This window comes from Pseudomonas sp. F2 (assembly GCF_057174385.1).
In genome coordinates this window covers 5785813-5897846 of sequence record NZ_CM169904.1, presented here as the reverse complement: position 1 = coordinate 5897846, position 112034 = coordinate 5785813, and the positions used below count along the sequence as shown (strand labels likewise).

Genomic DNA, 112034 nt, shown 5'->3' with positions numbered 1-112034 from the left:
ATGATGATCAGTGCCGCGTTGGCCTTGAGCTCCATGGCGTTTTTTCTCATGCGGATCAGTGAATTTCCCGCACTTCAACATCACCTCCAGGTATCAGGCAAGTGCATAAGACCAACCCTCCAAGATCAAAAGATCGCAGCCTTCGGCAGCTCCTACAGGGTGTACTCAATCCAATGCAGGAGCTGCCGCAGGCTGCGATCTTCTCCATTCGACAGAATTACACAAATAACCCCCGCGCCCGCTTGCGCGGCCACCGCCCGCTCACTAACGTAGCGGCTTTATTGCGCCCCCAGCCTCTACACCCCCGCAGGAGCTTTGCCATGGCCTCGCCAGCCCTTACACATTTTCTTCCCCGGTTCGGCGTTGCCGCAGCAGTGACCGGTGTCTTGAGCCTGTCCGGTTGCCAGACCTGGAACGCGCAGGACACCCTCCCGCCTACCTCCGGCGTACAAGCGCTCAAGGGGCTGGCGCAGAACGTTTCGGTGCGTCGCAATGCGATGGGCATGCCGTTGATCGAAAGCAACAGCTTCCACGACGCACTGTTCACCCTCGGTTACGTGCATGCCAGCGACCGCATCAACCAGATGGTCACCCTGCGCCTGCTGGCCCAGGGCCGTCTGGCGGAAATGTCCGGCGCCTCAATGCTCGACGCTGACCGCTACATGCGCGCGGTCAACCTGAAGAAAAGCGCCGACGAGCTGTACAAGGCCTCGTCGCCCCGCCTCAAGCGTTTCTTCGAAGTCTATGCGCGGGGCGTCAACGCCTACCTGTTCCGTTACGCCGACAAATTGCCGGGCGACCTCGCATCCAGCGGCTACAAGCCGGAATACTGGAAGCCGGAAGACTCGGCGCTGCTGTTCGCGCTGCTGAACTTCAGCCAGTCAGCCAACCTGCCGGAGGAAATTTCCTCGCTGGTGCTGGCGCAAACCGTGACCAGCGACAAACTCGCCTGGCTGACCCCGTCTGCACCGGATGAAAACCTGCCGCTGGCCGAGGCCGACAAGCTGCAAGGCCTCAAACTCAACGGACAGATCCCTGGCCTGAGCGAACTGAGCAACGCCAGCCAACAATTGGCGGCGGTGAATCTGCTGGGCGCCAGCACCTCGAACAACTGGGCCATCGCCCCGCAACGCAGCCGCAGCGGCAGCGGCAAGAGCATTCTTGCCAGCGACAGTCATGGGCCATTGGCCGCGCCGTCGCTGTGGACCTTCGTGCAGATCCGCGCGCCGAAATATCAGGCTGCCGGTGTCACGCTTGCCGGTTTGCCGATGGTACTCGGCGGTTTCAACGGCAAAGTGGCGTGGAGCGCCACCAGCGTGCTCGGCGACAACCAGGACCTGTTCCTGGAAAAAATCCGCCGTCAGGGCAGCAGCCTGACCTACGAGGTCAACGGCAAATGGCAGCCGCTGGGCGTGCGCAACGAAACCTATTTCGTCAAAGGCCAGCGGCCGATTCGCGAAGCGGTGTACGAAACCCGTCACGGTGCACTGCTCAACAGTGCCCAGGCGGCGGCACAGGGCAACGGTTTTGGCCTGGCCCTGCAAACCCCGAACTTCACCGACGACAAATCGCTGGACGCTTTTTTCGACCTGACCCGCGCGCAGAACGTTGAACGCGCTTCGGACGCCAGTCGCGAAATCCGCGCCATCGCCCTGAACATGGTGTTCGCCGACGCCAGCAATATTGGCTGGCAAGTCACCGGGCGTTTCCCCAACCGTCGCGAAGGCGAAGGCCTGCTGCCATCGCCGGGCTGGGAAGGCCGCTACGACTGGGACGGTTACGCCGACCCGATGCTTCACCCCTACGATCAGGACCCGACCCAGGGCTGGCTCGGCACGGCCAACCAGCGGGTGATTCCTCACGGCTACGGCATGCAGTTGTCCAACTCGTGGGCGGCGCCGGAGCGCGGCGAACGTCTGGCGGAACTGGCCAACAGCGGCAAACAGGACGGTCGCAGCGTGATCGCCATGCAGTACGACCAGACCACCACCTTCGCCGCCAAGCTGAAGAAAATGTTTGAAGCGCCGGGCATGAAGCAGCCGCTGAAACAGGCGATCGACGCCCTGCCGGAAGCCGATCGCAGCAAGGCGCGCGAGGCCTTCAGCCGCTTGATGGCGTTCGACGGCAAACTCAGCCCGACCTCGGCGGATGCGGCGATCTATGAGCTGTTCCTGCAGGCGAGCATGAAGCAGATCTTCCTCGATGAGCTCGGCCCCGAGTCGAGCCCGGCGTGGAAAGCCTTTGTTGCCAATGGCGACTTGTCCTACGCGGCGCAGGCCGATCACCTGCTCGGTCGCGAAGACAGCCCGTTCTGGGATGACATCCACACCCCGCAGAAAGAAGACAAGGCGCAGATTCTGGCGCGCAGTCTGGCAGCCGCGATCAACGCCGGCGACAGTCAGTTGGGTGGCGATCACAAAGCCTGGCAGTGGGGCAAACTGCACAGCTATACGTGGAAAAACGCCAACGGCCAGACCGTTCGCGGCCCGCTGGCAGCCGGTGGCGATCACACCACGCTCAATACCTCGGCATTTGCCTGGGGCCAGGACTTCAACACCACGCGGGCGCCGTCGATGCGTTTCATTGTCGACTTCAGCCAGACCGAACCGTTGATGGGGCAGAACGGTACCGGCCAGTCCGGCAACCCGGCCAGCCCGAATTACCTCAATGGCATTGATGCGTGGCTCAAGGGTCAGTACATCGGTTTGCCGATGCAGCCGCAGAACTTTGACCGGGTGTATGGCAAGACGCGTTTGACCCTCACCCCGGGCAAATAAACGCTAGAGCAAGATCAAAAGATCGCAGCCTTCGGCAGCTCCTACATGGGAATGGTGAACATCCTGCAGGAGCTGCCGAAGGCTGCGATCTTTTGCTTTTCGCCCCACATAAAAACCCGATAGAACTTCCGGACTCGCGCCCACCTCATAGCTAACAAGCCCTCCATTCTGGTAACGACATGGACCTTGTTATCGCCCGCCCCGAAGGTTTGTACTGCCCTGCCGGGGATTTCTATATTGATCCGTGGCGCCCGGTCGAGCGTTCGGTGATCACCCATGCCCACGGCGATCACGCCCGTAACGGCAATCAGCACTACCTTGCCAGCAGCGCCAGCGAAGGGATTTTGCGCGCGCGCCTGGGTCAGGACATCAACCTGCAAACCCTCGCCTACGGCCAGCGGCTGACCCACCACGGCGTGACCTTGAGTTTCCATCCGGCCGGGCATGTGCTCGGTTCGGCCCAGGTGCGTCTGGAATACGGCGGTGAAGTCTGGGTCGCGTCCGGCGACTACAAGATCGAACCCGATGGCACCTGCGCGCCGTTCGAACCGGTGCGCTGCCACACCTTTATCACCGAATCGACCTTCGGCCTGCCGATCTACCGCTGGCAGCCACAGGCGCAGGTGTTCAGCGAGATCAACCAGTGGTGGCAGGCAAACATCGCGGCGGGCAAGGCCAGCGTGCTGTTCTGTTATTCATTCGGCAAGGCTCAGCGGATTCTGCACGGTATCGACGCCAGCCTCGGTCCGATCCTCAGCCATGGAGCCGTCGAGCCGCTGAACCGGGTCTACCGCGAGGCCGGCGTGCACCTGCCGCCGACGATCTACGCCGGCGACATCAAAAAATCCGACCCGATCATGCGTCAGGCGCTGGTCATCGCCCCGCCCTCGGCGGGCGGCAGCACCTGGATGCGCCGGTTCGGTGATTTCAGCGATGCGTTTGCCAGCGGCTGGATGCGCCTGCGCGGCACCCGCCGGCGGCGCGGCGTGGATCGTGGTTTCGTGCTGTCGGATCACGCCGATTGGCCGGGCCTGCTCTGGGCGATCGAACAGACCGGCGCCGAACGGGTGATGGTCACCCACGGTTCGATCGGCGTGCTGGTGCGCCATCTGCGTGAACAAGGCCTGGATGCGCAGGGCTTCAACACCGAATACGGCGACGATGAAGAGGAAAACATTGACGCCGAACCTGCCATCGCCGAGGTGCAAGCATGAAAGCCTTCGCCGAGTTGTATGCCGAACTCGACGCCACCACGTCCAGCAACGCCAAACTGGCCGCCATGCAAGCCTACTTCGCCCAGGCTGCACCGCAAGATGCGGCATGGGCGGTGTACTTTCTGTCGGGCGGGCGCCCGCGACAACTGGTGCCGGTGCGCATCCTGCGCGAACTGGCGGTGGAGGCCTCGGGGTTGCAGCCGTGGCTGTTCGAGGAAAGCTATCAATCCGTCGGCGATCTGGCGGAAACCATTTCGCTGGTGCTCCCGGAAAATTCGCACAGCTCCGAGGCCGGCCTCGCCGAATGGATCGAAGACAAGCTGCTGCCGCTGCGCGGTGAAACCCCGGAGTATCTCGCCCGCCAACTGCCCGCACTGTGGGCGCAGCTGGACCGGCCGAGCCTGATGCTGTGCATCAAATTGATCACTGGCAGCTTCCGCGTCGGCGTATCGAAACTGTTGGTCACTCGCGCGTTGGCATCGATGGCCGGCCTCGACAGCAAACGTGTGGCGCAGCGTCTGGTGGGTTACACCGACCTGTCGAACCGGCCGAACGCGGCCAGCTACCTGAAACTGATCGCCCCGGAATCCGCCGACGAACACGCTCAGCGCGGCGGCCAGCCCTACCCGTTTTTCCTCGCCCATGCCTTGTCGCAACCGGTGGAAGAGTTCGAAACCTTGCTGGGCCCGGCGAGCAACTGGCAGGTGGAATGGAAGTGGGACGGGATCCGCGCGCAGGTGGTCAAGCGCGAGGGTCGGTTGTGGGTCTGGTCACGCGGTGAAGAACTGGTGACCGAACGCTTTCCCGAATTCGATACGTTGATCCACGCGTTACCCGACGGCACGGTGATCGACGGCGAAATCGTGGTCTGGAAAAGCACCCACCCCAGCACTGAAGACGCGTTCGACCCGCAATCGACAGCTGCGCCGGCGGTGCAACCCTTCGCCCTGCTGCAGCAACGCATCGGGCGTAAAACCCTCGACAAGAAGATCCTCGAAGAAGTGCCGGTGGTGCTGCTCGCCTACGACTTGCTGGAGTGGCAGGGCGAAGACTGGCGCAATCGTCCGCAGGCCGAACGGCGTGCGCAACTGGAACAAGTGATCGCCCACGGTAACAACCCGGTGTTACTGGCCTCGCCGATGCTCACTGGCAGTGACTGGTTCGACCTCGCCCGGCAACGCGAAGCCTCACGGCGACTGGGGGTCGAGGGCATGATGCTCAAGGCCCGCGACGCCCTGTATGGCGTGGGCCGGACCAAGGACATGGGCGTGTGGTGGAAGTGGAAGGTCGATCCGTTCAGCGTCGATGCGGTATTGATCTACGCCCAGCGCGGCCATGGCCGGCGCGCCAGTCTGTACAGCGATTACACCTTCGCCGTGTGGGACGGCCCGCCCGAATCCAGCCAACGGGCGCTGGTGCCGTTTGCCAAGGCCTATTCGGGGCTGACCGACGAGGAGATGCGTCAGGTCGACAGCATCGTGCGCAAGACCACCGTGGAAAAATTCGGCCCGGTCAGTAGCGTCAAACCGAGTCTGGTGTTCGAACTGGGTTTCGAAGGCATCGCCCTGTCGCGACGGCACAAGAGCGGCATTGCCGTGCGTTTTCCACGCATGCTGCGCTGGCGCCAGGACAAGACAGTGGATGAGGCCGACAGCCTGGCGACGTTGCAGGATTTGCTGGCCTGACCCGGTTTCCGGGGACAAACCTCCAATCATCCTGAATGAATTCCCTGTGGTGAGGGAATTTTGTGGTGAGGGGATTTATCCCCGATCGGCTGCGCAGCAGCCGCAAATCCGGTACGCGCGGTTTGCTGAAAGAACACTGGGGGCCGCTTCGCAGCCCATCGGGGATAAATCCCCTCACCACAAATCACCTCACCCCTGGTCCTCTCAACCACAGAAAAACGCGTGTCTCGACCCAACTTGGTGCAGCCTTCAACAGCCGCCCGGTTCCGTGCACCAATCCCTCTCCCTCGTCCCTCCCCCAACCTTTTAAAACACTTGTTCGGGACTATGGTTCGGAAATTGCTACTTTCTATAGGTCGTACGCGTTCCAGTAACAATAATTCTGCGCCACAAGCGCTCATATTGGTTCTTAGGGATTGAATAATGAAAAAAGCATTGCTGACCCTTTCTGCACTGGCGTTGTGCATGGCTGCCGGCTCCGCGCTGGCCAAGGAATACAAAGAGCTGCGTTTTGGCGTTGATCCTTCCTACGCACCGTTCGAGTCGAAAGCGGCCGACGGCAGCCTGGTGGGCTTCGACATCGACCTGGGCAACGCGATCTGCGCCGAGCTGAAGGTCAAGTGCAAATGGGTTGAAAGCGACTTCGACGGCATGATTCCGGGCCTCAACGCCAACAAATTCGACGGTGTGATCTCGTCGATGACCGTGACCCCGGCCCGTGAAAAGGCGATCGATTTCTCCAGCGAACTGTTCTCCGGCCCGACTTCCTACGTGTTCAAGAAGGGTTCCGGCCTGAGCGATGACGTCGCCTCTCTCAAGGGCAAATCCGTCGGTTACGAGCAAGGCACCATCCAGGAAGCCTACGCCAAGGCCGTACTGGAGAAGGCCGGGGTGAAAATCCAGGCTTACGCCAACCAGGACCAGGTCTACGCCGACCTGAAAAACGGCCGCCTCGACGCCTCGATCCAGGACATGCTGCAAGCCGAACTGGGCTTTTTGAAGTCGCCGGATGGCGCCAACTACGAAGTCAGCAAGCCGGTCGACAGCGAATTGCTGCCAGCCAAAACCGCTGTCGGTATTAAGAAAGGTAACAAAGAGCTGAAGGCGCTTTTAGATAAAGGTATCAAAGCGTTACACGATGACGGCAAATACGCCGAGATTCAAAAGAAACACTTTGGCGATCTGAATCTGTACAGCGGTAAATAATGCCCTGGCGCCCATCACTCGATGGGCGCCTTTTCCATCCGCTCAGGTTGCTGATTTATGTTCGAAAACCTCTTACAAAATCTGGGGCTCTCCGCCTTCAGCCTCAAGGGCTTCGGTCCGTTGCTGTTGGAAGGCACCTGGATGACCATCAAATTGTCGGCGTTGTCGCTGCTGGTGGCCGTGTTGCTCGGTCTCTTGGGCGCCAGTGCCAAACTGTCGAAATCCAAACTGCTGCGCCTGCCTGCCCAGCTCTACACCACGCTGATCCGCGGCGTGCCGGATCTGGTGCTGATGCTGCTGATTTTCTACAGCCTGCAAACCTGGCTGACCGCCCTGACCGACGTCATGGAGTGGGACTACATCGAAATCGACTCCTTTACCGCCGGGGTGATCACGCTGGGCTTCATCTATGGTGCGTATTTCACCGAAACCTTCCGTGGCGCGATTCTCGCCGTACCGCGCGGTCAGGTCGAAGCGGCCACCGCCTACGGCCTCAAACGCGGCCAGCGCTTTCGCTTCGTGGTGTTCCCGCAAATGATGCGTTTTGCCTTGCCGGGCATTGGCAACAACTGGATGGTAATGCTCAAGGCCACTGCGCTGGTGTCGATCATCGGTCTGGCGGATCTGGTCAAAGCCGCGCAGGACGCCGGTAAAAGCACCTATCAACTGTTCTACTTCCTGGTACTCGCCGCCTTGATCTATCTGCTGATCACCAGTGCATCCAACGTTATCCTGCGCTGGCTTGAGCGTCGTTACGCCGCCGGTGCCCGGGAGGCCGTACGATGATCGAACTCCTGCAGGAATACTGGAAACCCTTCCTTTATACCGACGGCACCAACATCACCGGGCTGGCGATGACGATGTGGTTGCTCAGCGCCTCGATCTTCATCGGGTTCCTGGCATCGATCCCGCTGTCGATTGCCCGGGTCTCGTCGCGCTTCTATGTGCGCTGGCCGGTGCAGTTCTACACCTACCTGTTCCGTGGCACGCCGCTCTATATCCAGTTGCTGATCTGCTACACCGGGATCTACAGCCTGGCCGCCGTGCGCGCGCAGCCGTTGCTCGACAGTTTCTTTCGCGATGCGATGAACTGCACGATCCTCGCGTTTGCCTTGAACACCTGCGCCTACACCACGGAGATTTTCGCCGGGGCGATCCGCAGCATGAACCACGGTGAAGTCGAAGCGGCCAAGGCCTACGGTCTGACCGGCTGGAAGCTGTATGCCTACGTGATCATGCCCTCGGCGCTGCGCCGTTCGTTGCCGTATTACAGCAACGAAGTGATCCTGATGCTGCACTCGACCACCGTGGCCTTCACCGCGACCATCCCCGACATCCTGAAAGTGGCACGGGACGCCAACTCGGCGACCTACCTGACCTTCCAGTCGTTCGGCATCGCCGCGCTGATCTACCTGACCATCACCTTCGCGCTGGTCGGCCTGTTCCGCCTCGCCGAACGCCGATGGCTGGCCTTCCTCGGGCCGACCCACTAGGAAACCCTGTAATGCGACACCAGATCCATGACCTGTTGGCCCCGGTGCCGGGGACCGCACGCCAGATCCACAGCTTCCACTTCGGCCCGGAGCAGGCCCAAGGCAAGATCTACATCCAGTCCTCGCTGCATGCCGACGAAATGCCCGGCATGCTCGTGGCCTGGCACCTCAAGCAGCGCCTGGCGGAGCTGGAAGCCGCCGGGCGCCTGCGCAGTCAGATCGTGCTGGTGCCGGTGGCCAATCCGGTCGGCCTCGAACAAGTGCTGATGGACGTGCCGCTGGGCCGTTACGAGATGGAAAGCGGGCAGAATTTCAATCGCTGGTTCGTCGACCTCAGCGAAGAAATCGGCAACGCCATCGAGGGCCAGCTGGGCGACGACCCGCAGCGCAACCTTGAGCTGATCCGCGCCAGCCTGCGCAACGCCCTCGCCCGCCAGACACCCGCCACACAACTGCAATCCCAGCGCCTGACCCTGCAACGGCTGGCGTGTGATGCCGACATGGTGCTGGATCTGCACTGCGATTTCGAATCGGTGGTTCACCTCTACACCACGCCCGAGGCGTGGCCGCAGGTCGAGCCGCTGGCGCGTTACATCGAAGCCCAGGCAAGCTTGCTGGCCACCGATTCCGGCGGCCAGTCGTTCGACGAATGCTTCACCCTGCTGTGGTGGCAACTGCAGGAACGCTTTGGCGAGCACTTCGAGATTCCGCTGGGCAGTTTTTCGGTGACCGTGGAGTTGCGCGGCCAGGGTGACGTCAATCACCCGATGGCCAGTCGTGACTGCCAAGCCTTGATCGATTACCTGATCCAGTTCGATGCGATCGTCGGCGAGACCAAGCCGCAGCCGCCCCTGCCCTTCCCCGCCACGCCGCTGGCCGGCGTCGAACCGGTGACCACGCCGGTCGGCGGCTTGCTGGTGTACACCGCCACGGCCGGGCAATACCTGCAAGCCGGGCAACAGATTGCCGAAATCATCGACCCGATCCACGACCGGGTCACCCCCATTCATTGCACCGCTGCCGGCGTCATGTACGCCCGCTCGCTGCGGCGCATGGCCACTGCCGGCATGGTGATCGCCCACGTGGCCGGCGCCGAAGCCTATCGCAGCGGCTATCTACTTTCGCCTTGAGGATGTCTGTCCCATGTACAAATTGACGGTTGAAGGTCTGCACAAAAGCTATGGCGACCATCAGGTACTCAAAGGCGTTTCGCTCAAGGCCAGGACCGGCGACGTGATCAGCCTGATCGGCGCCAGCGGCTCGGGCAAAAGCACCTTTTTGCGCTGCATCAACTTCCTCGAACAACCCAACGATGGCGCCATGAGCCTTGATGGCCAGGCGATCCGCATGGTCACCGACCGCCACGGCATGCATGTCGCCGACCCGAATGAACTGCAACGCCTGCGCACGCGACTGGCGATGGTGTTCCAGCACTTCAACCTGTGGAGCCACATGACCGTGCTGGAAAACATCACCATGGCCCCGCGCCGGGTGCTCGGTTGCAGCAAACAGGAAGCGGAAGACCGCGCCCGGCGTTACCTGGACAAGGTTGGCCTGCCGGCGCGCGTCGCCGATCAGTACCCGGCGTTTCTCTCCGGCGGCCAGCAACAGCGGGTGGCGATTGCCCGGGCGCTGGCGATGGAGCCGGAGGTGATGTTGTTCGACGAACCGACCTCGGCACTCGACCCGGAGCTGGTGGGTGAGGTGTTGCGGGTGATTCAGGGGCTGGCCGAGGAAGGCCGGACGATGATCATGGTGACCCATGAAATGAGCTTCGCCCGGAAGGTCTCCAGCCAGGTGTTGTTCCTGCATCAAGGGCTGGTGGAAGAAGAAGGCGTGCCGGAAGACGTTCTGGGCAACCCGAAGAGCGAACGGCTGAAGCAGTTCCTCAGCGGTAACCTCAAGTAACCCGAATCCCTTGTGTAGGACCTGCCGCAGGCTGCGATCTTTTGATGTTGCCTTTCAAGATCAAAAGATCGCAGCCTGCGGCAGCTCCTACACGGGGATTGCGGCGTGATTAAACCTTTCGCCAGTCGGCGCGGTCACTGAAGGAACACGTTCAGAGCGCACGCCGCCGGTATGCCCACCTCCACCGACCTCGCAAAAACCTGGTTCAACGCACGCAACTGGAAGCCGTTCGCCTTTCAAAAGCAGGTATGGGCCGCCGTCAAACAAGGTCAGTCGGGGTTGCTCCATGCCAGCACCGGCGCCGGTAAAACCTATGCGGTGTGGTTCGCCGCGCTCAACCGCTTCGCCCGTGTAAAGCCTCTCATCGCAGACAGCAAAAAACGCAAAGCACCGGCCGAGCCGCTGACCGTGCTGTGGATCACGCCAATGCGCGCCCTCGCCGCCGACACCGCTCGCGCCCTGCAAACGCCCGTCACTGATTTGCAGATTCCATGGAGCATCGGTCTGCGCACCGGCGACACCAGCAGCGCTGAACGCGCACGTCAGGGCCGACGCCTGCCGACCACGCTGATCACCACCCCGGAAAGCCTGACCCTGCTGCTCGCCCGCGCCGACGCACAAACCGCACTGTCGAGCCTGCGCATGATCGTCGTCGATGAATGGCACGAACTGCTCGGCAACAAACGCGGCGTACAGCTGCAACTGGCCCTCGCCCGCCTGCGCCACTGGCAACCGGAACTGATCGTCTGGGGCGTGTCCGCGACCCTCGGTAATCAAGCTCACGCCGAACAGGTGCTGATCCCACAGGGCGGCGGCATCAGCGTGCAGGGCCAGAGCGAAAAATCACTCAAGGTCGACACCTTGATCCCGCCCGCCATCGAACGTTTTCCGTGGGCCGGGCACATTGGTCTGAAGATGCTGCCGCAGGTTGTCGCCGAGCTCGACGCCTGCGCCAGCAGCCTGGTATTCACCAATACCCGCGCGCAGTCGGAGATCTGGTATCAGGCGTTGCTCGAAGCGCGGCCTGACTGGGCCGGGTTGATCGCACTGCACCACAGTTCGCTGGCCCGCGAGACCCGCGACTGGGTCGAGCAAGCGTTGAAGGACGGGCAGTTGAAAGCCGTAGTCTGCACCTCGAGCCTGGATCTGGGCGTGGACTTTCTGCCCGTCGAGCGGGTGTTGCAAATCGGCTCGGCCAAGGGCGTGGCGCGGCTGATGCAACGCGCCGGGCGCTCCGGTCACGCGCCGGGGCGCACCTCGCGAGTGACGCTGGTGCCGACCCACAGCCTGGAACTGATCGAAGCCGTCGCCGCACGCGATGCCGTGGCGCAGCGACTCATCGAACCGCGCCTGTCGCCGCACCAACCGCTGGATGTGCTGGTGCAGCATTTGGTCAGCATGGCGCTGGGCGGTGGCTTTATTCCCGAGGCGCTGTACGAAGAAGTCCGTGGTGCCTGGGCTTATCGAGACCTGACGCTGGCGGACTGGGCCTGGGCGCTGGCGTTCGTACGTCACGGCGGGCTGTCTCTGACAGCCTATCCGGATTACCGCCGGGTCGAACCGGACGAAAACGGCGTCTGGCGCGTCCCCGATGCACGGCTCGCCCGCCGTCATCGCATGAGCATCGGCACCATCGTCAGCGATGCGAGCATCCATCTGAAATTCTGGAGCAAGGGTGGCGGCGGCAAGCAATTGGGCAGCGTCGAGGAAGGTTTTATTGCGCGGCTGAAACCGGGTGACGGCTTTCTGTTCGCCGGACGCTTGCTGGAATTGGTGCGGGTGGAAAACATGACCGCGTACGTCAAACGCAGCACCGCAAAGAAAGCCGCCGTGCCGCGCTGGAATGGCGGGCGGATGCCGCTTTCCAACGAATTGGCCGCCGCCGTGGTCAGTCGCTTCACAGCAGCCGCGCGGGGTGAGTTTGTCGGCCCGGAAATGCACGCGCTGCAACCGTTGCTGCAAACCCAGGCGCGCTGGTCGGGTCTGCCCACTTCCGACAGTCTGTTGGCGGAGGTGCTGAAATCCCGCGAAGGCTGGCATCTTTTCCTCTACCCGTTTGCCGGGCGCCAGGTGCATTTGGGGCTCGCCAGCCTGTTGGCGTGGCGCATGAGCCAGCGCCAGCCGCTGACGTTTTCGATTGCGGTCAATGATTACGGGCTGGAGTTGCTCAGCGCCACACCGGTCGATTGGTCCGGGCAATTCGATGCAGCACTGCTCAGCCCCGAGCAGCTGCTGCGCGACGTGCTCGCCAGCCTGAATGCCGGGGAGCTGGCGTTGCGGCGCTTTCGCGAAATTGCGCGAATCGCCGGGCTGGTGTTCGCCGGCTATCCCGGCGCACCGAAAAGTACCCGTCAGGTGCAGGCCTCCAGCGGATTGTTCTTCGAAGTATTCAAGCAATACGACGCCGACAACCTGCTGCTGGCCCAGGCCGGGGAAGAAGTCTTGCGGGAAGAACTGGATATCCGTCGTCTGGAACAGACATTGGAGCGAATCAACCGGATGAAACTGGACATGCACCTGATCAAACGGCCTACACCGCTGGGCTTTCCGTTGCTGGTGGAGCGCATGCGCGAAAGCATGAGCTCGGAAAAACTTGCCGACCGCATCCGGCGCATGGTCGGCGATCTGGAGCAATCCGCCGACAAGGGTCAAGCCTCATGAGTGCAGCGTATCCCGTGCGCCTGGCCGGCGAGGAACTCTGGCTGCTGCCGGAAAAGGCTCTGTACTGGCCAGCGCAGCAAGCGCTGCTGATCGCCGACGTGCATTTCGGCAAGGCTGCGGCGTACCGCAGCCTCGGCCAGCCGGTGCCACAAGGCACCACGACGGCGAACATCGAAGTGCTCGACCGTTTGCTGGCGAGGCTGCCCTGCCGGCAGCTGATTTTCCTCGGTGACTTTCTGCACGGTCCCGGCTCGCATTCGGCGGGCACGCTCAATGCCTTGGCCGAATGGCGCGCACGTCACGCGGATCTGCCGATGACACTGATTCGCGGCAACCACGACAAACGCGCCGGGGACCCGCCAGCGGCACTGAATATCCGCGTGGTTCCGGAACCGATGCTGCTCGGGCCGTTTGCCTTGCAACACGAACCCGACCCGCACCCGGAACGGCATGTGCTGGCCGGGCACGTGCATCCCGTCTATCGGCTTAACGGCAAAGGGCGGCAGCGCTTGCGTCTGGCGTGCTTCCGGCTGGGCGAAGGTTTGAGCCTGCTGCCAGCGTTTGGCGCGTTTACCGGCGGCTTTGCGGTAGAGAAAGATGGCAACTGCAGGATTTTCGTCGTCGGCGACAACGAAATATGGCCAGTCAGCTGAGGTACAGGGCACACCTCGGCCAACTGGCCATGATCGGGCAGCGGCTCAAGCCACTGGCGCGGGTGGCGGCTCGTCCGGCAGCGTCGGCTCGCCCGGTTCGGTCGGTTGTTCGTTGGGAGTATCGGGATCAGGCTGACCGGGAATGCCGCCAGCCATATGGAAAGCCGGGTGTGCCAACAATGACCAGGCCAAAACGCCAACCTGATTGGGCTCAAGCCTTGCCAGTTCGGCGGTGATATGCGGATCGATCTTCATGCAACCTCCTCGGCGAAGGCCCGTTTTGCCAGAAGCAAAAACGGGCAGTACACCCCATAGAGTGCCTGCCCACCAAAGAATTCCCGCGAACTGCCGGACGGATCAGGTACGCGGCAGGGTCACGCCACGCTGGCCTTGATACTTGCCGCCGCGATCCTTATAGGAAACTTCGCATTGTTCGTCGGATTCGAGGAACAGCATCTGCGCCACACCTTCGTTGGCGTAAATCTTCGCCGGCAGGTTGGTGGTGTTGGAAAACTCCAGCGTCACATGACCTTCCCACTCAGGCTCGAGCGGGGTGACGTTGACGATGATGCCGCAACGCGCATAGGTGCTTTTACCCAGGCAGATGGTCAATACGTTGCGCGGAATGCGGAAGTACTCGACGGTGCTGGCCAGGGCGAAGGAGTTCGGCGGAATGATGCAGACGTCGCTGTGGATGTCGACAAAGCTGCCGGCGTCGAAGTTTTTCGGGTCGACGATCGCCGAATTGATGTTGGTGAACACCTTGAAATGGTTGGTGCAACGCACATCGTAGCCGTAGCTCGACACACCGTAGGAGATCACACGGCTGTCGTCGCTGCCGCGCACCTGGCGCTCGACGAAAGGCTCGATCATGCCGTGTTCCTGCGCCATGCGGCGAATCCACTTGTCCGATTTGATGCTCATGGCGGGTGTCCTGAATAGCGAGGTGGAAAAAATCTGTCCGGCATCTTACCGGGCGCGCCGCCGGGTTCAAAGTGTGCGCTGCAATTCTCGGCGAACACGCTGGAAATACGCGTCCTGGCGACGAAGCGTCACACCGCCGATCCTTAAAACAGAGAAACCTTCGCAAGAAGCATTGGCACGTTCCGGAAAAAGGGTTAAGGTGGCGCCACTGTGCTGCTTGTGTCACTGAGAATCTCTACACGATATGTTGAATTTCGATCCAACCATCTACAAGAATTTTTCCTGCTCTTTGCACTCAGTCTCGGCCAGGGTTCTTCCTGAGTCGCAGTTATCTTTGTTCAAGGAGTTACACCATGTCTAATCGCCAAACCGGTACCGTTAAGTGGTTCAACGATGAAAAAGGCTTCGGCTTCATCACTCCACAATCCGGTGACGACCTGTTCGTTCACTTCAAAGCTATCCAATCCGACGGCTTCAAAAGCCTGAAAGAAGGCCAACAGGTTTCTTTCATCGCTACCCGCGGTCAGAAAGGCATGCAAGCTGAAGAAGTACAAGTTATCTAACTTGTAGCTTCTTTAGAAAAGAGCCCCGCCCTCAAAAGCGGGGCTTTTTTGTGGGTGTCTGTTTTCCAGACGCAAAAAAAGATCGCAGCCTGCGGCAGCTCCTACGGGATAAATACCATTCCCCTGTAGGCGCTGCCGCAGGCTGCGATCTTTTGCTTGTGCCTTACCAGGCCACGCCAAACCCTGCGGTGTAGCGGGTCTTGTTCAAATCTGCGTCCTTCGTGCCACTGATGATGTCGCGCTCGGCCTTGAGATTGAGCGACGCCCAGTCAGTAACCTTGTAACGCAGCCCCATCTCGGCATCCAGCGCGTAATTGGCCACATCCGACAGCGGCTTGCCCAGTTCGCCGTTGGTGAAGAACTCGACCTTCTTGCCAATCAGGTAGCGGTTGTAATCCCACTTCATGGCGACCGAATAGAAATTATCCTTGCCGCCATCGCTGTACTCGTAATCGGTGCGGTTGAGCAGCGAGCCGAGCGAGAACGCCCCCAGCTCGTCGTCCCAGAACTGGTAGCCCGGACCGGTACCGACCACGCGCTGACGTGACAGCTCTTCAACGTAATCACGCTTGTAGTTCAGGCGCCCCTGCCAGAACCACTTGTCGGTGAGGAAACGGTCGAGCGCGTATTCAGCGCGCCAGTTATTGGTGGTGACTTCGTCGTCCTGCACCTCGCGGTTGTATTCGCCCTCGGCAGTGTGCCGCCAGCGACCATGACGTGCCGTGGTCTTGAAGTCGATGTCGTAATCGTCGGTGTCCTTTTCCGCCCGCTGATAGTCCATCGCCAGACCGATATTGCCTTTCCACACCAGATCTTCGACCACCGGTTTCGGTTTGAGAATCTGCTGGATACTCGCCAGCTCGACGGTTTTCGGCGCCTCGCCGTTGGCCAGAGTGACCTTGCCGTCATCGGCGGCGGTCAGCGACTTGGCCTTTTCACCGTTGTATGCGTCCTGTTTGACCAGCAGTTCCTGATCGCTCTGCAGGGTCTTGACCTCTTTCCAGTCAATGGTGACCGCACCCGCGTACTGGGTCTGAATCAGCAATTTGCCGCCATCGAAAACGGAAATCTTGCCGCTCAATTTGTCACCGTTCTTCAACCAGACGGTGTCGGCAAGCAGGGGCGTGGATGCACTGAAAACAGCAAGGCACAGCAGGGTTCTGGACAGCATAAGCAGTTCAAGGGCTCAAGTTTGCGAAAAAAGGTCGGCATTATCCGGAGGAATAAGACCCTGACAAGGACTGACCGGACGATTTCCATTGAGTTCATTTCTCATCTGGCCGACGAGCGATTACGCTTAAGCCCATCCACACGACTGATGTTCAGGAACCGCACCGGTGAAAGAGCCGAACCCTCCCGATGAAAGCGAAGTGCAAATCCGACGCACGGCGCTTTATTCGACCCTTGCCCAAGTACCTGAAGGCAAAGTGGTCAGCTATGGTCAGCTGGCCGAACTCGCGGGTCTGGGGCGCGCCGCCCGCTGGGTTGGCCGGACCCTCAGCCAACTACCCGGCGATACCAGACTGCCGTGGCACCGGGTATTGGGTGCCGGCGGTCGGATCAGCCTGCCGCTGGGCAGCCCTTCGGGGGACGAACAACGGGCACGATTACGTTCTGAAGGCGTCACCATCCTGAACAATCGTGTGGATATTCAGCGCCATGGCTGGCGTCCGATAGAGCACAGCGGTTAGAGTGCGCGCTTTGTTTTCGCAATCTTGAGGCAGACTTCAGCCCATGCCCCGTAAAACCTGGCGCGCCGCGCTAGCCGCCTATGCCAGTCCTTCGACGCTCGTGCTGTTGTTGCTCGGTTTTGCTGCCGGCCTGCCGTACATGCTGGTGTTTTCGACGCTGTCCGTCTGGCTGCGCGAAGCCGGCGTTGCCCGTGAAACCATCGGCTACGCCAGCCTGATCGGCCTGGCCTACGCCTTCAAATGGGTCTGGTCACCGCTGCTCGACCAATGGCGCCTGCCTTTATTGGGCAAGCTGGGCCGCCGCCGTTCGTGGCTGGTGCTCTCGCAGTCGTTAGTGATTCTGGGCCTGATCGGCATGGGCTTCTGTGATCCGCAGAAACACCTGTCCTGGCTGATCGCCATTGCCGTCATCGTCGCCTTTGCCTCCGCCACCCAGGATATCGCGGTCGACGCCTATCGCCTGGAAATCGCCGACGACAGCCGTCAGGCAGCACTGGCCGCCAGTTACATGTCCGGCTACCGAGTCGCCGCCCTGCTGGCCACGGCGGGCGCGCTGTTCTTCGCCGAAGGCTTCGGCTCCACCGGCTTCAACTACCAACATTCAGCCTGGACCGGCACCTACGCCCTGTTCGGGTTGTTGATGGTCCCTGCCCTGTTGACCTCGCTGCTGATGCGCGAACCGCCCGTGCCATTGCGCACGCAGTTGCAGGCCGGTCGCTACAGCTTCGTCCATCAACTGGCCTCGGTATTCGTGCTGATCGTGTTGCTGGTGTCGGTTCCGGCAATGTTCACTCAGCTCTACAACACCGATTTCGCCAGCGTACTGTTCGGTCAGATGAGTCCGCTCGACCTGCTGCTCGAAGACCGCGCCTTCCTGCGTGCAATCCTCTATACCCTGCTCACCGGCCTGTGCCTGTCGACCATGGGCCGTCGTGGGCTGGCGCCAGTGCTGACGCCGGTCAACGACTTCATCCTGCGCTACCGCTGGCAGGCGTTGCTGCTGCTCGGACTGATCGCCACGTATCGGATGTCCGACACGGTAATGGGCGTGATGGCCAACGTGTTCTACATCGACCAGGGCTTCACCAAGGATCAGATCGCCAGCGTGAGCAAGATCTTTGGCCTGATCATGACCCTCGTCGGTGCCGGCATGGGCGGCCTGCTGATCGTGCGGTTCGGCATCCTGCCGATCCTGTTCATCGGTGGCGCGGCTTCGGCGGCGACCAACCTGCTGTTTGTGATGCTGGCCGACATGGGGCCGAACCTGCAGATGCTGGTGGTGACCATCTCCCTCGACAATTTCAGTTCCGGGCTCGCCACCTCGGCGTTCGTCGCCTACCTGTCGAGCCTGACCAACCTCAAGTTCTCGGCCACCCAGTACGCCCTGCTCAGTTCGATCATGCTGTTGCTACCGCGTCTGATGGGCGGTTACTCCGGCGTCATGGTCGAGAAGTTCGGCTACCACAACTTTTTCATGATCACCGCGCTGCTCGGTGTGCCGACGCTGGTGCTGATCGCCCTGCACTGGTTCCAGGAAAATCGCCGTGCGGGCCCGACGCCAACGCCCGAGCCTGCACCGACCTCCGTCGTCGAAGAGTCGTAGGACATTTCAGATACGGCGGGAGGATTCCCGCCGTCGAGCCTCACCGCCAAGCGCAATCCTGTACGTCGGCAAATCTCGCCGGTACACTGCTCCGTCATTTCCAGTCATAGCAACCGACAACGGCCAACCATGCGCACCAGTCAATTTTTGCTCGCCACACAGAAAGAAACGCCTTCCGATGCGGTCGTCGTCAGCCACCAGCTGATGCTGCGCGCCGGCATGATTCGCAAACTCGCCTCGGGCCTGTACACCTGGCTGCCGATGGGCTTGCGGGTAATGCGCAAGGTTGAAGCCATCGTTCGCGAAGAAATGAACGCTGCCGGTTCTCTTGAAGTGTTGATGCCGAGCACCCAACCGGCCGAGCTGTGGCAGGAATCGGGGCGCTGGGAAGAATACGGCCCTGAGCTGCTGCGCATCAAAGACCGCCACGGTCGCGACTTCTGCGCGGGCCCGACTCACGAAGAAGTGATCACCGATCTGATGCGCAACGAATTGAGCAGCTACAAGCAGCTGCCGATCAACCTGTACCAGATCCAGACCAAGTTCCGTGACGAAATCCGCCCACGCTTCGGCTTGATGCGTGGCCGTGAATTCATCATGAAGGACGCCTACTCGTTCCACGCCGATCAGGCTTCGCTGCAGGTCACCTACGACCGCATGCATCAGGCGTACTGCAACGTGTTCACCCGCCTGGGCCTGAAGTTCCGTCCGGTTGAGGCCGACAATGGTTCGATCGGTGGCGCTGGCTCTCACGAGTTCCACGTGCTGGCCGAGTCCGGCGAAGACGACATCGTCTTCAGCAACGGTTCCGACTACGCGGCGAATATCGAGAAAGCCGAAGCCGTGCCACGCGAAACCTCGCGTCCGGCACCGGCCGAAGAGCTGCGCCTGGTCGACACCCCGGAGACCAAGACCATTGCCGCGCTGGTGGAAAAATTCAATCTGCCGATTGAAAAGACCATCAAGACCCTGATCGTCCACGCCGAAGAGCCAGGCAAGCTGATTGCCCTGATCATCCGTGGCGACCACGAGCTCAACGAAATCAAGGCGGCCAACCAGCCAGGCGTCGCCAGCCCGCTGGTCATGGCTTCCGATGCCGAACTGCGTGACGCCATTGGCGCCGGCGCCGGTTCCCTCGGCCCGCTGAACCTGCCACTGCCGATCATCATCGATCGCTCGGTCGAACTGATGAGCGACTTCGGCATCGGTGCGAACATCGACGACAAGCACTACTTCGGCGTGAACTGGGAGCGCGATCTGCCGGTTCCGACCGTCGCCGACCTGCGTAACGTCGTGGCCGGCGACCCAAGCCCGGACGGCAAAGGCACGCTGGAAATCAAGCGCGGCATCGAAGTCGGGCACATCTTCCAGCTGGGCAACAAGTACAGCAAGGCGATGAAGTGCGAAGTGCTGGGCGAGAACGGCAAGCCGGTCACGCTGGAGATGGGTTGCTACGGTATCGGCGTATCCCGCGTGGTCGCTGCCGCCATCGAGCAGAACAACGACGACAAAGGCATCATCTGGAGCGACACCCTGGCGCCGTTCCAGATCGCCCTGGTACCGCTGCGCTATGAAACCGAGCAGGTGCGCGAAGCCACTGACAAGCTGTACGCAGAACTGACGGCGGCCGGTTTCGAAGTGTTGCTGGACGATCGCGACAAGAAAACCAGCCCGGGCATCAAGTTTGCGGACATGGAGCTGATCGGCATTCCTCACCGGATCGTGGTCAGTGACCGCGGCCTCGCCGAAGGCAACCTGGAATACAAGAGCCGCACCGAGGCCGAAGCGCAAGCGCTGCCGGTCGCCGATGTGCTGTCCTTCCTTCAGGCCCGTATCCGCCGCTGAATCCAGATAGAGACCTCATGTTCAAGCGAAACACCTTGGGCCTCGGTGGCGCCGCCTTGTGCGGCGCCCTGCTGGTCAGCGGCTGCGCCAATCAGATGTCACAGCGCAGCGAGCACGAAGAGCGGGTCGAGCGCAAACTGCTCGACCACAGCCTGCAGATCGATGTCGGTGAGCCTAAGGTGCTCGAACTGCCGCAACGACGTGTGAAGATCAACGAACAGAAGACCTTCGAAGTCACCGAGTTCGAAGTCACACGCCGTTACGACCGCTACACGCCTTACCAGCCCTGGCGCGAAATCTATGAGATTCCGTTGGGTGCAGTGGCGGTGGTTGCCGGTCTCGGCGCCAATGTGGTCAATGTGTTCGCTTTGGGCAATCTGCCGGATAGCGTGACCAAGGACTGGCTGAACTACGGCATTGCCGGGGTCAACCCGTTCATGAACGTGCAGTCTCACGGTCGTGCACAACAGAACCTGGCCGGTATCGATGAAGTCCAGCGCGACAAGCGCACGGAATATTCGAGCCTGCCGTGGAGCGAACGCCCGGTGCAGGTCAAGGCTGGCAAGCAGACCTTTGACATGACCACTGACCGCAACGGCGTGCTGCGCCTGAACCTGCTGGACAGTCCGTTCGCCGAAAATGACCTGAATCATATCGGCAAGCTGCAAATCAGCGTCGAAGACGGCAAGGATGACGTGCACAGCGATTCGTCCCTGGCGATCAGCAGTCATTTGCGCAGCAAGTTACTCGAAGCCCACGGGTTGATTTACGACGATCTGGAAGACGACGAAGTGAGCCAGTGGGTCCACCGGGTCAAGCGCCTGTCGGAGCTGGGTCTGGAAGAAGAAGCCAGCGAGCTGGAGCAAAGCCTGATCGAACTGACGCGCAACGATCCTGAGTTGCAGGCCGAGTTTCTCAAGTCGCTGACCAAGGATGCCGGGCGCCTGGTGGCAGATCCGGGACCGAATTAAGCCTTAAAAGATCGCAGCCTGCGGCAGCTCCTACAGGGAACGCATTCCAATGTAGGAGCTGCCGCAGGCTGCGATCTTTTGACTTTTAACGCTCAAACAACTCCATCTGCTCAAACCCACCGCGCAAATCCTCCAGCCTTACCCCCACGCCCAACAAGCGCACCGGTTTCCCGCCACGGTTGAACGCCTGCGTCAGCATCAACTGATAACTGCCCAGATCCCGCCCTGCCCCGGCCTGCTCCAATGTGGTCTGGGTAAAGTCATGAAACTTCACTTTGACGAACGGCTTGCCCGGCCGATAGCTGCTGTCGATCCGTTCCATGCGGGTCTTCAGGGTTTCCAGCAGCTCCGGTAACTTGTCCAGGCAACTGCGCAGATCCGGCAGATCAACATCGTAGGTATTTTCCACGCTGATTGACTGACGGCGACTGTCGTTATGCACCAGCCGGTCATCAATCCCACGGGCCAGACTCCAGAGTCGCTCACCGAAACTGCCGAATTCGCGCACCAGCGCCAACTTGTCCCACTCGCGCAATTGCAGACAATCGACAATGCCGAGTTTGCCCAGCTTGTCCGCGGTGACTTTGCCAACACCGTGCAACTTGCTCACCGGCAAACCGCTGACGAAATCTTCCACCTGATCCGGAGTAATGACGAACAGCCCGTTGGGCTTCTTCCAGTCACTGGCGATCTTGGCCAGAAACTTGTTCGGCGCCACACCCGCAGACACGGTGATGTGCAACTGATTGGAAACGCGCCGGCGGATATCCTGAGCGATACGCGTGGCGCTGCCGCCAAAATGCGCACTGTCGGAGACGTCAAGATAGGCTTCGTCCAGCGACAGAGGCTCAATCAGGTCGGTGTAATCGCGAAAGATCGTATGAATTTCCTTCGAGGCTTCGCGATAGGCGTCCATGCGTGGCTTGACGATGGTCAGGTCGGGGCACAGCTTCAAGGCGTGCCCGGATGACATTGCCGAGCGCACACCATAGGCCCGCGCTTCATAGTTGCAGGTCGCAATCACTCCACGCCGATCCGCCGACCCACCCACCGCCAACGGCTTGCCGGCCAGGTTCGGGTCGTCGCGCATCTCGATGGCGGCGTAGAAACAGTCGCAGTCGACGTGGATGATTTTTCGCTGGGTCATGACAGAAAAAGCAACATGGTGAGCCGGAAACGCAGTATCTCACTGACAACTGTATATAGCACCAGTGGTCCGAATGTTCTTTTCAGTCTGTAGGACAACGACAATGAATTTATTTTCTCAATTGAAAATCATTGGACGATAGAGCTGAAAGCCTTGCCCCACCTGCCCTGCGTGCCTTCTCCCGCCCTGCAAAAAGCGCTAAGCGATTGAACAGGAACAGATTTATCCAGATTCAAGGTTGACACTTCGGCGATCCTCTGTAGAATGCCGCCACACAGACGCGGGATGGAGCAGTCTGGTAGCTCGTCGGGCTCATAACCCGAAGGTCGTCGGTTCAAATCCGGCTCCCGCAACCAAACATCAAAAAAGGCTACTCGAAAGAGTGGCCTTTTTTGTGCGCGTCTGTTTTTCAATCAAACGCGCAGCCGAGCGAACAGGAATTCGTTGCATTTCCGAAACTTACCGTTGCGCTGCGACCGTTTGACGCAAATTCACACTTATTTGACCCTTTACGGGATTAGCGGTTGACACCCCGCCGTTCGCCTGTAGAATGCCGCCACACAGACGCGGGATGGAGCAGTCTGGTAGCTCGTCGGGCTCATAACCCGAAGGTCGTCGGTTCAAATCCGGCTCCCGCAACCAAACATCAAAAAAGGCTGCTCGAAAGAGTGGCCTTTTTTGTATCTGTGGAAAAAGTCCTTTCGCAACAATGATCTGTCACGCTGCAGTGAAACGCTCAGGATCATCAGACCCGCCCGGTTGCGACTATGCTTGAGTCGCAGGCAAGACGTCTGCAATCCATGACCCGCCCTCGCCGATCCCGGATGAGAGGCGTAGTATTTTGTGATTATTTTTTTCTACAGGGATTGGTAACTTGGCTGGATACCTCCATCCTGTCGCGCACAATCCAAGAGGTGATTGATGCGCGCCAACTCGTCTGATTCACAAGACACCGTCACAGCAGAACATCCGATCAAACCCGAGCGCCTGCGCTTGCTGGATCGGTTGAGCAAATATCGCCAGCCGATCGGTCTGGCGGTCACGTTGCTGCTGTTTGCCATTGCGCTGATTGCCTGCCGCCATCTGCTGAGCGAACTCGATCTCTACGCCCTGCATGACTCGATCCTGGCCGTGCCGAAACCGGCCCTGCTGGGAGCCGTGAGTGCGACGGTGGTCGGCTTCATCATATTGCTCGGCTATGAATGGTCGGCCAGCCGCTATGCCGGCGTGGCCTTGCCGCCGCGCACCCTGGCACTGGGCGGCTTCACCGCGTTTGCGATTGGCAACGCCATCGGCCTGTCGCTGCTGTCCGGCGGCTCGGTGCGCTACCGTTTGTATGCACGACATGGTCTGGGGGCATCGGAAGTCGCGCACATGACGCTGTTCGCCAGCCTGTCGCTGGGTTGCGCCCTGCCTCCGCTGGCCGCCCTCGCGACCCTGAGCGATCTGCCCGCCGCCTCCACTGCATTGGGTTTGTCAGAAGGCCTGCTCGGCACGATCGCCGCGGTGGTGCTGGGGCTTGGCGCGATTCTGGCCGTCGGCATCTATCGCCGCCGCCTGCCGGAACAGCCATACCGCGACAACCTGCTGGTCAGGGTCGGTCGCCGCACATTGCGCCTGCCGGGCCGGCGCCTGACCTTCCTGCAACTGATCATCACCGCCCTCGACGTCGCCGCCGCCGCCACCGTGCTCTATCTGCTGCTGCCGGAAGCCCCGCCGTTCGGCGCCTTCCTGCTGGTGTACCTGCTGGCCCTGGCCGCTGGCGTCCTCAGCCATGTACCGGGAGGTGTCGGGGTCTTCGAAGCGATCCTGCTCGCCGCGTTCGCCGATACCCTCGGGGCCGCGCCACTGGCCGCCGCCCTGCTGCTGTATCGCCTGATCTACGTGGTGCTGCCGCTGCTGGTGGCCTGCCTGTTTTTGCTCATCAACGAAGGCCAGCGCCTGTTCCAGACCCAGACCATGCGCGCCGCGTCCGGTCTGGCCGCGCCGATTCTGGCGGTGCTGGTGTTCCTGTCCGGCGTGGTGCTGCTGTTTTCCGGTGCCACCCCGGAGATCGATACGCGCCTTGAACACATCGGGTTTCTGATTCCGCATCGCCTGGTCGACGCCTCGCACTTCGGCGCCAGCCTGATTGGCGTGTTGTGTCTGTTGCTCGCTCAGGGCCTGCGCCGTCGCCTGTCGGCCGCGTGGATGCTGACCACCATTCTGTTGCTGGTCGGCGCCCTGCTCTCGCTGCTCAAAGGCTTCGACTGGGAAGAAGCCACGCTGATGACGCTCACCGCGGCGCTGCTCGGGGTGTTCCGCCGTTCGTTCTATCGTCCGAGTCGCCTGACCGAATTGCCGTTCTCGCCGCTGTATCTGGTGGCCAGCCTGTGTGTCTTGGGCGCTTCGACCTGGCTGCTGCTGTTCGCCTATCAGGACGTGCCCTACAGCCATCAACTGTGGTGGCAGTTCACCCTCGACGCTGACGCCCCGCGCGGCCTGCGCTCGCTGCTCGGCGCGGCGGTGCTGTTGCTGGTGATCGCCCTGACCTGGCTGCTGCGCACCGCTCGCCCGGTGATTCATCTGCCCACCCCGGACGAACTGGATCGCGCCGCGAAAATCCTGATGGCCTCGTCGCAACCCGATGGCGGTCTCGCCCTGACCGGTGACAAGGCGCTGCTGTTTCACCCCAACGACGAGGCGTTCCTGATGTACGCCCGTCGCGGCCGCAGCCTGGTGGCGCTGTACGACCCGATCGGCCCCGGCCAGCAGCGTGCCGAGATGATCTGGCAGTTCCGCGACCTGTGCGACATCCATCACACCCGTCCGGTGTTCTATCAGGTACGTGCGGAAAACCTGCCGTACTACATGGACATCGGCCTGACCGCGATCAAGCTCGGCGAAGAGGCCCGGGTCGATCTGCATCGCTTTGACCTGGAGGCCAAGGGCAAGGAGATGAAGGACCTGCGCTACACCTGGAACCGTGGTACCCGCGACGGTCTGTCGCTGGAGATCCATGAGCCGGGCCAGGCGCCGATGGATGAGTTGAAAGAGATTTCCGATGCGTGGCTGACCGGCAAGAACGTGCGCGAGAAAGGCTTCTCCCTCGGCCGTTTCAGCGACGATTACCTGAAGCATTTCCGCATTGCGGTGATTCGCTTCGAAGGCCGCCCGGTGGCGTTCGCCAACCTGCTCGAGACTTACAGCCATGACCTGGCCAGTCTCGACCTGATGCGCTCGCACCCGGACGCCCCCAAGCTGACCATGGAGTTCCTCATGGTCGGCCTGATTCAACACTATAAGAGTCACGGATACGCGCGCTTCAGCCTGGGCATGGTGCCGTTGTCGGGGTTGCAACCCCGGCGAGGTGCACCGCTGACCCAGCGTCTGGGCTCGATGGTCTTCCGCCGTGGTGAGCAGCTGTACAACTTCCAAGGCTTGCGCCGCTTCAAAGACAAGTTCCAGCCTGACTGGGAACCCCGTTATATGGCAGTGCCCGCCGGACTCGATCCGCTGGTGGCGCTGGCCGATACTGCTGCCCTGATCGCGGGCGGCTTGACTGGATTGGTGAAACGCTGATGATTCAACGCTCCCTGAAGTACATCCTGGCCGCACTGATCGTGCTGGCCGTGATTGCCGGCAGCGGTTACTGGTACCTCAAACGCCCGGCACCGCAACCGACACTGCAACCACTGACGGCTGCCGACGGCACGGTCATGACCCGCGTCATTCCCGGCACCCAGCCCAAGGCTCAGGTGCTGGTCGCGGTCAATGACGACCAGAAGCTGACCGACAACCAATTGAGCACCCTGAGCCGCAGCGCCTCGGCGCAGATCGTTCAGGTGATTCTGCCCAAGGACTGCCTGCAACAGAGCCGCGCCCTGCAAACCGGCCTGCGCGAACTGAATGGCCCGGCCACGCTGGTCAGCGGTATCGGCCCTGGCGCGGTGCTGGCCTGGCGCTGGTTGTCCGAGCAGAAGGACGACAAGGCCCAGGCGATCTCGGTTGACCTGGCCCTGGAAAAACCTGGCTGCACCCACCTGCTGCCGAAATCTGCCGCCCACGGCCACTGGCTGGTGGCGTGGAACGACAACCCGGACGACACCAGCGCCGGTTTCGTGCGCGATCAACCGAACGCCGAAACCAGCATCAGCGACTACGACATCAACCTGCCGCAAGTGCTGAACAACGAACTGCGCAAGATCCTCGTCGGCGGCGACAAGGCCAACGGTGGTCTGGCGATCCCGGTGGTTGAAGTGCCGGCCGGTCAGGCCAAGGACACCGTGACCCTGTTCCTTTCCGGTGATGGCGGCTGGCGCGACCTCGACCGCGACGTCGCCGGCGAGATGGCCAAGATCGGTTACCCGGTGGTCGGCATCGATACCCTGCGCTACTACTGGCAGCACAAGAGCCCGGAACAGAGCGCCTTGGACCTGACCGAACTGATGCAGCACTACCGCCAGAAATGGGGCACCAAGCGCTTCATCCTCACCGGTTACTCGTTCGGTGCCGACGTCCTGCCGGCGATCTACAACCGCCTGCCGGAGACCGAGCAGCAGCGCGTCGACGCCATCATCCTGCTGGCCTTCGCCCGCACCGGCAGCTTCGAAATCGAAGTCGAAGGCTGGCTCGGCAACGCCGGCAAAGAAGCCGCCACCGGCCCGGAAATGGCCAAGCTGCCAGCGGCCAAAGTGGTGTGCATCTACGGCGCCGAAGAGACCGACGAGAGCGGCTGCACCGACAAGACTGCGGTGGGCGAAGCAGTGAAACTGCCTGGTGGCCACCACTTCGACGAGAACTACCCGGCGCTGGCCAAGCGTCTGGTGGACTTGATCGAGAAGCGTCAGAGCAAGGATCAGCCGGCAGAGTGATCTGAGCTGATAAAAAAGCCCCCGCAGCCTCACGGTTGCGGGGGCTTTTACATTCCAGCCTCCAGCTAAATTCCCTGTGGGAGCGAGCTTGCTCGCGAATACGGCGGGTCAGTCAACAGATTCGCCGGCTGACACTACGCCTTCGCGAGCAAGCTCGCTCCCACAGTGGAATTGCGCTGGACTCAAGTAATCATTAGCCCCGGCAGGCGTATCTTGCCCGCATATCGTAATGGCTGATCGCTTGAGCCGGATCGAAGTTGATCAATCGCTCCATAGCTTGCGCTTCAATCCGAAGGTTCTCGAGATCATCCTGCTTTTCTTGTTTCGATGATTCCGTCATACGCGTCTCGCTCATTTGCACACGCCAGTTCGTGTCAGACGTTTAGTATCGTTTACTTCCAGTTTCGCAATATCAGATGACGCCCACAGACCTTGTAGGCAAACTCCGATACTCGTGTTCGGGCGCTTTGCGGCTCTATTGCGCTGTTTTTTGACGAGATACTCTCCGGACGTCGCTGACCCATTCAGCGATCGGGTGTGGTAACCCGGAGAAACCAGCGCAAGAGCCCGCTCATCGAGTAATGGCGGCTGTGCGTGGGACGCTTTCGAGCGTGCCGGTTTCCTTGGTTCCCGGTTTACCACCCCGCGTACAGTTGCCTCCCTTTCGTGTGGTAACGAAAGTCGCGGCACTTCGAACCAAGGAGTAACACGATGACCGAAACTGATCTGCACGGACCCGCAAACGTTAAAACCATCGGCTGCACCCCCTTCCTCTACCACTCGGATCAAGCGTTCTTCAACGTCCGCGCCGGCATCCCGATCATCGATGCCCTGTCCCAATCTTCCGACCTGCTGTCCCTCGCCAAATCCTTCGCCGAGGACGCCGCCTTCATCAAAGACACCGACCGCCATGCCTGGGCTGCGCATTACCTGACGGTGATGGGCAAGGCTTTGCTTGATGATGTGATCCAGGCATTGATACCGCGACCTGCGCGCACGAAGACCGAGTCTGAAACAGAGATACCTGAAAGCCTGTAGAGGTTTAAAGATCAAAAGATCGCAGCCTTCGGCAGCTCCTACATGGAATGCGAAACCTGTAGGAGCTGCCGAAGGCTGCGATCTTTTGATCTGAAGTTGCCGCCCACAAAAAAGCCCCCGCCAGCCACAAGGCTTACGGGGGCTTTTCAGTGGATGTAGAACTACATCTCCACCTGCGTCCCCAGTTCAATCACCCGGTTCAGCGGCAGATTGAAGAACCGCAGGTTGCCGTTGGCATTCTTCAACATGAACGCAAACAGCGCCTCGCGCCAGCGGGCCATGCCTTCGAGTTTCGAGGCGATCACCGTTTCGCGGCTGAGGAAGTAGGTGGTGCGCATCGGGCTGAAGTCCAGTTCCTCCAGGTGACACAGTTTCAGCGCCTGCGGCACGTCCGGCTCGTCGGTGAAGCCGAAGTGCAGGATCACCCGGAAGAAGCCTTCGCCGTGGGCCTCGACTTCGAAGCGTCGCGATGGCGGCACGCGCGGGATGTCTTCGTAGACCACGGTCAGCAGCACCACTTGCTCGTGCAACACTTGGTTGTGCAGCAGGTTGTGCAACAAAGCGTGCGGAACGGCGTCGGAACGCGCGGTGAGGAACACCGCAGTGCCCTGCACGCGGTGCGGCGGTTGCACGCGGATGCTGCTGATAAAGATCGGCAGCGGCAGCGCGCCTTCATCCAGGCGCTCGACCAGCAATTGCTTGCCGCGCTTCCAGGTGGTCATGAGCACAAACAGCGCAATACCGGCGATCACCGGGAACGCACCGCCCTGCACGATTTTCGGCACGTTGGCGGCGAAGTACAAACCGTCCACCAACAGGAAACCGATCAACACCGGCACCGCGAGAATCGGCGGCCATTTCCACAGCAGCAGCATGACGGCCGACACTAGAATGGTGGTCATCAGCATCGTGCCGGTCACTGCCACGCCGTACGCCGAAGCCAAGGCGCCAGAGGATTCAAAGCCAAGCACCAGAAGCACTACGCCGACCATCAGCGACCAGTTCACCGCGCCGATGTAGATCTGGCCTTGTTCATCGCTGGAAGTGTGCTGGATGTACATGCGCGGGATGTAACCGAGCTGGATCGCCTGACGGGTCAGGGAGAACGCACCTGAAATCACCGCTTGCGAGGCGATCACGGTGGCGAGGGTCGACAGCCCCACCAGCGGAATCAGCGCCCAGCTCGGTGCCAGCAAGTAGAACGGGTTACGTGCCGCTTCCGGGTTTTCCAGCAGCAAGGCGCCCTGACCGAAGTAGTTCAGCACCAGTGCAGGCAGCACCAGCAGGAACCACGCACGGGCAATCGGCTTGCGCCCGAAGTGGCCCATGTCGGCGTAAAGCGCTTCAGCACCGGTCAGCGCCAGTACCACCGCGCCGAGGATCGCCACGCCCATGCCGGCGTGCACCATGAAGAAACGCACCGCCCAGACCGGGTTCAGCGCATGCAGCACTTCCGGGTAATGGCTGATGCCATACGCCCCGAGGGCGCCGAGCACCAGGAACCAGGTGACCATGATCGGCCCGAACAGAATGCCGATCCGCGCCGTACCGTGGCTCTGGATCAGGAACAATCCGACCAGCACCACCAGCGACAGCGGCACCACCCAGTGGTCGATGCCGTCGAACGCGAGGCCCAGGCCTTCGATCGCCGACAACACGGAAATCGCCGGGGTGATCATGCTGTCACCGTAAAACAGCGCCGCGCCGATCAGCCCGCAAACCACCAGCAACGAACGCAACCGCTTGCGCTTGCCCGCCGCACGACGTGCCAGTGCGGTAAGCGCCATGATGCCGCCCTCGCCCTGGTTGTCGGCGCGCAGGACGAACATCATGTATTTGATTGAAACGACCCAGATCAGCGACCAGAAGATCAACGACAGAATGCCCAGCACTCCATCGTGATTGACGGGTACGCCGTATGCGCCGGAAAACACTTCTTTGAGGGTGTACAACGGGCTCGTGCCGATGTCGCCGTAAACCACCCCGACTGCCGCGACCAGCATGCTCAGCGGTTTTGCAGCCGAATGCTCGGCGCCCGCCGCCTGACTACTTGCCTGACCCATCCAACACTCCTGATTCTCAAACCGGCTTCTTTGAATGAAGCACTATGCTTTATGGTGCAGCATGCGCTGTTTTACCTGTTGTTACAGACGTTTTGTTGACTGTAAAAAATTGGTAAAGCTCAACGGCGCGAAGCATAGCGCAGCACTCGTCGTATTTCCCTGCATAAAGCTGGTCAAGTGCGTTGCTCATCGCTAGAATTGCGCACTTTTTGATCAGAGGCGCATCCTGAGCGCCCGTCCGTCGACTTTTCCACACGGCAAGCGACGTCACAAAACACCGAGGTTAGACATGTCCACCACTCCTGCGCCGGCCAATCCAAAGGTTGGCTTTGTATCTCTGGGTTGCCCGAAAGCACTGGTCGACTCCGAGCGCATCCTGACCCAGCTGCGCATGGAAGGCTATGACGTGGTGTCCACCTATCAGGACGCCGACGTGGTGGTGGTCAACACCTGCGGTTTCATCGACTCGGCCAAGGCTGAATCGCTGGAAGTGATCGGTGAAGCGATCAAGGAAAACGGCAAGGTCATCGTCACCGGTTGCATGGGCGTGGAAGAAGGCAACATCCGCGACGTGCACCCGAGCGTGCTGGCCGTGACCGGTCCACAGCAGTACGAGCAAGTGGTCAACGCGGTGCACGAAGTGGTGCCACCGAAACAGGACCACAACCCGCTGATCGACCTGGTGCCGCCGCAAGGCATCAAGCTGACCCCGCGCCACTACGCGTACCTGAAGATTTCCGAAGGCTGCAACCACAGCTGCAGCTTCTGCATCATCCCGTCGATGCGCGGCAAACTGGTCAGCCGTCCGGTGGGTGATGTGCTCGACGAAGCCCAGCGCCTGGTCAAGTCCGGCGTCAAAGAGCTGTTGGTGATTTCGCAAGACACCAGCGCCTACGGTGTCGACGTGAAATACCGCACCGGGTTCTGGAACGGCGCGCCGGTGAAAACCCGCATGACCGAACTCTGCGAAGCGCTGAGCACCTTGGGCGTGTGGGTGCGTCTGCACTACGTTTACCCGTACCCGCACGTTGACGAGCTGATCCCGCTGATGGCCGCCGGCAAGATCCTGCCGTACCTGGACATCCCGTTCCAGCACGCCAGCCCGAAAGTCCTGAAGTCGATGAAACGCCCGGCGTTCGAAGACAAGACCCTGGCGCGGATCAAGAACTGGCGTGAAATCTGCCCGGACCTGATCATCCGTTCGACCTTCATCGTCGGCTTCCCGGGCGAAACCGAAGAAGATTTCCAGTACCTGCTCAACTGGCTGACCGAAGCCCAGCTCGACCGCGTCGGTTGCTTCCAGTATTCGCCAGTCGATGGCGCGCCGGCCAATGACCTGGACCTGGAAGTGGTCCCGGACGACGTCAAGCAAGATCGTTGGGAGCGGTTCATGGCGCACCAGCAGGCGATCAGCTCGGCACGCCTGCAAATGCGCATCGGCCGCGAGATCGAAGTGCTGGTGGACGAAGTCGACGAGCAAGGCGCCGTCGGCCGCTGCTTCTTCGATGCCCCGGAAATCGACGGCAACGTGTTCATCGACAACGGCAGCAACCTCAAGCCGGGCGACAAGGTCTGGTGCAAGGTGACTGACGCTGACGAATACGACCTGTGGGCTGAGCAGATCTAAACACCGCACACCCGTAGGCGCTGCCGAAGGCTGCGATCTTTTGATCTGAAAAGATCGCAGCCTCGTTTCACTCGACAGCTCCTACAGGGATTGCGCTGATATCAAAAGCCCCGCTCTTTTTACGAGATGCGGGGCTTTTTTACGGCTATTGTTTGCTGTGGGAAGGAATCCCGCTTATCCACTGGAAAGAGGCGACGGGCATGCGTCAGCATTCGGTCATTCACACGCCGAAACTCAGCGACTATCAGGAACTGACCCGGGTCTGGGAGGCCTCGGTCCGCGCGACCCATGATTTTCTGCCGGACAGTTACATCGAATTGCTGCGTAATCTGGTGCTCACCCGTTACCTGGATGCGGTGATGCTGATCTGCACCAAGGATCATCAGCAGCGCATCACCGGATTCGCCGGGGTCGCGGCGGGCAAGATCGAGATGCTGTTCATCGATCCCGCGCATCGCGGTCAGGGGCTGGGCAAGCAGTTGCTGAATTACGCCATGCAACATCTGAATGCCGATGAACTGGACGTCAACGAACAGAACCCGCAGGCGCTGGGGTTTTACTTCAAACAGGGTTTTGAAGTGATCGGCCGCTCAGAAGTCGACGGCATGGGCCAGCCGTACCCGCTGCTGCATATGCGCCTGCGCCAGAGCCAGCAGCGCTCAAGTAACGGCTGACACATCGTAGAACCCTGTGGGAGCTGGCTTGCCAGCGATGCGGGCGACTCGGTCTGACAGATGCACCGAGGTGATGCCATCGCTGGCAAGCCAGCTCCCACAGGAATTGCGAACACCCTACAAATGGAACCGGGCTTAACCGGCGCCAGGCAGGTACAATGCCCACCCCTTTTTTGTTACGGCCCTGTCATGACTGACCCGATTCGCCTCTCCAAACGCCTCATCGAACTGGTCGGTTGCTCCCGCCGGGAGGCCGAGCTGTTCATCGAGGGCGGCTGGGTCACCGTGGACGGCGAAGTGATCGACGAACCGCAGTTCAAGGTCGGCGACCAGAAGGTCGAACTCGACAAGGACGCCAAGGCCACCGCGCCGGAGCCGGTCACGATTCTGCTCAACGTGCCGGCCGGTATGGACGTCGACACCGCCATGCAATCGCTCAGCGCCGACACCCTCAGCGAAGAGCACCGCTACGGCAAACGGCCGTTGCGCGGACACTTCCTGCGTCTGACCGCCAGCGCCGACCTGCAGCCCAAGGCCAGTGGCCTGCTGGTATTCACCCAGGACTGGAAAGTGCTGCGCAAACTGACTGCCGATGCGGCCAAGATCGAGCAGGAATACGTGGTCGAGGTCGAAGGCGACATGGTTGCCCACGGCCTCAATCGCCTGCAGCATGGTCTGACCCACAAGGGCAAGGAGCTGCCGCCGGTCAAGGCCAGCTGGCAGAACGAAAACCGCCTGCGCTTCGCCATGAAGAACCCGCAGCCGGGGATCATCGCGCAGTTCTGCGAAGCGGTTGGCCTGAAGGTCGTCGGCATCCGCCGCATCCGCATCGGCGGCGTGTCGATCGGCAAGGTTCCAGTCGGCCAATGGCGCTACCTGTCCGGCAAAGAGAAGTTCTGACACCTCTGTTGCCGCCACACATTCCGGCAGCGTGCCTGCGCGTTGCCCACAACGATTATCAGGATGACCCACATGATTCATAACGACGTATTGCGTAGCGTGCGCTACATGCTCGACATCAGCGACAAGAAAGTCGTCGAGATCATCAAGCTCGGCGGCATGGACGTGGAGCTGAAAGACGTCGTCGCGTACCTCGACAAGAAAGAAGAAGACGAAGAAGGCTTCGTGCGCTGCCCGGACGAGGTCATGGCGCACTTTCTCGATGGCCTGGTGATCTTCAAGCGTGGCAAGGACGAAAGCCGTCCGCCGCAGCCGATCGAAGTGCCGGTGACCAACAACATCATTCTGAAGAAGCTGCGCGTGGCTTTCGAACTGAAGGAAGACGACATGCACGCGATCCTCAAGGCTGCCGAGTTCCCGGTGTCCAAGCCTGAGCTGAGCGCGCTGTTCCGCAAGGTCGGCCACACCAATTACCGCCCGTGCGGCGATCAGTTGCTGCGCAATTTCCTCAAGGGCCTGACCCTGCGCGTTCGTGGCTGATCACGCAACATGACTTACAGCGTCTCCCCCATTGGCTTTGTGCGCTCCTGCTTCAAGGAGAAGTTCGCCATCCCGCGCCAGCCACAACTGGCCCCCGCCGCTCGTGGTGTGCTGGAGCTGGTGGCGCCGTTCGATCAGGGTGACGCGGTGCAGGGTCTGGAACAGGTCAGCCATGTCTGGCTGCTGTTCCTGTTTCATCAGGCGTTGGAAGAAAAACCGCGCCTGAAAGTGCGCCCACCGCGTCTGGGTGGCAACAAGTCCATGGGCGTATTCGCCACCCGCGCCACTCACCGTCCCAATGGCATCGGTCAGTCGGTGGTAAAGCTGGACAAGGTCGAGGCGCATCGGCTGTTCATCTCGGGCATTGACCTGCTCGACGGCACGCCGATCCTCGACATCAAACCCTATGTGCCTTACGCCGACATCATCCCCGAAGCCTCCAACAGCATCGCCAGCGCCGCGCCACAGCTGATTGACGTGCAGTGGACGGACGCCGCGCTGCAACAGGCGCACGGGCATGCCCAGCGCCTTGACGAGCCACTGGTCGAGTTGATCGAGCAGTGTCTGGCGCAGGATCCGCGTCCGGCGTATCAGACGCCAGCACCGGAGCGCGAGTACGGTGCGCAATTCTGGGATCTGGACGTGCGCTGGCATTACCCGACGCCGGAGCAGATTTGCGTGCTGGAAGTCATCCCGGCCAACACCTGAGACCTCGCTCAATGTAGGAGCTGCCGCAGGCTGCGATCTTTTGATTTTGTCTTTTCAAGATCAAAAGATCGCAGTCTTCGGCAGCTCCTACATTGATTGTGGCAGGCAGGAAGGAAGGGAATATTTCGGGCATGAAAAAGCCCCCATTGCCTTCGCCGGCAATGGGGGCTTTTTCGTGGGGCTTACTTCTCGACGAACGCACGCTCGATCAAGTAATCACCCGGCTCGCGCATCCGCGCCGAGATCTTCAGGCCGAAGCTGTCGAGCACTTCGCTGGTCTCGTCGAGCATGCTCGGGCTGCCGCAGATCATCGCACGGTCGTCCTGCGGGTTGATCGGTGGCAGGCCGATGTCGCTGAACAGCTTGCCGCTGCGCATCAGATCGGTCAGACGGCCCTGGTTCTCGAACGGCTCGCGGGTCACGGTCGGGTAGTAGATCAGCTTGTCACGCAGCGCTTCACCGAAGAACTCGTTCTGCGGCAGGTGCTCGGTGATGAACTCGCGATAGGCGACTTCGTTGACGTAGCGCACGCCGTGCACCAGGATCACTTTTTCAAAGCGCTCGTAGGTTTCCGGGTCCTGAATCACGCTCATGAACGGCGCCAGACCCGTGCCGGTGCTCAGCAGATACAGGTGCTTGCCCGGGTTCAGGTCGTCCAGTACCAGGGTGCCGGTAGGCTTCTTCGAGATGATGATCTCGTCGCCTTCCTTCAGGTGCTGCAACTGCGAAGTCAGCGGACCATCAGGCACCTTGATGCTGAAGAACTCGAGATGCTCTTCCCAGTTCGGGCTGGCGATCGAGTAAGCGCGCATAAGCGGGCGGCCATTTGGCTGTTGCAGGCCGATCATCACGAACTGACCGTTCTCGAAGCGCAGGCCCGGATCGCGGGTGCACTTGAAGCTGAACAGAGTGTCGTTCCAGTGATGAACACTGAGGACACGCTCGTGGTTCATGTTGCTCATGTACGTGGGACTCCTGGATATTGGGTCTGCGCTCGCCTTTGCGGCTGACAGTGCGCAATTGCAACGCATTCTAATAGCGACGACAATATCTGTTAACTGGATTATTAAGATAAGGGTTATCGGTTATATCGATATGCGATTTACTCTTCGTCAACTGCAAGTCTTCGTTGCCGTCGCCCAGCAGGAAAGCGTATCCCGTGCTGCGGGTCTGCTCAACCTCTCGCAATCGGCGGCAAGCACCTCTATCACCGAACTGGAGCGCCAGTCCAGCTGCCAACTGTTCGACCGCGCCGGCAAACGCCTGAGCCTCAATGCTCTGGGCAAACAGCTGCTGCCGCAAGCGGTGGCCCTGCTTGATCAGTCCAAGGAAATCGAAGACCTGCTCAACGGTAAATCCGGTTTCGGCTCACTGTCGGTGGGTGCCACCCTGACCATCGGCAATTACCTGGCGACCCTGTTGATCGGCGGCTTCATGCAGCGCCATCCCGAAAGCCAGGTAAAGCTGCATGTGCAGAACACGGCCAATATCGTGCATCAAGTCGCCCACTACGAAATTGATCTGGGTCTAATCGAAGGTGACTGCAGCCACCCGGACATCGAAGTGCAGAGCTGGGTCGAAGATGAGCTGGTGGTGTTCTGCGCGCCGCAACATCCGTTGGCCAAACGCGGCAGCGCGACCATGGAAGAGTTGACGCACGAAGCGTGGATTCTGCGCGAACAAGGCTCTGGCACACGGCTGACGTTCGATCAGGCCATGCGTCACCATCGCAGTGCGCTGAATATCCGTCTGGAGCTGGAGCACACTGAAGCGATCAAACGCGCGGTGGAATCAGGATTGGGGATTGGCTGTATTTCGCGGCTGGCGCTACGCGATGCGTTTCGGCGCGGCAGCCTGGTGGCGGTGGAAACCCCGGATCTGGATCTGGCGCGGCAGTTCTACTTCATCTGGCACAAGCAGAAGTATCAGACGTCGGCCATGCGCGAGTTTCTCGAGCTGTGCCGCGCTTTCACCGCCGGGGTGCAGCGCAGCGACGAGATCGTCTTGCCAAGTATCGCTTAAAGCAGAATCACCGCCCACACCAGGGCAATCATGCTCAGGGCCACGAATTGCGCGGCGCTGCCCATGTCCTTGGCGTTCTTGGACAGTGGGTGAAGTTCCAGGGAAATGCGGTCAATCGCCGCTTCTACTGCCGAGTTCAACAACTCGACGATCAGCGCCAGCAGGCAGACGGCGATCAGCACTGCCTGTTCGACGCGGCTGACATGCAGGAAAAACGTCAGCGGAATCAGCACCACATTGAGCAGCACCAGTTGGCGAAATGCCGCTTCGCCGGTGAAGGCTGCGCGCAGGCCGTCCAGCGAATAACCGGAAGCGTTGAGGATGCGTTTCAGGCCGGTCTGGCCCTTGAAAGGTGACATAAGGTAAAAACCAACCAGAAAGGAGTGGGAAAGCTAGAGCAACAAAAGTCAAAAAAGCGTGAAGACGCCAGCCTTTATTGGCTCGGAATTGACTCAAGTTGTTGCAGAAGTAATGCCGCCTGTGTCCGGGTGCGTACGTTCAACTTGCGAAAGATCGCCGTAACGTGAGCCTTGATGGTCGCTTCGGACACGTTCAGCTCATAGGCAATCTGCTTGTTCAGCAGGCCTTCGCAGACCATGGTCAATACGCGGAACTGTTGCGGAGTCAGGCTGGCAAGGCCGTCGCTGGCAGCTTTGGCTTCGGCGGAGACGCTGACCGCTTCGAACGCCTGCGGTGGCCAGAACACATCGCCATCGAGCACCTTGCGCACGGCTTGCTGAATCATGCTCAGGTCGCTGGACTTGGGAATAAAGCCACTGGCACCGAACTCGCGGGACTTGACCATGACCGAGGCCTCTTCCTGCGCCGAGACCATCACCACCGGAATCTGCGGATATTGACCGCGCAGCATGACCAGACCGGAAAAGCCGAAAGCGCCGGGCATGTTCAGATCCAGCAGGACCAGATCCCAGTCGGACTTTTCGGTCAGGCGCGCTTCCAGCTCGGCGATGCTCGCCACCTCCACCAGTCGTACATCCGGGCCAAGGCCCAGCGTCACCGCTTGATGCAGTGCGCTACGAAACAGAGGGTGATCATCGGCAATCAGGATGTCGTATGTGGCCATTATTCAAATGATCCTGTTTTTGATGGCAGACCCGACGCATTCGGGCCTCGCCAAAGCAACTCAAGAGAGCGCTGCACAGCGCTATCCACAGGGGCACGTTCAACGCCAATCACAAGCAAACACGGCGTTTCAAACCTTGGCCGCACCCTAATCGGCGCCAAGCATGCCCAGCGAAGCCGGGGTGGTCAAGCAGCACCGCCGCCGCTGTGTGAAGTATGGGCCACTATGGCGCCAACACTGCCTGCGGCTTTCGTATATAAGGCAACAACTCGGCGTGGGCCGGGGTCGACTCGTTCATGTCCAGCTGTTGTTTGGCGCCCAGGTAATGCTGGCTGAACACATCGAAATACGCGTCCAGTGCCGAAGCCGCATCGCTGTCCCCCGCCAATTCGAGGCACAACGCCGCAACTTCGGCAGTGCACAGGTGTTCGCTACGGGTGGAGCGACGCAGGCGATAACGCGAGAGTCTGTCGGGCAACAGGCTGAGAATCGGCAAGCGATCGAAATACGGACTCTTGCGGAAGATCTTGCGCGCCTCGGTCCAGGTTGCATCCAGCAAAATGAACAGCGGACGCTTGCTGCAATCGACGGCGACGGTGTTGGTCACCCGTGACGGTTCTACGTATTCGCCAGGAAATACCAGGTACGGCTGCCATTGCGGGTCGTTGAGCAGCGCGAGCATCTGCGGGTCAGGCTCGGTGCGCGACCAGATGAACGCGTGGTTGTCGCGCACCACATCGGCAATCAGCCAGCCGGTGTTGCTCGGTTTGAACACTTCCTTGCCGGTCATGATCAGGCACACGCCGGAACGGGACTCGACCGTTGGTCGCCAGGCGCACAGGCAATGGCTAATGATCACCCGGCAGTCGCGGCAACGTTCGGAGCGAAAACCTCGGGCCTGAATCGGCTTGATGCCCTCGTCCTCGCGCTGGTCGCGCAAACGGGCTACAGCGTTGGGGGCATGTTTGATCACAGGCAACGCACCACAGCAGGAAAACTCGACACGCACAGCACTCGGCAAGGTAATAAAGGCCGGCAGTTTACCAGAGCGGCGAGCGCAAACCTGTACCGTCCCGACCGGCTCCCCTATAATCCTGCGCCACTGAACGCACAGCCACAGGGCTGGTCGAACCACCAGTCACTGAATCAGGAGAGTTTCATGCTGCGCCTTATCGTTCCCACCGCCGCCATCGCGCTGGCGTTGTCCTTCAGCGCACAAGCAGCGTCGTTGAAAGAGCAGAATCTGAACAAAGAACTGCGCAACATCGCCGAACAAAGCAGCGTCGGTACGCCACGGGCGATCAACGAAGACATTCTCGATCAGGGCTACACCGTTGAAGGCATCACCCTGATCAACCACCTGAGCGTGCAGGCCAGCCACGCCGAAAAGATGCGCGCTGATCCAAAAGCGGTGTATTTCCAGCTGGGTGCTTCGGTGTGCAATAACCCGTCGTACCGCAAGCTGATGGCCAAAGGCGCGGTCATGCGTTACGACTTCACTGAATATAAAACCAACAAAGCCATCGGCTCGGCCAGCTATCAGGATTCCGATTGCCCGAAAGCAACCCCGGCGAAGAAGAAGTAATCACCGGGTATTGGCGCGCCGCTGTTCATCCTCGGCGCGCAATTCGGCCACCAGGGCCTGTAAATAGCGTGAACGCCGTTCACCACCCGCCAGACGTCGGCAGCACTCCTCTTCGAGACTGACTTGATTGGCCTCGGCTGACGCTTTCAACATCCGATACAGCTGCGTATCGATTTCCAGAACCACTCTGGCCATCTATCCCGCCTCCTTGCCTGCTACCCGCGAATCCCTGAAAAGCGCGCACCCTGCGTACGTCGGCTGACTCCAAGCTGTCGTACAGTGCCTGTAAGTTAGTAAATCAGAGCGATTGCTCTACGGCGTACGTTCGGACGAGCGGTGAACATTCTTTGCCAATCGATACCCAAGGCCTGCCAGAAAATACTGCTCGGCGTAATGATCAACTCAGCGCAATGGCTCGCGAGGGTCTAGATTCAAAGTATTCCCGATCATCTGTTCACGGCAGGACAAGGAGCTGCCGAATGTGTGTTTTTTGCAGCGCGGCACTGACGCCGCACGTCAGGGCCACAAGCTCTGTGCAGAAGGAGACGTTGAATGCCTTACCAACCGAATGACCTGCTCAGCCGGCATTTTCAGGAACAACTTCCCGACCTCATCAACAAGGTCGAAGAACAACTCAACCAGGTTTCTCCCAACAGCCCGAACCTGCCGATCTATCGCGACATGATCCTGACCGTACTGCGCATGGCCCAGGAAGATCACAACCGCTGGAACGCCAAGATCACCCTGCAGGCCCTGCGTGAACTGGAGCAGGCGTTCCGGGTGCTGGAACAATTCAAGGGGCGACGCAAGGTCACCGTGTTCGGCTCGGCACGCACGCCGGTCGAGCATCCTCTGTATGCAATGGCCCGGGAACTCGGCGCGGCCCTGACACGTTCAGACATGATGGTCATCACCGGCGCTGGTGGCGGAATCATGGCCGCCGCGCACGAAGGTGCCGGACGTGACCACAGCCTCGGGTTCAATATCACCCTGCCCTTCGAACAGCATGCCAACCCGACTGTGGACGGCACAGGCAATCTGCTGCCGTTCCACTTCTTCTTCACCCGCAAACTGTTCTTCGTCAAGGAAGCCGATGCGCTGGTGCTGTGCCCTGGCGGGTTTGGCACACTGGACGAAGCACTGGAAGTCCTGACATTGATCCAGACCGGCAAAAGTCCTCTGGTGCCTGTGGTATTGCTGGATACACCGGGTGGAACGTTCTGGCGGGGAGCACTGGATTTCATTCGCCAGCAACTTGAAGAAAACCGCTACATCCTGCCCACCGACCTGAAACTGATGCGACTGGTCTATAACGTCGATGAGGCGGTGCAGCAAATCAACCAGTTTTACAGCAACTTCCACTCCAGCCGCTGGCTCAAGCGTCAATTCGTTATTCGTATGCACCACAAGCTCAGCGACCAGGCATTGGCGCGTATGCAGGAGGCTTTCGCCGATCTGTGCCTGAGTGACCAGTTCCATCAACACGCCTACAGCGGTGAAGAACACGACGAAGCGCAGTACAGCCATCTGGTGCGGCTGGCGTTCGCCTTCAACGCCCGGGACCACGGCCGACTCAGGGAACTGGTGGATTACATCAACCTTCCGGAAAATTGGGCCCATAGCAAACCGCAGACCACACAACGCACACGCGAACCTTCGAAGGTTATTTGAAGGCAAAAAAAAACGGCCCGCTATTTTCATAGCAGGCCGTTTCTATTTAAACCGACTTAGTCGTCCATCCCTCTGCCGCTGAACAAGCGGTTGATCATCTCCATCGAAAAGCCCCGATAGGCGAGGAATCGACCTTGCTTGGCGCGTTCCTTGGCATCGATCGGCAAGTGTCCGGAGAACTTGCGCTGCCATGTGTCCCGAAGCTGCTCCTGCCAGTCGATACCGCTCTCACGCAGTGCGAGTTCGATGTCGGCGCGTTGCAAACCACGCTGCCCCAGTTCTTCGCGAATGCGCAAGGGGCCATAACCGGAGCGGGCACGGTAGGAAACAAAGCTTTCAAGGTAACGGGCTTCAGAAAGCAGCCCCTCTTCCGTCAACCGGTCGAGGGCTGTTTCGATCATTTCCGCCTCAGCGCCGCGCTGACGCAGTTTACGCGTCAGCTCAACTCGACCGTGCTCGCGTCGAGCAAGCAGGTCCATGGCGGTTCGCCGCACCGCGACGAGGGTATCGAGTACAGCGGTGGTCATCGCTGCGATCAGATATCAGCGTCAGCCAGGTCGTCTTCGGTCTCTTTGACCGCAGAAGCCTTGGAGTCGGCGATCACCGCTGGCGACAGCAGTTTGTCACGCAGCTGCTTCTCGAGCTTGGCAGCGACTTCCGGGTTGTCTGCCAGGAACTTGGCCGAGTTGGCCTTGCCCTGACCGATCTTGGTACCTTCATAGGCATACCAGGCGCCGGACTTCTCGACGAAACCGTGCAGCACGCCCAGGTCGATCATCTCGCCGTTAAGGTAGATGCCCTTGCCGTAAAGGATCTGGAACTCGGCCTGACGGAACGGCGACGCCACCTTGTTCTTCACAACCTTGACGCGGGTTTCGCTGCCGACCACTTCGTCGCCTTCCTTCACCGCGCCGGTACGGCGGATGTCGAGACGGACTGAAGCGTAGAACTTCAGCGCGTTACCACCGGTGGTGGTTTCCGGGCTGCCGAACATTACGCCGATCTTCATGCGGATCTGGTTGATGAAGATCACCAGGCAGTTGGCGTTCTTGATGTTACCGGTGATTTTACGCAGCGCCTGGGACATCAGACGGGCTTGCAGGCCCACGTGCATGTCACCCATTTCGCCTTCGATTTCAGCCTTCGGTACCAGTGCCGCCACGGAGTCGACGATGATCACGTCGACTGCGTTGGAGCGCACCAGCATGTCGGTGATTTCCAGTGCCTGTTCGCCGGTGTCCGGCTGCGAAACCAGCAGATCGTCGACGTTGACGCCCAGCTTGCCGGCGTACTCAGGGTCGAGGGCGTGTTCGGCGTCGACGAAGGCGCAGGTCGCACCGGCTTTTTGCGCCTGGGCGATCACGGACAGCGTCAGTGTGGTTTTACCGGAAGATTCAGGACCGTAGATTTCAACAATACGGCCTTTTGGCAGACCGCCGATGCCGAGTGCGATGTCCAGACCCAGAGAGCCGGTGGAGATGGCCGGGATCGCCTGACGGTCCTGATCGCCCATACGCATTACGGCACCCTTGCCGAATTGACGTTCGATCTGACCCAGGGCCGCAGCCAAGGCTTTCTTCTTGTTGTCGTCCATTAAAGTCCTCACGTAATCAATAAGGCCTGACGGCCAACACCTGTATAAGTAGCCAGTATTATTCCACAGCGTTCGCGGATCGCCTACCCCTGATTTTCGATTTCTCGTGCCGCTAGTCGCAACAGCCCCTCTAGCGCGGCCTTCACCGTTTGTCGGCGCACTTCGTCGCGGCCGCCGGGGAAGTGCTGAACCTCGCTGGAAATCGCATCGCCCACGCCCCACGCCAGCCACACCGTGCCCACCGGCTTGTTCGGTGTACCGCCATCGGGCCCGGCCACGCCGCTGACGGCGACGGCAAACCGCGCCAGACTGTTTTTCTGTGCGCCCCGCACCATCGACTCGACAACTTCGCGACTGACCGCACCCACCGTGCCGAACAAGTCGGCGGGCACATTCAGTTGCCGGGTCTTCTGCCGGTTGGAGTAGGTCACGTAACCGGCCTCGAACCACGCCGAACTCCCGGGAATCCGCGTGATCGCCTCAGCAATCCCGCCACCGGTACACGACTCGGCCGTGGTGACGTGGGCGTTGAGCAACTGCAAACGTCGGCCAAGCTCGGCAGCCAGTTGAGTGATCTCTTTCACGGTGCGCTCCGGATCGGGTGGAATGACTACCACCGTACACGACCCGGTTGCGCTTTCAATACACAGACTCATTCAAAATGTTCGGGCGCCAACGCTCTGACATAGGCCTGACAGGCCTGCAGGGCAATCAGTCCGCGGTCGCCGGCGTCGGTGATGGCGATAATTCGTTGAGCATGCGCCGGGTCAAGTCGGGCGCGTACGGCTGCATGATCCACGCCGCCGGCGCCGGCGGTGGCTGGCACCCCGCAGCCTTGGGCAGCATCGCCGGCGTCGATGAGGACTGACAGGCGCAGATCAGCAGTGGCAAGACGATCGCGCAGGCGATCTTGATCACGTTGGGCATCGCTCATGGCTCGATAGTGGGTTTGTTCACTGGCCGCCAGGCGTTGCTCAAGGGCCAGACGTTTATCCTGCTCGATCTGCTGCGCGGTGGCGGCGGCCGAAGTCAGTTGATTGAGGGTGTCGGCGTGCAGCCGAGCCTGCTCGGCCAGTTGCCGCCCGTAGCGCCAGTCCTGAAACTGCCAGACCAGCGCAGCGGCCACCGCAGCCAACAGCAAAATGCCGATCAGGCGCCAGGAGATGGACATAGCACCGCCCTCGCCCGCGCCCAGATGTCGAGCCGATCCTGCAGGCCATTCAACCCGCCGTTGATTCGGCGAGTGATGCTGTTGAACTGGTCGCGATCGGCCAGTTCATTCAAGCCGTTCTGCTCCCAGAACCACGCAGCGGATTCGGCCGCCCATTGCGGTTGCTCGAGCAATTCCGGCAAGGACAGCAAGCGCTCATCGCCGAACAGGCCGAGGCTGCACTGGCGATAGTTGCTGCGCCCGGTGATCTGGATCAGCCCGCGACCGCGGTACTTCTGCCCGTCGCCGTCGGCCTCGGGCGTGTTGCCCAGACGCAAGGCCAGCGTGCCGGTGTCGTATTTGCTCAGGTACTGGTTGTTGCCCAGCTCGCGCACGTATTGCAGCTGCCCCGACTCGTGGCCGATTTGCGCGAGAAACGCGGCGATGCGTTTTGGCGAGTCGATATGGCGGCGAGTCATTGCGTTATTCAGTGCAGAAACAAAAACGCCCGCTTGGGAGCGGGCGTTGGGCATGATGGTTTTAAGGTTGTCTTCAGTTATTTGCATGATGCGTAATCCTCCCTGGATGCTCCGATTGAATCATGGATGGCGGACAACGCCCCCCAGCCATTTTTTTGCCAGAGTTGTCAGGGTGTTGTTCGGTGCCGCGACTTCGGGGGCTGTGAACACCCAGCCGAGGGTGCCGAAGTTGGCGCTCCAGTCAATTTGCGGTAGCGGAGTAATGTCGGTGATATCGACCCAGATCAGATCCGGGTGAAACATCTCGGCCATGTTGCCGTCAGTCGAGAACAGTTCGGCCACAGTGTTGTTGACGATGCGTGCGTAGGTTTTCATCAGGCGTACTCGTAGATGATCACTGCACCAGGGGCACCGGAGGCACCCGGCCTGCCAGATTGACTGGGGGCGTTGGCAATGCCTCCCGCCCCGGAACCGAACCCGGAGCCAGGTGACGCGATTGCTCCCTGCACACTGCTGGCAACACCTCCATTGCCCAAGGGTGAGTTGGCACCATGTCCGGCCAAGGTCGACGCATTGATGGAAATACCTGTCGAACCGGCAGAACCGGCCATGCTGACTATGTTTCCGCCTTTCGCAGCTTGGCCGGGATACCCACCAACATACAGACCGGTCCCTGGGAAGCTGGTGTAACCCAACGAGGTCGAACCAGCACCGCCAGGCGCTGAAACCAGCGATCCCAAGGAGCTGGTTCCGCCCGTTCCAGCGTCGGCTGCGATCAAACCTGCGGCGCCACCAACGCCCACCGTGACGATCTGACTGGCTCCTACCGTGGCGGCCGAAAGCCAGGCTTCCGCATAACTACCAGAGGCCCCTCCACCTGCAAGCGAATACTGGGAAGCAGCTGTCCCAACAATGCCTGCACTCCCGCCACCTCCGCCGACAATTTTCACCAACACATTCTTCATCCCCACCGTCGGCACATAAGTGCCAGACGAGGTAAACGTCTTCACTCCCAATAACCGTCCACTCGCCGCACCAGCACCGCTGGCATACACCAGTACCCAACTGTCCAGCGCCGCGCTGTACACCACCGAACACACACTGCCGGCGACAATCTCGGCAGGCCGCAACGCACTCAGCGCCAGGCTCACCAGCGGCTTGGGCAGCAAGCCATTCGGAGCAAACGTACTCGCCCCGGTGTTGGCGTTGCCAGCGGTGAAGCGCAGCGCCAGACCGTCCTTCAACGTAGTGATGGCGGGCAGGTAGTTGGCCATGTACAGATTGGTCGCACCGATATCAGTCGCATGCTTGTCTTCACCGGCCTGACTGATTTTTTTCAGCGCCTGCAACAGTTGTGTGGCATCGGTTTCGCTGGGTTCAAGACCTGCAGATTTGACGACATTCAACAGTTCATCGGTAACGCTGTTGCCCCAGGTTGCCGGGATCAGCGATCCGGGCAGGCCAGCGACGGCGTCTTCATTGACGAACTTGCCGTTCACCAGCCCGACGCTGGGAACGCTTTTTGGATAATCCATTTCAACTTCCCTGATGAATTACAGCGCAGCAGCCAGCCACCTCGGCGCTACCGGCCGGTGCTCGGTGAACGGAAAAAAAGAATCTTGCGGCCAGTCTCGCAACTCACGGCGATAGGTTTGCAGTTCGGCGTATTGCTCGGTGGTCAATGTAGTGCCGCCGCCGTCCTCGAGTTCATCGCGGTCACGTGCTACCAGACCGTCGGTGGCAGACAGTTGCGCCGTACGCCATGAGCGCTCGATATCAGCCGCTTCATCTGGTGAAGGAGGCGGTGGATCGACCAAGATCGGATAGCCGTTATCCGCTCGCACACCGATCACTTTCGAGGTGACAGCCATTTGCTGCAGCAGCGAGATCCAGTAGCCCTGGGGAATTTCGATAACGTCGTCGGGAATGTCCGTTGAATTGATACCCGGCACATACGCGCCCAAAGTGCTGGCGCTGAACAAAACATTGAAGGTGTTCATTCAATAGCCCTTTGCAAAATAATTTACGGTGCAATTGCCGGCCAGAGCGCCGGACGCATCGCGAATTTTCAGCGTGCAACCCACTTGGCTGACGGCAATCAATGCGACCATTGCTACATCGCCTCCCGCATGGGTGGCCACAAGAGAGAAATAGCCCCTCGGGAATGGAACCGGGAATGTCACGTTGACGATGCCGGTGGCATTCGACAGTCCCGAGCCCCACTGATCTATATTTCCACTGGCGTGTTTCTGATATCCGGGGTTATTCACCAGTCCGGAAAACAGCGCGGCATATTTCAGACTGGCGGTCCCTTGGACCGTCCAGATGCCGTTCTCTTTGACAACGTTGGCACTTTCACCGCTGTTGATCACAATCGAAGTCAGATAGGCGCCTTGCGGGCTAATTTGGCTACCGCTCAGGCAGGCGATGGTGATCGCGGCATTGCTGCGGCAGTGAAAGCCGATCGTTGCACCATTCGGAACAGTAGTGATATCCGGCAGGGTTACGGTGTACGCCGAATTGCCTCCAAGACCGATCGCCCATCCCACATCCGCCGCCGTCAACTGTGTTGCAGCAGACACGCCCCGCGCTCCGGCATAGTTACCCAGAGCGCGCTGAACGAACTCGGACGTTGCCGCCGAACGACTGACATCGAATGGCGCAGCCGTCTGGAACAATTGATTGCTGCGCAGGGCGCCGAGCAATTGAGTATTCGACGCCTCACTCGGCGTCAGTCCACCGGCCCGCACTACGCCGAGAATCTCTTGAGTAACGCCGTTGCCCCAACTTGCCGGAATCAATGAACCCGGCGAGCCGTTTAGCGGGTCCTCATCGACAAACTTGCCGTTTACCAGCCCGGCGCTGGGAACACTATTTGGGTAATCCATTATTTTTCTCCTGCTATGCAAGTGAGCCAAGTCGGGACCAAAGGCCGGGAAACTGTCGAGGGAAATTGACTCGAATCCGGCCAATCGCGCAACGCCTGGCGGTACTCAAGCAACTCCAGATACTGTCCAGCCTTGAGCGTCGTTCCGCGCCCCAGCTCTTGCTCATCGCGATGCCGCGTCACCCACCATTCGGTGGCCGACAGGCTGGACTGGCGCCAGGTGCGTGCTGCCGCCAAGGGGTCTTGGTCCTCTACGACGACGTCAGAGATAACGACCGGACTTTCCATCACCGGCATCGGAGCAATCTCCTCGCGCAGTTCGCCGACAGGTGCGCCGATTTCGATCTGCATGCCCTCTGGCACTTGCACCATCGACTCGACGAAAGCGGGGGCAAACAGTTGGGTGATCGCGTAGTCACCGGTGTCGATCAATTCGACCGCGACACCGTTTTCTACTCGTGCATAACGAGCCATTATTCGTACTCCCAGATTTCACAGAAGGCGTTGCCGCCAGCACCACCAGCGAAAGAATTCGTAGGATGCGACGAACAGGAGCCACTGCCTCCTGAGCCTCGAATACCCGCAACACCAGGGTTGTTTACGCCCTTGTACGGGGCGCCGCCGTCGAACGGGCTTGCGGCTCCACCACCGGAGAGCACTCCCCAATTGCCGTTGAACATTGCGTAGCCGCCGGTGTTGCCACGTGCGTTGGCAAGATTGCCGCCCACCGCGTCTTGGCCTCCGAGGCCGCCTTGGACGTACCCTGAGGCAGAGGTTGACGTATCAATGTTCAGGATCTGTGCACCGCCCCCGCCTCCCACGCTCATGTATGAGCCGAAGGAGGCCCCGCCGCCGCCCAACCCCATCGTGGGGCTGATTGCACCACCCGCACCCAAAGAAACAGGCACGCCGGCAAGCATTTGAGGTGTCACGTCATACAGGCTTTCGGCATAGGCACCCGAACCACCTCCTCCGCCAATACGCAAATTACCGGCGGCAACAGGCGCACAACCTCCACCCGAACCACCCGCCCCCACCAACCGCACGCGAATCCGTTTGGCCCTGGGATTGGGCTTGTAAACCGTGATCCCGACCGTCTCGATCTGCCGCACCGCCAACAACCGCCCCACCGCATCGGTGATGCCGTAACCGGCCAATGTGGTCGGGGTGTTTTTCAGTTTGCTGAAGTCGACCAGCGCGCCGATGGCCGCTGCCAGCTGATCGGTTTTCGCTTCATCAGGCGTCAGACCGGCAGCCTTGATCGCGTTGAGAATTTCTTGCGTGACACTGTTGCCCCACGCGGCCGGGATCAACGAGCCCGGTGAACCGGCGATCGGGTTTTCATCGACGAAGCCGCCGTTGACCAGGCCAACGCCGGGAATGCTTTTTGGATAATCCATTGCACTGCTCCCTGTGCTGAATCAGTTGGCTACGGCTGCGCCGGGAACGACCGGCCAGGTGATTTCATCGGGAAAGCCGGCCTGCTTTTCGATGCGGTTCAGCTCCACGCTGTAAAGCTTCCATTCGATCAGCAGCAGTTGTTCGTCATGATCGGCATCGCCGATATCCTCGGCGTATTGCAGCGGCGCGATGCGCAGGACGGCGTCGCGCAGCAGTGCGTCGCGCTGGCCAAGACATTGCTGCCTGACACTGGCCAAACGCGCCTGCTCATCCAGCACCCAGGCGTTGTCGCGCCAGATGTGGAATTCACCTGGCCATGGTTGCGCGGTCAGGGTGTCCGGCAACTCACCCAGCTCGGTCCAGATCTGTTGCGCGCCGCCGTCCTTGCGATAAACCATGCCACGGCGGTCGATCACTTCACGCGGTACACCGTTGATCAGTGCCCAGCTACGACCGGTTTCCGGCTCAGGCAACTCGTACGCCAGCTCAACAGCATTACCGGGTAACTGGATGCCAATGCCCGGCGTGACAATGAACTCGACAGGCCCGGAAAGAGCGCCCGAGCCATCAAATAGATAATTGAACATAAAGTGCCTCAGATGAGTTTGATGCGGCCGGGATAGGCGATGTTGCGCGGGCGGGATTTGAAGGCGTAGAGCAAAACTGCTGCGGTATCCCTCTGGTAGGTGGTGTTGACCGGAAAGATCGGGCCGCCATTGACCAGCCCTGTAACGTATTGCGGTTCTTCTCGGGTATCCGCGCCAAAACTGGTCAGGCTATCTGACCAGTACGCGCCCACAGCGCCTGCGCCATTGGCACCTTGCGCATAGGAATGCGTCGATCCAGTCTGAAAAGTACCCATCGCCCGCCCGGCATCAACACCACGACCTTCATCCAGAACCCGCAGGAATTCGCCTCGCCCTTCGGGGCCACGAAAGGTCGTCGCACCATCACCCGTGGTCCATTTTCCCTCGGAGCCTACGCGTAAGGCTTCAGTCCCCAGCATTCCCGATTGCTGGGCGTGATCCCACAGCCACGGCCATTCCGCGCGTTTCATCACGGTGCCATTCAATGCACCGTACCCGCCGGGACTGAGCATCAGGGTCGTCTCGAAAAACGGCCGTCCCAGCGGGGTATTGTCAAAGCGCCCGACCGGCCACCAACTCCCCGCCCCATCACTGCGCAGGTGCCACCAGTCACCGCCGCCCATCAATACGAAGAACGGATAACCGCTGGCCGAAAGGTGAGTGTGAAAACGAATCCCGTCAGTACCGGACGCCTGGATGACCATGCGATTGCCGCTGTTGTCCACCCGCCGGACAATCACGTCGCGCACACCGAGTGCGGCGTTGGCCGGTGGCAGCAGCACGGTCACAGCCCCCGGGCTGCCGTCGATCAGCACCAGGCCGAGCTCGGCCTCGGTCAGGGTTTTCGACGCGGACAATCGGGTGATGACTGAACGCATCGGGCTGGCTCTGCCGATAATCGACTGAATCGCCTTGTACAACTGACCGGTATCGGCTTCAGCAGCCACCAACCCGCCACCGTTAATCACACTCAGAATTTCCTGAGTCACGCTGTTGCCCCACACCGCCGGAATCAACGAACCCGGCGTGCCAGCCACAGGGTTTTCATCGACGAAGCGACCATCGACCAGGCCGACGCTGGGGACGCTTTTTGGATAATCCATAGGTCTTTCGTTCCTCTGAAATAACAAATGAACCGCGTCGTGGCGATCGCGAGTACGAGCCAGCGGCGGTCTGTTTTCTGAAAATAAAAAGCCCACGGTGACGTGGGCTTGGGTGCTTGATTCCTGCCGGTGGGCTTCGGCGTCAGGTCAGCGGAGGCTCATCGGCAAGTTTGCCGTTCGCCCGTGCGGAGCTGGGCACACTTTTCGGATAATTGACTGACTCGACTCCCGAACGCTTGCGTCATGAGCGTCACGGTTTGGCTCTGGACCTTGCCCGGGGCTTTTTCACCACGACCTCACCTGCGACCGACAGCATGGGGCGCTGTGCAATGGCAGGAAACTGCGTCGATGAGGGCCAGTTGCGCAGGTCGCGGCGATACTGCTGCAACGCTGTGTATTGCTCGGCGGACAAAGTGGTGCCTTGCGCGTTTTCCAACTCGTCGCGGTGACGTGCAACCAGGGGATCTGTTTCACTCAATTGCGCATCCCGCCATTGGCGTTCAGCGGTCGTGGACTCTGCCGGCGTAGCGGTCGGTGCATCGGCCAGAATGGGAAAGCCATTGGCGCGACACACAATTACCTGATTGCGCTTGCATCCTTCGATCAACTCGTTGCGGTGAGACGGCGAGATCTCGACGGCGTCTTTGGGAATCGTCGAATTGACACGAGAATCAAAAAATCCCTGAACCGAAGGGCTCCAATAAATTTTCATGAACGACCTACTTGCCTATGGCGATGTACTGCGCGCCCAGAGACGGACTAGAGCCCCGGGAAACAATGGTGGACAGGCTTCGGGTGCTGGCCGCGATATAACCGATTGATCCAGAGGATGCGGTGTAATCGTTGCAAACCATCACCCGGAAGAAATTTGAGTTGAAGCTCACCGGAAGCGTGGTGATGACATCTGTGGTGGCGCTATTGATCCATCCCCACTGAATAATCAAGCCGCCCATCCAGGACGGAAAGGCGAGGTACCCGGTGCCTCCAGTGTTAGCCAGACTGAACCCGAGCTTGAGCTTTTTCGGTGTCACCGCCACCGTGTCATCAACACCCGTCCCCACCTGATCCTGAGTCGCGACTTTCATCACCCCGGCAGCTGTTTCGCTCGCCTGTCCAGGCAACCGGTCGCTGATGCTTTTTGTGATCGCCTGCTGAAGCTGAGCGTGATTCTGTTCATCCGGCACGATGGCAGCTGCCTTGATGACATTGACGATTTCTTCCGTCACGCCATTGCCCCACGCAGCCGGAATCAGCGAACCCGGTTTGCCATTGATGGCATCCTCGTCAACAAATTTCCCATTCACCAGACCGGCGCTGGGCACACTTTTCGGATAATCCATCCCCTCATTCCTCCCTAGTCATAATTGATGTGCACCTTGGTATGCGCCGGCGCACTGCGGTGGATCAGGCACTCCAGCGCCGAGCCCGGGTTCACGCCAAAGCGCTCTCCCCAGTAACTCGCGCCGTAGCGCCGACCCAGCAGCAGGCGGCCGCCGGTGTTGAGGGTCCACATGAACTGCGCTTCCCAGGTCCCCCAGTGCGCTGCGCCAAAACGCGAGCGGCCCATGCGTGGGGCTTCGTGTTCGGTGATGCTGGCGTTGGGGTAGCCCTGGCTTTTGGCGATGTCGAGGTAGTAACCGACGGCCTGGCTGCCGACCGCGAGCAAGCGCCGGCGTACGGCGAGGCGGCGGTCGTCGAACAGCGGCGTGGCGCCCAGGCACGGGTCGGGCAGCTCCATCACTCGCTCCCAGTCCGGCACCAGTTCGCTGACGCCTGCCGGGTCCATCTCGTTGAGCAGGTCGGCGGCGCGGGCGTCGAGGCGCGCCAGCTCGACGGCGACGCCTTGCAGCACGTCCTCGAGTTCCGGGACGCGTTCCGGATCCCATGCCGGGCCGCTCGGCAGCAAGGCGCGTAGTTGCGCCTGGTATTGCGCGGCGGTTCTTATGCCCCCCATACGCAACCTCCGAAGGTGAGCAGCTCGCTTTGCCCGGCAGGCACGTCAGCGGCCGGTGCGGTCAGCGTGTGATCGTACTCACCGCCGGCGCTGCTGATGGCTTCGCGGATATGGCTGATCAGCAGCGCCACACCGAGGTCGGCCTCGCGGTTATGCAAGTCGCGCAGCTGCGCTTCTACGGCGGCGCGCACAGCGGTGGTGTCCGGATTGACGCTCTTGAAACGGTACACCACCGGTACCTGAATCGGCCGCTGCACATGCACTTCCGCGGTCACCGGACGCAGCGGTTCGATGTACGCCTGAACCTCCGCCAGTTGTTCATCGTTGGGCACCGGTTGCGGGTCTTCATCACGCATGATGAACACCGTCACTGTGCCTGGCCCGAGCAGGCCGCCACGGCACCAGGCCCGCGTCACACCCGGCACTTCCAGCGCCCAGGTCTCGTAATCGCTCGCCGAACCGCCGTGGGGGATCACGCGATAAGAGCGGATCACCCGCGAGCGCAACGACTCCAGGCTTTCTCGCGCCACGCCACCACTGAGGCCGGGTGCGAGCACTACAAAACTGTTGCCGACCACGCCGGCGATCGGCTGCACCGGGTTCAGCGCCAGACCGGCGTCGGCATTGCCCAGGCTGCCAGCGTCGAGTGCAGCAATCGTGGTGGTGTTGCCGCCACTGACGGTAGTGCGCGCGGCGGTGACTTTGTAGGTACGGCCATCGCTTGCTTGCAGCAGCGTGTCAACGTCGAGCACCGCGCCGGCAGTGGCGGTAAAACTGACGCTGCCGGTGGCGACTTGCGCCGGTTTGCGTGGCTGGTTCAAACGCAGTGCGGCAATGCGTTCCAGGGTCGATTCGTCGGCCTTGTCCGGCAGGATCTGCTCGGCAATCCAGTCGAGATAACCGTACAGACCATAAGCCGCGCCACCGAGGGTGCGGGCCAGCACTTGCGCATCGGACTGGCGCAGCGAATCGCCGGCCAGGTCGCTTTGGGTGCGCTTGATCAGCACCGGCAGCGAAGGGGTTTCAAACGGCATAGATCACCTGCCAACTGTTATCGGGGTTGATGTCCAGACGTTCGCCGTCGGCCAGGGTCAGGACCGTGCGCAGGTTCAGGCGCTGGGCGTCGAGGCGTTCGCTGATGATGTCGATGGCGTTGCAGTGGCCGTCGTCGATCAGCCATTGCAGGGCTTCGCGGGCATAGAACTCGGCGTCCATCTGGGTCTGTCGGGTCAGCTTGACCCGACGCAAAAGCCACAGCCGCGAACCGATGCGATCGTCGGCGACGGTGGGAAAGCTGTCGCCCCACCAGCCGAAGCGCTCCTCGTCGTCGAGGGCGTCGTCATCGGCGGCGCGGCGCCAGGTGAACAGGCTGATGAGCACGGCGCGGGTCAGTGCGGCGTGGAGGTTCTGGCTGATGAACATCATTGGCCTCCTGCCGGCGCACCGGTCTGGCCGCTGCCGGCCTGCACGCCAACATGCACGTGTTTGATCTGGCTGATACCGCCGGCGAGCTGATCACCGGTGGAAACGATCTTGCCGGTCTGGTTGATCACCGGCGTGTCGAAGTTCACCGCGCTACTGGCGCGGATGTTCAGGGTGGCGGTTTCGATATCGATGATGCGCCCGCGCTTGAAGTGAATTTTGTCGCCCTCGTCGGTGTAGATCGCCACTTCGCCCGAGGCCAGCGACTGCAGGCGATAACGGCGATCGGCGACCACCAGGGCAATGGCGTGGGAACGGTCGCCGCCGAGAAACGTGACGATGCCCTCGGCGCCGGCCAGCGGGTTGCTGGTGAAACCGTACGGTTCGAAATGCTCCAGGTCGTCGTTCACTTCACCGGCGGTGAGGCGCATTTGCAGCGATTGCAGCTTGGAAGCCGAGTTGGCGAGCACGACAGTGCCGCGCGCCAGCAGGCGTGTCAGTAGGCTCATGAATTGATCCTCGATACTTTGCCAACACAAAACCTGTGGGAGCGGGCTTGCCCGCGATGGCGGCGTGTCAGGCAAAGAAGTGTTTGCGGTAACCTGCGCTATCGCGGGCAAGCCCGCTCCCACAGGATCAGGTGATGCCCTTCGGTTTCGGTGTCAGGCCGGCGTTTTTTTCGGGGGCGTTGGATCAGGATCGAAGGTATGCGGTGGCGCCACTTGCAGCGTGGTCACCGAGCCTTGAGACGACAGCGAATACGTGACTTTGGAAATCAGCATGTCGCTGTCGAACCCGAGCACCGGATCCGTGACCTTCACCAGCGTGTTGTGGCGCCACAGATCGCCATTGGACTGACGCCAGCCCTGCACCTGATAGGTGGTGGTCTGCGCCCGGCCCATGCGGGTGGCGCTTTCCCATTGGGCGCGTTGCTGGGCCAACTCGAACGTCAGTGCGGTGCCTTCGTTGATGATCGTGGTGCGTCGGCGCTTGAAGCTCAGATCAGCCGCGCTGGATTGAACCTCGCTGACGGCCGCCCCGCTCTTCTTGTCCGAGCCTTTCTGCTGACCGATCACTCGGTATTCAGAAAATACCTGGCTCTGATCCATCGGCGCGTTCGCCGACAGAATGTTCTTGCCCAACTCCAGCGCGTCACTGGCCCGACCACCACTACCGGGCTTGGCCAGCACCAGCCGGCCTTGCTCGTCATCAGTGGAAAACACCCGGAACAGCGAGAGCAGACGGTCGATCGACTGGAACACCGTTTCGCCCGGCACGATGGTGTGCTTGGCGAGCCGCGCGGTCTCGGGAATTTCGTTGACCACGTACAGCGAGTATTCCGCCGCCAGAGCCTGGACGATGCCCAGCAGCGGTTGCTCCTGCCATTGGTTCGGCCGGTTGGTGGCTGCGCAATCGACCAGATCCTGAGTCTTGGAGCTGCCCTCGATGCTCAGGCTGATCTGGCGTCCGTCGTAGCTGATCGGGGCCTTGAACACGTAGCCGGTGAGCACCAGGTCCTGGCCGATTTTCACTTCGCACGGGTCACCCGGTTTGATCCGCTGATCCACCGTCTGCCCCGGCCACTGCCAGGTGATGTCGAGTTTGAAGGTGCGGAACTGACGCTCAAGATCGGCGGTGATTTCCACGCTTTTCCAGCCGCCGTATTCCATATTGTTGACGGTCAGCGTGACGCGGTTGTCTATCTCGCTCATGGTTTACTCCCCGGAGACTTTCACTTCGTTGGGTGAGAAACCGGGATGGGTGATCCCGTTGCGTTGAGTGATTTCCGTGACCCGCGTTGCATCTCCAAGGTACTTGTAGGCCACCACCAGTGCCGGAAAGCTTTCCTGGAACGACTTGCTGACTTGCCGCACACCCGACGACGCGACGGCCTTGAGGTGCGCAAGCAGCGCCTCTTTCACATCGCTGATGGCCTGGTAGTGCGCCGGGTCGGCCTTGTCCAGCATCGGGTTGATTGCCACCGCCACGGCGTCACGCAATGCCTGCATGTCGTCACTGACCGGGACTTCCTGGCGGGTCACCGGGCTCGTCGCCTGCTGCCCTACCGCAGGCGTCGATGACAGTTTCACCGGGCTTGTCGCCACCGGCATCGACGCCACCCATTGCGCAACTTTGACCAGCACCGTGTCCTGCACCAGATCGGCCATGGCTTGTGCCGCCGCGTTGGTGTCCTTGCCGGTGGTGATCTTCGGCGCATCGGCCTTGCGGATGGCTTCGAGTTGTTGGGACACGTCGGCAATCACGCCACGGTAGCCCTCCTTCGCGAATGCCTTCAGTTCCTTGATATCGCCGAGCAAGCCTTTGAACTCCGCCGCGACTTCCTTGGGCAACTCCTTGACCGCTTTGACCAGTTCGGTGATCTGCCGATACTGCTCGATCAGCGGTTTGAGCTGCTCCTTGATCACCTCGTAGACCCCGGTCAGGCTATTGCGCAAATTGGCGATGCCGATGCGCGCCGCCTTGATCAGCGTCATCGCCTGCTCGAAGCGCGCCACCGCCGAACCCAACAGCGTGTCAGCTTTGGCCAACAGGACTTTTTGCGTACTGACCGTGGCAGTCGGAAACGGCAATGGCCGGTCGGGATAAAACTTCAGACTGAACGTCACCAGCCCGCCGTCCTGGCGGGTGTGGGTCATGTCGCATTCGCCGACCTTGACCTGCAAACGTCCAAGCCATGGATGCACCAGTTCACCACTGCCCGCCTCCAAGGCCTTGAGCAGCTTGTCGCGCTGCTCCAGGCAATCGGCGCCGATGATGAACGCCGTAATGTCGTGGGTCTTGGCCTGCTGGCCGAGATCCTCGAAATACGGCAGGTCGCGTTGCGGGTATTCGTGCAACTGACCTTTACGACCGACCGGGGTTTTCGCCTGATCGATCCAGAACCCGACACCGCGAAACGATGCCGGCAACAAGCGGTCACGCCAGTTCATTGGAACCTCCTGCCGACAACGAGCGATAGCCGATGCGCGACGACAACGCCAGGCCCGGTTGATTGGTTTGTGGTTGATCGGTACGCAGGCCCGCCGGTGCGTTTTCGAAGCGCACGGTCAGGCCGCCTTCGAGTTGCGTGCGGTTGTTGGCAGCACTTTGCTGGATCAGGGCGCTGGAGGATTGCGGCAACGTGCTGTTCAGTGCCGCGCCGCCGGCAGGTGCCGCCGTGCTGGTGCCGGTGAGGGTGGCGAAGATAGCGGTGAAGTTGCCACCGAGCAGTTCTTTGACCTGCCCGAAGATGCCTTGCAGCTTGGTCCACATCTCACCGAACCAGGTCAGCACTGGTTGCCATTTCTGCTGGATCGACTCCAGCGGCGACTGGCTGAACAGATCGCCAAAGACGCTCTTCAGCACCTGTGCATCCGTGGTCAACGACGCCCACAAACCGGAGAAATACCCGCTCACGCCGCTCCAGGCCGCCGTTGCCGACTCCACCGGCAAGACGTCGAATACGCTGCGCAGGTTTTCCTGCAACGTGGCCATCGATGCCCGCAGGACATCCCAAAGCGCCGAAAAAACGCCAACCACGGGTTGCCAAGCCGATTCAATCGTCGCCACCGGCGATTGCGTGAAAATCGATTTGACCTGCTCCCACTGCGCGGTGGCGTTACCTGCAACACCGCCAACAAGATTGCCAAACACATTGTTCAGCGAACCCCAGGCGCCGGTAATCGTCTGCACCGGCGACCAACTGAACTTCGCCTTGAGCGTGTCCACACCGGCAGCAGCTTTGGCCTGTGCGCCAGCGAAGAAATCACTGACGACATTGCTCGCAGTTGCAAAAGCCTTGCTCATCACTTCACTCGGCGAGAAACCGAATTTCGCCCTGAGCGTGTCGATACCCGCTTGCGCATCCGCGATGGTGCTGACGAAGAATTCACTCACAACACTGCTGGCTTTCGCCAATGCCTTGTTCCACACCTCACGCGGTGAGAAAGCGAACTTCGCACTGAGCTTGTCGATCCCTGCTTGCGCATCCGCCATGGTGCTGGCGAAAAAATCACTGACAACGCTGCTGGCTTTCGCCAACGCCTTGTTCCACAGCTCACGCGGCGAGAAGTCGAAAGCCGCCGCGAGCTTGTCAGTGCCTGCCTGCGCTTTCGATACCAAGCCGTTGTAAATATTGACGACGCTGTCGACGCCGGCAAAGAAGTCCGCGCTGATCTCTCCCCATGTTTTGCTGATCGATGCGCTCATCGACTCGATTGCCTGTGTGGTCGCCGCGACTCCAGCCTTGAATTTCGTCGAGACGTAGTCCCACATCCCGCCGAAGAATCCGGAAATCGACGCCCAGTTATTGGTAATCAACCGCGCGCCGATCACGATGATGGCCACCGCTGCGGCGATAGCCGCCGCAATCAGCCCGATGGGTGAGGTCAAAATCCCCAGCACCGCGACCAGCCCCATCGCCCCGACCGTGACCACCGTAAACGCTACGGCAGCGGCCGCCAGCCCTTCGACCAGATACGGATTGTTGGCGACAAACTGGCCTATCGAAGTCATTACCGGCGTCAATGCCGTGACGATGCCGTTAACCGCCGGTAACAACGCCTGACCGATTTTCAGCGAGATGTTATCCAGTGCCTTGTTGAATTTTTCCAGGTTGGCCGAGGTTTCGCCCTGCACCACCTTCGGCACTTTAAGGCCCTTGAGTGCCCTGGCTTTCTTCGCCAGCGCATCCTGCGCTTCGATGGCTTTTTTGATGCCGTCCTGAAACGGCTTGAGCAAACCACCTTCGGCAATGAAACCGGCCACGTCCAGCGGCTCAAGGCCGCTGTCTTCCATGCTTTTCTTGAATGCTGCGACCTTGCCGCGCAGCCCCTTCATCTCGGCCTCCATCTTCTCGGCGCCCTTGAGCACCACAAGCATGTTGACCGTGACGGGAAAGTTCTGCGGGATCAGGCTCAAATTAGTATTCGCCATCACTGCACCTGCTGCATCGCATTGATCCGTTGCGCGTGCTCCAGCGACTCGCGGAGCACATCCAGTGGCCTGGCCATCATCTGTTCGGGGTCAACCTTCCAGAACCAGGCCAGGTCATAGGCGACTGCGATCAGGTCGGTGATGGCGCCGACGCCGCACTCATGAAAAAACTCGCAACGGCCCAGCTCAGCGCATTGAGGTCAGCCAGATCGAGCTGGTTGACCGACGACGGCGGGATGCCGGCGCACACGGCGATGTATTTGGCCGCCACGTCCATGTCGAGGCTGACTTCTTCGCTCTTGTCGATCTTGTACGGCAGCGCCTTGATCGCTCGCACTTCCTGCACCGTCGGACGGCGCAGGACGAGTTCGGTCAGGGGCTCGCCGTGAGCTTCGATCGCAACCTGAAGCTTCACGGCGCCGCTCATTGCCAAGTCCCCTTGATGCCTTCGAATTTCAGTTCGATGGTGGCGTCATCGCCTTTGGACACCGGCTCTTCGACCAGGTAGGCACCGGCCAGCACGTAGACCTTGCCGTTGCTGAATTCGCAGGTGACGGTGATGTCGGTGCCTTCGATCAGCTTCTTCAGCGGGAAGTCGGCGGTGTGCAGCGCAGTCACTTTGAACGACGGCGCGACGTCGGTTTCCTTGTAGAAACCCGGTATGACGGTTTCGCGTTTGACGGCCATCAGCGGGGCTTCGCAGCCGCCGTTGATAGTCAGTTGTGCACCGTCGACTTTGACGTAGCAGGTGCCTGCAATCACTTGACCCATGGTGTTACTCCCTTCAAATAAAAAAGCCCACCGAGGTGGGCTGAATGCTTACGGCCAAGCGCGGCGATCAGGCCGCGTCGTCGTATTGCAGACGGAATTGGTTGAGCAGTGCGAACACGCGCAGACCGTTGATGTAATCCGGCGGGAACAGCACGTTCACGCGGCTCGGGTCCTGCACGTCACGCTCGACGATCAGGTGCTCGGCGAACAGCTCGGCGTTCTCCACGTGGCCTTCCAGTTCCAGCTTGGCGTACTGCGCGATCAGCTCGCCGCGAATGGTCGCTGGCGTCACGATCGGCTGGCCAGCGCCGAAACGGGTGCCGTCGGAAGCCAGTTTGTGCCGGCCGTATTTGCTGGTGATCACGCTTTGCAGACGACGCACGATGAACGCCGACTGGTGCATGGTTTCGCTGTCCAGGTAGGAGTTGTCGGCCTGGCCGTAAGCGTTTTTCTGGTAGGTGGTAATCGAACGCTGGATGCGCACGTAACCGCCTTCGTAGTACGCAGTCGCGATGCCGTAGTTGAGCAGCGACTGACGCTCGGTCAGGGTGAAACGCTCGCTGGCAGGCGCTGGATCAACACCCGGCAGGCTGCCGCTTTGGGTCGGACGGCTGGCATCGGCGGAGATGAACACCGCGGTGCGCGCAGCCAGTGCGGCAGCTTGTACCCAGAACGGTTGCGGGACGCCCGGCTCCAGCGCCTGAATGGTCATGTGCTGGTCGTTGCGTGCCTGGCCAGCAGCAACCAGGGTGCCGACGGTGCCGCGCTTGGCGCTGTAAACGTGACCGAACAGTTGCTTGGCCCAGGACCAGCGACCGGTGCTGTCATCCATCACCGCTTGCCAGGTGTTGAGGGTCGACAGATCCGACCACGGCAGAGCGATGAACTCGAACGGCTCGTCGCCCAGTGCGGCCACGGCTGCGACCTGGTCCGGTACACCGGCGCCACCGGTCATGGCGGTGATCGCAGTGGTCAGGCCGGCCGGGGTTTCTTCGCCGTTGCTCTTGCCCAGACGATTGAACTGCAGGCTGATGTCGTTACCGCTGTCGCCGGTCCATTTGGCGGTCAGAGTGACCACGCCTTCAGCAGCCGCAGCGCTGACTGGCAGATCGGCGGTGGCGTTGATTTTCTGCGCCAGTGCGGTGGCTGCCTGAGCAGCGGTGGCACCGTTGACCACGGTGGCTTGCACACGCACACCAGCGACGTACAGGTTGAGCACGCCAGCCTGAGTCGCGGTGCCGGTCAGCGTCAGCACGCCTTTGGCGATGGCGCCTTCAGCGTTGTGCAGCGGCAGGCACCAGATCTCGCCGATCGGGTCGGCCTTGCGGAAGGTCTCGTACATCGAGGCGAGCATCGAGCCCTGACCGCCGATGCTTTTTGCCAGTGCAACGCTGGAGACCAGCACCAGTTTGCCGACTTCAGTCGGGGCGATGTTGTCGTTGACCTGAGCGACGATCAAGCGACGCAGGCTCGAGCTCGCGCTATTGGCGGCCGAGTTGTCCATTTCGGCATAGAACAGCGGTACACGAATGTCCGCGGGGATGTTGCTGAATCCGATCGCCATCATTTGGCTCCCTGTGGTTTAGCCGCTTTTGCGGTTTTGAGTGTGATATCGCCGTCGGCCAGACGCCGGCGCCACCAGGCGCTGTCCAGCACTTCACGGCCTTCCTTGGGCAGCAGATCGCCCGCTTCCGGGTCAGGCACGGCACGGCCAGCGGCCGGCAGTACGGTAATGCGATTGCTCATGGGGTTACGTCTCCAGAGAAAGTCAGTTCCACGCGCCCGTCAGGGCCCGGGTGTTTCAGATTGGGGTCGGCCGGGTCGATCGCATCGACCCGCACGGTGACCCCGGTAAAGGACGACAAACCGTCCAGTTCACGTTCGTGCCAACTCTCCGCAGGCTGACTGGGCAGATTGCGGCCGAGCTGGAACTCGGCAAAAAAGCGCAGCCGGTAAAAGGCGCGGCTGCTGTTGATCGAGACCATTTCGCCGCCGTCGTAGACGATGGCGCTGTAGTCGGTGCCGGGCTTGAACCCCACCAGCGCGCGCCACAGTTCGGCGCGCAGGTCGTGCAACAGATCCAGCGCTTTTGTAGCGTCGGTTGCGTCAAGCGCGAGGACGATTTCGAAGCGGTCGCGGATCGGTTGGGTGGTGAGGTTTTGTGCGGTGCTGTTGCTGGCCAGATCGGCCAGCGGCAGCACGTGGGCCGAGGGTGTTGGCAGATCGGCATTGCCTTGCAGCAAAGCCAGATCGACACCCACCGAAATGTGATTGGCAAAGCCAGGGCATTGCGCACGCAGTTGCGTGAGGATCGGGGTGATCTTCATTGGGGTGTTCCAGAGTTGAATGAAAAGCGGTCTGCAGAACACTGCAAAACCTGTGGGAGCTGGCTTGCCAGCGATGGCGGTGGATCAACCGGCGTCTCTTTTGAATAGGCTGGCCTCTTCGCGGGCAAGCCCGCTCCCACAGGGATCTTCATCGCAGTGACAAAGCGGGGAATCAGTCCTTGGCTGCGGCCTTGGGATCAAGGCCGCTGGCATCGATCACGCAGCGATAGCTGTTCTCGCGATTGCCGCTGGCGGTGACTTTTTCAATCGACCAGCGCCCGCGCATGAAGTCTGGCCAGGTGTCATCGAGCAGCACCAGACCTTCGGCCGCCAGCAGTGGATTGCCGGGACAGGTGATCTTCACCTTGTACTTCTGCCGGAGCATCTTGCGCACTTCGCCCTCGCCGACGGCGATCGCATCGGCTTCAGTGGGTTGTTTCTGGCGCAGGGTCTTGAACGGCGCAAGCCCCGTTTCAACCCAGCGCAACACACCTGCGGCGCCATCCCAGAAACAGGTCTTGCAGCCCTTGGTCTGCTCGCGGGCAGACTCCTCCAGCGTGGCGCTGACGAACGCGTGATCGCCCGGACGGTTGTTGCTGGTCACCGACAAAGTCACGTCCGCCAGCACCTGGCCCGACAACGACTTGGTCTGGCCGGGACGGGCCAGCACGTACACGTCGTTGTAGGGTTTGGTCACCGCGTTGTACTTTTTTGCCAGGCGCGTCAGAAAGCTCATGTCGGTTTCGTTGGACTGGTCGACGTGCTCGATCCTGATCATCGCCACCTCGGGCGCGACGCGCGGTGAAAAGCCATGGCTCGACACCAGTTTGCGAAACAGCGCACCCAAAGTGGTCGGGCCATGACTGGCCGTGCGACGTTGCTTGAAGCCCGTTTCATCCTCCTTGCTGAACGGCGCCGCCGTGGCCACCAGCGTCAGGCGAAACGGGAACAGCGTCGGCGTCAGACGTGTCACTTTGAACTGGCCCTTGTCGACGAGCCCCGACTCCAGATAACCGACCTCCAGGCCGATTTTCCCGCCCAGATCCGGCAGCCCTTCGAGGCCTTCAAGATCGATGGTCAACGTCAGTTGATCAGACTCGAAACCGGCAGCGTCGATGTGTTCCCAACTGATCAGGCGTTGATTGAGCAGGGCCGAATGGGCCCCGTAGAGTCTTACCGCCGGGGTGAAACCCAGTGCCATGCAAACCTCCTTAATCCCACGCCGTGAGCGGTTTGATCGTGGCCGGTTTCGAGTCGAGTTCCGGCAACGTGACCCAGACGCCCGCAGGCAGGATCGGGCCGTGTTCGGCCAGGGTCGGGTTGAGTGTCCACAGGGCCTCTTCGGCGGTGTCATCACTGCGCCCGGTTTCGCGGTAGAGCAGCAGATTCACCGAATCACCGGCCACGCTTCGGACTTTACGCATTGTTGAACTCCGCTAGCTCAATGACCCAGTCAACGACCATTGCCGTGCCGTCATCGATGATCTGGCTCTGGGTTTCCTGAATATTGTTGATTCGCCACAGGCCCCAATTGCGACCGATGCCGTCAATCAACGGCAGCGGGATACGCTGGGCCTGCAACGCGCGCAATTCGTCGAGCCGATCCATGGCCACGGCATACATCGACTTGCCGGTGATAGTCAGGGTTTCCGGTTTTTGCCCGGTCTGGCTGGACTTGGGTTTGCTGGTGAGAATCTGGATTTCGCTCCAGCCTCCATCGGACTTGCGCGCCAGCGAGCTGTAAGCGAAGTCGCGCGACAGGCCGAAGATGAAACTGCCCAGCGCCATTTGTTGTTTCATCAGGCGACTCCATCGGTCAGGGCTGCGTCACGGCGGGTGGCGAGAGCGTTGGTGCCTACTGCGGGTGTGAATGCGGTATCGAAATGGTTGCGCATAACCTGCGAAACCACATCGCCGATTTTTTCGGCATTGAGCACATCACCGCCGCTGATCTGCACTAACGGCGAGTAGGTGTAATTGGACAGTTGCGTCTGAGCGCTGGTCAGATCCTTGACCACTTGCGCGGGGGGCGCGAGTTTGTCATCGGCAGGTTTCCCCCATTGTTCCCCCACATAGGAGCCGAGCATTCCGCCCAGAGTGCCGCCGATGAATGTGCCAATACCAGGTGCAATGAACGAGCCGATCGTGGCACCAATCGCCGTTCCAGCCAACTCGCCGGCAGCACCTTTGACAGCTTGATCATCGCCGTCACGCCAGCCCTTCAAACCTGCGTAAGCGGCATGACCAATCGCCAGCGGAGCGCCCATCTTGAAGGCGGGCAATGATTTGACCAGCGGCGGTAGAAGCTTGGATTTGGCGCCATCGACCAGCGGCATGAGCTTGGCAGTCGCGCCGCTGAGCCAACTCGGGCGCATGCTTTTGGCCATCTCGCCGACCATTTTCACGCGGGTTATCGCATCGTCAAACATCGGGGCGATTTTGGCCGTCATCGTGCTCAAACGTCCGCCTCGACCGGCGCCAGAGGAAGGAACACGAGACCGCGCGCTGGAAGATGCGCGTCGACCGGGGCGCTTTCTTTTAGGCCCCTCGCCGCCGCCGTCGTCACCGCCATTGATCACATCGGCAATATCAGCGGGCAATCGCGCCGTCGCCAGACGCAACAGTTTCGAGTTGACCGCATCCAGCACCGAGGCGACCCCGGTCTTCAGGACACCACCGACGAACGGCATGGCGGCCACACCGGCCAGCGTGAGGCCAGCCGCCAGGAACGGCAGTGCTTCAGCAGCTGAACTCAAGCCATTGACCACAGCCGTTAGCGACACTGCCAGCGCGTCAGTCATGGGCGCGAGTGCATTTCCCACCGCTGTCGACAAACGATTAAGACTCGCATCCAGCGCATTCCAGCGCCCTTGTGACGTATCGCCAAAGGCTTCGGCCGTTTTCGTCGCGGCACCGGCGCCAGAACCCAGTTCCGACGTTGCGTAGTGGTGCTTGTCGGACACCCGAGTGAAGGCGGTCTTGACGTCGTCGGGCTTCTTCAGCAACTCAAGAATGCTGGTACTGCTCTCGCCAAACAGCGTCTTCGCCGTGGCTGCACGTTCGGGTACGGATTGTTTGCCAAGTGCTGCGAGTACCGAATCAATCGCACCCGGCGCATCCGTGCGCATCTTCTCACGCAATGAATCGGGGTCCAGGTGCAACCGGGTCATCGCCGAACGCTGTTCGGTTGACGCAGCATTTTCCTTGCCGAAGACCGAGGTAAAGCTCTTCAACGCCGTACTCGCAGCGTCCTTGTCGGCCCCGCTGTTCAACAGCGCAGTGGCAAATGCTGCAACCTGTTCCGGTGTCATTCCCGATGCAACAGCGCTCTCGCCAGAGCGTTGAACGACCACGCCGATATCGGCAGGTTTGGCGTCCAGACCGCTGCTGCCCAGATAACTGACCGCATCGGCCAGATCCTGACCTTGGTATCGATCCAGCTTCAAGGAGGAACGCCAGACCGCAAGCATTTCCCCCGCGGCCTTGACGTCAAGCCGGAAGGCCGTGGCATTGATCGCCGCGTCGCCGGAGTACGCTCTCAACTCTGTCGCTCGCTGATCACCCTTGGCGCCGTCGGCAATACCAGCTCGCGCCCCGACCTGCTGGATTTGCAACAGATCCGCACCCGTCGCGCCACTGGCTGCAACCGACCGCTGAGTCGCGAGTTCCAGCGTTTGCTCCGAATGCGCTTGAAGCTGGTCTTTGTTGAGTCCAATCAACTGATTGAGCTCAACCAGCGCCGTCTCGTTAGCCATCGCCGGCTGCAGTTTTTTCGGGGGTGGACGCTGCTCGATTTCCGCCTTGAGTTTTGACTTCGGCTCACTGTTGGCGGCTGGCGGCGCCGCGATGACCTTGAACAACGACTGCTGGCTGACCAGCAGCTCGCGCAACTTGATCTGCTCCTGCGTCAGCAACCGAATGTCCTGGCTTGCCAACGCCAGTGTCAGGTTCAGATCCTGCAGCGGTTTGCCGAGGTTATCGGGCAACGTAAATCCGCCGTTTGTGTTACCGCTCTCACCGGCGTATGCGAGCGCATATTTACTCTCTGCCATGCCGCTCTACTCCTGTTTCACGCCAAGGCGAGTGATCGCTATGTCGTAGCGGCGCAACGCCTTTTCGGCGTCCCATTCCAGAATCTCCGCTTCACTTACCGGGTAAATGAGCGGGACGATATCGAGGATTACTTCGATGTCGCGTTCCGAAAGTAGGCCGCCGGCTGGTTTAAAAAATCGTCGATGCGCACCTGCAATTGGGTCCAGTCCGGGACGCTCATGTGGGCCAGATCGGGGATCATCAGACCGGTGCAGTGGGCAGTGATGAACTCGGCGCGTTCCTTGGCCGTTTTCAGTTTCTTCATCACTTTGGTCGCGCGCAGTGCCGGCATTTCCAGCGACAGCGAGGTCACGGTACGGCCGGTCACGGCGAGCGGTTGCAGCAGCTGCACTTCGTCAGGATCGTCGGACTTTTCCGCGTCCTCGACCTGCTCCAGAAAGTACGACGCCGGACGGGTCGACATCTCGTGCACGTACTGGGCGATGCTCACGTAGTCCGGGCGTTTGAGCTGGTCGAGTTCCTTGACCGACAGGCCGGTGGCGAGCAGCGCCAGTTCGAAGAACTGATCGTCTTCATCATCACCGGCGCGCTCCAGCGCTTCTTTTTGCGCGGCGTAGAACAGTGGCTTGAGCTGGATCTGCTCGATCTGCGCGCCGTCGTCGCCGGTGATCGGCGACAGCAGGTCATGCTGGGGTGGCATCCACGACATGTATGAATTCCTTGGTGATTCTTTTAGATCCACTGTGGGAGCGAGCTTGCTCGCGAAAGCGGCCAGACATTCAGCATTGATGGCCACTGACCTGGCGCCTTCGCGAGCAAGCTCGCTCCCACAGGGTTTTATGATTGCCTGTAAGCCGGGGTTACGGCATCAGCACCGCACGACGCGCATCACCGAGGATGTCAACGCCGTTGAGCACGAATTTCTGGGTGCGCACGTCGATGTCGATCACCGGTACGCCGTTTTCCAGGCGGTTGTAGGTGCGGCAGGACAGCTCCAGGTTGGTCTTGGGTTTTTCGCCCATTTTCACGGCGGTTTCTTCAAGAGATTTCAGCTTGCCGCCGACCGTGTGATAGGTGAACCAAGTGTTGCCGTCCTGATCCTGACCGGCTTCACGCACGTTCAGCAGGATGTCGTCGCCCAGCTTCACGCCCAGTGCGAGCATGACTTCGGCACCCAGGCCCTGCAGGGTCAGCTTGGCGTTGAGCGCTTTGCCACCCTTGGCCATTTCTTCGACGATGAAACGGCCGCCACGCATTTCTTCCACGTCGAATTCGATCTTCGGTGGCGTGAATTCCTCAACGGTCGCCGACAACGGCAGGCCTTGCAGGGTGGCCGCGATGGCCTGTCTTACGCGGTTGGTAAACATTAGAGAACGTCCTCCAGGAACTGCTCGATGATTTCATCGCGGGCGTTGAGTTGATAAACCATGTGTTCGTTCGGCGCGTAGCGGCCGTAGTCGATGACCACGTACCAGGTGCCGTTCTTGTACTTCTCGACGCTGTTGAGTTCCGGGTGCAGGTACACGCTGCCGCCAGGAATGGTTTCGTCGGCGACCAGGGTCTGCAGCCAGTCGTTGATGCGCTTGACCTCCTGATCCATGAACGACTTGGTCAGGTTCTTGGCCATGGCTTTCTGGCCGGCCTTGACCAGCTTGCGGCTGATCGCGTCTTCGAGGCCGACGTAGCTGATGAACTTGCCGGTGATCGAGCGGTTACCCAGCAGCGAGAAGCCGCCGAGCACGGTGCGGGCGTAGTAGCTGATGCCGTAACGGTTGAGCAGATCGCCTTCGGTGGAGGTGTCGAGGATGTTGTATTCAACGACGCGGGACACGTCTTCGGCGTAGGTCACCTGGTTGCCCGGGCTTTCCCACTGCTTGACCTTGGCCAGCGCGGCAATCGCCAGGCTGGACGGCGCGAGGAACACGTTTTTCTTCGCCGCTTTCGAGTACACCGCCGGCATGTTGTGCACCACCAGGCAACGGTCGAAACCGAGGTCGGCGCCGCCCAGTTCCTGGCTGTAAGTCACCTGATCAGCGACCGAGGCATCCTTGCCATCCAGCACCACACGGGCCTTGATGCGCTTGCCGAACGAGGCGAACTCACTGGCCACCGCTTTGGTGCCGGTGAAGCCTGGCGCGCCGATGATGGTCAGGTCTTCCGGGACGCTGCCCAGTGCGGCCAGCCCGAGCTTGCGGCCGGTGGCTGGCTCGACACCGCCGATCACTGCGTTGACGGTGTCGGCCGGGGTCGCGCCCGCCTCGACGATCACCACGTAGACCGGCACCTTGACCACTTTGAGAATCTGGTAAACCGCGTGGTACAGCGTGCCCTCTTCGGCACCGGTCGGATCGAGCAGCGCGTGGGTGGTGAAGCTGTTGATGCGGAACGGTGCGTTACGCGGAATCAGCGGATCGGCTTTCGGCGCGGTGCCGACCAGACCGATGACGTTGTCACCCAGGCCACCCATGGCCTCGGGGGATTCAGTGGCATTGACGCTAATGCCGTTGTGCTCGAAGTTCAAAACCTCAGCCATGGTTAGTCAGCCTTCTTGGCAGCGGCCTTTTTGGCCTGGGTGGTAGGTGTTTTCAGTTCCAGTCGCCCGGCGCTGTGCAGGGCACTGGCCTCGACGTCGAGCAGATCAAGGTCTTGACCGACGCTCGACCAGTGCCCACCGCCGGTGGGGAATGGAACGAGCACGGTGTAGGTTTGGCGGGTTGCCATTTTTCGTTTCTCCATAAACGGGAAAGCCCCTCGTGGGGAGGGGCTTGGCGGGTGTTGAATGTATTGGGCGGACAAGAAAACGCCCCGGGGTGCGGGGCGTTTATTCGGGTTCGGGAGCACGCCATTGAGGCGCTGACGGTCGGTATTGAAGCTGGGGGAACTCGTCAGACTGCGGCCAATTTCGCAGCGAGCGACGGTATGCCTGTAATTGCGTGTACTGAAGAACAGTCAACGTCGTGCTGTCTCCGACCTCTGACTCATCCCGATGACGCGAAATAATACCGTCGGTAGTGACAAGTTGAGCATCACGCCAACTGCGCTCATTGGACTTGAGTGACGTAAATGATTGCGGAGGATCAATCAACAATGGATAACCATCCTCGCCAGCAGAAATAACCCTACCTTTCGATTGTCCTTCGAGAATTTGCGCATGCAGTTCATTGGTGATTTCTACCGCATTCGCGGGAATAACGCTGTGTACAGTCCGATCATAAAAACCACCGGTGTCTTTACTGAAATACATCATTAATCCCCTATGGCTATGTAGTCAAAATTTCCACTGCTCAATGCAAAGGAGCTTCCACTCCAGTTCACCGACCTGACCGTAACCCCAAACTGACTTTTCCCAGTTGTGCCATAGGTCGTAAAGTTTGAACCACTCCACCCACTAGCTGTACTTTCGTTGACAACCACTTGCCGGCAGGCTGTGGGAAATGCAATCGGAAACACTATGGATACAGTACCGAGATTAGTGGTTCCCGAACCTCTTTGAATAATCATTCCTCCTGGTAGTTTCTGGTAGCCGTTCTGCAGCAACGACGCCGAAAACTCATTGGAGTACTTCAGTGAAGCAGCGCCTTCCTCAACGACATAATTGTTGTCGCCACAAGTAACAACAAGATTGGAACCGCTCTGAACCGTAACACTGGTAAGCGTTTTAGCTAGCGCTACGATGGTGTCATTGCCCTGACGATTCAGTGTCACGTCAGCTGTTCCGATGTTCAGGACGTAGAACTTGGACCCAACGGGGCTGGCGACCAGCGGAGGCAGTGTCACGACGCCCGGCCCAGTGATAACGATTCTGCGCCCGGCCATGGCCGGAGTCAGCGAAGCCGGTAAAGTCACGATGTTCGTCTGACCGCTGAAATTTCCTAGCGCACGCTGAACGAACTCTGTGGTGGCCAGTGCCTTGCCGGTGTCGAACTGTGGCTGAGTGGTGAATACAGGTGCGCTGATAACACTTGTGTAGCGGATGGCGATGCTTCCACCTATCAAACGCCATTGTCCATTTAACCTGATGAACTCTGCCGTATCCCCCAGACCAAGAACAATTGGCCCAACAACCCCGGTCGACGTATTCAGGGTGTCTCCACCGGCGTTGGCGGAAATCGTTACAGCCCCGGTACCAGCGCTGACTATCGTGATGATCGCAGCTGCCGTAGCGGGAACCGACGAGGTCGGCGGGAGGGTGCAAGTGATCGGTCCGACATTCGAAAGACTGACTAGTCCACCAATGTCAGCCAGCGTCACGACATAACTAGTACCAACCGATTTGAACGACGAATATTGCAATCCATGGCGCCGCACGAACTCAGAGTTGACCAGCAACTGACTACCATCGAATTGCGCCGGCGTTGGACAGATCGGCCCCCCCTCAAACGCGGGCGACATCAAACGGGCAAAACCTGCCGTCACGTCCTGGAACGTCAATGGGGTTGTATCAAGTACTATCGGGCCATCTGTAGTCAGCTGCCAGATCGTATCAGCGAGGGTTGCCCCTGCTTCCACCGTAACCTCTAGATTAGGCGTTACCTTCGCACTGGTATCGGCATCTTTCGCCCGAATCCAGGAACCATTTGCCGCAATGTAAATTCCGTTGTCTTTTGCTTGCGTCTGGTTTTTAACGAGCACGCGATCGCCTGAAATGACAGCAACCGCGTCAATCATTTGGGCGCCGCTCAATACGATATTTGCCTTGGTTGCGACCCGTACCGACTGTTTTTTGTCGAGCTTAGCCAGTTCATCCGCCACGTAACCAGCCACCCACGCACGGGTGGCCTTGACCACCGTGTCATCAATCAGCAACGTCACCAGCGACGCATTGCTGGTCTCGAAAATCGAGCGAATGTAGAACTCTTTACCCGACCCCGACGTCGCCAGCACCGGCTTGAACGACTCAGGGTATTTGACGATGGCGTAGAGAATCCCGGTGTCGGTCCACAGCCCGGCTTCACGCACGTACCAGCCGCCAACATCCGGCGGAATAGTGACTTCGGCGAGCAGCCAGCTCGGATTCTTCTCGTCCTGGAACAGCGCGTTGAGCGGACCGCGCCAGACTTCGCGTTTCAGCGCGGTAGCCGTCGCGGCCGGGTTGTAGACCGCGCCGCCGCCGTCGCCGACGGAAATCTGCGTCAGCTTGATCGGCAGGCCCGCAGCCTTGCACGCCGTTTCGTAGGCAATCCCTGCGTTGGTGAGCAGGGTGTAATAGTCAGCCATTCAGGCCCCCTGAGGATAAATAGTGGATGTTTCGACGGTGTACATGCCGGCAGCCAGGAACGCCTCTCCCGAGGTTTCGAGCCCTTCGATGAACACCGGATAAACCGTGGTCAGCTCACCGCAAAAGGTCGCAGCGGCAATGGAATGACTGCCGAACGCGCTCAAGCCCACCGTCACCGAAAGAATGTCCCGCTCGCTCTTGGCATCGGCCAGACGCCGGTCGAGACGGGCGTCGATTTCTGCGCTGTAAGGCTGGTCGCTAAAGGCGCGCACGCTGAAGCTGTATGGCACGCCGGGCGGCGTCTGTTCGTACCAGGCGCGGACTTCGGGGCGCAGTTGCAAACCCTTGGCCGCGTTCTCCAGCGCCTTGCGGGTGCCCGCCTGGCGCGCAGTGGGCCAGGCCAGTTCGACGGTCAGGCGCTTCTCAGTTTCCGGTGCGCTGGTGCTCCATTCGGCGACACCGCGATCCGCTGCCAGATACGGCAGGAAGGCGACCGGCGTTTCGTTCGGATTCATCAGTTCGGGGAACGGCGGCGCGATGCGATCAAGCAGTGCGCCGAAGCCCAGATCCAGTCCACGTTCGAGTGCCGAGCTGTTGGCCGGCAGCAACGTCGGGCGATGCGTTGGCTCACTCATAGCGTCAGCACCTCGACCTCGACCGCCGTGCAGTACGGCGCCTCGAAGGCGCTGGTGATGATCGGCGCCAGCGGCTCAAGAATCTGCAGTTGCACGGCGCCGGCGCTGTGCAGTGTGTAGTCGATCCAGCTCGGATCGACCCGCCCTTCGAGGCGATGGCAACTGTCGGCGTAGGCTTGCAATTGCTGTTGTGCGGCGACTTTGGTCAGGCCCGAGTCGGGGCCGGAATTGATCTTCGCCACCACGCGAATCTTGTAGCGCTGAATGTCGGCAGCCTTGACCGTGACGAGGTCGGTTTCCGGTCGCACATCAGGGCGGGCGAAGTGCTGACGCACGCCATCAAGCAGGGCTTGCGACGGTGTCCCATCTCCCTCCCGAGCGAGCACCGTGACCTGCACTTCGCCCGGTGCGGTGCGGCGACCGTTGCCGTCCTTGACCTGTGCGGCGAGGCCGTCCGGGTTGAAGGTGTAGGTGACATTCACCACACCTCCATCCGTCGATTCGACCTTCACCGTTGGCCGTTCACCGAGGGTGAATACCTCGCGGCGATACTGCATCCGCGAGCCCGCAGCCGGGGCATGTGGCGCCAGGTAATAACGCAGCCGGGCGTCGTCGTCGCTTTCATAAATCGGTGGTATTGGCGGGAAGGCTGCTGGGTCGCCCGCGTCGAGCAACTGCCTTTCAAGGCCCATGTCCGCCAGGCGTGCGTCGAGGTTGCTGCCGGTCGCCCACCACGCCAGCATCTGCTTGATGCGGGCGTTGTATTTGCGCTCGTGGGTTTGCAGGCGTACGCAGAAGGCTTCCAGCGCCAGGGTCAGCAGTTCGCTCTCGTTGTCGAGGCTGGTCTTGAGTTTCGCTGCGCTGTCCGGCGCTCGGGCGCCGACGTACTCGACGACGAAGGTCTTGAACTCGGCGAGCAAGTCTTCGAAGGCGTCGACAGTGATCAGCGCCGGTTCGGCCAATTGATTCTGGCCGGGGATCAACATGCTCATGTCACGACCTCGAATGTCTGTTGACGGTTTTTCCAGGTACCGGCGAAGCGCAGCAGCAGACCCGCGCCCTGGCGGCTGGCGACGATCACGCTCGGCTGAAAATCGCTGATCCCGTTCTGCGTGTTGTAAAACGCTTGAGCCGCGTGGCTCTGGGCCAGAAGCAAAACGTCGTCACCGAGGTTCTGCCCCAGCAGCGTGGGGATCAGCGAGCCATAAAGGGGCCTTTTTTGCCGGGTGCCCAGCGGCGTGGTCAGGGCTCGTGTCGCGCGCTGCACAAACTGCAGCCAGTCGTCGACCGTGGCCCCGGAGTCTCTATCGATTCCGATCATGGGAAGCTCTTGATTCAGGGGCTGATGACGCGGCCCTGGTGATCCACCAACGGGCCGCTGAAGTGCACGCCCGAGGCGTCGATGCTCAGGCCGACGCCGCCCAGTTGCAGGCTGATCAGCTGCGGCGTCATCGTCAGTTGCGCCGGGCCGATGCTCAGTGCAAGCGACTCGCGAGAACCGGTGAAAGCCGCCGGGCCGTTCTGCCAGTGCAGAATGTGTGTGGCGTCGTCGTAACCGCTTTCAGTGCCGTCGACATAAACGCGGCGCGTCAGCGTCGGTACCGTCGCCGTCGGCGGAAATCGGTCACTGTTGAGGCCGAACAACGCCACGCTCTGCGCGCCGCTTTCACCGCTGCCGTAGTTGAGCAACAGACACTGCTCGCCCACGCTAGGAATCCGCGATTCGCTCTGCGTTCCGGCGCTCGGGTTGAAGAACTTGATGGCTGGTGTCAGCAGTCCACCGTGGCTGACCTGGCAAGTGTTGCTCGCCGCATCGACTGTCTGACAGATGCCGATGCGACAGAAACTCTCGGCGCGGCGGTGCAAGTCGTCGATCTCCGCTTCCATCTCCGCCAGCCGCTCGATGATCGGCCCCAGTTGCATGCGCAGTACTGCGTCGAACATCGGTCAGGCCTCCAGCACGGTGTATTGGTCGGGGTCGTCGATGTTGCTGACTTCCCAGGTACGGGCGAATTTGGGCGTACCGAGCGGGTCGTCGAGCAGCGTCGGGCCGAGGTAGAGGGTCTGGGTGAAGGTCAGGGTCCACGCCTTGTATTGCTGCTCGGCGCGGATGAGCACTGACGGCAAACCATCAATGTTCATCGGCAAATCGCATTGATCGCCGGGCAGGTTCCAACGGTTGTCGGTGATCAGGTTTTTCAGCACCGCGATCAGATCGCACGCGGCAAATGCACTCGCAGAAAGTGCCGGAATGACTTGCAGCGATACGGTCATGACGTGGGCGATACGTCCGTCGGCGCCACGCACTCCGGGCGCATTACGGTCGAAGTCAATCAATGCCCAGGCCTGAGCGCCGGGTGCTGTGAAGTCGTCGTGATTGCCAACCTGCAGAGTCAGGCCGGCGCTGTTGCGCAAGGTTGTCGCCATCGCCGTGAACAGCTGCGAAGGCTGCTGGATCGGTGCGGGCATGCATGACCTCCTTTTCAATTGTCCACGCGCAGCCCCGCCGCATCAGTTGCAGCGAGGCAGGAAAGTGTTGAGTTACTGGGGATCGCGCGGCGGGGGAACTTCGCAGACGCCGATGCGCTTGGCGGCCCAGCGTTCGTAAAGACCGATGGCCACGTCGGCACCGGCCATGGCGGTCAGGCAACCGAAGGCACCAGCGGCCCAGATGGATAATCCGGCGGCATACAGCAGCATGATCGCCGAGACGCCGCAGATCATGCAGGCGCCGGAGCGCAGCGCCAGACGCCGTAGCAATGACCAGCCACGAGCGCCTTCCTTGTCGGCGCGCCACATTTCGCCGGACACCCCGCCCACCACGGCGAGGAGGATGACCAGCCAGATCGGCATGTCCGCCAACGCTTGTTGCTCGTTTGTCATGTCACGCCTCCTGGTTTCAGTTGATGAGTGATGTGTGTTGGGTTCAAGCGATGTCTCTTCAGGTAGGCATTCCAAAAAGCCCGGTGGTGAGACCGGGCTTTTCAGTAATGCGCTCCCGCTGACGGGGTTGACGCTTATGCCTGAATCAGAACGGAGCCACTGGCCAGTCAATCGTGTAGGGATAGCCAGCCTGTTTCTTCACGTCGCTGACTGCAACGTAATATTGCTGATAAGCGAGCCAAGCAGCTTCTTCCTCTGGCGTGGCAACACCGAGATTCACTTTGTAATTGACCGGGTTGATATCAAGCCAGCCAGCGGCTACACCGAGCCGCTGTCGTACAAACAGCATTACCTGATCAACATGGTCTTGATAAGTGGGCTCAGAAAACTCCCAGCCATTCGCGCCGTATGTAGCCTTCCAGCCCACTTGAACGACGGTGTCGATTGCAAATCCGGACCAACTGCCGGATATGCCCGGGGGATTGGTGTCAGGTTGTTCCTCAGAGACCTGAATCATTACGGCTTTGGGGTACGCAGCAATATTGCTCATTTCAATGAAAACGTATTTCTTCATAATATTTCCTTATAACTAAATGGGTCGAGATTGAGTTCTCGATGCGCCGCAACTATTCAGTAAGGCGCAACTGGCCAGATGATATTTGTCGGATAGCCGGACTGTTTCTCAATGTCGCTGACAGCGATGGAATACTGCTTGTGAGCCAGTAGCAACGCCTGTTCTTCTGGGGTAGCTACACCGGTTTCAACCTTGAAACCCAGGGAGTTCAAGAGCAGCCAGTTGCTGGCAACATTGAGCAATTGCCATTTCTGCGCCTGAGCTTCGTTGCGATAGTCTTGGTCAGTGGGAGCTGTAAATGTCCAGGAACCGGCAAATTCTGCTTTCCACCCAACACGAATGTCTGTGTTGCCTGTGACATCTACCCATGTCGATCCCGGCGAAAGAGTTGGATCGGGCGCTACTTCGCTTTCTTTCAGTTGAGTGACTTTGATGTATTCAACTAGTGCATAGAGATTCATTTCATACCCCCGGTTTTTGTTCATGAATGCCGCGATGAAATCAGGCAGGCATTCCAAAAAGCCCGGCAATGCACCGGGCTTTTCAGTAATGCGCTCCTTCGCCTTCCTTCAAATCCTGTATTCGAGAAGGAAGCTGACTTTTCGGCGCTACTGGCGCGGTACGAGTCCATTCAAAATGTTTTTCCGACCGCGGTCCCTGCCCGCCGGATAACTGCTCTTGGTGCTTTACGCTGCACACCCGGGTCAGTTGCCAACCCTCTGAACCGTTGAGGCCGGTTCATCGCTGCCTGTTCTTGTGGAACTAAAGAGCTGTTGTTGCCAGCCGCTTTGTCGAGCGGCTTGGTGGCAAGAATATGCATGGATGCATATACAGTCAATGCATAAATGCATTTATTTATGCGCAAGAAATGCACTGACGCATGCGGACCGCATAAATCAAGGCGTCGAGGATTTTGTTCAGGCGAAAAAAAACCCGCCATGCGGCGGGTTTTCCGAGACGGTGAAACTATCGGGCGTACATGCCCCACCAGAAGACGTGACCGAGGATGACAATCTGCTCTTCCTGCATGTCCTGGAAGCTGTAGTCCTCGTCCGGATGCTCATCGCGGTTAAAGCTGCGCAGACGGATGCCGGTCGGCAGGCGATAGAGTTGCTTCACGCGCAATTGACCGTTGTGGTTGATCGCGTACAGGTCGCCATCGATGATGTCGCCAATGCCGCACTTGCCGGCGTTGACTCCGACCGTGGCGCCGTCCCGCAACACCGGCATCATGCTGTTACCGCGCACTGTCACGCATTTGGCCTGGTCGAACTGCACACCGTTATGGCGCAGGCTGCGCTTGCCGAAGCGCAGGCTAGAGCGTTCGCTCTCTTCGATGACGAATCTTCCTGATCCAGCAGCCAATTCAACCTCGCGAAGAAAGGGCACCGACACCTCGTCGTCATCGACAGGGGTATCGTCGTCCCACAGGCTTATGTCCTTGAGTTCCGCATGCACGTCATCGCGCGCGCCGCCGGTCGCGGTCGGGACATCGGCGCGGCCGCGCAATTGATCGGTGCTCACATTGAAGTATTCGGCAATCTTCGAAATGTGTTTATCCGAAGGATCGACGATCTTCCCGCTGAGAATCCGCGAGAGCGTTGATTGAGGCACGCCGGTGCGACGGTGGAGCTCCGTGGGGGAGATCCCGTGCTGGTCGAGCAGTGCTCTTAAGACGGAGGATACGTTGCGTTTTTGCATAACGCGCATATTGCTTGAAGTTTTTTCCGAAGACAAATGCTGATTTGCATAAGTCGTGCATATATCACAATTAAACACAGAAAGTGCCAGCAGGCCGTCATGCCTGCGTCGAGCCGACGGCCCATGGTAACCTTGCGCCCATCGCGGAAAAGCCCGGCGGTTGCCCTCGCTTTTGCCCTACATCATTTAACGAGTTACCTGACAATCCGATGAATAAAGCCGTCTCCGACCTGTCCTCCCACACCCCGATTGTGGAGTAGTATTTGTGGATTTTTAGCGGCGGGCCCATGTTTGCGGGCGGTCGCGCACGACCAAGGCACGTTGCATAAATGCATATTTGGCATTGAATGGCATAGATCGGCGTGTGGTTTGCCCCATTTTTGCCCCATCCATATCCTGTCGATCCGAGGAAAGGTCCATAACCAGGGCACTGCGTCATCCTCTGATTTACTTCCAGCGTCCGGTACGAAACAGTGTCATGTCTAGGCAATAGCTCGACTGAGATCGGGAAGCTATAGTTTAGTTAGGATCAGCGTCGTTCGTGACGCGCGAGAAGGCATGATGAGTTCATCATAAATAACAAGGAACAGGTATGGCGAGGAAGGCGACACCACAGACTGTAATGCAGCCGAAGCTATCTCTGAATGAAGGGCAGATTAGGCGTGGAATTGAGCGGCTACAGCAACGAATCGCAGATCTTGATGCATTCGACCTGAATACCATGCAGGGGAGCACCTCGCCTGAGCTCAAAGCTCTTGAACGTAGCATTGAAGACACTCTAGAGCGGTGTTTTGGCACGAATACGTCTGCCTCAATTCGATATAACGAGGCGCATAATCTTCACTATCAACCGACAATATGGGTTTCTGGCATGCCCGACCCTGATTACAAGGGTATTACGGGAAAAAAGATTAGCCATGCAAAAGCATCGCTAGAACAAGCTATCAATGCATTAAACACGGATCTGGAGGATTTAGACGGCGCCCCCCACCTCAATGCTGCCTCAAAAACAAAGTCTAAAGATAGCTCACCCAGAGTATTCCTTGTTCACGGACATGATGAGGCCGTTAGGGAAACCGTCGCACGTTTCATTGAGAGGTTGGGTATTGAAGTCATCATTCTTCACGAGCAGGCGAACAGCGGCCGCACCATAATCGAGAAAATTGAGCACCATTCAGAGGTTGGAATGGCGGTAGTGTTACTAACGCCGGATGATGTTGGAAGTAAGATTGGAGGAAAGCTAGAACCCCGTGTCAGACAAAACGTACTATTGGAGCTCGGATACTTTATTGGGGCACTAGGTCGCAGTAAAGTTTGCGCCCTAAAGTCCGGTGATGTAGATATACCAACAGACTTCGCCGGTGTAGTTTGGACTCAGATGTCGGGTGATTGGAAGACTGCTCTCGCACGCGAACTTAAAGTAGCCGGTTATGAGATCGACTGGAACAAAGTGATGAGCTAGTTTGGAATCCCCATTCTGTACTTGTGATCACTCAGATTGCGCTAACACGCGGGACGCCAATCAGATGTTCATGCCCACTCGCGGTATTGCGGACGGGCATTTTCCCTTAAATTTCTACCCAAAGCGGCCAAACAGCTCCTAGCCAACACGGGGAATTCGGATAAGCTGATTCCACATTAACTGTGGAGAATGGGAACGTGAGCGATCATGATCAGCAGGACAACGAACCAGTGATCCCCGTGGCGACCGTCGACGACCTTGAGCGCATCAATCTTTCGTCGATTCTTACAATGACGAACAGTCTCCACTTCCATACATTGCAGGACGTATTTCATGTGGCGGCTCGTGCTGCCAGCGAGTCAGGGGATGCCGCTGCCGAACGTGGCTACAGAGTCCTATCTGTGATTTGCAGTTACCACTTCGATCCTAATCGGACTGACGCATTTAGGCCTCAAATGATCATGGATGGTCGGAGGTCACTCATACCGAGCGACTTCGTTGGGGAGCAACAGTCTGCCCTCATTCAGGTCACGGAGCGAATCGATCACCCATTACTAAGAGCACGGATTGCTGATAGTTGTTGGTACACGAACAGAAAGCTCCATAAAATGGCTGAACTTGCTTCCAGCTCTTACCTTGACGCCGTAAATCTATTTTTTACTGGAGGTCTGCTCTATCAATATGAGTCAGATTTCGAAGTACCATCAAAAGTTGTTGACCTGATTGAGCGAGCGTTTGCGCTATACGCCTCAACCGGAAAGAGAAAATCCATTCCAAACCACGGCAAAGATACCTTTTCAAAAGCTTATGACACATCAAAACAAAAATTGAATCTAATCGCATTCCACAGACTTTCGTCTCTTGGTCAGAATTTTGAATTACTTGAATGGCGGGAAATTGCTGAAGATGCTGAGTCAATGGCCATTGCGACCAAAGACAAACAATATGCTGAGGCGGTGAAAAAAATCTGGCTCCATGCAGCATATGCATACTCCAAAATTGGCGAACAGGACGCTTCAACTCGGTGCAAGATAAGTGCAGTAGATCAAACACTAAGAATGAGGGACGCAGTAAGCTCATCTATGGCGAAAGCGTCATGGACGAGGGATGCAATTGGTGAACTCAGGGCTATAGGGGGTATGACTGAGCAAATCAAGGCATTAAAGTTAGAATTACAGCAATACGAGGAAGACTCGTTATCTGAATTAGGCGAATTCAGCATCCCAGTTGATTTAACCGACGCGCGACAGGCAACGATTGAGGATTTTGAGGAGCTAGATGTTAACGAAATGTTATACCGACTGGCGTTCGCTTCGAGGCCTCCTGAAAAAATCGCTCTACATAAAAACTGCCTTAAGAAAAAGGATAAGTACGTCTTATCTTCAACTATGGGGAAAAGCTATTCTGATCAAGAAGGCAAGATGATTGCGCAATCACCATCAGCCGGTTTAGGAGAAAAACCTTCTGAAGCTTGGTTCGACCATGAAAGTCTGACGGAAGTTGGATTTCATTATCATGTTGAAACCGAGGCGTTCATTAAGCCTGCTTGCATCACCATGGCTCAATATGAATGTATCGACGAGAGACATTTGGAGCCGCTCGTTTTCCACAGCGCGTTTGTACCGCCAGGGCACGAGGCCATTTTTGCACTGGGCTTTGCTCGGATGATCCAAGGGGACATGGTTTCGGCTGTGCACGCGCTCATTCCTCAGCTGGAAAACTCTCTAAGGTACGTACTGACTAACCGTGGTTCCAGAACCGCAAAACTCAATGTTGACCTAACTCAGGAAGATCAGTCACTCAGCCAAATGTACTCAAACCGCAAAGAAGAACTCGAACAGGCTTTTGGCAAAAACATCACCTACTTGGTCCATTTGCTGTTCAACTTGAAAGGCGGACCTATGTTGAGACATGAAATGGCTCACGGAAAGCTAACTGTTGGCAACTGCTATAGCGCTCCATGCATCTACGCATGCTGGCTAATGTTCCACATTACCTGCTGCCCCCTCGTGAGCATCTGGAAAACTCACATTGCTCCGGCAATCCAGGAGGTGGTTCATTGACCGATTAACACTGGTGATTTCGAAATGGCCTACGAACTCACGTAATCGCCCTAAGCCACGTAATACATCAGGGCAATCCTAGGTAGTAGGCAGGCGCTTATTACCGACAGTTAACTGTCCACAACTGATCTAAACGCGTGGTATAGCTCTGGCTCATCATTTCCCGACGCATGCCCCAATTTGGATTGCTCGGCACACTGGCGGACCGGAGCATACCCCTCCCCCACCGTCTATTGATTTCGTCCAACACCGCCATCACCCTTGTTGCTTCAGTGGGCTGAGAAATGGCAAACAGATCATCCGTGTATTCACCCGGCTGGCACAGATTCAGCAATAGGACTTCCGCCTTGCTGTAACTGAAGCCAGGACGGAACACGCGATCAAGTGCGTCGACGGCCGCCGTCGTTAACAGCCGAACGTCATCCGTTGGGTACGGTAGATCAATCACTACACCGTTTGCGTATTTAGCCTCATCGGGATTGAACATGCCGGTGCGAATGCTGACGCGGATCTTCTTGCACAGAGACTTTTGTGCCCGCAGCTTTTCCGATGCCCGCATCATGTAGGTTGCCACTGCCTCCTTGATTGGCGGCAGCTCCTTCAGTCTTTTGCCGAACATCCGGCTGCAGCAGATCTCCTGCTTTGGCGGATCCGGCTCGTCCAGCTCCAGGCACGGCGTGCCAGCCAACTCCCGAGCAGTTTTCTCGATCACAACGCTGAAGTTTTTTCTCAACGTCCACGGGTCGGCCTTGGCCAGATCCATGGCGGTTTTGATACCCATGCCATCCAAATGCATTTTCATGCGCCGGCCTACTCCCCACACCTCCGCTACGTCCGTATTACGCAGTACCCAGTCGCGCTTGATTGGGTCGCAGATGTTCACGACGCCACCGGTTTGCGCCTGCAGGCGTTTGGCGGTGTGGTTGGCCAGCTTGGCCAAGGTTTTGGTGTGAGCGATGCCGACACCGACCGGGATGCCCGTGCAGCGCAGCACCCGGCTCCGGATCTTGCGGCCGAGGGCGTCCAGGTCATTAATGCCGGTTAGGTCGACGAAGGCTTCGTCGATGCTGTAGACCTCAACGGCCGGTACCATCGACTCGATAAGTGTCATGACACGCTCACTCATGTCGCCGTATAGCGCGTAGTTAGAGGAGAACGGGACGATGCCGTGCTGTTTGAGCTTGTGCTTGATCTGGAAGTACGGCTCGCCCATTTTCACGTAGGGCTTGGCATCGTAACTCCGCGCGATGACGCAGCCGTCGTTGTTCGACAGAACCACGATAGGCACCTTGGCCAGGTCTGGGCGGAACACGCGTTCACAGCTGGCATAGAAGCTGTTGCAATCGATCAGGCCGAATACTGGCAGCGTCTTAGACATGGCTGCGCACGCTGCTGGTGATCACACCCCAAATTGCCAGCTCGTCGCCTTCGAGGACATACCGTGGCGGATACTTGGGATTTTCCGACATCAGGATGACGTCTCTACCGCGAAGGCACAGGCGCTTGCACACGGGTTCGTTGTTCAGCAACGCAATGACGATGTGGCCGTGAGCTGGCTCGATTGATCGATCGACAATGGCCAGGTCTCCTTCGTAGATCCCGGCGCCCTGCATACTTTCGCCTGTGAGCGACACCAGATAGACATGTGGCGCACGAATGTTCAGCACTTCGTCCAACGATATCTGCGCTTCGATGTGATCCGCTGCCGGCGAAGGAAAGCCGGCCGGGACTCGGAAGAGACACAGCGGCACCTTCAAGCCGCCCTGACTGATGGGACCTAGAATTGAGTAACTCATGACGCACGACTTCCAGAACTGTACGAATATACAGTTAACTTTCTGAATGGCTTGCGGTCAATTTTTGTAGGAAATATCAGATAGGCGGGCGGGCAATGTGCGGACGACTCTCGCAGTACAGCGGCATTCACGACTTCGTTGCCGCATTGAGCATGCCCAACGCGCTCGTCAACCACATCGGGGATTTGCCGCTCGAACGCTACAACGCAGCTCCCACAACACAGCTTGCGCTCTTTCACCAGGAGGAAGGATTTCTGCATGCGGACATGGTGCGCTGGGGCTGGCGTCCGCATTGGGCGAAAGATCGTGCGACCCCCATCAATGCTCGAGTAGAGAAAGTCGCTCACGGCCCATTTTTCCGTGCCATCTGGCCGCATCGAGCTATTGTCGCGATCAATAACTGGTTCGAGTGGGTGGATGAAGGAGGGCCTAAAAAGCAGCCGTACTTGATTCGCCGCCGGGACCGGGCGCCAATTCTGTGCGCTGCAATTGGGCAATATCCAAGCGTTGGGCGAGCACCCAGCTAACACGACGGCTTCGTGATCATCACCGCCGACAGTGCCGGCGGTATGGTGGATATCCATGATCGACGGCCGGTAGCGCTTTCACCTGAGCTAGCGCGTGAATGGCTGGATCCAGCAACACCCAAAGAGCGCGCCGAAGAGTTGGTGCTGAATGAGGGCGAGCCGACAGATGTATTTGAATGGTTCAAGGTGGATCGAGCGATTGGCAACGTTCGCAACCAAGGGGCTGCGCTCATCGCACCCGCGAACCCAACACCGGGCTAACCTGCGCACGTTGATTGCTTGCAACACGATTTACAACTTTCGTGTAAATAACAGATTAACTGTTTACGCGTGGCGAATACTTGCGAAGCCAGTAATAACAAGCGCTTCGCTCTCCCTCAGCCGGAAAAAGACCACGCCTTACTTACATACGTATGTACGTAATTTCCACTTTGCGTGTAATAAACAGATGTAGGACGAATTCGAAAAATAGGTCAGATCAGTCATATACACCCTTTGCCCGATACCAGCTTGCGATATACACCCATTGCCCTAATCCCCGACCGCCATATACACCCTTAGCCCTAGTACCTACAAGGTGACGCGGGCGCATACACATTCAGCCCTACTACAACTTCCCTGAGTGGAGTCGCGGAAGCAGACGTAATTAATTTCGATCAACCATTGACGAATACCGCAATAAACATCTAGTTTAAAAACAGATCGACCTACTCCTTTCCGCTACCGCGCCCATAAGCGCGGCATGTTTCTTTGCGAGAATAAAAAATGAATGTTCTGATTCTTCTGATGGCGACTGTCGAGTTTCTTATCAAACTCACCGAACTGTTGCAGCTCTGGGGCATCGGGTGTCCCGGGTATGCCCCATGGTGATCAGAACAATCCACCAAGCGCCGCCGGTTCCCAGTTCATGATCACCAGCTCACCACTGACTTCGGCGCTGCCCTGTCGCTGGTTGGTTGTAGTGTAACGAATGTCCAAGGTCTCAAAATGGAAGCCCTCGAACACACGGCGGATATCCGGATGGTCGTTGATGCTGACCATCACCTTGCCCTTGCAGCGGCGCATGAAGTTTGCCATCCGTTCGTAGTTCTCGAATGGAAAGTCCACGCCATAACCGGCTGTCTGCCAGTAAGGCGGATCCATGTAATGGAAGGTGTGGGCACGGTCGTAGCGTTCAGCGCATTCAAGCCAGGGAAGGTTTTCGACGTAGGTGCCGGTCAGACGCTGCCACGCGGCCGAGAGGTTTTCCTCAATGCGTAGCAGGTTGATGGCCGGTGCGGTGGTCGCCGTGCCGAACGTCTGTCCCGAGACCTTACCGGCAAAGGCATGGTGCTGCAGGTAGAAGAATCGGGCGGCGCGCTGGATGTCGGTGAGGGTTTCGGGGCGGGTCATTTTCTGCCATTCGAACACCTGCCGCGAGCTGAGCGCCCATTTGAATTGGCGCACGAACTCTTCGAGGTGGTTCTGCACGACGCGGTAAAGCGTGACCAGGTCGCCGTTGATGTCGTTGAGGACTTCGACCGGCGATGGTTGGGGCTTCATGAAGTAGAGCGCGGCACCGCCGGCAAAGACTTCGACGTAGCATTCATGTGGCGGAAAAAGCGGAATGAGGCGGTCGGCCAGGCGGCGTTTGCCGCCCATCCAAGGGATGATGGGTGTAGACATGAAAGCAAGACCTTTACTGTATGGATAAACAGGTGCTAGGCTCGCCGCGCTTTGTGCACGGAGCAAGAGCCTTGGCTGGACTTGCAGGGACCATCTGCAGGGACGGCGGTCGATCCGGATGTTGACGCATCTGAACCGGCCGCTCTTTTTTCACTTCGGTATTGAGACTTCTTTGGCGTATGCCTGACAGGCCGCGAGGGCAATTAGCCCCCGGTCGCCGTCATCGGTGACGCTGATAATTCGTTGAGCATGCGCTGGGTCAAGTTCGGCTCTTGTGGGGCCATGAACCACGCCGCCGGTGGCGGTGGTGGCTGACACCGATCGGTTGTTAGCGCCGGTGGTGGCGTCGAGTAGGACTGACAGGCGCAGATCAGCAGTGGCAAGGCGGTCGCGCAGGCGACCTTGATCACGTTGGACATCGCTCAAGGCTCGGTAATGGATTTGTTCACTGGTTGCCAGGCGCTGCTCAAGCGCGAGGCGTTTGTCCTGTTCGGCACGCTGCTGCTCGGCTGAGGCCTGATTCAGTTCGTTTAGGGTTTCGGTGTGGAGTCGGGCCTGCTCTGCGAGCTGTTTGCCGTAGCGCCAATCCTGGACTTGCCAAGTAATGGCCGCGAAACCACCGACCAAGAGGACCAGCAGCACTCCTTTTGCCAGCAGCCGATACGGCGCCGGGATCAATTCGCCGAGACGCATAGCACCGCCCTCGCCCGCCCCCACAACTCCAGCCGATCCTGCAGGCCGTTGAGACCGCCATTGATCCTGCGGGTGATCGTGTTGAATTCATTTTGATCGGCCAGCGCGTTCAGACCATTCACTGACCAGAACCATGCGGCCGACTCAGCGGCCCACTGCGGCAGTTCCAGCAGCTCAGGCGTGCGCAGCAATCGCTCGTCACCGAACAGCGCCAAGCTGCAGCGCAGGTAATTGTCGTGGCCTGTTACCTGGATCAGGCCGCGACCGCGATAGCGCTGGCCATCACCATCCGCTGCCGGCGTGTTGCCCAGTTTCGCAGCTAGGTTGCCGGTGTCGTATTTGCTCAGGTACTGATCGCCGCCCAGTTCCCGGACGTACTGCAGCTGACCCGACTCGTGACCAACTTGCGCCAGAAATGCGGCTTGGCGTTTCGGTGTGTTGATCTGCCGATGAGCCATGGCTGCGTTGAGGGGGGATACAAAAACGCCCGCTTGGCGGCGGGCGTTGGGCATGATGCTTTGCAGCTGCTTTTCAGTGATGGACATACAAACTCCAGACATAAAAAAACCGCACTCAGGCGGCGATGGATGTGGTTACTGCTTCTCGATGTTCACAACCTTGAGTGGTGGTTTCGGCCCCTTCTTTTTCTTGCCCTTGGATTTACCGGCTTTGCCGGCATTGCATTCGACCGTGGTGGACCAGCCAGACTGGGTGAATACCTGCTCCACCGAATCCGCCAGATACTCGCCATCAAGCCCGACCTTGAACCCCTCAGCGATGATGGGACGCTCGGCGAAGATGTCCGTCCGGCCGGGCATTTCAAGCCGCACATCGGCAGTCGAGCGGTTGAACGCCGAAAGACGGGCCTTTGCCGCCGCCTCAGCAGCACCTTTGTCTGGATAGATATGGCGGTCGGTATGCACTGCCGGCAGGCCGTCCGGCGCGTCATCATTGTCGATGGTGACCACCGCGAGCTTGCCGTTCTTTTTGTCCTGATGCTTGGTGGCCACCGCCTTATGCGAATTGCGATCACCGAGACTGAATTGCCAGCGGCTGAGGTCGCGACGGGTCAGCGTGATAGCGCCAAACGCCTTACCGCTAGCAGTCTGGCCACCTTGGCGCGGCATCACCAACAGCTTGCCGTCGGCCACCTTGGCTGTGCAGTCATATTGCTTGGCCAGACGGGTGATGAAATTAAAATCGGACTCGTTGAGCTGGTCGACCCGGGCGACCTTGGTCGACACCGGACACACCGGTGTCCAGCCATTGCGCGCGGCAACGTCAGCCACGATCTTCGACAGCGGTACGTCTTCCCAGCTTCCGCTACGGATGGTTTTGCCGCTGCCACGCATGTCGCTGGCCTTGCCCTTGATCACGATGGTATCCGGCGGCCCTGACACCTCGACCGTGTCGACGGTGTAACTGCCCATACGCGTCAAGGCCGTTTCGGCATAACCCAGGTAGATCTCGATGGAGCTGCCACGCCGTGGCAGTTGCACCTGCCCGTCACGGTCGTCGATACGCAACTCAAACTCATCGGACTCCATGCCCGGCTTGTCAGAGGTACGCAATAACAACAGCCGATCATTGATCTTGGCCGTGACGTCGGCCCCATCGGCGACGATTCGAAACATCGGTGTCATGGATTTTTTCCAATAAAAACCCGCACAAGGCGGGCCAGAAAAACAAGGTGTCGTTACGCGTTACGCGTAACGCGACGCGGCCCCGGCGAAGGCATCTCCCCGGGTCAATCCCACAAGCTGACGCCTTCATTGGTCGGACTCGGCAGATCCGGCAGGACGATAATCACGCCCGACCGGAACGGCTGAGGCTCATCGGCCAGCCCCTGATTGGCATCGAGCACGGCCTCGACGCTGCCATTCAGATGGCCGTAAACGTTGTTGCAAATGACATCGAGCATGTCGCCATCAGACGTCCTGCATGTCGTCGCCATAGCGCTCAAACTCCAAAGTGAACCCCTGTTTGCGGGGAATCCCGCCGTGCAAAAACGCAGTCTGTTCACCGTTGATCGTCTTCAGGCACCACGTCCCGATCACCTCGCCATAACCCGTGGTCAGGGTCAGCGGTTGCAGCCTGGCCCCGATGGAACGCAGCGTGTCGAGCTGCTTTAAACCGCCTTTGAAGCCCGGGTAGATCGTGCCCTTGAGCGTCAACTTTTCATCGCCCATACCGATGGCCTGCTTCGCCGGCCGACGCGTCAGCCGCTCCTGCGAAGCCCAGCGGAATTCGGTCGAACGGCTCAGCTCATCAAACGCCGCCGTGTCCAGGTTGAAGTAGTACGGCTCAATCTTCGGATCGCGCGGCTGAATGATCATTAGGTGCGGGAAAGGCTTTACCGCCTCCGGCGCCGGCGTGGCCTCACCAGCAAAGGAACTGGTGGGCACGATGTTGGCCAGCGACGGGCTGACCTTGCCGGCGACGTTGTTGATCGCCGTGGCCGCCTTGCCCGCCTGTTCCTTCAACGTACCCAGCCGATCCTGCACTTCAGCCGCCGCGCGGGTGGCGCGGCCGTACACCGCTACCACCTGACCGACCTTGGCCTGAGCCGCGTCGACGCCGCGCATAACTCGCTGAAGTTTGGCGCCGATTGCCGGACCAACAAACGGGATGTTCTCCAGCTCGGACGCGGCGCCGGTTAGTTCACGGATCGCGCCGTTGACCGGAGTCAGCATGCCGTCAGCACTGCGCCGCCCTGTTTCCGCTGCCTCGACCAAATACTTCAGGCTCGATTGCATTTGCTCCATGTAAGCCATGAGGCCTCCTTACACATGGGGTTCGTCGTACAGCTTGGCGGCATTCTGCTTCGCAGCGCCTTCCATCATTCGCTGCATGTGCGGCAGCAGATCCTGCGCCAAGGTTTGCGGGTCTTTCACGTCGCCCTGCACCGTGACCGGCATGCTCAGCGAATACTGAAACTGCTGATCCACCTTGGCCGGTACCGGTTTTTCTGGCTCCTTGGGTTGAATGGCGAGCGCCGCCGACTTGAGCGGCGCCGTCACCGCCATCGAGCGCGCGACATCCCCCAGCGCCGGTCCTTGCTGGCCCGCTGACGCCATCATGAGCGGCGTGGTCGGTACCGGCGCCTTTGCCGTTTGCTCGGGCTTTTCATCCTCACCACCGAACAGCGACTTACCCAATGACCCGCCCAGCGCCGCACCGCCCTGACTGCCGAGGTAAGCACCGATCATGCCGCCGATAGCGGTGCCGATGATCGGCACGACCGAACCGATGGCGGCGCCTGCTGCTGCACCGGCCATGGTGCCGGCCAGGTTGCCGGCGGCCGAGCCATAACCTTCGGCTTTTTCGTCCTTGGTCTTGGCGTTTTGAAAGGTTTCAAAAGCCATCGCGCCGGACTCCAGCAGCGTGCTGCCAGGAATGACCTTGGCCGCCTTGCCGACCTTACCGACGGTTCCTGCGACGACGCCGAGCTTGGACAATGCTCCACTTGGAACGGAAGGGACTGATGGCGATGGGATCGAAACAGGGGGACGTGAAACCGGAACAGGTGGACGAGGCACAGACGGGCGAGGGCCTCTCGAACTCGGCAACGACCGGCGCCGAGCGCTGCGCCTTGACCCACGTCCACGTCGGCGCGATTCGCCCGACGCATCCACACCGCCACCCATAGCGCCGGCATTGACGACGAATACCTTCTTGACGCCGTCGTTACCTGCACCACTGTCAGTACCAAGGCCGCCGCCTGTTGCCGCTTCCTTCACCCGCGAAACAACATCCAGGCCAGTAGCTACCAGATCAAGTTCTCCGGGGTTTTTATTTGGGGCTTCGCTCCCATTTCTGCCACCGCGCGACCCACGCGCAAGGTTTAGCAGCCCCTTGCTGATCTTGATCGTGCTGAAGATACCCTTTAAGGCGATCAGCCCCGCCCCGACCGTGGCGATACCGGCAACTACCCCGGGCGCGCTATCAGTCAGCGACGTAATGCCTTTAGTAACCTTGGTCAACGACTCGGCCACGGTGTCCGTCACCGGGCGCAGCGCATCACCGATGCTGCGCATGGCGTCATCCATCGACTGGGCCATTTCCGCCCATTTCTGCGATGACGACTCGCGCCGCTCGGCGAGGTTCTTGTCGAGGATCCCGGTCGCGTCACGCGAATCGTTTTTGAGCTGGCTGTACAGCGCCTTGTTTTGCATGTAGGCCGACAGTGCGGCCTTGACCTGCATGTCGGCGAACAGGTCGCCGGTGCGCAGGGATTCTTCCAGCGAGGCCATCATGGCCTTGGCCTTCTCCGGGTCGGCTTCCTTGCTGATTCTTGAAGTCGCTTCGGCCATGGCCGCCGCACGCTTCGGATCGGTCGCCTGAATGTATTTCTGAGCCAGCGCCATACTGGTTTCGAGCGTCGACATGCCGTTCTGCAAACCGGTCTGCATTGACCCCTTGTAATCAATACCTGCTTTTTCGTAGGCCTTGACCGTGTCGGTCGAGCCGATTTTGCCCATCCAGTTTTTTAGGTTGTTGGCCGCTTCGTCCGAACTGCCGGCCTGCTTCATCTGGACCTGCAACATGGCACCCAGTTGCGTCACCGCATCCAAGCCGGTGATGCCGTTGCTGGCCATGTTGGCCAACAGTTCCGGGAACCACTTGGCCATATCGGCCGCTTCAAAGCTGCCCGCTTGACCTTGGTAGGCGATCGCCTCCAGCGCCTGCTGCATTTGCTTGGGGTCCGTGATCTTGGCGTTCTGCCCGAGTGCGTTGATCATCTTCGCCGTGTCGACGCCGCTGGATCCCTGCCCCACGACAAACTTGGCCGCGACGGGTGCATATTCCAGCGCCTTGCTCAGGTCCATACCGGCACCGACCAACTGATTGACCACGTCGGCCACATCGTTGCGCGCCATGCCGGTGTCGCGTGAGGTGTCGATGATCTTGCGCGACATCTCCTGCTCTTGCGGCTTGTTGGCAATGCCGGCCTTGATCGCGATGTCTCGCACAATGGCGCCAAAATCAGCGCTGACCTTGGCCGGTACCGCCATGGCACCGACACCTACAACCGCAGCACCGACAGCGCCCTTCATGCCCTTTACGCCAGAATCGATCTGCTGATGCCCCTTGGCTTTCAGCTCGGCTTTGTTGGCCGTCTGCCCCATCGAGCGATAGGCTTTTTCCAGCCGGCCAACCTCGATCCCCTGCTTTTTCAGGCTGTCGAGGTTCGAGTTCAAGCGGTTGAGTAATTTGGACGCGCCGGCAGCGCCGGTGTCGTGAGCCTTTTTCCATTCTTCACGCAGGCGGATGGTGTCGCCAATCGTGCGCTGCAGCACCCGCGCTTTGTTGCCTTCTGCCTCGAGGCGCTTGATGCGCCCGGTCACGTCCTTGAACGCGGCCCCGACCGTGGAACTGACGGCACCGCCGATCACCAGCCCGAGGGCGAGTTTGTTTGCCATGTCATGGCCCTCATGTGCCCAACACTACCGGTGGCGGCTCAATCCGTGAGCCACCACACCATATCCGCGAACGGCATCGACTGGATCTCGGCGGCGGAAAATCCGGTTTCCGCCGCCAGACGTTTCGCCGCCGACTTGATCACGCTGGGGTTAAAGCCCGTCGTCGTTGTCCATGCGAAAATAGCCGGCCTGCAAGCGGTTAAAATCCACCAGCTTCAGCCCCTCCAGATCCGCGACAGGCGCACCGGACAACGCAGCAAACAACACCAGCTCGCGCTGCTCGTCATCGCCACCCACTTCACGGTTGGCCGCCCGCACGTCGCCCACGGTCGGCGAACGCAAGGCCAGCTTGTCGACGGTCACGCCGTTGATTTCACTCGGACACGACAGCGTTACCAGCACCTGATCGGTGGTCAGCGACAACCACGCCGGCATCGAGTCCGAATAATCGGTTTTCGGTACCAGGTGCGAATACGCCGTTTGCACGCGGCGATAATCCGTCAGCTTGAGGCCTTCCAGATCCTTCAGTCCGACTTCGGCGAGACCGGCGAACAGCATCAGTTCGCGCTGTTCATCATCGCCGTTGGCAGCACGATCAGCCGCGCGCACTTCACGCACTGTCGGGTTGCGCAGGTTCAACGTCTCGACGTCGATGCTATTGGCTTGGCTTGGGCGGGTCAGCGTTACGACGGCACCGACTGCACTGAGCGACAGCCAGGCCGGAAGGTTTTTAGCGAATGCTTGAGTCATCTGAATCTATTCCTTACAGGCCGAGCGCCTGGCGCACTTCGAGGAGTTGGTCTTTGCCGTCGATCACCTGAATGCCGGCGACCATATCGATCTCGTACATCAAGCGCCCGTCGATTTCGAGCTTGTAGTACGTGACCGAAACGGCGTGTTTGATCTCGGCCGCATCACCGGCTTTCCAGTCACCGAGATCGACCTCTTTGAGGCGACCGCGCAGGGTGGCAACGACTGCTGTCACAGCGCCCTTTTGGCCCTTGAAGGCACCTCGGAACGTGGCGTTGAACGCCGTGCCGTCGGCTAGGCCGAAGTACTTCAGCGACTCGCGGCGCACGCCCTTGGTGACAAACGAGGCTTCCATTTTTTCAAGCCCCTGATCCATATCGATGGGGCCAGCCATGCCGCCGCCACGATATTCGTCGGTCTTGGTGGTCAGCTTGGGCAGCGTCAGGCTCGGCACGTCGCCGGAGAAGTTCACGCCGTCGACGAACAGGTTGGTGTTGTACAAAGTTTGAGGAATCATTGGTTACGCCCCCTTAGGCTGCTTCAAGCACTTCGGTCATCCACTGATCGGTGACTTCGAAAAGGAAATTCGGGTTCTCTGCCGGCGGCACGTCGGTGAAACGGATGCGCCAATACACCTTGCCCTGGGCGATCTGGCTGGCCGTGTTCAGTTCGGTGTCGGGGAACACTTCAAAGTTGATGATTGCGCCCTGGGCTTTCAGGTCGCGCATGAATGCATCCAGACCGTTGGTGACATCGGTCACGTAGGTCTTGGTGATCGAGCGGTCAACCGCCCACTTGTGCCCGGCCTGCACCGCGTCCATGAGGATGAACAGCGTGCGAACGCGGGTAACGAACGCCCACTTCGGATCGCTCGACAGCGTGCGGTTACCCCACAGGCGATAACCGTCGTCGCGAATGATCGTGGTGATATTGGCGTTGTTGAGCAGGTTGGCCCGGCAGGTTTCGTCGCCGTCCAGGTACTCGACCGCGCGGCCGGTACCGGTGATGCCGGTCAACTCCTTGTTCGACGGCGACGCCCAGAAACCGTATTCAGCATCCGTCCAGGCAAACAGCCCTGCCGCCCAAGCCGAACCGGGCGCGTCGACGGTCTTGCTGGTGATGGTGTCCCAATACTTGACGCCCGGGTCGACCATGAACAGGTTGCGACTGCCGAAGTTCTCGGCGTAGGCAATAGCGGCCTCGTCGGTCGTACCCGGGCCGTCGATGATGCCAATAGCGCGCAGCTTCTGCGCCACGCTGTCGAGCGCCGTGGCCACCGCCTGAGTCGCGGTGTGGCCCGGAGCGATCAGCAATCGCGGCTGGGCGTTGAACAGGCTCTTGCCGTCGAGCAGCGCCTGTAAGCCAGTACGCTGCCCCGACTCCAGCACGCCGCCGATGATCGCCGAGGTTTGCAGCGCAGGGTCTTCCAGCTTGGCCACGCCGATGGCGACGATCACCGCTTTGGCCTTGACGTAGATGGCCTGACAGGCCTTGGTGATCGCCGAGTCGGGGCCGAAAGCTGCGATGGCTTCGCGCTCAGTGGTGATCAACTTCAGCTCGCCGGCCTTGGCAGTACCGCCGCCGAGGACGCCCGGGGTAAACGTGTCACACAGACCGATAATCGACGACGACGGCAGTGAGATGGTGCGCGCGCCAGTGTCGACCGACGTGGTCGTGACGCCGTGGAAAAAACTCATAAGGCTCGTTCTCCAGAAACGAAAAAGCCCCGCATAAGCGAGGCTGTGAGGGTGTGCGTGTTACGCGTAACGGAAAAGAAAACGCCCCGTCAGTGCGGGGCGTCTACTGCGGCTCTACGGACTCAATCGGCGGCGCAAAATCTTGACGCATGCCCTTAAGCGACTCCTGCCCCAACGGGATTTGCGCGTCGTGATAGGCCAAAAATCGCGGATCATCCCATTCAATTTCTCCTTGATTGGGGTACAACTCGGCGTCCTGAGAGCAACCAAAAACCGCGACCACCTTTTGCAGACTTTCATCTTCAAATTGCACAAACATCCGATCACCTCTTAAAAATCGTAAGACGAGGCGGTTGCCATGAACGTAGGCGTCCCGCCAATCGTCGAAGTTGCATAGCGAATCGTTTGCGGTGTCCTGATATGCAAGCGATCAAAAGGCACTGTCTGCTGCCCTCCCGCCGGAACGGAGCCGTTATTTGTTTTTTGCCCGACGCTCGCGTCAGACGCAAAAAGACTCAATGATACGGATGCCGCAGTGCCTGACGTTACCGTTGAAGAACCACCGATCATCCGGGCGTTTTTCGGCAACCCTGCCACCACGGCAGTAATGGCGCCCGTCTGCACTGTTGTATTAAGAATTGAAATACTGGGGCAGTCGACGTGACGATCATATTGCTCGCAAACGGCAAAAATACCCGTGGTTTGCGTGGGCAAAATGGACACCAGCGCCGAAGCCGTAAACCCAGCCGGCATATAAAGACCTGCGTAAAGATTGGGCAAAACCGCTGTTACTGCGTTGACCGCCAACAGCCCGCTCACTCCCGAAGCCGGGTTATAAATCGCGTACAGCCCGACATAACCATTTGCCGGGGCCGCGCCGGTATCCATCCCGCCCAGACCCACAGCGGCCAGATTGATCGGCTTATTGAAGTTGTTAAGCCGGTAGGAGCCGGCAGCGTCCTCGACAATCAGTTCATCTGCCGTAAAGTTAGCCGTCGCAGACGCAGCGGTCACAAGCAGCGACGCGTTTCTCGCAGTGCCCGCCACCGGACCATTACTGCGCAGCTTTTGCACCTCCAGCAGCAGTGCCGCAACGTCGATGTTCCCCTGATTGATCGGCGCGTTCCAGGCCTTAATGCACCACATCACCGCCAAGTTACGCGGTCTTGAGCGCATAAAATCGACGCCCACAAAGGCAGATCCGGGGGCCTGAACGCCGTCCATACTGAGCGGATTCGCAGCAGTTGGCGTTGAATTAACCGTGACTGATTCGACAACCGCCGTCGAATCGTATTCAAGCCCCAGCACCCTTACATGCTTGGGGTCATTCAGGTTCGGGATCGGCAGGTTAACGCCATCACCGTCACCGTAAGTCGCCGTACCCACCTGCCAGCTACCTATTGCTCGACCACCATCCACGCCGCGCCCATGATCCCAGCCGCGCAGGAACTCGCCTCGTGATTCCGGCAAGCGGAAATTGCCGGCACCCTCGTCACCCTTGTTGAAGGCCGTACCGAGGAACGCCGCCAGATCGGGATAGACCGCAATACTCTTGACGCTGCCGTCCAGCTCCAGAAAGCCGGGCGCCACTTTGTCCAACGGAAACGCTACCGTGGCACCCACTGGCAAGGCCGAGGCCTGGGCAATCATTGCCTCGATCTCGGCCTTGGTATAGCTGTCCTTGATGCCCATCTTGGCCAGCGTGTCTGGGTTGTCGCCTGAGACCACAATCCCGCGATCGTTGACCTTGACCCGCGTATATTCGCCGGGGGTTTTGTTCTTCGGCAGCACTTCCAGAATCGCCGCGTCAACGTAGGCCCGCGAGGCCAGCACAATCGCTGGGTCAATCTTGAGCTGAATGTTGCCGGTGCTGGTGACAATGAAGTTCATCCGCACGATCTGCGTGCGACCCGAGCCTTGCGACAGTAGCGGCTTGAAGCTCGGCGCACAGTTGGCCACCGCCACCAGATCGCCGTCCGCATCGTAGAGGCCGATTTCGCGAATCCACTTACCGCCCTCATCGGCTGGAATGATCTGCTCGGCGATGATCACCGCCGGGTTGACCGGGTCGATCTTCAGTTGGTTGAGCGGCTTGCGTCGCCACTCGTTGATCAGCTTGGTTTGACCGGCCGACGGCACCGGGTTGGGCGGATCTGCCAGCCCGTTCGGATTGGCATCACCCACGCCCATTTGCGTGATCAGCCAGGGAATGCCAAGCGCGTCGGCGTTCGCCTGCTTGGCCATCCCCACGTTCGTGAGGATCGCGAAAAACTGCGAATTCGCATCAATCATAATAAACGTCCAGGGTGTCTATGGTGTGTTCGCGACCGACCACGCCAAAGCTGCCAGTGACCTCAATGTCACGCATGACGGGCGGGTAAACGTCGATTTCGTCGCCTTCGTAGAGGGACACGGCGATATTCAAATCGCCTTGAGTTTCCAGGCTGATCGCCAGCCCGGTCAGTTGCCGGGTGACGGGCTTGGCATCGTCAATCAGGCGCTCAAGCTCCTGATACATTTCTTCGGTGATGCCGGTATCCAGCACTCCGACCTTCAGCGCGAAGGTGCCCGGTACGCCCTCGGGCACGGTCTGGAACCACTCGACGATCTCGATCAGATAGCCCAGCGGCTCGACCACGCGACGCAGCGCGCCGATGGTCCCCTTGTGTTTATGGATGTAGTACGACGCCTTGATGGCCGCGCGCTTGGTCGCCTCAGACCATCGGTAGTCCCAGCGATCGACCGACCACGCCCACGCCAGATGCGGCAGCAGATGCACCGGACAGGTGTCGGGGTTGTAGAGATCGCGCAATGGGACAATCGTCTTTTCGAAAAACGCGGCCTCCATGGCCCGTTCCAGTTGCGTGCTGTTGAGCGGCAGTAGACTTTTCATATCAGCCCGCCAGCCTCACGCTGTAGCCCGTACAGAACGCCGCTTGCGCCTTGGTCGGGGCCAAGTCTTGCCAACCGACCAACTCAACCCGGGCAACACCGGCAACGTGCAGCTGGGCGTCAACAGCGGAGCGAGCGACCTCGACGCCCAGCCGCTTGCGTGGATTGATCCAGGCTGCCAATCGGCTTTTCGCTTCGGCCAAACTGGCATCTGCTTCCGGGCCAGCGCCGGCCATGTGCAGGATGGCGTCAATCTCGTAGCGGATCACCTGCGCGCTCTGCACGGTCACACGATCACCGACCGGACGAACGTCATCGTCATTCAGCGCAGCGGCCACCGTCGCCAGCAGCTCCGGCGGCGCTTCACCCTCCCCATCAAACCCCAGCACCGTTACCGTAACGTAGCAAGGCGCCGGACTTTCGGCCGTGGCGTCTGCCACCAGCCCAGAAGCGTTACGCGCATGCAGGATGTAGCTGTTGCGCGGGCCGGCCGTAGTCAGCCCTTCATAGGCCAACTGGATGCGTTCGCGAAACGGATCGTCGTCTTCCATGACCTTGGGCACCGGCGGCACCGCCAGCAGATCCTCGGCCTGAATGACCAGGCGCTTCAGATTGACGTTGGCCCCCAAGTGATCGAGGTCGCCGCGAATGGCGTGCGCCAGTAATAGCGCCTTGCCGGCGTCATTGACTCGGGCGCGGTTGCCGACCTTGTTGTATGCCCCGACCTCAAGCACTTTTACTACCGGATCGCTTTCCAGCGCGGCCGTCCAGTTACCGCCCATGTACCCGCGAAACACACTCAGCCCGTCCTGATAAACCTCCTCGAAGTCCAGAGGCTCCAGCACGGTCGGCGCTGGCAGCGACGACAGATCTACGGTACTCATGCAGCCACCTCCAACGTGACGCTGTCGCCCAGGTACGTCCCGACGATTTGCAAATTGATTTGCCCGTCAATGACGGAAATGACGCGCACCTGATCCAACTTCAAACGCGGCTCCCAGCGTCCCAGAGCGCGGGCGACCTCAGCCTGTACGGCGCTTTTCCAGCCTTCGTTGATGGGCAAATCAATAAACCGCCGTAGCTTGCTGCCGTATTCCATACGGTGCCGACGACTGCCCAGCGGCGTGCTCAAGATGTCGGCAATGGATTGGCGCAGGTGCTCGATGCCGGATATGGGTAGGCCGGTGTGGCGATCCATTCCGATCATCGATGTCACTCCTTGAACGGCTCGTATTCTTCGCTGGCTTTCAGGAACTTGACCGCTTCGATGTCGGATACCGGCACCACCACCGTCGCCTTCTCCACCGGATAGGAACGGTCAGTACCGGGCACGATCAACAGTCGCGACGTGTAGAGCTTGTCGCGGAATTTCAAGGACTCAGGCGATGAGAACGTTGAGGATGACAATGCCGGTTCCGAGGACGTTTGCGCATCGGTTGAGGTCGTATCGATCTTGGCCATGTGATTCTCCAGGCATGAAAAAGCCCGCACTGGGCGGGCTGTGGTGAGTTGAAATTAATGCGTGTGGTGGTTGCTGTTGCCGATGGTATCAATGATTGCGCCGGCGCTAGTGATGCCCTTGGTAACGTGTAGCGCGCCGTCGATCATTACCGCCGCTTTCAAATTGATGTTGCCGGTGGTCACGTTCACCGCGCTATCGGTCACGACCGCTTCCGTGCTGGCCACTTTGATGGTGACCGTGCCGCTGGGCAGGGTGATGCTGTAGCTCTTGGCCTGCCAGTCGTAGATCAGCGAGCCGCCATCATCAAAACGCCAGACCTCGACGTGGTCGCGATTATCTGGCGGCGGTCCGGCATTGCCATACAAGCCCGGGACAAACGTGCCTTGTGACACGTCACCACTGGGACTGATCAAACTGCCCTGCTCGCCCAAAGACGGCGCCCGCCAGTGCCTGGCCTTGCCGGCGGCGATGCTGTGCCACCGCACCCAGGCGCTGACCCATTCACTGCCATCCGACACGCGACATACCGGCGGCGAAGCAGACAGATCCACCGCGACCACGTAGCAAGCCTTTACCGCCCCCGCGATCATGCGGTCATGCTGGGCGCTTGCGTAACTCACGGAAGATCCTCGGGCCTGAATGGTCCGTCACCCGGCTCAACGTCAAACACCAACGTCCCCGGTGGCTGATCCGGCCAAGGCCAGCAGGTTTCACCGAGGTAGATCTGCTGTGTCCATTCCACGACCCAGACCGTGTAGCCGTCCAGTTCGGGTTTGGTCCAGTCCTGCATGGCCTGAACGAACTCGGCTGGCTCGACCTCTACGCCCCAAGACTGCGCCCGTAGTAGAACGGCCAACTGACCCGCCAAGAACACTGCTTGCTGATGATGGTCGGGCTGGATCGGATCGGTGATCACCCGCGCCTCAAACTTGCAGGCCAAGCAGGTTTCTCCCGTCCCCGGATCAACGCCCGGCTCCATTTCTGCCAGTTCCACCAGCACCGCCGGCAAGGCGATGCGATCATCAATGTTGGGCCAGACCGCGACCGTCTGAACGCCCGGCAAATGATCATGAAGATGTCGTTCGATGGCTCGATACAGTTGCTCAAGACTGAATGGTTCGTCGACTGAATCCATCACGTCATTTCCCCTTCAAGTACTTCTGCACTTCAAAATTGAGTTCCTGCTGCAGGACATGCACGAGGTGTTCGTCTGCTTTACGCACCCAGTTATCGAAGTGCGGTCGGGCTTGCTCCAGCGACACCTTGGCCTTGGCCAGCGGGAAGCGGTTGTCATGTTCGGCAATCCAGCCCGAACTCGCGCCGCCTGCTGCACTGACATCGCTATCTGGGTAATCCGAAGATTTGAAATGCTTGCTGCCGACGCGGATCCAGACATCAGCGCTGCTCCCATAGACTCGCTTGTGGAACGCGCCCTGGAAGCGTCGCCCCGCGACTGACACGCCGGATCGGGTTTGCCGTGCCCGACCTATGCGGCTGGCTTCCATGGCGTTGAGGCCGAACCACAATTTGCCGCTGTTCGCGCCGCCGCTGACCGGGTAGGCCCGCAGACGTTGTCGAACTGCGGCGACCGCAATGCGTTCCTGCCGGCCGACGGCGCGAGCGATGTGGGTGGCAAGCCAGCGCAAAGTTTTGTTGATCGCGCGACGCTGGGCATTGGATGCTGCCTTCGGCACCAGGGCGGCAAAGTCCTGAAAGGCTTTCAAGTCTGCCGCCGAGGTTTGCAGCGAGATCATCCCGCCACTGGCTGAGGGTTTGAAATAGCTGCCGACGCTCATGCTTTAGCCCTCAAAAGCAATGCCACCCAGCCTGAACCATCTGGCTCCAGCTTGACCAGATCGTACTGGCCTCCCCCGTCCTGCTTTGCCAGATCTACAACGACCAGTTGCCCCGGCTCAACACCCGCCGCATCGACGACGCGAATCTCAAATTGCGGCTCGCGCAATGCGGTGTTGATCCGCCCCATGCGCGGCTGCAGCCATGGCGCGGAAAAGAAACCGGCGATCTCTCGACCGCCGACCGTTGCCATGTCGCCCAAGCCATCCAACACCAGGGCGTCCATGTCGTCGCTCAATTCGCGAAAACCCATCACTCACCGCCGCTGTCGTCGTCCTCATTGGCAACGCCCGATTTCTGGCGCAGCAGTTCTTGGGCTCGGGGGTCCTTGAGCGGAGCGATACGCCCTTCGGCGAGTAACGCTTCCTCAACCCCTTTACTTGGCGGACTGTAAGGCTCGCCCTTCACAACAACGACGCGGCCATCCTGCACGCAACCGTCGATCACCAGAAAATCGGCTTTCTTGGCCATGTCACACCACCTTGGCGTAAATGAACGCATCCGGTTCGAGCAGGCCAGCCAATGCCGCACTCTGCAGCTTCAGCCAACGAGCGCTCGGCTCTTGGGTCACCCAGCTCTTCGGGAAGCGCGCCGCTTCGACCAAGCCGCTTTCCACGGCTTCCAGATCTTGAATCGCCCCGTACAGCATGGCGTTGCGCGTGGACGTCGAGCCGAGAATCAAGCCACCTGCCGGAATCATTGGCTGCTCGTCATCCTCGTCGTCCAGATACCACTCGTCGTAACCATAGAGATCGACACCGGGATCGTTCAGGTAACCCAGATAGGTCACACCGTCCGGGAGTTCTTCGGGCTTGATCAAGCCCATGTCAACGCGGCGAGTGTTGAGTTGGTTCATCACTGCAGCACTGGATTGAAAGGCGTCCAGCGCTTCGCCGCTCATGGCTACGGTGTTTGCCGTGCGGCCGGAGTCCTTGGCGATCTTGCGCTTCCAGCTACGAAGATTGGCAATCGGGTCACCGTCTTCGGTGCCCCACTGACCGCTGCCCAGGCTGATCTTGTGATCGCTGGCCATCAGGAAGTCGATGGTGTCATCCACCCCTTCTCCCACGACGCGAACCTTTCCGGTGGTGAGTGCCTGGGCGCACATCCACTCTTCCCGGCGGATGATTTCGTCGTCCAGATCGCGCAGGTCCTTACCGAGCAATTGCCCGGCACGCTCCAGCGGTGTGCGTGAGGAAAACGGGTTATCACCGGCCGAACGTTTGAGCACCAGCTCGGCGGTGGTCTCACGTTTTGGCTGAATGTACGGCGGGCTGTAAGTGCTGGTGGTATAGCCTTCACGCAACGACACACTGCCCGGCAGGCGCGGATTAACAAACGGCGCCATTTTGCGTTTGCCCTTGATGATGTCGATGTCCACGGTTTTGGTCGGGAACGTGACAGGACTGCCGCCGTTGAAAAAGGTGTTCAGCAAAAAGCGCCGCGCGGTTGGCATCTGCTCAACCGCTTCAAGCATGGTGCGGGTATCAAAAATATCCATCAAAGACTCCGAATTAACGAACGAAAAGGCACAGGGAACGCAGCGCAGCTTTTGCCTGCGCCAAAGTAAAACCCTCGCCGAGTGTGAGTTGACTGGCCAGCACTTCACCGGTCAGGCGGATTGGCGCTACCTGCGCGCCTGAGGTCGTATCAGTGAACTGATCCAGTACAGCCACAGGAGCTTCGGAGCCATCGGTTGCTGCGGCCTTGCTCAGCACATATTCGCCACTGGCCGTTACTTGCCCAAGGACGGCGCCTCGACTGAGCTTCTGGCCGGAAGCGATCACGGCGGTGTCGATCATCACCGGGAAGGCACCGGCGGACAGCTGGTCCGGGACATAGGTTTGGCGTTCTGGGTTGCTCATGATGTTCTCCAATCAGCGGCGCGAGGCGCCCTCGACAATGGCGTTTACGACGGCCTTGCGCTCACCCTGAGCGGCATCGCCCGTCGGAGTGGACGTCGATGCACCAGTGGCATCGGCCTTGATGGCGTTCAGAGAAATGCCGCGATCCTGCGCTGCCTTGAACAGCTGTAGCGCTGTGGCTTCAACCGTTGTGCCTGCTTCAATGGCAGCGGAGATTTCAGTTTCGAAACCCTTGCTGGCCATTGCATTGATGCCGGTAATGCGTTGCCGCTCTGCAGTAGCGCCTTCCTCGCGACTTTGGGTGCGGATGCTTTCGAGATCCGGCTGATTGGCCTGAGCGATTTCGATGGTTTGCGGATCCGTGCCGGCGGCCAGCGCCTCACGCAACTCCGCCGTGCTGCTGACGGTGGTCATGTTGTATTTCCTCGGTTGAGTGGCGGCCGGTTTGGCCAGTTCGGTAATCAATGTTTCAAGCGACCCCAGACGGTGAGCCAAGCCGGACTCGACAGCCGCAACGCCCACGCGCAGGCCTCCGAAGTCGCCCATCTCTGGGACACGCTCCGGCTCCACGCCCAGGTTGCGGGCCACCTTGGCTACGAACACATCGCCCATGGCATCGACTGTTTCGCCGACCTTGGCCCGCCCCTCTTCTGTAGAGAGATCCACGCGCTTGTTCGGGGCATTGCGGCTGACGATCTGATAGCGCTTACGGCCGTTGCCTTCCTCGCCGCCGACCACGGCTTCGACGACCACACCGATACTTCCGGCGAGCGCCGTTTCGTCGATGACGATTTCGCTGGCAGCTGACGCAATCCAATAGGCCGCGCTTGCACCAGTGCCGCCGATGTAGGCAACGATGCGTTTACGGTCACGGGCCGCATGGATCTGGTCAGCCAGTTCGTTGATGCCGGCGGCAACGCCGCCTGGGCTATCGATGTTGAGGATGATCGCGCTGATCTTGGGATCATCGAGCGCGGCCTGCAGGTCGGTGGCCAGCACCTGAGTGCTGGTCGCACCGCTGATCTCGGTGAAAAGGTTGGCATAGCGAAACACCGGACCGACTACCGGGATGATCGCCACACCATTGCGTACGCTGACAGTGCGGCTGTTATCCAGTCGCATGCCAGTGCGTGTTTCCAGCGCCGCCGGATCGCCCATGCGGTCTGCAATGGTCAGCAAGTTATCCAGGGCGCCGGGCAGCATCAGCCACGGCTGCGATGCAGCCAGCTCGAATGCGCGGGGCATGGTTATTCCTCGTTGGGGTTGGCGGACGGCGGTGTTTCCTGCTCCCGCCCTTTGGGTAAAACGTGCAGGCCATCGTTGCGCCGCTGGGTGACTTCGCGCACGCGCTGCCGATACACCTGCTGCCACGGCTCGCCGGTCATTGCGGCGGTTTCCAGTGTTTCGTTGCTGACACCAATCTCGATGCGCTTACCGGCAGCGTTGGCTTCTTTCAGCTCATCAATGGCGCCACGTGCCGGGCCGATCCAGATCGCCTGGCAGTAGGCTTTGCGTTTCGCCGGATCCGCGTAACCCGGCAGGCTGATCAATCCACGGGCCACCGCCTCATCGATCAGCAATTCCCGGCTGGGCTGGCAAAAGTCACAGATCAACCACCAGCGGCGCAGGCTGTAAAAACGCCACGCCTGCAACATCGCCGCACGGGCTGCGCTATAGCTGCTGCTGTAGTGGAGCAACAGCTCTTCCATCGGTTGCTCTAAAGCAGCGCCGATTTCCTTGACCACTGCCGTAAAGAACGGATCGAATTGCGCATTAGGCCGCGCAGGATTGGCGATTACCGGTTCCTCACCTTGGCCCAGGTCAACAATCGCCCCCTCGCCCAGAGCCAGTTCGCCGTCAGCCGTTGTGTCGCCTGCAGGACCGTCGCCTTCGTTGGCTAATGCGGTCAGCGGGAGATTCCCGACTTGAAAGTCGTTGGTCTTTTTGATGAACACCGTGAACATTGCGGAGATCACCGCCGCCATCAGTTCGGCGCTGCTATAGCGCTCCAGCTTCTGCAACGGTTCCAGTACCGGTGCCAGGTAAGGCGCTCCGCGCTTTTGTCCCGGACGCTCCTTGTCGGCCATGACGTGCATGACGCGGCGCCGGCCCGTGGCCTCGCCAAAGGCTGGCAGACGCTCCCATTTAAGCGCCTGGCCGGCGGTGTATTCGTTGGGGTATCCGGTACAGACGTGATACGCCAGCGGCGCCCCCAGCCGGTCGAACTCGACACCGTCCACGAGGTTTGCGCCGTCAAGTTGCCCGGCTGGATTGCAGACCCGGTCAGATTCGATCAACTGCAAGCGCGTGCTGAAGATGCAGCCGGGGCGCTCATCGTCAGGACTGGCAATCAGCACGTCACCACCCACCATGGACGAGATCAATACCAGAGCTTGTAACTGGTAGTGGTTGAGTGTCGCTTCGGCATCGCATTCGCGTGGATCGTCGGCATACAGCGACCACAAACGATCGAGCTGATTGTTGATTTTCTCAGCCTGCGTCTCGTCGAGACCTAATGCGTCATGATCGATCTGTGACCGGCAAACCAGCCCGGTTCCTACAACATTGGTGCGCAAGCGCGTGATCGCCGCACGGGCTATCAAGTGATTGCGCATGGCGTCTCGCGAACGAGCAACCAGCATTCGACGCTCGTTTTGGTCGAGATCTCGACGCGGACTGCCAAGACCGGGAATCCAGCTGGCCATGCTGCGCAGTACGCGCGAAGCCCCGCGCCACCGCGTCTCAACACCACCCCCGCCCCCCTGAGCTACGATAGGCTTGGACTCGCTTGCCGACTTGGCGAGTTTGAGGGCCTCGCGCATCAGCAGCTCGGCCGGATCTTTTCGAAAAAATCCCATAGTCAGATCTTCATGTAGGAGACGCGGTTGCGGCCACGTCCCTGTTGTTGAGCCTGTTCCAACGCGACCTCTCTGGCGTACTGCTGCTCCAGAAGACGCAAGCTGTTCAGCTCGGCGCGATAAAGTTCGCGATCCGCACGGCGCAGGCGCTGGCCTTTTTTCAGGACGTCAGAGATCGCCGCCCGGACTTCCGCGAGGCGCTGTTGTGCGTCTGTCATGTGTATTTCCTTAATAGCCCGCGCGACTGCGGGTGCCCCGCCCACGAGCGGCAGCTCGGCGCGGTACCGGTGCGACCGGTTGTTCGGTACTGAACAGGGTTGGCTGCAGCAACTGCTGCTCCAACTGGTCCCATTCGTGATCGCGTAACAGGTGAGTTTTCAGGCTGCGAGCGGCGTGCAAGGCATACACCTCGCAATCCAGCGCTTCGTTGCGACGGCCGGCTTTCTTTTGCCAAACCATTTTGCTGGGGTTACGCGGGTGCGGTGCCAGGACTTCGTTGGTGAGTTGCTCGTAGTAGTCCGAGCGGATCTCGCTGTACCAATGCATGCGCCCCGGTCCAGCACCTTTTAGGCGCAGCCGCCCATCAATGAGCGTCTTCGCTTTGTGCGTACCGACGATGTGGACTCGCAGACCGTATTTCGCAGCCTTGGTGTTGTCCTGTGAGGTATCCACCGACTGCGGAGGCTTGGTAAAGATCTCCTTGTCGCGACTGTCGATAGAGGCGCCTTTGATCGCCATAACGTTGTAGCGTTGACGATCCCGCACGTAGGCATACACCGCGTCACTGGTATTGCCGTCAGAGCTGTCGATGCTGACCGCCGATACCGCCAGTTGCGCACCGCTCTCGACCGGTATGGGTTGAGAAATAACCCGATCCAGCTCTTGCCAAACGGCGTCATGGGGATCGATGGGGTTGCCGTGAAGCTCACCCCAGTACAAGCGCCACGACTCTTCGCCTCGTCCCCAACCGATGATTGTGAGAGCGAGGCGGTCGCCTTGGACGTCGACGCCCACGGTGACCAAGAGCACACCTTTGGGCGCAGTCAGCTCCGCGTAAGGCTCCGCTCGCTTTTCCAGCTCATCGGTCTTCGGTGCATCGCTCTGGTATTCGTAGCTTTCACCCTTGGAACTGTTGACGAAGGCGATCATCGGACCGATGTTGCCTTGTGAAGCCGCGTGTTCGGCTTGGAGTTTTTTCTCCATCAGCACCTGAAAACGCGATCCCCAGAACGTCGCATACAGCTCGTTGAGGATGTAACCGGCGATACCTCGAAACTCTGCTGTAGCCGACCAGCGACCGTGCTTGAGGTTGGCGTTCTTCTGGTTGTCATCCCAGATACCGCCGCAGTGCGGGCAGGAGTAGAACGTTTTCTCCGGCCGCTTTTTGCCGTACACCTCATGCAGGTATTCCGGATCCTCGTCGCAGTGCAGGTTGTCGAAGCTCAACGCGTGTTCTTGGCCGCATTCGTGACACGGCACCAGGCCGACGCGCTTGTCCGACAGTTCCAGCTCCGCATCAATGGCGGACAAGCCCTTGATGGTCGGTGTACCGCCGATGATGATCTTCGAACGGCGAAACGTTTTCAGACGTTCCTTGGCCAGCTTGATACTGTCGCCCTGACCTCGCAGGTTGAGGTTGCAGTCGTCCGGCTCCTCAATGGCAACTCGCGGCACCGGCGTGGACTTCACGCTGGCCGGGCTGTTGGAACCCACCATTTTCAGGAAGCCACCAGGGAAGCGCTTGAAGTCCTGTCGCTGCTGTAGCTTGCGGCTTCGCAGGTCGACTTTCTTGCGCAGGCGCGGCGTGGCTTCGATCATCGGCTCGAGCTTTTCACCAACGTACTGCTTGGCCGCTTCGGCCTTGGGAAACAGCACCAGAATGGGTGACGGATCAATGTCGATCCACTTGCCCAGGGCGTTACCCAGAACACCCGACGTCCATGCCACCTGCGCCGACTTGCGTCCGACGATCTCACTGACAGCGGGATCATCCAGCGCTTCCAATGGACCGCCGGGCCAGATCAGGTGAGGCGTAACGTCAAAGCGATATTTGCCGGGGCGCGCTGCCTCTTCTGGTGCGAGCCAGCGGTACTTGTCCGCCCACTCGATAATGCTCATGCGAGGCGGCGGCGCCCACTTGCGGCAAGCGCCGCGCAGCGCTTTAGTCGCCGTCTTCCTCAAGGCCCTCCGTATCGTCCGGTTCGTCAGAATATCCATCTGACGCGGCATCATCCTTGTCATAGTCAGAAAGCCTCCTCAGGATGGCTTCAATGGGGTCGCGAATCAGTTGCTCGTCGACTTCCACGTCGTATCGCGCCGAAAGTTCGGCGGCCAGCACGTCAGGGAAAGAGTTGAGCAGCTCCACTTTTGCAGCGGTGATCATTGCTTCGAAGCGCTCGATCAGATCGGCAGCAATGACCACCTCGCCAAGATCCTTGGCCATCGCGAGTTCTTCGCGGTCGGCGCGGATCCGGTCTAGTCGGTCGCGGGAAGATTCTTTTTTGCCGTTGAGTGCGGCCTGGTGCATCAGCCACTGGATCACGGCTTCAGTGTCGTATTGGTTTTCGTTGCCCCGACCGAGGCCGAACTCGGTCACAGGCATGCCGTCGTTCTGCCATCGGGTCAGGGTGCGTTCATCGCGACCGACGATCTCGCTCAAGTCGGCCTTGCTGACTGTCCTTCCCATATCTAACCCTTTGAAAAGACGGACATCCCTGTGAAATTCTCAGCTGCAGAGATCCCGCGAGTTCCGTAACCCGTGTAGGGGGCGGCCCTCGGGGAGGACCCGGAAAAACCGGTACCCCCGCTCCGCCCCCGCCTCTTAGGTGCGGTCGGTCGATGCCGATTCGGAAAGGCCAAGCCGCTTGGCAGCCCAGCGTTCGTACAACCCGATAGCAACATCGGCGCCGGCCATTGCTGTAAGGCAACCTAAGGCACCCGCCGTCCAGATCGTCATGCCGGCGGCAATCATCAACATCATCGCCGTCACCCCGCAGACAATGCAGGCCCCCGACCGAAGCGCGAGCCTGCGCAACAACGCCCAGCCCCGCGCCCCGTCCTTGTCCGCCCGCCACATCTCCCCCGATACGCCGCCGACCAGAGCCAGGACGATCACTAACCAGATCGGCATTTCTGCCAGTGCTTGTTGCTCGCTTGTCATCGCCTACCCCATGAACGCAAAAACCCGGCGCAATGGCCGGGTTTGGTGGTGTGGTGCCTGCCGCTCTCTGCGGTCGCACCTATCGAAGATGACTACTTTTTACAGGTCGATTCCGGTGGCAGCAACCCTGTTTTAATGCCACCCGGTGAATAAGTGGGTAACGCAGGATGAACGCCTAGCGAATGTCGGCGAATACACCACCACGGCATTCTGTTGTTTCTATGGTGTCCCATACGTCCCACTTCTCAGAATCGAAGTGGGACGCCTGAGAGCGCCTGAATTCGGGGCTTCGCCCCACTGTCCTACCTTTCTTTCTTCTTTCTCGTGTAAAGGAAGAATTTTAAAGAACACGCGTTCGCGCGTAAGCGCGTAGTGCTCGCCCGCTACGCTCACACGGGCGGGAGTCACTACTAGGCGGGACGGTGGGACAGCCCAACAACGACAAGGCCCGCGCTTGTCCCACTGCATCAAAACGCAGCAAGACAAGACGGGCCAGTGGGACAACCACAACCGAAGCGATGCCTGGGGTCACGCAGCCTTCCCCATCAGCACCCAGTAGATCTGCAGATGCGCATCATGCAAACGTTGGTAGTACGTATCTCGCCCACAACCGCAGTGGGCATACCGCAGTCGCATATCCACATCGAGCGTGCAGTAATGCTCACGCACCACCGTCACCAGCTCTGGCGCGAGGTGCTTGGTCACGATCAGTTCGATGTCCAGCGAACTCTCCAGCGGCGCACGAAAGGCGCGACGCCCCCTGATCAGTTGCCCGTTGCTCTCCATCATCATGGCAACCATATTTCCCCCAGCCAGCCCCCCTTTTGAATGTTCCGAATGAAGCTCCTGCGCCCACAACCGAAGCAGCGAATCGATTTCCTTAATCAAAGCAAGGCTCCTCAATCGGTTCACGCTGCAAAGCCGACGCACCGCCCCACCCTGCCGGCTTCTTGTATGCCCAAGGCCGCTGGCCGCTCTTAGCCAACGCCGGCAACCGCACACGTCGCCAACCCAACCGATGCATGATCGCGCCGACGCGCATCTGCTCAGGCTTGCCCCAATGCCCAAAGTCCAACTTCAATGCGTTGGTAAGCACGTCACTCCCGGTGGTGGTCTCGCCGATCTGCGACTCCTCGAGCCAGGTCAGAATCGGCCCTTCCCATTCATCCACCACAAAGCGCTCGTCCTGCTCTTCGCCGAACATTGCCGCCTCATCCAACGTCACCCACCAGAGGTCGCCCGCGTCGTAACAGAACACCGCTTCGGCCCACAGTTGATCGCGCATCGAGCGCAACAACTCCAGATCCACCTTGGTACACGCGACCGGCCAGTAACGCCGGTTGCCGGTGGCGTCCTTCAGGTACTCGTCTTGGTTGGTCGTACCCACGAAAACACACTGGCGTGGCACGTCCATCGTTCTGCGGCCGTAGCTCTCGCGGTAAGTGTCGGTGGACGCCGAAAAGAACTGCTTGGCCTTCGTACTCTCAGCCTTGTTGAAGCTGTCCAGCTCGCCCAGCTCGACAATCCACTTGCCTCGGATTGCCTGAAACCCGTCCTTGTCGCCCAGCGCAAACGGCGTGTCCATGAACCACTCGCCGCCGAGAATGCTCATCGCGGTCGACTTACCAGCGCCCTGCGCACCTTCCAGAATCATCACCGAGTCAGCCTTGCAACCGGGCTTCATCACCCGCGCCACCGCCGATAACATCCAGCGCTTGCCGACCTTTGCCGAATAATCTGTCGCCTTCACGCCCATGACGTCGGTAAGCCAACTTTCAAGCCGAGGCACCTGATCCCACTGCAGCTTGCGCAGGTACTGGCGCACTGGATGAAACGCATGGTCATGCGCAACCACACTCACCGCCTCGATCACATGCGAGGCTTTGACCCGCAAGTTGTACTGTTGCGCGAGCCACTTCATCACGCGCACATCATCAATGTCCGCCCAATCACCCGTGCCGCCGCCATAAGGCGCCGCACGCAGCTTGACGATCTTCGAACTGAACGCGCTGTAGCTGATCACACCGGCCCAACGCTCATCGTTGGCCAGGATCAATTCGACGTTCTGCATGTGCGCAATCAGCGCGCCGCTTTCGCTGCGTGCCAGCAGATCCTTCCAACCACCAGCGGCCGGGGGTTTGACCACCGCCAACACCTGACGGCGCACCGCTTCCAAACCTTCTGCGACATGCAGATCGTTGAAGTCGGTCCACTTGGCTTCACGCTCACCGGAAAAGATCGGCGCGACCACCTGGCCACCGACGATCAGCGCCGCGTTGTTTGCTTTTTCCTCACCAGGGTTCCACGCATCGCCATTCGGCTTGGTGGTCTTCCAGTCATCGTCCCGGCAGATGATCAGCGGGCAACCGGCGAAACGCTCGCGCATGGCCTTGCAAACCACCAACAAGTTGCCCGCGTCAAACGCAACCGCCACGGTCAGAGACGTGGCCATATGCAGACTTGCGCCGGTTGCGTAACCCTCACACACCAGCACCGGCTCGCCCGGATCCGGGTGCGGCCCGATCAGATGGAAAGCGCCCTCCTTCGACATGCCGTAAGGCCAATAGGACTTGTCCCGGCCGGTATCCTCTTGCTTGGTTGGGAACACCACCTGCAGGCCAACAATCTCGTCCCGGACATTGCTCATTGGCACCAAGAAAGCGCCGGTGCGCGGCGCATACCGAACGCCGAAGCCGACAATCTGCTTGCGATCCAGATAGTCGCTACGCCCCTTCTCCGGCATGCGCTTGAACATACCCGCCGCCCGCTTGGCCGCACGACGTGCCGCGTTGGCTGAAATCTCAGCCGCCCGCCGTTTGGCCTCTTCCTGCCGAGCGCGCATAACTTCGCGCTCTTCAGGCGACATTCGGCCAGCCTTGACCTTGATCTTCTGAGACTCGCCCGAACGCCAGTCACCGAACGCACCGAAGATCAGCGTCTCGCCTTTCTCAGTGCGCTGCTCGTGAACGACATACCAACCGTTCTTTTCCTTGCCCTTGTCTTGCATCGTTTTGCAGCGGGTCAGCTTGCCGAAAACCAATGGCTGCGCAGGCTCAAGACCGTAATCCGCGAATTGCCCTAGCACCTCATCGAGCATGGCGTGCTCCTTTCAATTCCGCGAGGGAAAGGCAGTCGACGCATTGGGTACAGCCGGGCTGCGCCAAACGTCGCGCTTCCGGAATTGGACCATCACAGCTTTCACAGAACAGAAACGAATGCGCCGCCAGAGCGGGCTTGGCAGCGAGGAGACGTGCAGCGAGTGCCTGATCGATACTCTCTTGCACCAGGTCATTAGCGAAGTCGACGATATCAACCACGATCAGTACCCCGCGTCGTCTGATTGACGTAGGTAGCGCGGTTGAATAATCCCAACAGCCCTTGAATCCCACGGAACACCTGCAGGCGAATCGCGGCCAGTTCCTCATCGGAAACAACCCCGTCGCCAATGCTCTTGGCCCAGGTATCCGCCAGATCCGCAACCTGCCGGAAGTATTCAGCAATACCGGTGGTCAATGTCTCAGGCATGTCGTTGGTGTATGCCTCAGCCAGCTCCTGCCAAGTCGTGTCACCGACCAACGCATGCACTGCATCCAGAATGCGGCGATCCTTGGTCAGCTCCAGAATCTCGCCAAACTCTTGAATGTTCACCGTGTGGCTGGGGTGGGTTGGGGACAGTTTGTGCTGCAGCGTGGTCGCATTTCGGCCGGTGGTGGCGGCGATGGCTGCGGCGCCGCCGGGGTAGTCCCGAGCGGCATGGTAAAGCGCGAGATCGAGCGGCAAAACTTCCCGCTGCGCCCGCTCAACAGAACTCAGAGCGATACGGCTCATGGCATTAATCCTTGTAAGTTGCCAGTGCCGCGCGACATGCAGTGGTGATACATTTGCCGCGTGGCTTGAAAGGGCCCAAACGCCGGCTAGATCTTAGGGATCGATACCGGCACCGTGCCGGGGCGAGCAATCCGTTGCTCACCCCTGGCGCAACAGCTGCCAAATCTGTGGTGGAAGAGGCAGCAACACCAAGGCTTCCGAGCCTTGGAAAAGCGCGATAAAGAGCGGTGGTTGCATGTGGTGTGCCCGCCTTTCTATATCGCGACCCGACAGCGCTGTGGTGGTGCGTGCCGGGAGGAACCAGGCGGCCTTTAGGTCGCCTTTTTTCTTATCACGCAGCTGCTTTTTGCGGAGCCGAAGCGTTCAATAGCCAAGCAGCTTGGAATCCGTTGCCTTTCTGCTTCGCAGCCGTCGCCAATAGCTCGGCGTATTTGGTTTCACCTGTGTAATCAGTTCGCGGCAGGCATGCAGCCTGACGCCATTTGTTCAGTGCTTGGTAGCTTCTATTGCATACCTTCGCAGCGGCCCCGATGCCGCCTACGGCTTCAAACGCAAACGCAATCGCGCTCGGAAAATCTGCGGGGTCCAACATGACAACCTCCATTTATCAACTTGCGGTTGATGTTATAGCTCAACTGACTATTGCGCAACCTTTATGAGACTCTCAACTCATGGTTGATAAAAATTCTCTCCGCGCAGCATTCAGCGAGCGCCTACACGAAGCACTCAACGATGCTGGCGTCCGCGCCCGTGGTCGTGGAGTGGATATTCATCGTCAGTTGAAAAGCGTGGGCGTTGATAAAACAACCCAGGCCATCAGCAAATGGCTGAATGGCGAAGCGATGGCTGAGGCAGATAGCATGTCTGCCCTCTGCTCATGGCTTGGTGTCAGGCGGGAATGGCTTGAGTACGGGGTTCTGCCTAAGGAGCAGACTGGCCATAGCAACGTTCGCGCTCTAGCTCCTAGTGACTTGAGTAATGTTAGTGAGATCAATCAGCGCTTTGGCAAGGTTCCATTGATCTCTTGGGTTCAGGCGGGGGCTTGGTGTGAGGCGATCTCAAACATTGAGAACTATGACAGTGATTCTTGGTTGTCGTGCCCGGTTCCGATCAGCACACATGGCTACGCATTGAAAGTATTGGGTGATTCAATGACTAATCCAGGACCTGGGCGCAGCTATCCAACGGGATGTATTATTTTTGTTGACCCTGAAGCAGAAACAAAAACAGGTGACAGAGTCATCGCAAGAGTTCCCAGA

General features: G+C 59.7%; 124 protein-coding genes, 2 tRNA genes and 1 pseudogene (2 of these 127 only partly in view). 33 read left to right on the top strand and 94 right to left on the bottom strand.

Annotated elements, in window-relative coordinates; genetic code table 11:
• Positions 1–35 carry the beginning of a cysteine hydrolase family protein gene (locus AC193Q_RS26600; RefSeq protein ID WP_483879650.1) on the bottom strand. 523 nt of this gene lie to the left of the window's left edge, so 35 of the gene's 558 nt are visible here — the first part of the coding sequence; its start codon is at positions 33–35; the stop codon falls past the left edge of the window.
• A 285-nt stretch (positions 36–320) separates the two neighbouring features.
• Between AC193Q_RS26600 and AC193Q_RS26595 the strand changes: the two genes are divergently transcribed.
• The 10 genes from AC193Q_RS26595 to pdeM all read left to right on the top strand — a co-directional run bounded on the left by AC193Q_RS26595 (position 321) and on the right by pdeM (position 13597).
• Positions 321–2777, top strand: a complete 2457-nt coding sequence (locus tag AC193Q_RS26595; protein ID WP_483879011.1) for a penicillin acylase family protein — start codon at positions 321–323, stop codon at positions 2775–2777.
• 179 nt (positions 2778–2956) lie between these two features.
• The gene (locus AC193Q_RS26590) at positions 2957–3991 is read left to right on the top strand and encodes a ligase-associated DNA damage response exonuclease (protein WP_121184087.1); all 1035 of its coding nucleotides are present in this window, start codon (positions 2957–2959) and stop codon (positions 3989–3991) included.
• Positions 3988–5676, top strand: a complete 1689-nt coding sequence (locus tag AC193Q_RS26585; protein ID WP_121184085.1) for an ATP-dependent DNA ligase — start codon at positions 3988–3990, stop codon at positions 5674–5676. The genes AC193Q_RS26590 and AC193Q_RS26585 overlap by 4 nt, the downstream gene beginning before the upstream one ends.
• Positions 5677–6099: 423 nt before the next feature.
• On the top strand, positions 6100–6882 hold the full coding sequence (locus tag AC193Q_RS26580; RefSeq protein ID WP_003222321.1) for a transporter substrate-binding domain-containing protein: 783 nt from the start codon (positions 6100–6102) through the stop codon (positions 6880–6882).
• Between the two features lie 57 nt (positions 6883–6939).
• Positions 6940–7668, top strand: a complete 729-nt coding sequence (locus tag AC193Q_RS26575) for an ABC transporter permease (RefSeq protein WP_003222319.1) — start codon at positions 6940–6942, stop codon at positions 7666–7668.
• Positions 7665–8375 (top strand): ABC transporter permease, encoded by a 711-nt coding sequence (locus tag AC193Q_RS26570; protein ID WP_047292057.1) that lies wholly within the window; start codon positions 7665–7667, stop codon positions 8373–8375. Before AC193Q_RS26575 ends, AC193Q_RS26570 begins: the two co-directional genes overlap by 4 nt.
• 11 nt (positions 8376–8386) lie before the next feature.
• Complete coding sequence (locus AC193Q_RS26565) at positions 8387–9505, top strand: succinylglutamate desuccinylase/aspartoacylase family protein (RefSeq protein ID WP_047292055.1); 1119 nt, start codon at positions 8387–8389, stop codon at positions 9503–9505.
• A gap of 13 nt (positions 9506–9518) precedes the next feature.
• Positions 9519–10283, top strand: a complete 765-nt coding sequence (locus tag AC193Q_RS26560; protein ID WP_121184083.1) for an ATP-binding cassette domain-containing protein — start codon at positions 9519–9521, stop codon at positions 10281–10283.
• 171 nt (positions 10284–10454) lie between these two features.
• Positions 10455–12944, top strand: coding sequence for a ligase-associated DNA damage response DEXH box helicase (locus tag AC193Q_RS26555; protein WP_121184081.1), 2490 nt, complete (start codon positions 10455–10457; stop codon positions 12942–12944).
• Positions 12941–13597 (top strand): ligase-associated DNA damage response endonuclease PdeM, encoded by a 657-nt coding sequence (gene pdeM, locus AC193Q_RS26550; protein WP_047292049.1) that lies wholly within the window; start codon positions 12941–12943, stop codon positions 13595–13597. The genes AC193Q_RS26555 and pdeM overlap by 4 nt, the downstream gene beginning before the upstream one ends.
• A 45-nt stretch (positions 13598–13642) precedes the next feature.
• On the opposite strand, the gene AC193Q_RS26545 is transcribed toward pdeM, so the two are convergent.
• Both AC193Q_RS26545 and dcd read right to left on the bottom strand, forming a co-directional pair.
• Positions 13643–13852 carry a hypothetical protein gene (locus AC193Q_RS26545; protein ID WP_047292047.1) on the bottom strand — a complete coding sequence of 70 codons (210 nt, stop codon included), beginning with the start codon at positions 13850–13852 and terminating at the stop codon, positions 13643–13645.
• A gap of 102 nt (positions 13853–13954) precedes the next feature.
• Positions 13955–14521 (bottom strand): dCTP deaminase, encoded by a 567-nt coding sequence (dcd, locus tag AC193Q_RS26540; RefSeq protein WP_003222308.1) that lies wholly within the window; start codon positions 14519–14521, stop codon positions 13955–13957.
• A 353-nt stretch (positions 14522–14874) separates the two neighbouring features.
• On the opposite strand from dcd, the gene AC193Q_RS26535 reads away from it, so the two are divergent.
• Entirely contained in the window at positions 14875–15084 is a 210-nt protein-coding gene (locus AC193Q_RS26535) for a cold-shock protein (protein ID WP_002554837.1), read from the top strand.
• Positions 15085–15247: 163 nt separating this feature from the next.
• Here AC193Q_RS26535 and AC193Q_RS26530 read toward each other — a convergent pair whose 3' ends face one another.
• Positions 15248–16255: a DUF481 domain-containing protein gene (locus tag AC193Q_RS26530; RefSeq protein WP_095667354.1), complete on the bottom strand. Its 1008-nt coding sequence runs from the start codon at positions 16253–16255 to the stop codon at positions 15248–15250.
• Positions 16256–16421: 166 nt separating this feature from the next.
• On the opposite strand from AC193Q_RS26530, the gene AC193Q_RS26525 reads away from it, so the two are divergent.
• From AC193Q_RS26525 to AC193Q_RS26510, 4 genes are all read left to right on the top strand, one after another.
• Positions 16422–16775, top strand: a complete 354-nt coding sequence (locus AC193Q_RS26525) for an MGMT family protein (protein WP_047292044.1) — start codon at positions 16422–16424, stop codon at positions 16773–16775.
• Between the two features lie 43 nt (positions 16776–16818).
• The gene (locus tag AC193Q_RS26520; RefSeq protein ID WP_121184079.1) at positions 16819–18378 is read left to right on the top strand and encodes an AmpG family muropeptide MFS transporter; all 1560 of its coding nucleotides are present in this window, start codon (positions 16819–16821) and stop codon (positions 18376–18378) included.
• Between the two features lie 129 nt (positions 18379–18507).
• Positions 18508–20223, top strand: coding sequence for a proline--tRNA ligase (locus AC193Q_RS26515; protein ID WP_121184077.1), 1716 nt, complete (start codon positions 18508–18510; stop codon positions 20221–20223).
• A gap of 17 nt (positions 20224–20240) precedes the next feature.
• A complete protein-coding gene (locus AC193Q_RS26510; protein WP_047292014.1) occupies positions 20241–21194 on the top strand; it encodes a hypothetical protein in 954 nt (317 codons plus the stop codon).
• Between the two features lie 85 nt (positions 21195–21279).
• Here AC193Q_RS26510 and dinB read toward each other — a convergent pair whose 3' ends face one another.
• Positions 21280–22341 (bottom strand): DNA polymerase IV, encoded by a 1062-nt coding sequence (gene dinB, locus AC193Q_RS26505; protein WP_003222295.1) that lies wholly within the window; start codon positions 22339–22341, stop codon positions 21280–21282.
• Positions 22342–22620: 279 nt separating this feature from the next.
• Here dinB and AC193Q_RS26500 point away from each other — a divergent pair.
• The 4 genes from AC193Q_RS26500 (at position 22621) to AC193Q_RS26485 (ending at position 27194) form a co-directional block, all read left to right on the top strand.
• A tRNA-Met gene (locus AC193Q_RS26500) sits at positions 22621–22697 on the top strand.
• 209 nt (positions 22698–22906) lie between these two features.
• Positions 22907–22983: transfer RNA gene (locus tag AC193Q_RS26495), tRNA-Met, on the top strand.
• Between the two features lie 279 nt (positions 22984–23262).
• Positions 23263–25902, top strand: a complete 2640-nt coding sequence (gene mprF / locus AC193Q_RS26490) for a bifunctional lysylphosphatidylglycerol flippase/synthetase MprF (RefSeq protein WP_047292010.1) — start codon at positions 23263–23265, stop codon at positions 25900–25902.
• Positions 25902–27194, top strand: coding sequence for a virulence factor family protein (locus AC193Q_RS26485; protein WP_121184075.1), 1293 nt, complete (start codon positions 25902–25904; stop codon positions 27192–27194). Before mprF ends, AC193Q_RS26485 begins: the two co-directional genes overlap by 1 nt.
• A 193-nt stretch (positions 27195–27387) precedes the next feature.
• On the opposite strand, the gene AC193Q_RS26480 is transcribed toward AC193Q_RS26485, so the two are convergent.
• Positions 27388–27549: a hypothetical protein gene (locus tag AC193Q_RS26480; RefSeq protein ID WP_179294938.1), complete on the bottom strand. Its 162-nt coding sequence runs from the start codon at positions 27547–27549 to the stop codon at positions 27388–27390.
• 356 nt (positions 27550–27905) lie between these two features.
• Here AC193Q_RS26480 and AC193Q_RS26475 point away from each other — a divergent pair, with 356 nt between their 5' ends.
• Positions 27906–28232, top strand: coding sequence for a DUF3077 domain-containing protein (locus AC193Q_RS26475; RefSeq protein ID WP_047292006.1), 327 nt, complete (start codon positions 27906–27908; stop codon positions 28230–28232).
• A 161-nt stretch (positions 28233–28393) separates the two neighbouring features.
• Here AC193Q_RS26475 and AC193Q_RS26470 read toward each other — a convergent pair whose 3' ends face one another.
• Positions 28394–30235, bottom strand: coding sequence for a potassium transporter Kup (locus AC193Q_RS26470; RefSeq protein ID WP_419188553.1), 1842 nt, complete (start codon positions 30233–30235; stop codon positions 28394–28396).
• A 349-nt stretch (positions 30236–30584) separates the two neighbouring features.
• Between AC193Q_RS26470 and rimO the strand changes: the two genes are divergently transcribed.
• The 5 genes from rimO (at position 30585) to tsaA (ending at position 34744) form a co-directional block, all read left to right on the top strand.
• On the top strand, positions 30585–31922 hold the full coding sequence (rimO, locus tag AC193Q_RS26465; RefSeq protein ID WP_047292002.1) for a 30S ribosomal protein S12 methylthiotransferase RimO: 1338 nt from the start codon (positions 30585–30587) through the stop codon (positions 31920–31922).
• Between the two features lie 200 nt (positions 31923–32122).
• Positions 32123–32596: a GNAT family N-acetyltransferase gene (locus AC193Q_RS26460; RefSeq protein WP_121184073.1), complete on the top strand. Its 474-nt coding sequence runs from the start codon at positions 32123–32125 to the stop codon at positions 32594–32596.
• 189 nt (positions 32597–32785) lie between these two features.
• On the top strand, positions 32786–33496 hold the full coding sequence (locus AC193Q_RS26455) for an rRNA pseudouridine synthase (RefSeq protein WP_047291998.1): 711 nt from the start codon (positions 32786–32788) through the stop codon (positions 33494–33496).
• Positions 33497–33568: 72 nt separating this feature from the next.
• Positions 33569–34036, top strand: a complete 468-nt coding sequence (locus tag AC193Q_RS26450) for a YehS family protein (protein WP_047291996.1) — start codon at positions 33569–33571, stop codon at positions 34034–34036.
• Between the two features lie 9 nt (positions 34037–34045).
• The gene (tsaA, locus tag AC193Q_RS26445; RefSeq protein WP_108181862.1) at positions 34046–34744 is read left to right on the top strand and encodes a tRNA (N6-threonylcarbamoyladenosine(37)-N6)-methyltransferase TrmO; all 699 of its coding nucleotides are present in this window, start codon (positions 34046–34048) and stop codon (positions 34742–34744) included.
• A gap of 182 nt (positions 34745–34926) precedes the next feature.
• Here the strand turns inward: tsaA and fpr are convergent, their stop codons facing one another.
• A complete protein-coding gene (gene fpr / locus AC193Q_RS26440) occupies positions 34927–35706 on the bottom strand; it encodes a ferredoxin-NADP reductase (RefSeq protein ID WP_003222277.1) in 780 nt (259 codons plus the stop codon).
• Between the two features lie 133 nt (positions 35707–35839).
• Here fpr and AC193Q_RS26435 point away from each other — a divergent pair, with 133 nt between their 5' ends.
• Positions 35840–36766 (top strand): LysR family transcriptional regulator, encoded by a 927-nt coding sequence (locus tag AC193Q_RS26435; protein ID WP_027611091.1) that lies wholly within the window; start codon positions 35840–35842, stop codon positions 36764–36766.
• Here the strand turns inward: AC193Q_RS26435 and AC193Q_RS26430 are convergent.
• Together AC193Q_RS26430 and erdR are read right to left on the bottom strand one after the other, a co-directional pair.
• Entirely contained in the window at positions 36763–37125 is a 363-nt protein-coding gene (locus tag AC193Q_RS26430) for a diacylglycerol kinase (RefSeq protein ID WP_121184071.1), read from the bottom strand. The genes AC193Q_RS26435 and AC193Q_RS26430 overlap by 4 nt on opposite strands.
• A gap of 74 nt (positions 37126–37199) precedes the next feature.
• Positions 37200–37850, bottom strand: coding sequence for a response regulator transcription factor ErdR (gene erdR, locus AC193Q_RS26425; RefSeq protein ID WP_041072218.1), 651 nt, complete (start codon positions 37848–37850; stop codon positions 37200–37202).
• Here erdR and AC193Q_RS26420 point away from each other — a divergent pair.
• Positions 37843–38001, top strand: a complete 159-nt coding sequence (locus AC193Q_RS26420) for a hypothetical protein (protein WP_155416796.1) — start codon at positions 37843–37845, stop codon at positions 37999–38001. The two genes, erdR and AC193Q_RS26420, sit on opposite strands and share 8 nt — an antisense overlap.
• Before the next feature lie 72 nt (positions 38002–38073).
• Here the strand turns inward: AC193Q_RS26420 and AC193Q_RS26415 are convergent, their stop codons facing one another.
• Complete coding sequence (locus AC193Q_RS26415; protein ID WP_047292042.1) at positions 38074–38820, bottom strand: tRNA-uridine aminocarboxypropyltransferase; 747 nt, start codon at positions 38818–38820, stop codon at positions 38074–38076.
• 189 nt (positions 38821–39009) lie between these two features.
• On the opposite strand from AC193Q_RS26415, the gene AC193Q_RS26410 reads away from it, so the two are divergent.
• A complete protein-coding gene (locus AC193Q_RS26410; protein ID WP_315438085.1) occupies positions 39010–39435 on the top strand; it encodes a PA3611 family quorum-sensing-regulated virulence factor in 426 nt (141 codons plus the stop codon).
• Here the strand turns inward: AC193Q_RS26410 and AC193Q_RS26405 are convergent, their stop codons facing one another.
• On the bottom strand, positions 39436–39630 hold the full coding sequence (locus tag AC193Q_RS26405) for a hypothetical protein (RefSeq protein ID WP_041072222.1): 195 nt from the start codon (positions 39628–39630) through the stop codon (positions 39436–39438).
• A 357-nt stretch (positions 39631–39987) separates the two neighbouring features.
• Here AC193Q_RS26405 and AC193Q_RS26400 point away from each other — a divergent pair, with 357 nt between their 5' ends.
• Positions 39988–41106 (top strand): LOG family protein, encoded by a 1119-nt coding sequence (locus tag AC193Q_RS26400; RefSeq protein WP_121184069.1) that lies wholly within the window; start codon positions 39988–39990, stop codon positions 41104–41106.
• A gap of 56 nt (positions 41107–41162) precedes the next feature.
• Here AC193Q_RS26400 and recX read toward each other — a convergent pair whose 3' ends face one another.
• The 46 genes from recX to AC193Q_RS26170 all read right to left on the bottom strand — a co-directional run bounded on the left by recX (position 41163) and on the right by AC193Q_RS26170 (position 76780).
• Positions 41163–41633 carry a recombination regulator RecX gene (recX, locus tag AC193Q_RS26395; RefSeq protein ID WP_041072226.1) on the bottom strand — a complete coding sequence of 157 codons (471 nt, stop codon included), beginning with the start codon at positions 41631–41633 and terminating at the stop codon, positions 41163–41165.
• 8 nt (positions 41634–41641) lie between these two features.
• Complete coding sequence (gene recA / locus AC193Q_RS26390) at positions 41642–42700, bottom strand: recombinase RecA (protein WP_003222269.1); 1059 nt, start codon at positions 42698–42700, stop codon at positions 41642–41644.
• A gap of 83 nt (positions 42701–42783) precedes the next feature.
• Positions 42784–43284, bottom strand: a complete 501-nt coding sequence (locus tag AC193Q_RS26385; protein WP_476285233.1) for a nicotinamide-nucleotide amidohydrolase family protein — start codon at positions 43282–43284, stop codon at positions 42784–42786.
• A 68-nt stretch (positions 43285–43352) separates the two neighbouring features.
• Positions 43353–43871, bottom strand: coding sequence for a lysis system i-spanin subunit Rz (locus AC193Q_RS26380; protein WP_483879010.1), 519 nt, complete (start codon positions 43869–43871; stop codon positions 43353–43355).
• On the bottom strand, positions 43850–44416 hold the full coding sequence (locus tag AC193Q_RS26375) for a glycoside hydrolase family 19 protein (protein ID WP_483879009.1): 567 nt from the start codon (positions 44414–44416) through the stop codon (positions 43850–43852). The genes AC193Q_RS26380 and AC193Q_RS26375 overlap by 22 nt, the downstream gene beginning before the upstream one ends.
• Before the next feature lie 33 nt (positions 44417–44449).
• Positions 44450–44704 carry a hypothetical protein gene (locus AC193Q_RS26370; protein ID WP_121184067.1) on the bottom strand — a complete coding sequence of 85 codons (255 nt, stop codon included), beginning with the start codon at positions 44702–44704 and terminating at the stop codon, positions 44450–44452.
• On the bottom strand, positions 44704–45864 hold the full coding sequence (locus tag AC193Q_RS26365; protein WP_239778836.1) for a glycine-rich domain-containing protein: 1161 nt from the start codon (positions 45862–45864) through the stop codon (positions 44704–44706). The genes AC193Q_RS26370 and AC193Q_RS26365 overlap by 1 nt, the downstream gene beginning before the upstream one ends.
• An 18-nt stretch (positions 45865–45882) precedes the next feature.
• Positions 45883–46329: a tail fiber assembly protein gene (locus AC193Q_RS26360; protein WP_483879008.1), complete on the bottom strand. Its 447-nt coding sequence runs from the start codon at positions 46327–46329 to the stop codon at positions 45883–45885.
• Positions 46330–47217: a gp53-like domain-containing protein gene (locus tag AC193Q_RS26355; RefSeq protein WP_483879007.1), complete on the bottom strand. Its 888-nt coding sequence runs from the start codon at positions 47215–47217 to the stop codon at positions 46330–46332.
• Positions 47217–47690: a phage tail assembly chaperone gene (locus AC193Q_RS26350; protein ID WP_483879006.1), complete on the bottom strand. Its 474-nt coding sequence runs from the start codon at positions 47688–47690 to the stop codon at positions 47217–47219. The genes AC193Q_RS26355 and AC193Q_RS26350 overlap by 1 nt, the downstream gene beginning before the upstream one ends.
• Positions 47690–48616: a glycine-rich domain-containing protein gene (locus AC193Q_RS26345; RefSeq protein ID WP_483879005.1), complete on the bottom strand. Its 927-nt coding sequence runs from the start codon at positions 48614–48616 to the stop codon at positions 47690–47692. Before AC193Q_RS26345 ends, AC193Q_RS26350 begins: the two co-directional genes overlap by 1 nt.
• A gap of 21 nt (positions 48617–48637) precedes the next feature.
• A complete protein-coding gene (locus tag AC193Q_RS26340) occupies positions 48638–49204 on the bottom strand; it encodes a tail fiber assembly protein (RefSeq protein ID WP_483879004.1) in 567 nt (188 codons plus the stop codon).
• Between the two features lie 8 nt (positions 49205–49212).
• Complete coding sequence (locus AC193Q_RS26335; protein ID WP_121184057.1) at positions 49213–50307, bottom strand: phage tail protein; 1095 nt, start codon at positions 50305–50307, stop codon at positions 49213–49215.
• A gap of 250 nt (positions 50308–50557) precedes the next feature.
• Positions 50558–51019, bottom strand: a complete 462-nt coding sequence (locus AC193Q_RS26330) for a phage tail assembly chaperone (RefSeq protein WP_086792130.1) — start codon at positions 51017–51019, stop codon at positions 50558–50560.
• Positions 51020–51026: 7 nt separating this feature from the next.
• Positions 51027–51647, bottom strand: a complete 621-nt coding sequence (locus AC193Q_RS26325) for a gp53-like domain-containing protein (RefSeq protein WP_483879003.1) — start codon at positions 51645–51647, stop codon at positions 51027–51029.
• Positions 51648–51661: 14 nt separating this feature from the next.
• Complete coding sequence (locus tag AC193Q_RS26320; protein ID WP_108181847.1) at positions 51662–52261, bottom strand: YmfQ family protein; 600 nt, start codon at positions 52259–52261, stop codon at positions 51662–51664.
• Entirely contained in the window at positions 52249–53295 is a 1047-nt protein-coding gene (locus AC193Q_RS26315) for a baseplate J/gp47 family protein (RefSeq protein ID WP_095667369.1), read from the bottom strand. The genes AC193Q_RS26320 and AC193Q_RS26315 overlap by 13 nt, the downstream gene beginning before the upstream one ends.
• Positions 53285–53683, bottom strand: a complete 399-nt coding sequence (locus AC193Q_RS26310; RefSeq protein WP_121184055.1) for a phage GP46 family protein — start codon at positions 53681–53683, stop codon at positions 53285–53287. Before AC193Q_RS26310 ends, AC193Q_RS26315 begins: the two co-directional genes overlap by 11 nt.
• A complete protein-coding gene (locus tag AC193Q_RS26305) occupies positions 53683–54192 on the bottom strand; it encodes a phage baseplate assembly protein V (protein ID WP_095667370.1) in 510 nt (169 codons plus the stop codon). The genes AC193Q_RS26310 and AC193Q_RS26305 overlap by 1 nt, the downstream gene beginning before the upstream one ends.
• A gap of 153 nt (positions 54193–54345) precedes the next feature.
• Complete coding sequence (locus AC193Q_RS26300; protein ID WP_095667371.1) at positions 54346–55395, bottom strand: phage baseplate assembly protein; 1050 nt, start codon at positions 55393–55395, stop codon at positions 54346–54348.
• A gap of 3 nt (positions 55396–55398) precedes the next feature.
• The gene (locus AC193Q_RS26295; RefSeq protein WP_095667372.1) at positions 55399–56634 is read right to left on the bottom strand and encodes a DNA circularization protein; all 1236 of its coding nucleotides are present in this window, start codon (positions 56632–56634) and stop codon (positions 55399–55401) included.
• Positions 56621–58618, bottom strand: coding sequence for a hypothetical protein (locus AC193Q_RS26290; RefSeq protein WP_121184053.1), 1998 nt, complete (start codon positions 58616–58618; stop codon positions 56621–56623). The genes AC193Q_RS26295 and AC193Q_RS26290 overlap by 14 nt, the downstream gene beginning before the upstream one ends.
• A 130-nt stretch (positions 58619–58748) precedes the next feature.
• On the bottom strand, positions 58749–59045 hold the full coding sequence (locus AC193Q_RS26285) for a phage tail assembly protein (RefSeq protein ID WP_007908778.1): 297 nt from the start codon (positions 59043–59045) through the stop codon (positions 58749–58751).
• On the bottom strand, positions 59042–59389 hold the full coding sequence (locus tag AC193Q_RS26280; RefSeq protein WP_121184051.1) for a phage tail tube protein: 348 nt from the start codon (positions 59387–59389) through the stop codon (positions 59042–59044). The genes AC193Q_RS26285 and AC193Q_RS26280 overlap by 4 nt, the downstream gene beginning before the upstream one ends.
• Before the next feature lie 67 nt (positions 59390–59456).
• Positions 59457–60953 carry a phage tail sheath subtilisin-like domain-containing protein gene (locus AC193Q_RS26275; protein ID WP_121184049.1) on the bottom strand — a complete coding sequence of 499 codons (1497 nt, stop codon included), beginning with the start codon at positions 60951–60953 and terminating at the stop codon, positions 59457–59459.
• On the bottom strand, positions 60953–61135 hold the full coding sequence (locus AC193Q_RS26270) for a DUF2635 domain-containing protein (protein WP_041072263.1): 183 nt from the start codon (positions 61133–61135) through the stop codon (positions 60953–60955). The genes AC193Q_RS26275 and AC193Q_RS26270 overlap by 1 nt, the downstream gene beginning before the upstream one ends.
• Positions 61132–61716 carry a phage tail terminator protein gene (locus tag AC193Q_RS26265; protein WP_483879002.1) on the bottom strand — a complete coding sequence of 195 codons (585 nt, stop codon included), beginning with the start codon at positions 61714–61716 and terminating at the stop codon, positions 61132–61134. Before AC193Q_RS26265 ends, AC193Q_RS26270 begins: the two co-directional genes overlap by 4 nt.
• Positions 61717–61888: 172 nt before the next feature.
• Positions 61889–62917, bottom strand: a complete 1029-nt coding sequence (locus AC193Q_RS26260) for a phage-like tail protein (protein WP_047291950.1) — start codon at positions 62915–62917, stop codon at positions 61889–61891.
• A 10-nt stretch (positions 62918–62927) separates the two neighbouring features.
• On the bottom strand, positions 62928–63140 hold the full coding sequence (locus tag AC193Q_RS26255) for a tail protein X (protein WP_095667376.1): 213 nt from the start codon (positions 63138–63140) through the stop codon (positions 62928–62930).
• Positions 63133–63516, bottom strand: a complete 384-nt coding sequence (locus AC193Q_RS26250; protein ID WP_047291946.1) for a phage tail protein — start codon at positions 63514–63516, stop codon at positions 63133–63135. The genes AC193Q_RS26255 and AC193Q_RS26250 overlap by 8 nt, the downstream gene beginning before the upstream one ends.
• Complete coding sequence (locus AC193Q_RS26245) at positions 63516–65768, bottom strand: phage tail tape measure protein (protein ID WP_483879001.1); 2253 nt, start codon at positions 65766–65768, stop codon at positions 63516–63518. Before AC193Q_RS26245 ends, AC193Q_RS26250 begins: the two co-directional genes overlap by 1 nt.
• Positions 65769–65896: 128 nt before the next feature.
• The gene (locus AC193Q_RS26240; RefSeq protein ID WP_095667378.1) at positions 65897–66478 is read right to left on the bottom strand and encodes a phage tail assembly protein; all 582 of its coding nucleotides are present in this window, start codon (positions 66476–66478) and stop codon (positions 65897–65899) included.
• Between the two features lie 151 nt (positions 66479–66629).
• Complete coding sequence (locus tag AC193Q_RS26235; protein WP_016985055.1) at positions 66630–67136, bottom strand: phage major tail tube protein; 507 nt, start codon at positions 67134–67136, stop codon at positions 66630–66632.
• Positions 67136–68302 (bottom strand): phage tail sheath protein, encoded by a 1167-nt coding sequence (locus AC193Q_RS26230; protein WP_483879000.1) that lies wholly within the window; start codon positions 68300–68302, stop codon positions 67136–67138. Before AC193Q_RS26230 ends, AC193Q_RS26235 begins: the two co-directional genes overlap by 1 nt.
• 2 nt (positions 68303–68304) lie before the next feature.
• Positions 68305–68490 carry a hypothetical protein gene (locus AC193Q_RS26225; RefSeq protein ID WP_047291936.1) on the bottom strand — a complete coding sequence of 62 codons (186 nt, stop codon included), beginning with the start codon at positions 68488–68490 and terminating at the stop codon, positions 68305–68307.
• A gap of 100 nt (positions 68491–68590) precedes the next feature.
• Entirely contained in the window at positions 68591–69013 is a 423-nt protein-coding gene (locus AC193Q_RS26220) for a tail fiber assembly protein (RefSeq protein ID WP_483878999.1), read from the bottom strand.
• Between the two features lie 2 nt (positions 69014–69015).
• Entirely contained in the window at positions 69016–70986 is a 1971-nt protein-coding gene (locus AC193Q_RS26215; RefSeq protein WP_483878998.1) for a phage tail protein, read from the bottom strand.
• Positions 70987–71622 (bottom strand): phage tail protein I, encoded by a 636-nt coding sequence (locus AC193Q_RS26210; RefSeq protein WP_239778823.1) that lies wholly within the window; start codon positions 71620–71622, stop codon positions 70987–70989.
• On the bottom strand, positions 71619–72614 hold the full coding sequence (locus tag AC193Q_RS26205; protein ID WP_239778822.1) for a baseplate J/gp47 family protein: 996 nt from the start codon (positions 72612–72614) through the stop codon (positions 71619–71621). Before AC193Q_RS26205 ends, AC193Q_RS26210 begins: the two co-directional genes overlap by 4 nt.
• Complete coding sequence (locus AC193Q_RS26200; RefSeq protein ID WP_047291927.1) at positions 72611–72943, bottom strand: phage baseplate protein; 333 nt, start codon at positions 72941–72943, stop codon at positions 72611–72613. Before AC193Q_RS26200 ends, AC193Q_RS26205 begins: the two co-directional genes overlap by 4 nt.
• Positions 72944–72957: 14 nt before the next feature.
• Positions 72958–73566 carry a phage baseplate assembly protein V gene (locus AC193Q_RS26195; RefSeq protein WP_121184037.1) on the bottom strand — a complete coding sequence of 203 codons (609 nt, stop codon included), beginning with the start codon at positions 73564–73566 and terminating at the stop codon, positions 72958–72960.
• A 3-nt stretch (positions 73567–73569) separates the two neighbouring features.
• Complete coding sequence (locus AC193Q_RS26190; protein WP_121184035.1) at positions 73570–74091, bottom strand: hypothetical protein; 522 nt, start codon at positions 74089–74091, stop codon at positions 73570–73572.
• A gap of 72 nt (positions 74092–74163) precedes the next feature.
• A complete protein-coding gene (locus tag AC193Q_RS26185; RefSeq protein WP_003222183.1) occupies positions 74164–74505 on the bottom strand; it encodes a phage holin family protein in 342 nt (113 codons plus the stop codon).
• Positions 74506–74650: 145 nt separating this feature from the next.
• Positions 74651–75079, bottom strand: a complete 429-nt coding sequence (locus AC193Q_RS26180; protein ID WP_483878997.1) for a tail fiber assembly protein — start codon at positions 75077–75079, stop codon at positions 74651–74653.
• Between the two features lie 56 nt (positions 75080–75135).
• The gene (locus AC193Q_RS26175; RefSeq protein ID WP_121187712.1) at positions 75136–75540 is read right to left on the bottom strand and encodes a tail fiber assembly protein; all 405 of its coding nucleotides are present in this window, start codon (positions 75538–75540) and stop codon (positions 75136–75138) included.
• Positions 75541–76045: 505 nt separating this feature from the next.
• Positions 76046–76780 carry a LexA family transcriptional regulator gene (locus tag AC193Q_RS26170; protein ID WP_095669240.1) on the bottom strand — a complete coding sequence of 245 codons (735 nt, stop codon included), beginning with the start codon at positions 76778–76780 and terminating at the stop codon, positions 76046–76048.
• 592 nt (positions 76781–77372) lie between these two features.
• On the opposite strand from AC193Q_RS26170, the gene AC193Q_RS26165 reads away from it, so the two are divergent.
• Together AC193Q_RS26165 and AC193Q_RS26160 are read left to right on the top strand one after the other, a co-directional pair.
• Positions 77373–78242, top strand: a complete 870-nt coding sequence (locus tag AC193Q_RS26165; RefSeq protein WP_483878996.1) for a TIR domain-containing protein — start codon at positions 77373–77375, stop codon at positions 78240–78242.
• A gap of 197 nt (positions 78243–78439) precedes the next feature.
• Positions 78440–80305, top strand: a complete 1866-nt coding sequence (locus tag AC193Q_RS26160) for a DUF7380 domain-containing protein (RefSeq protein WP_483878995.1) — start codon at positions 78440–78442, stop codon at positions 80303–80305.
• Between the two features lie 100 nt (positions 80306–80405).
• Here AC193Q_RS26160 and umuC read toward each other — a convergent pair whose 3' ends face one another.
• Both umuC and AC193Q_RS26150 read right to left on the bottom strand, forming a co-directional pair.
• Positions 80406–81683: a translesion error-prone DNA polymerase V subunit UmuC gene (gene umuC, locus AC193Q_RS26155; protein ID WP_483878994.1), complete on the bottom strand. Its 1278-nt coding sequence runs from the start codon at positions 81681–81683 to the stop codon at positions 80406–80408.
• Positions 81676–82101 (bottom strand): LexA family protein, encoded by a 426-nt coding sequence (locus tag AC193Q_RS26150; protein ID WP_186622902.1) that lies wholly within the window; start codon positions 82099–82101, stop codon positions 81676–81678. The genes umuC and AC193Q_RS26150 overlap by 8 nt, the downstream gene beginning before the upstream one ends.
• A gap of 95 nt (positions 82102–82196) precedes the next feature.
• On the opposite strand from AC193Q_RS26150, the pseudogene AC193Q_RS26145 reads away from it, so the two are divergent.
• Positions 82197–82889, top strand: a pseudogene (locus tag AC193Q_RS26145) (SOS response-associated peptidase family protein).
• Positions 82890–83498: 609 nt separating this feature from the next.
• On the opposite strand, the gene AC193Q_RS26140 reads toward AC193Q_RS26145, so the two are convergent.
• The 34 genes from AC193Q_RS26140 to AC193Q_RS25975 form a co-directional block, all read right to left on the bottom strand.
• Entirely contained in the window at positions 83499–84293 is a 795-nt protein-coding gene (locus AC193Q_RS26140) for a DNA adenine methylase (protein ID WP_483878993.1), read from the bottom strand.
• A 150-nt stretch (positions 84294–84443) separates the two neighbouring features.
• Positions 84444–84986: a lysis system spanin subunit gene (locus tag AC193Q_RS26135; protein WP_483878992.1), complete on the bottom strand. Its 543-nt coding sequence runs from the start codon at positions 84984–84986 to the stop codon at positions 84444–84446.
• Positions 84968–85531, bottom strand: a complete 564-nt coding sequence (locus AC193Q_RS26130) for a glycoside hydrolase family 19 protein (protein WP_483878991.1) — start codon at positions 85529–85531, stop codon at positions 84968–84970. The genes AC193Q_RS26135 and AC193Q_RS26130 overlap by 19 nt, the downstream gene beginning before the upstream one ends.
• Before the next feature lie 48 nt (positions 85532–85579).
• Positions 85580–86629: a phage late control D family protein gene (locus AC193Q_RS26125; protein ID WP_483878990.1), complete on the bottom strand. Its 1050-nt coding sequence runs from the start codon at positions 86627–86629 to the stop codon at positions 85580–85582.
• A gap of 104 nt (positions 86630–86733) precedes the next feature.
• Complete coding sequence (locus AC193Q_RS26120) at positions 86734–86940, bottom strand: tail protein X (RefSeq protein WP_123377010.1); 207 nt, start codon at positions 86938–86940, stop codon at positions 86734–86736.
• Complete coding sequence (locus AC193Q_RS26115) at positions 86915–87760, bottom strand: phage tail protein (RefSeq protein WP_483878989.1); 846 nt, start codon at positions 87758–87760, stop codon at positions 86915–86917. The genes AC193Q_RS26120 and AC193Q_RS26115 overlap by 26 nt, the downstream gene beginning before the upstream one ends.
• Positions 87761–87769: 9 nt before the next feature.
• Positions 87770–90409, bottom strand: a complete 2640-nt coding sequence (locus tag AC193Q_RS26110; RefSeq protein ID WP_483878988.1) for a phage tail tape measure protein — start codon at positions 90407–90409, stop codon at positions 87770–87772.
• A 150-nt stretch (positions 90410–90559) separates the two neighbouring features.
• Complete coding sequence (locus AC193Q_RS26105; protein WP_483878987.1) at positions 90560–91159, bottom strand: phage tail assembly protein; 600 nt, start codon at positions 91157–91159, stop codon at positions 90560–90562.
• 13 nt (positions 91160–91172) lie between these two features.
• Positions 91173–91676: a phage major tail tube protein gene (locus tag AC193Q_RS26100; protein WP_041481031.1), complete on the bottom strand. Its 504-nt coding sequence runs from the start codon at positions 91674–91676 to the stop codon at positions 91173–91175.
• A gap of 13 nt (positions 91677–91689) precedes the next feature.
• Complete coding sequence (locus tag AC193Q_RS26095) at positions 91690–92856, bottom strand: phage tail sheath subtilisin-like domain-containing protein (RefSeq protein ID WP_483878986.1); 1167 nt, start codon at positions 92854–92856, stop codon at positions 91690–91692.
• Positions 92857–92959: 103 nt separating this feature from the next.
• The gene (locus AC193Q_RS26090; protein ID WP_483878985.1) at positions 92960–93175 is read right to left on the bottom strand and encodes a hypothetical protein; all 216 of its coding nucleotides are present in this window, start codon (positions 93173–93175) and stop codon (positions 92960–92962) included.
• Between the two features lie 11 nt (positions 93176–93186).
• Positions 93187–95148, bottom strand: coding sequence for a phage tail protein (locus AC193Q_RS26085; RefSeq protein WP_483878984.1), 1962 nt, complete (start codon positions 95146–95148; stop codon positions 93187–93189).
• On the bottom strand, positions 95141–95749 hold the full coding sequence (locus tag AC193Q_RS26080) for a phage tail protein I (RefSeq protein WP_483878983.1): 609 nt from the start codon (positions 95747–95749) through the stop codon (positions 95141–95143). Before AC193Q_RS26080 ends, AC193Q_RS26085 begins: the two co-directional genes overlap by 8 nt.
• A 1-nt stretch (position 95750) precedes the next feature.
• Positions 95751–96632, bottom strand: coding sequence for a baseplate assembly protein (locus tag AC193Q_RS26075; protein WP_483878982.1), 882 nt, complete (start codon positions 96630–96632; stop codon positions 95751–95753).
• Complete coding sequence (locus tag AC193Q_RS26070; RefSeq protein ID WP_483878981.1) at positions 96629–96955, bottom strand: GPW/gp25 family protein; 327 nt, start codon at positions 96953–96955, stop codon at positions 96629–96631. The genes AC193Q_RS26075 and AC193Q_RS26070 overlap by 4 nt, the downstream gene beginning before the upstream one ends.
• 5 nt (positions 96956–96960) lie before the next feature.
• Positions 96961–97209: a hypothetical protein gene (locus tag AC193Q_RS26065; protein ID WP_483878980.1), complete on the bottom strand. Its 249-nt coding sequence runs from the start codon at positions 97207–97209 to the stop codon at positions 96961–96963.
• A 54-nt stretch (positions 97210–97263) separates the two neighbouring features.
• Positions 97264–97830 carry a phage baseplate assembly protein V gene (locus tag AC193Q_RS26060; protein ID WP_483878979.1) on the bottom strand — a complete coding sequence of 189 codons (567 nt, stop codon included), beginning with the start codon at positions 97828–97830 and terminating at the stop codon, positions 97264–97266.
• Positions 97827–98345 (bottom strand): hypothetical protein, encoded by a 519-nt coding sequence (locus tag AC193Q_RS26055; protein WP_273915257.1) that lies wholly within the window; start codon positions 98343–98345, stop codon positions 97827–97829. Before AC193Q_RS26055 ends, AC193Q_RS26060 begins: the two co-directional genes overlap by 4 nt.
• 4 nt (positions 98346–98349) lie before the next feature.
• Positions 98350–99006, bottom strand: coding sequence for a hypothetical protein (locus tag AC193Q_RS26050; RefSeq protein WP_483878978.1), 657 nt, complete (start codon positions 99004–99006; stop codon positions 98350–98352).
• Entirely contained in the window at positions 99003–99317 is a 315-nt protein-coding gene (locus tag AC193Q_RS26045; protein WP_127926430.1) for a head-tail joining protein, read from the bottom strand. The genes AC193Q_RS26050 and AC193Q_RS26045 overlap by 4 nt, the downstream gene beginning before the upstream one ends.
• Positions 99317–99535, bottom strand: coding sequence for a hypothetical protein (locus tag AC193Q_RS26040; RefSeq protein WP_339454416.1), 219 nt, complete (start codon positions 99533–99535; stop codon positions 99317–99319). Before AC193Q_RS26040 ends, AC193Q_RS26045 begins: the two co-directional genes overlap by 1 nt.
• A gap of 1 nt (position 99536) precedes the next feature.
• On the bottom strand, positions 99537–100565 hold the full coding sequence (locus tag AC193Q_RS26035) for a major capsid protein (protein WP_483878977.1): 1029 nt from the start codon (positions 100563–100565) through the stop codon (positions 99537–99539).
• Positions 100566–100578: 13 nt separating this feature from the next.
• Positions 100579–100929 (bottom strand): head decoration protein, encoded by a 351-nt coding sequence (locus AC193Q_RS26030; RefSeq protein ID WP_483878976.1) that lies wholly within the window; start codon positions 100927–100929, stop codon positions 100579–100581.
• Between the two features lie 12 nt (positions 100930–100941).
• Complete coding sequence (locus tag AC193Q_RS26025; protein WP_483878975.1) at positions 100942–102174, bottom strand: S49 family peptidase; 1233 nt, start codon at positions 102172–102174, stop codon at positions 100942–100944.
• A 2-nt stretch (positions 102175–102176) separates the two neighbouring features.
• Positions 102177–103787, bottom strand: a complete 1611-nt coding sequence (locus AC193Q_RS26020) for a phage portal protein (protein WP_483878974.1) — start codon at positions 103785–103787, stop codon at positions 102177–102179.
• A gap of 2 nt (positions 103788–103789) precedes the next feature.
• Positions 103790–104005 (bottom strand): hypothetical protein, encoded by a 216-nt coding sequence (locus tag AC193Q_RS26015; protein ID WP_103305626.1) that lies wholly within the window; start codon positions 104003–104005, stop codon positions 103790–103792.
• Positions 104006–104015: 10 nt separating this feature from the next.
• On the bottom strand, positions 104016–106016 hold the full coding sequence (locus tag AC193Q_RS26010) for a phage terminase large subunit family protein (protein ID WP_483878973.1): 2001 nt from the start codon (positions 106014–106016) through the stop codon (positions 104016–104018).
• The gene (locus AC193Q_RS26005; RefSeq protein ID WP_483878972.1) at positions 105949–106473 is read right to left on the bottom strand and encodes a terminase small subunit; all 525 of its coding nucleotides are present in this window, start codon (positions 106471–106473) and stop codon (positions 105949–105951) included. Before AC193Q_RS26005 ends, AC193Q_RS26010 begins: the two co-directional genes overlap by 68 nt.
• 135 nt (positions 106474–106608) lie before the next feature.
• Positions 106609–106947, bottom strand: coding sequence for a phage holin family protein (locus AC193Q_RS26000; protein WP_122505828.1), 339 nt, complete (start codon positions 106945–106947; stop codon positions 106609–106611).
• Between the two features lie 528 nt (positions 106948–107475).
• Positions 107476–107835 carry a PA0613 family protein gene (locus tag AC193Q_RS25995; RefSeq protein WP_122611981.1) on the bottom strand — a complete coding sequence of 120 codons (360 nt, stop codon included), beginning with the start codon at positions 107833–107835 and terminating at the stop codon, positions 107476–107478.
• Positions 107828–110044, bottom strand: a complete 2217-nt coding sequence (locus tag AC193Q_RS25990; RefSeq protein ID WP_483878971.1) for a VapE domain-containing protein — start codon at positions 110042–110044, stop codon at positions 107828–107830. Before AC193Q_RS25990 ends, AC193Q_RS25995 begins: the two co-directional genes overlap by 8 nt.
• The gene (locus AC193Q_RS25985) at positions 110034–110264 is read right to left on the bottom strand and encodes a TraR/DksA family transcriptional regulator (RefSeq protein ID WP_483878970.1); all 231 of its coding nucleotides are present in this window, start codon (positions 110262–110264) and stop codon (positions 110034–110036) included. Before AC193Q_RS25985 ends, AC193Q_RS25990 begins: the two co-directional genes overlap by 11 nt.
• Positions 110257–110775 carry a phage regulatory CII family protein gene (locus AC193Q_RS25980; protein WP_083352342.1) on the bottom strand — a complete coding sequence of 173 codons (519 nt, stop codon included), beginning with the start codon at positions 110773–110775 and terminating at the stop codon, positions 110257–110259. The genes AC193Q_RS25985 and AC193Q_RS25980 overlap by 8 nt, the downstream gene beginning before the upstream one ends.
• A gap of 331 nt (positions 110776–111106) precedes the next feature.
• Positions 111107–111367 carry a hypothetical protein gene (locus tag AC193Q_RS25975; RefSeq protein WP_483878969.1) on the bottom strand — a complete coding sequence of 87 codons (261 nt, stop codon included), beginning with the start codon at positions 111365–111367 and terminating at the stop codon, positions 111107–111109.
• Positions 111368–111446: 79 nt separating this feature from the next.
• Between AC193Q_RS25975 and AC193Q_RS25970 the strand changes: the two genes are divergently transcribed.
• Positions 111447–112034: the 5' portion of a LexA family protein gene (locus AC193Q_RS25970; RefSeq protein ID WP_483878968.1), read on the top strand. Its footprint extends 144 nt past the window's final position; only the first 588 of its 732 coding nucleotides appear in the window; it begins with the start codon at positions 111447–111449; its stop codon lies off the right edge, out of view.

Coding starts and splice junctions, on each gene's coding strand:
- AC193Q_RS26090 (WP_483878985.1), bottom strand. CDS start 93,175: ATGTTTGTGCAATTTGAAGATGAAAGTCTGCAAAAGGTGGTCGCGGTT.
- AC193Q_RS26120 (WP_123377010.1), bottom strand. CDS start 86,940: ATGGCGACGACATGCAGGACGTCTGATGGCGACATGCTCGATGTCATT.
- AC193Q_RS26080 (WP_483878983.1), bottom strand. CDS start 95,749: ATGAAAAGTCTACTGCCGCTCAACAGCACGCAACTGGAACGGGCCATG.
- AC193Q_RS26220 (WP_483878999.1), bottom strand. CDS start 69,013: ATGTATTTCAGTAAAGACACCGGTGGTTTTTATGATCGGACTGTACAC.
- AC193Q_RS26180 (WP_483878997.1), bottom strand. CDS start 75,079: ATGAAGAAATACGTTTTCATTGAAATGAGCAATATTGCTGCGTACCCC.
- AC193Q_RS26580 (WP_003222321.1), top strand. CDS start 6,100: ATGAAAAAAGCATTGCTGACCCTTTCTGCACTGGCGTTGTGCATGGCT.
- AC193Q_RS26405 (WP_041072222.1), bottom strand. CDS start 39,630: ATGGCCAGAGTGGTTCTGGAAATCGATACGCAGCTGTATCGGATGTTG.
- AC193Q_RS26340 (WP_483879004.1), bottom strand. CDS start 49,204: ATGTTCAATTATCTATTTGATGGCTCGGGCGCTCTTTCCGGGCCTGTC.
- AC193Q_RS26235 (WP_016985055.1), bottom strand. CDS start 67,136: ATGTTTACCAACCGCGTAAGACAGGCCATCGCGGCCACCCTGCAAGGC.
- AC193Q_RS26575 (WP_003222319.1), top strand. CDS start 6,940: ATGTTCGAAAACCTCTTACAAAATCTGGGGCTCTCCGCCTTCAGCCTC.
- AC193Q_RS26210 (WP_239778823.1), bottom strand. CDS start 71,622: ATGAGTGAGCCAACGCATCGCCCGACGTTGCTGCCGGCCAACAGCTCG.
- recA (WP_003222269.1), bottom strand. CDS start 42,700: ATGGACGACAACAAGAAGAAAGCCTTGGCTGCGGCCCTGGGTCAGATC.
- AC193Q_RS26330 (WP_086792130.1), bottom strand. CDS start 51,019: ATGAAAATTTATTGGAGCCCTTCGGTTCAGGGATTTTTTGATTCTCGT.
- mprF (WP_047292010.1), top strand. CDS start 23,263: ATGCGCGCCAACTCGTCTGATTCACAAGACACCGTCACAGCAGAACAT.
- AC193Q_RS26410 (WP_315438085.1), top strand. CDS start 39,010: ATGCTGCGCCTTATCGTTCCCACCGCCGCCATCGCGCTGGCGTTGTCC.
- AC193Q_RS25990 (WP_483878971.1), bottom strand. CDS start 110,044: ATGCTCGATGAGGTGCTAGGGCAATTCGCGGATTACGGTCTTGAGCCT.
- AC193Q_RS26350 (WP_483879006.1), bottom strand. CDS start 47,690: ATGGCTCGTTATGCACGAGTAGAAAACGGTGTCGCGGTCGAATTGATC.
- AC193Q_RS26175 (WP_121187712.1), bottom strand. CDS start 75,540: ATGAATCTCTATGCACTAGTTGAATACATCAAAGTCACTCAACTGAAA.
- AC193Q_RS26000 (WP_122505828.1), bottom strand. CDS start 106,947: ATGACAAGCGAGCAACAAGCACTGGCAGAAATGCCGATCTGGTTAGTG.
- AC193Q_RS26560 (WP_121184083.1), top strand. CDS start 9,519: ATGTACAAATTGACGGTTGAAGGTCTGCACAAAAGCTATGGCGACCAT.
- AC193Q_RS26105 (WP_483878987.1), bottom strand. CDS start 91,159: ATGACTCAAGCATTCGCTAAAAACCTTCCGGCCTGGCTGTCGCTCAGT.
- AC193Q_RS26460 (WP_121184073.1), top strand. CDS start 32,123: ATGCGTCAGCATTCGGTCATTCACACGCCGAAACTCAGCGACTATCAG.
- rimO (WP_047292002.1), top strand. CDS start 30,585: ATGTCCACCACTCCTGCGCCGGCCAATCCAAAGGTTGGCTTTGTATCT.
- dinB (WP_003222295.1), bottom strand. CDS start 22,341: ATGACCCAGCGAAAAATCATCCACGTCGACTGCGACTGTTTCTACGCC.
- AC193Q_RS26285 (WP_007908778.1), bottom strand. CDS start 59,045: ATGAGCGGCGCCGTGAAGCTTCAGGTTGCGATCGAAGCTCACGGCGAG.
- AC193Q_RS26520 (WP_121184079.1), top strand. CDS start 16,819: ATGCCCCGTAAAACCTGGCGCGCCGCGCTAGCCGCCTATGCCAGTCCT.
- AC193Q_RS26300 (WP_095667371.1), bottom strand. CDS start 55,395: ATGAGCGAGATAGACAACCGCGTCACGCTGACCGTCAACAATATGGAA.
- AC193Q_RS26230 (WP_483879000.1), bottom strand. CDS start 68,302: ATGGCTGAGGTTTTGAACTTCGAGCACAACGGCATTAGCGTCAATGCC.
- AC193Q_RS26345 (WP_483879005.1), bottom strand. CDS start 48,616: ATGGATTATCCAAAAAGCATTCCCGGCGTTGGCCTGGTCAACGGCGGC.
- AC193Q_RS26165 (WP_483878996.1), top strand. CDS start 77,373: ATGGCGAGGAAGGCGACACCACAGACTGTAATGCAGCCGAAGCTATCT.
- AC193Q_RS26475 (WP_047292006.1), top strand. CDS start 27,906: ATGACCGAAACTGATCTGCACGGACCCGCAAACGTTAAAACCATCGGC.
- AC193Q_RS25975 (WP_483878969.1), bottom strand. CDS start 111,367: ATGTTGGACCCCGCAGATTTTCCGAGCGCGATTGCGTTTGCGTTTGAA.
- AC193Q_RS26590 (WP_121184087.1), top strand. CDS start 2,957: ATGGACCTTGTTATCGCCCGCCCCGAAGGTTTGTACTGCCCTGCCGGG.
- AC193Q_RS26535 (WP_002554837.1), top strand. CDS start 14,875: ATGTCTAATCGCCAAACCGGTACCGTTAAGTGGTTCAACGATGAAAAA.
- AC193Q_RS26530 (WP_095667354.1), bottom strand. CDS start 16,255: ATGCTGTCCAGAACCCTGCTGTGCCTTGCTGTTTTCAGTGCATCCACG.
- AC193Q_RS26025 (WP_483878975.1), bottom strand. CDS start 102,174: ATGCCCCGCGCATTCGAGCTGGCTGCATCGCAGCCGTGGCTGATGCTG.
- AC193Q_RS26400 (WP_121184069.1), top strand. CDS start 39,988: ATGCCTTACCAACCGAATGACCTGCTCAGCCGGCATTTTCAGGAACAA.
- AC193Q_RS26320 (WP_108181847.1), bottom strand. CDS start 52,261: ATGGGGGGCATAAGAACCGCCGCGCAATACCAGGCGCAACTACGCGCC.
- AC193Q_RS26280 (WP_121184051.1), bottom strand. CDS start 59,389: ATGGGTCAAGTGATTGCAGGCACCTGCTACGTCAAAGTCGACGGTGCA.
- AC193Q_RS26030 (WP_483878976.1), bottom strand. CDS start 100,929: ATGAGCAACCCAGAACGCCAAACCTATGTCCCGGACCAGCTGTCCGCC.
- AC193Q_RS26170 (WP_095669240.1), bottom strand. CDS start 76,780: ATGCAAAAACGCAACGTATCCTCCGTCTTAAGAGCACTGCTCGACCAG.
- AC193Q_RS26310 (WP_121184055.1), bottom strand. CDS start 53,683: ATGTTCATCAGCCAGAACCTCCACGCCGCACTGACCCGCGCCGTGCTC.
- AC193Q_RS26545 (WP_047292047.1), bottom strand. CDS start 13,852: ATGAAGATCGATCCGCATATCACCGCCGAACTGGCAAGGCTTGAGCCC.
- AC193Q_RS26275 (WP_121184049.1), bottom strand. CDS start 60,953: ATGGCGATCGGATTCAGCAACATCCCCGCGGACATTCGTGTACCGCTG.
- AC193Q_RS26370 (WP_121184067.1), bottom strand. CDS start 44,704: ATGAAAACCTACGCACGCATCGTCAACAACACTGTGGCCGAACTGTTC.
- AC193Q_RS26215 (WP_483878998.1), bottom strand. CDS start 70,986: ATGGCTGACTATTACACCCTGCTCACCAACGCAGGGATTGCCTACGAA.
- AC193Q_RS26200 (WP_047291927.1), bottom strand. CDS start 72,943: ATGATCGGAATCGATAGAGACTCCGGGGCCACGGTCGACGACTGGCTG.
- AC193Q_RS26435 (WP_027611091.1), top strand. CDS start 35,840: ATGCGATTTACTCTTCGTCAACTGCAAGTCTTCGTTGCCGTCGCCCAG.
- AC193Q_RS26085 (WP_483878984.1), bottom strand. CDS start 95,148: ATGATTGATGCGAATTCGCAGTTTTTCGCGATCCTCACGAACGTGGGG.
- AC193Q_RS26225 (WP_047291936.1), bottom strand. CDS start 68,490: ATGGCAACCCGCCAAACCTACACCGTGCTCGTTCCATTCCCCACCGGC.
- fpr (WP_003222277.1), bottom strand. CDS start 35,706: ATGAGCAACATGAACCACGAGCGTGTCCTCAGTGTTCATCACTGGAAC.
- AC193Q_RS26110 (WP_483878988.1), bottom strand. CDS start 90,409: ATGGCAAACAAACTCGCCCTCGGGCTGGTGATCGGCGGTGCCGTCAGT.
- AC193Q_RS26065 (WP_483878980.1), bottom strand. CDS start 97,209: ATGGCCAAGATCGATACGACCTCAACCGATGCGCAAACGTCCTCGGAA.
- pdeM (WP_047292049.1), top strand. CDS start 12,941: ATGAGTGCAGCGTATCCCGTGCGCCTGGCCGGCGAGGAACTCTGGCTG.
- AC193Q_RS26585 (WP_121184085.1), top strand. CDS start 3,988: ATGAAAGCCTTCGCCGAGTTGTATGCCGAACTCGACGCCACCACGTCC.
- AC193Q_RS26045 (WP_127926430.1), bottom strand. CDS start 99,317: ATGGGTTTTCGCGAATTGAGCGACGACATGGACGCCCTGGTGTTGGAT.
- AC193Q_RS26255 (WP_095667376.1), bottom strand. CDS start 63,140: ATGCGTAAAGTCCGAAGCGTGGCCGGTGATTCGGTGAATCTGCTGCTC.
- AC193Q_RS26240 (WP_095667378.1), bottom strand. CDS start 66,478: ATGTCGTGGATGCCACCCCAGCATGACCTGCTGTCGCCGATCACCGGC.
- AC193Q_RS26450 (WP_047291996.1), top strand. CDS start 33,569: ATGATTCATAACGACGTATTGCGTAGCGTGCGCTACATGCTCGACATC.
- AC193Q_RS26360 (WP_483879008.1), bottom strand. CDS start 46,329: ATGAACACCTTCAATGTTTTGTTCAGCGCCAGCACTTTGGGCGCGTAT.
- erdR (WP_041072218.1), bottom strand. CDS start 37,850: ATGGCCACATACGACATCCTGATTGCCGATGATCACCCTCTGTTTCGT.
- recX (WP_041072226.1), bottom strand. CDS start 41,633: ATGACCACCGCTGTACTCGATACCCTCGTCGCGGTGCGGCGAACCGCC.
- AC193Q_RS25980 (WP_083352342.1), bottom strand. CDS start 110,775: ATGAGCCGTATCGCTCTGAGTTCTGTTGAGCGGGCGCAGCGGGAAGTT.
- AC193Q_RS26040 (WP_339454416.1), bottom strand. CDS start 99,535: ATGGCCAAGAAAGCCGATTTTCTGGTGATCGACGGTTGCGTGCAGGAT.
- AC193Q_RS26140 (WP_483878993.1), bottom strand. CDS start 84,293: ATGTCTACACCCATCATCCCTTGGATGGGCGGCAAACGCCGCCTGGCC.
- AC193Q_RS26070 (WP_483878981.1), bottom strand. CDS start 96,955: ATGATCGGAATGGATCGCCACACCGGCCTACCCATATCCGGCATCGAG.
- AC193Q_RS26365 (WP_239778836.1), bottom strand. CDS start 45,864: ATGGATTATCCAAAAAGCGTTCCCAGCGTCGGGCTGGTGAACGGCAAG.
- AC193Q_RS26190 (WP_121184035.1), bottom strand. CDS start 74,091: ATGCCCGCACCGATCCAGCAGCCTTCGCAGCTGTTCACGGCGATGGCG.
- AC193Q_RS26375 (WP_483879009.1), bottom strand. CDS start 44,416: ATGCAAATAACTGAAGACAACCTTAAAACCATCATGCCCAACGCCCGC.
- AC193Q_RS26565 (WP_047292055.1), top strand. CDS start 8,387: ATGCGACACCAGATCCATGACCTGTTGGCCCCGGTGCCGGGGACCGCA.
- AC193Q_RS26035 (WP_483878977.1), bottom strand. CDS start 100,565: ATGGATATTTTTGATACCCGCACCATGCTTGAAGCGGTTGAGCAGATG.
- AC193Q_RS26355 (WP_483879007.1), bottom strand. CDS start 47,217: ATGGATTACCCAAATAGTGTTCCCAGCGCCGGGCTGGTAAACGGCAAG.
- AC193Q_RS26305 (WP_095667370.1), bottom strand. CDS start 54,192: ATGAGCCTACTGACACGCCTGCTGGCGCGCGGCACTGTCGTGCTCGCC.
- AC193Q_RS26005 (WP_483878972.1), bottom strand. CDS start 106,473: ATGGGAAGGACAGTCAGCAAGGCCGACTTGAGCGAGATCGTCGGTCGC.
- AC193Q_RS26260 (WP_047291950.1), bottom strand. CDS start 62,917: ATGGCACTGGGTTTCACCCCGGCGGTAAGACTCTACGGGGCCCATTCG.
- AC193Q_RS26325 (WP_483879003.1), bottom strand. CDS start 51,647: ATGGATTATCCGAAAAGTGTGCCCAGCGCCGGTCTGGTGAATGGGAAA.
- AC193Q_RS26570 (WP_047292057.1), top strand. CDS start 7,665: ATGATCGAACTCCTGCAGGAATACTGGAAACCCTTCCTTTATACCGAC.
- AC193Q_RS26135 (WP_483878992.1), bottom strand. CDS start 84,986: ATGCGTCTCGGCGAATTGATCCCGGCGCCGTATCGGCTGCTGGCAAAA.
- AC193Q_RS26100 (WP_041481031.1), bottom strand. CDS start 91,676: ATGATTCCTCAAACTTTGTACAACACCAACCTGTTCGTCGACGGCGTG.
- AC193Q_RS26195 (WP_121184037.1), bottom strand. CDS start 73,566: ATGTTCGACGCAGTACTGCGCATGCAACTGGGGCCGATCATCGAGCGG.
- AC193Q_RS26130 (WP_483878991.1), bottom strand. CDS start 85,531: ATGTCCATCACTGAAAAGCAGCTGCAAAGCATCATGCCCAACGCCCGC.
- AC193Q_RS26050 (WP_483878978.1), bottom strand. CDS start 99,006: ATGAGCGTCGGCAGCTATTTCAAACCCTCAGCCAGTGGCGGGATGATC.
- AC193Q_RS26430 (WP_121184071.1), bottom strand. CDS start 37,125: ATGTCACCTTTCAAGGGCCAGACCGGCCTGAAACGCATCCTCAACGCT.
- AC193Q_RS26245 (WP_483879001.1), bottom strand. CDS start 65,768: ATGGCAGAGAGTAAATATGCGCTCGCATACGCCGGTGAGAGCGGTAAC.
- dcd (WP_003222308.1), bottom strand. CDS start 14,521: ATGAGCATCAAATCGGACAAGTGGATTCGCCGCATGGCGCAGGAACAC.
- AC193Q_RS26455 (WP_047291998.1), top strand. CDS start 32,786: ATGACTGACCCGATTCGCCTCTCCAAACGCCTCATCGAACTGGTCGGT.
- AC193Q_RS26315 (WP_095667369.1), bottom strand. CDS start 53,295: ATGCCGTTTGAAACCCCTTCGCTGCCGGTGCTGATCAAGCGCACCCAA.
- AC193Q_RS26270 (WP_041072263.1), bottom strand. CDS start 61,135: ATGAGCAATCGCATTACCGTACTGCCGGCCGCTGGCCGTGCCGTGCCT.
- AC193Q_RS26010 (WP_483878973.1), bottom strand. CDS start 106,016: ATGCCGCGTCAGATGGATATTCTGACGAACCGGACGATACGGAGGGCC.
- tsaA (WP_108181862.1), top strand. CDS start 34,046: ATGACTTACAGCGTCTCCCCCATTGGCTTTGTGCGCTCCTGCTTCAAG.
- AC193Q_RS26595 (WP_483879011.1), top strand. CDS start 321: ATGGCCTCGCCAGCCCTTACACATTTTCTTCCCCGGTTCGGCGTTGCC.
- AC193Q_RS26335 (WP_121184057.1), bottom strand. CDS start 50,307: ATGGATTATCCAAAAAGCGTCCCCAGCGTCGGCCTGGTCGATGGTCGC.
- AC193Q_RS26075 (WP_483878982.1), bottom strand. CDS start 96,632: ATGAGTACCGTAGATCTGTCGTCGCTGCCAGCGCCGACCGTGCTGGAG.
- AC193Q_RS26485 (WP_121184075.1), top strand. CDS start 25,902: ATGATTCAACGCTCCCTGAAGTACATCCTGGCCGCACTGATCGTGCTG.
- AC193Q_RS26295 (WP_095667372.1), bottom strand. CDS start 56,634: ATGAACTGGCGTGACCGCTTGTTGCCGGCATCGTTTCGCGGTGTCGGG.
- AC193Q_RS26250 (WP_047291946.1), bottom strand. CDS start 63,516: ATGAAACAACAAATGGCGCTGGGCAGTTTCATCTTCGGCCTGTCGCGC.
- AC193Q_RS26290 (WP_121184053.1), bottom strand. CDS start 58,618: ATGGCGAATACTAATTTGAGCCTGATCCCGCAGAACTTTCCCGTCACG.
- AC193Q_RS26510 (WP_047292014.1), top strand. CDS start 20,241: ATGTTCAAGCGAAACACCTTGGGCCTCGGTGGCGCCGCCTTGTGCGGC.
- AC193Q_RS26470 (WP_419188553.1), bottom strand. CDS start 30,235: ATGCTGGTCGCGGCAGTCGGGGTGGTTTACGGCGACATCGGCACGAGC.
- AC193Q_RS26125 (WP_483878990.1), bottom strand. CDS start 86,629: ATGACACCGATGTTTCGAATCGTCGCCGATGGGGCCGACGTCACGGCC.
- AC193Q_RS26185 (WP_003222183.1), bottom strand. CDS start 74,505: ATGACAAACGAGCAACAAGCGTTGGCGGACATGCCGATCTGGCTGGTC.
- AC193Q_RS26480 (WP_179294938.1), bottom strand. CDS start 27,549: ATGAGCGAGACGCGTATGACGGAATCATCGAAACAAGAAAAGCAGGAT.
- umuC (WP_483878994.1), bottom strand. CDS start 81,683: ATGTCTAAGACGCTGCCAGTATTCGGCCTGATCGATTGCAACAGCTTC.
- AC193Q_RS26095 (WP_483878986.1), bottom strand. CDS start 92,856: ATGAGTTTTTTCCACGGCGTCACGACCACGTCGGTCGACACTGGCGCG.
- AC193Q_RS26150 (WP_186622902.1), bottom strand. CDS start 82,101: ATGAGTTACTCAATTCTAGGTCCCATCAGTCAGGGCGGCTTGAAGGTG.
- AC193Q_RS26205 (WP_239778822.1), bottom strand. CDS start 72,614: ATGAGCATGTTGATCCCCGGCCAGAATCAATTGGCCGAACCGGCGCTG.
- AC193Q_RS26115 (WP_483878989.1), bottom strand. CDS start 87,760: ATGGCTTACATGGAGCAAATGCAATCGAGCCTGAAGTATTTGGTCGAG.
- AC193Q_RS26555 (WP_121184081.1), top strand. CDS start 10,455: ATGCCCACCTCCACCGACCTCGCAAAAACCTGGTTCAACGCACGCAAC.
- AC193Q_RS26265 (WP_483879002.1), bottom strand. CDS start 61,716: ATGAAGATCACCCCGATCCTCACGCAACTGCGTGCGCAATGCCCTGGC.
- AC193Q_RS26020 (WP_483878974.1), bottom strand. CDS start 103,787: ATGGGATTTTTTCGAAAAGATCCGGCCGAGCTGCTGATGCGCGAGGCC.
- AC193Q_RS26055 (WP_273915257.1), bottom strand. CDS start 98,345: ATGGATTCAGTCGACGAACCATTCAGTCTTGAGCAACTGTATCGAGCC.
- AC193Q_RS26380 (WP_483879010.1), bottom strand. CDS start 43,871: ATGTCCATCTCCTGGCGCCTGATCGGCATTTTGCTGTTGGCTGCGGTG.
- AC193Q_RS26015 (WP_103305626.1), bottom strand. CDS start 104,005: ATGACAGACGCACAACAGCGCCTCGCGGAAGTCCGGGCGGCGATCTCT.
- AC193Q_RS26515 (WP_121184077.1), top strand. CDS start 18,508: ATGCGCACCAGTCAATTTTTGCTCGCCACACAGAAAGAAACGCCTTCC.